At 72.4% G+C, this 115343-nt stretch carries 107 protein-coding genes and 1 riboswitch (1 of these 108 only partly in view); of the genes, 92 read left to right on the top strand and 15 right to left on the bottom strand.

Annotated elements, in window-relative coordinates:
* Positions 1-77: 77 nt before the first annotated feature.
* The gene (locus tag KM427_RS15215) at positions 78-1070 is read right to left on the bottom strand and encodes a type IV toxin-antitoxin system AbiEi family antitoxin domain-containing protein (RefSeq protein ID WP_215524405.1); all 993 of its coding nucleotides are present in this window, start codon (positions 1068-1070) and stop codon (positions 78-80) included.
* Between the two features lie 297 nt (positions 1071-1367).
* On the opposite strand from KM427_RS15215, the gene ruvC reads away from it, so the two are divergent.
* The 8 genes from ruvC to KM427_RS15175 all read left to right on the top strand — a co-directional run bounded on the left by ruvC (position 1368) and on the right by KM427_RS15175 (position 10241).
* Positions 1368-1901 (top strand): crossover junction endodeoxyribonuclease RuvC, encoded by a 534-nt coding sequence (ruvC, locus tag KM427_RS15210; protein WP_215527647.1) that lies wholly within the window; start codon positions 1368-1370, stop codon positions 1899-1901.
* Positions 1898-2494, top strand: coding sequence for a Holliday junction branch migration protein RuvA (gene ruvA / locus KM427_RS15205; protein WP_215524404.1), 597 nt, complete (start codon positions 1898-1900; stop codon positions 2492-2494). The genes ruvC and ruvA overlap by 4 nt, the downstream gene beginning before the upstream one ends.
* A 4-nt stretch (positions 2495-2498) precedes the next feature.
* On the top strand, positions 2499-3569 hold the full coding sequence (ruvB, locus tag KM427_RS15200) for a Holliday junction branch migration DNA helicase RuvB (protein WP_183594240.1): 1071 nt from the start codon (positions 2499-2501) through the stop codon (positions 3567-3569).
* Between the two features lie 364 nt (positions 3570-3933).
* On the top strand, positions 3934-4305 hold the full coding sequence (gene yajC, locus KM427_RS15195) for a preprotein translocase subunit YajC (RefSeq protein ID WP_215524403.1): 372 nt from the start codon (positions 3934-3936) through the stop codon (positions 4303-4305).
* A gap of 1 nt (position 4306) precedes the next feature.
* Complete coding sequence (gene secD / locus KM427_RS15190; RefSeq protein WP_215524402.1) at positions 4307-6034, top strand: protein translocase subunit SecD; 1728 nt, start codon at positions 4307-4309, stop codon at positions 6032-6034.
* Positions 6034-7290, top strand: a complete 1257-nt coding sequence (secF, locus tag KM427_RS15185; protein ID WP_215524401.1) for a protein translocase subunit SecF — start codon at positions 6034-6036, stop codon at positions 7288-7290. The genes secD and secF overlap by 1 nt, the downstream gene beginning before the upstream one ends.
* Entirely contained in the window at positions 7287-7844 is a 558-nt protein-coding gene (locus tag KM427_RS15180; protein WP_183594244.1) for an adenine phosphoribosyltransferase, read from the top strand. The genes secF and KM427_RS15180 overlap by 4 nt, the downstream gene beginning before the upstream one ends.
* Positions 7845-7931: 87 nt before the next feature.
* Entirely contained in the window at positions 7932-10241 is a 2310-nt protein-coding gene (locus tag KM427_RS15175; RefSeq protein ID WP_425490199.1) for a RelA/SpoT family protein, read from the top strand.
* A 376-nt stretch (positions 10242-10617) separates the two neighbouring features.
* On the opposite strand, the gene KM427_RS15170 is transcribed toward KM427_RS15175, so the two are convergent.
* On the bottom strand, positions 10618-11859 hold the full coding sequence (locus KM427_RS15170) for a DUF349 domain-containing protein (protein WP_183594245.1): 1242 nt from the start codon (positions 11857-11859) through the stop codon (positions 10618-10620).
* Positions 11860-11949: 90 nt separating this feature from the next.
* Here KM427_RS15170 and KM427_RS15165 point away from each other — a divergent pair, with 90 nt between their 5' ends.
* From KM427_RS15165 to KM427_RS15005, 33 genes are all read left to right on the top strand, one after another.
* Positions 11950-12621: an MBL fold metallo-hydrolase gene (locus KM427_RS15165; RefSeq protein WP_215524400.1), complete on the top strand. Its 672-nt coding sequence runs from the start codon at positions 11950-11952 to the stop codon at positions 12619-12621.
* Position 12622: 1 nt separating this feature from the next.
* Complete coding sequence (hisS, locus tag KM427_RS15160; RefSeq protein WP_215524399.1) at positions 12623-14005, top strand: histidine--tRNA ligase; 1383 nt, start codon at positions 12623-12625, stop codon at positions 14003-14005.
* 14 nt (positions 14006-14019) lie between these two features.
* The gene (aspS, locus tag KM427_RS15155) at positions 14020-15786 is read left to right on the top strand and encodes an aspartate--tRNA ligase (protein ID WP_215527646.1); all 1767 of its coding nucleotides are present in this window, start codon (positions 14020-14022) and stop codon (positions 15784-15786) included.
* 338 nt (positions 15787-16124) lie between these two features.
* Positions 16125-17141, top strand: coding sequence for an ABC transporter permease (locus KM427_RS15150; RefSeq protein WP_183594248.1), 1017 nt, complete (start codon positions 16125-16127; stop codon positions 17139-17141).
* Between the two features lie 82 nt (positions 17142-17223).
* Positions 17224-18969 carry an ABC transporter substrate-binding protein gene (locus tag KM427_RS15145; protein WP_215524398.1) on the top strand — a complete coding sequence of 582 codons (1746 nt, stop codon included), beginning with the start codon at positions 17224-17226 and terminating at the stop codon, positions 18967-18969.
* A gap of 189 nt (positions 18970-19158) precedes the next feature.
* The gene (locus tag KM427_RS15140) at positions 19159-20175 is read left to right on the top strand and encodes an ABC transporter permease (RefSeq protein WP_183594249.1); all 1017 of its coding nucleotides are present in this window, start codon (positions 19159-19161) and stop codon (positions 20173-20175) included.
* Positions 20176-20218: 43 nt separating this feature from the next.
* Complete coding sequence (locus KM427_RS15135; RefSeq protein WP_343057965.1) at positions 20219-21238, top strand: ABC transporter ATP-binding protein; 1020 nt, start codon at positions 20219-20221, stop codon at positions 21236-21238.
* Positions 21235-22539 carry an ABC transporter ATP-binding protein gene (locus KM427_RS15130; protein ID WP_215524397.1) on the top strand — a complete coding sequence of 435 codons (1305 nt, stop codon included), beginning with the start codon at positions 21235-21237 and terminating at the stop codon, positions 22537-22539. Before KM427_RS15135 ends, KM427_RS15130 begins: the two co-directional genes overlap by 4 nt.
* Before the next feature lie 29 nt (positions 22540-22568).
* The gene (locus KM427_RS15125; protein WP_215524396.1) at positions 22569-23972 is read left to right on the top strand and encodes a replication-associated recombination protein A; all 1404 of its coding nucleotides are present in this window, start codon (positions 22569-22571) and stop codon (positions 23970-23972) included.
* A gap of 174 nt (positions 23973-24146) precedes the next feature.
* Positions 24147-24638, top strand: a complete 492-nt coding sequence (locus KM427_RS15120; protein WP_215524395.1) for a hypothetical protein — start codon at positions 24147-24149, stop codon at positions 24636-24638.
* The gene (locus KM427_RS15115) at positions 24635-24928 is read left to right on the top strand and encodes a DUF6167 family protein (RefSeq protein WP_215524394.1); all 294 of its coding nucleotides are present in this window, start codon (positions 24635-24637) and stop codon (positions 24926-24928) included. Before KM427_RS15120 ends, KM427_RS15115 begins: the two co-directional genes overlap by 4 nt.
* Positions 24928-27639 (top strand): alanine--tRNA ligase, encoded by a 2712-nt coding sequence (gene alaS / locus KM427_RS15110; protein WP_215524393.1) that lies wholly within the window; start codon positions 24928-24930, stop codon positions 27637-27639. Before KM427_RS15115 ends, alaS begins: the two co-directional genes overlap by 1 nt.
* A 9-nt stretch (positions 27640-27648) precedes the next feature.
* On the top strand, positions 27649-28119 hold the full coding sequence (gene ruvX / locus KM427_RS15105; RefSeq protein ID WP_183594256.1) for a Holliday junction resolvase RuvX: 471 nt from the start codon (positions 27649-27651) through the stop codon (positions 28117-28119).
* A 28-nt stretch (positions 28120-28147) separates the two neighbouring features.
* Positions 28148-29350 carry an endolytic transglycosylase MltG gene (gene mltG, locus KM427_RS15100; protein WP_215524392.1) on the top strand — a complete coding sequence of 401 codons (1203 nt, stop codon included), beginning with the start codon at positions 28148-28150 and terminating at the stop codon, positions 29348-29350.
* A 13-nt stretch (positions 29351-29363) separates the two neighbouring features.
* Positions 29364-30179, top strand: coding sequence for a shikimate dehydrogenase (locus KM427_RS15095; RefSeq protein ID WP_215524391.1), 816 nt, complete (start codon positions 29364-29366; stop codon positions 30177-30179).
* Positions 30176-30886: a prepilin peptidase gene (locus KM427_RS15090; protein WP_215524390.1), complete on the top strand. Its 711-nt coding sequence runs from the start codon at positions 30176-30178 to the stop codon at positions 30884-30886. The genes KM427_RS15095 and KM427_RS15090 overlap by 4 nt, the downstream gene beginning before the upstream one ends.
* A gap of 40 nt (positions 30887-30926) precedes the next feature.
* Complete coding sequence (gene aroC, locus KM427_RS15085) at positions 30927-32105, top strand: chorismate synthase (protein WP_215524389.1); 1179 nt, start codon at positions 30927-30929, stop codon at positions 32103-32105.
* 7 nt (positions 32106-32112) lie between these two features.
* Positions 32113-32613 (top strand): shikimate kinase, encoded by a 501-nt coding sequence (locus KM427_RS15080; protein ID WP_215524388.1) that lies wholly within the window; start codon positions 32113-32115, stop codon positions 32611-32613.
* Positions 32614-32779: 166 nt separating this feature from the next.
* Complete coding sequence (gene aroB, locus KM427_RS15075) at positions 32780-33871, top strand: 3-dehydroquinate synthase (protein ID WP_215524387.1); 1092 nt, start codon at positions 32780-32782, stop codon at positions 33869-33871.
* On the top strand, positions 33868-34299 hold the full coding sequence (locus tag KM427_RS15070) for a type II 3-dehydroquinate dehydratase (RefSeq protein WP_215524386.1): 432 nt from the start codon (positions 33868-33870) through the stop codon (positions 34297-34299). The genes aroB and KM427_RS15070 overlap by 4 nt, the downstream gene beginning before the upstream one ends.
* Positions 34300-34426: 127 nt before the next feature.
* Positions 34427-35212 (top strand): SIMPL domain-containing protein, encoded by a 786-nt coding sequence (locus KM427_RS15065; RefSeq protein WP_215524385.1) that lies wholly within the window; start codon positions 34427-34429, stop codon positions 35210-35212.
* 99 nt (positions 35213-35311) lie between these two features.
* Positions 35312-35875 carry an elongation factor P gene (gene efp, locus KM427_RS15060; protein WP_183594264.1) on the top strand — a complete coding sequence of 188 codons (564 nt, stop codon included), beginning with the start codon at positions 35312-35314 and terminating at the stop codon, positions 35873-35875.
* Complete coding sequence (nusB, locus tag KM427_RS15055) at positions 35875-36282, top strand: transcription antitermination factor NusB (RefSeq protein WP_215524384.1); 408 nt, start codon at positions 35875-35877, stop codon at positions 36280-36282. Before efp ends, nusB begins: the two co-directional genes overlap by 1 nt.
* A 133-nt stretch (positions 36283-36415) precedes the next feature.
* Positions 36416-37792 carry a dihydrolipoyl dehydrogenase family protein gene (locus KM427_RS15050; RefSeq protein WP_215524383.1) on the top strand — a complete coding sequence of 459 codons (1377 nt, stop codon included), beginning with the start codon at positions 36416-36418 and terminating at the stop codon, positions 37790-37792.
* Positions 37793-37825: 33 nt separating this feature from the next.
* Positions 37826-38632, top strand: a complete 807-nt coding sequence (locus KM427_RS15045) for a DUF1206 domain-containing protein (RefSeq protein ID WP_215524382.1) — start codon at positions 37826-37828, stop codon at positions 38630-38632.
* 93 nt (positions 38633-38725) lie between these two features.
* Positions 38726-39877 carry a MinD/ParA family ATP-binding protein gene (locus KM427_RS15040; protein WP_215524381.1) on the top strand — a complete coding sequence of 384 codons (1152 nt, stop codon included), beginning with the start codon at positions 38726-38728 and terminating at the stop codon, positions 39875-39877.
* Between the two features lie 189 nt (positions 39878-40066).
* Positions 40067-41080 carry an NADPH:quinone reductase gene (locus KM427_RS15035; RefSeq protein WP_215524380.1) on the top strand — a complete coding sequence of 338 codons (1014 nt, stop codon included), beginning with the start codon at positions 40067-40069 and terminating at the stop codon, positions 41078-41080.
* 145 nt (positions 41081-41225) lie between these two features.
* Entirely contained in the window at positions 41226-41792 is a 567-nt protein-coding gene (gene pyrR / locus KM427_RS15030) for a bifunctional pyr operon transcriptional regulator/uracil phosphoribosyltransferase PyrR (protein WP_183594271.1), read from the top strand.
* Entirely contained in the window at positions 41789-42745 is a 957-nt protein-coding gene (locus KM427_RS15025; RefSeq protein WP_215524379.1) for an aspartate carbamoyltransferase catalytic subunit, read from the top strand. Before pyrR ends, KM427_RS15025 begins: the two co-directional genes overlap by 4 nt.
* Entirely contained in the window at positions 42742-44028 is a 1287-nt protein-coding gene (locus KM427_RS15020; RefSeq protein WP_215524378.1) for a dihydroorotase, read from the top strand. The genes KM427_RS15025 and KM427_RS15020 overlap by 4 nt, the downstream gene beginning before the upstream one ends.
* A 181-nt stretch (positions 44029-44209) precedes the next feature.
* Complete coding sequence (gene carA / locus KM427_RS15015; protein WP_215524377.1) at positions 44210-45427, top strand: glutamine-hydrolyzing carbamoyl-phosphate synthase small subunit; 1218 nt, start codon at positions 44210-44212, stop codon at positions 45425-45427.
* Positions 45427-48759 carry a carbamoyl-phosphate synthase large subunit gene (carB, locus tag KM427_RS15010; protein WP_215524376.1) on the top strand — a complete coding sequence of 1111 codons (3333 nt, stop codon included), beginning with the start codon at positions 45427-45429 and terminating at the stop codon, positions 48757-48759. Before carA ends, carB begins: the two co-directional genes overlap by 1 nt.
* A complete protein-coding gene (locus KM427_RS15005) occupies positions 48756-49793 on the top strand; it encodes a quinone-dependent dihydroorotate dehydrogenase (protein WP_183594276.1) in 1038 nt (345 codons plus the stop codon). The genes carB and KM427_RS15005 overlap by 4 nt, the downstream gene beginning before the upstream one ends.
* A gap of 14 nt (positions 49794-49807) precedes the next feature.
* Here KM427_RS15005 and KM427_RS15000 read toward each other — a convergent pair whose 3' ends face one another.
* A complete protein-coding gene (locus KM427_RS15000) occupies positions 49808-50926 on the bottom strand; it encodes a M48 family metallopeptidase (protein WP_215524375.1) in 1119 nt (372 codons plus the stop codon).
* 55 nt (positions 50927-50981) lie between these two features.
* Here KM427_RS15000 and pyrF point away from each other — a divergent pair, with 55 nt between their 5' ends.
* The 12 genes from pyrF to KM427_RS14940 all read left to right on the top strand — a co-directional run bounded on the left by pyrF (position 50982) and on the right by KM427_RS14940 (position 64149).
* Entirely contained in the window at positions 50982-51794 is an 813-nt protein-coding gene (pyrF, locus tag KM427_RS14995; RefSeq protein WP_183594278.1) for an orotidine-5'-phosphate decarboxylase, read from the top strand.
* Complete coding sequence (locus KM427_RS14990) at positions 51791-52222, top strand: hypothetical protein (RefSeq protein WP_215524374.1); 432 nt, start codon at positions 51791-51793, stop codon at positions 52220-52222. The genes pyrF and KM427_RS14990 overlap by 4 nt, the downstream gene beginning before the upstream one ends.
* Positions 52223-52641: 419 nt before the next feature.
* A complete protein-coding gene (gene mihF, locus KM427_RS14985) occupies positions 52642-52962 on the top strand; it encodes an integration host factor, actinobacterial type (protein ID WP_183594280.1) in 321 nt (106 codons plus the stop codon).
* On the top strand, positions 52955-53548 hold the full coding sequence (gmk, locus tag KM427_RS14980; protein WP_183594281.1) for a guanylate kinase: 594 nt from the start codon (positions 52955-52957) through the stop codon (positions 53546-53548). The genes mihF and gmk overlap by 8 nt, the downstream gene beginning before the upstream one ends.
* Before the next feature lie 9 nt (positions 53549-53557).
* Positions 53558-53884, top strand: a complete 327-nt coding sequence (gene rpoZ, locus KM427_RS14975; protein ID WP_183594282.1) for a DNA-directed RNA polymerase subunit omega — start codon at positions 53558-53560, stop codon at positions 53882-53884.
* 13 nt (positions 53885-53897) lie between these two features.
* Entirely contained in the window at positions 53898-55151 is a 1254-nt protein-coding gene (gene coaBC, locus KM427_RS14970) for a bifunctional phosphopantothenoylcysteine decarboxylase/phosphopantothenate--cysteine ligase CoaBC (protein WP_183594283.1), read from the top strand.
* Between the two features lie 78 nt (positions 55152-55229).
* Positions 55230-56420: a methionine adenosyltransferase gene (gene metK / locus KM427_RS14965; RefSeq protein WP_183594284.1), complete on the top strand. Its 1191-nt coding sequence runs from the start codon at positions 55230-55232 to the stop codon at positions 56418-56420.
* Between the two features lie 117 nt (positions 56421-56537).
* Positions 56538-59216, top strand: coding sequence for a M4 family metallopeptidase (locus KM427_RS14960; protein WP_215524373.1), 2679 nt, complete (start codon positions 56538-56540; stop codon positions 59214-59216).
* Positions 59217-59277: 61 nt separating this feature from the next.
* The gene (locus KM427_RS14955; RefSeq protein ID WP_215524372.1) at positions 59278-61302 is read left to right on the top strand and encodes a primosomal protein N'; all 2025 of its coding nucleotides are present in this window, start codon (positions 59278-59280) and stop codon (positions 61300-61302) included.
* A 47-nt stretch (positions 61303-61349) separates the two neighbouring features.
* Positions 61350-61895 (top strand): peptide deformylase, encoded by a 546-nt coding sequence (gene def / locus KM427_RS14950; protein WP_183594287.1) that lies wholly within the window; start codon positions 61350-61352, stop codon positions 61893-61895.
* 5 nt (positions 61896-61900) lie between these two features.
* Positions 61901-62824: a methionyl-tRNA formyltransferase gene (gene fmt / locus KM427_RS14945; RefSeq protein ID WP_215524371.1), complete on the top strand. Its 924-nt coding sequence runs from the start codon at positions 61901-61903 to the stop codon at positions 62822-62824.
* Positions 62821-64149 carry an RsmB/NOP family class I SAM-dependent RNA methyltransferase gene (locus KM427_RS14940; protein ID WP_215524370.1) on the top strand — a complete coding sequence of 443 codons (1329 nt, stop codon included), beginning with the start codon at positions 62821-62823 and terminating at the stop codon, positions 64147-64149. The genes fmt and KM427_RS14940 overlap by 4 nt, the downstream gene beginning before the upstream one ends.
* A gap of 4 nt (positions 64150-64153) precedes the next feature.
* Here KM427_RS14940 and KM427_RS14935 read toward each other — a convergent pair whose 3' ends face one another.
* The 3 genes from KM427_RS14935 to KM427_RS14925 are packed head-to-tail and all read right to left on the bottom strand — an operon-like array spanning position 64154 to position 66091.
* Positions 64154-64789 carry a hypothetical protein gene (locus KM427_RS14935; RefSeq protein WP_183594290.1) on the bottom strand — a complete coding sequence of 212 codons (636 nt, stop codon included), beginning with the start codon at positions 64787-64789 and terminating at the stop codon, positions 64154-64156.
* Positions 64786-65307 carry a SigE family RNA polymerase sigma factor gene (locus tag KM427_RS14930; protein ID WP_183594291.1) on the bottom strand — a complete coding sequence of 174 codons (522 nt, stop codon included), beginning with the start codon at positions 65305-65307 and terminating at the stop codon, positions 64786-64788. The genes KM427_RS14935 and KM427_RS14930 overlap by 4 nt, the downstream gene beginning before the upstream one ends.
* A gap of 49 nt (positions 65308-65356) precedes the next feature.
* Positions 65357-66091: an AAA family ATPase gene (locus tag KM427_RS14925; RefSeq protein WP_215524369.1), complete on the bottom strand. Its 735-nt coding sequence runs from the start codon at positions 66089-66091 to the stop codon at positions 65357-65359.
* A gap of 39 nt (positions 66092-66130) precedes the next feature.
* On the opposite strand from KM427_RS14925, the gene ligD reads away from it, so the two are divergent.
* Positions 66131-67093: a non-homologous end-joining DNA ligase gene (gene ligD, locus KM427_RS14920; RefSeq protein ID WP_215524368.1), complete on the top strand. Its 963-nt coding sequence runs from the start codon at positions 66131-66133 to the stop codon at positions 67091-67093.
* Positions 67094-67419: 326 nt separating this feature from the next.
* On the opposite strand, the gene KM427_RS14915 is transcribed toward ligD, so the two are convergent.
* Positions 67420-67731, bottom strand: a complete 312-nt coding sequence (locus KM427_RS14915; protein ID WP_183594294.1) for an iron chaperone — start codon at positions 67729-67731, stop codon at positions 67420-67422.
* 34 nt (positions 67732-67765) lie between these two features.
* Between KM427_RS14915 and rpe the strand changes: the two genes are divergently transcribed.
* The 11 genes from rpe (at position 67766) to KM427_RS14860 (ending at position 78442) form a co-directional block, all read left to right on the top strand.
* Positions 67766-68431 (top strand): ribulose-phosphate 3-epimerase, encoded by a 666-nt coding sequence (gene rpe / locus KM427_RS14910; RefSeq protein WP_252274547.1) that lies wholly within the window; start codon positions 67766-67768, stop codon positions 68429-68431.
* 56 nt (positions 68432-68487) lie between these two features.
* Complete coding sequence (locus KM427_RS14905; RefSeq protein WP_215524367.1) at positions 68488-69858, top strand: 3' terminal RNA ribose 2'-O-methyltransferase Hen1; 1371 nt, start codon at positions 68488-68490, stop codon at positions 69856-69858.
* Complete coding sequence (locus KM427_RS14900; protein ID WP_215524366.1) at positions 69851-72361, top strand: polynucleotide kinase-phosphatase; 2511 nt, start codon at positions 69851-69853, stop codon at positions 72359-72361. Before KM427_RS14905 ends, KM427_RS14900 begins: the two co-directional genes overlap by 8 nt.
* 61 nt (positions 72362-72422) lie before the next feature.
* Positions 72423-72568: riboswitch (FMN riboswitch) on the top strand.
* An 81-nt stretch (positions 72569-72649) separates the two neighbouring features.
* Positions 72650-73765 carry a bifunctional diaminohydroxyphosphoribosylaminopyrimidine deaminase/5-amino-6-(5-phosphoribosylamino)uracil reductase RibD gene (gene ribD / locus KM427_RS14895; RefSeq protein WP_252274545.1) on the top strand — a complete coding sequence of 372 codons (1116 nt, stop codon included), beginning with the start codon at positions 72650-72652 and terminating at the stop codon, positions 73763-73765.
* A gap of 1 nt (position 73766) precedes the next feature.
* Positions 73767-74378, top strand: coding sequence for a riboflavin synthase (locus KM427_RS14890; protein ID WP_183594298.1), 612 nt, complete (start codon positions 73767-73769; stop codon positions 74376-74378).
* Positions 74371-75060, top strand: coding sequence for a nicotinamide mononucleotide transporter family protein (locus KM427_RS14885; protein ID WP_215524365.1), 690 nt, complete (start codon positions 74371-74373; stop codon positions 75058-75060). Before KM427_RS14890 ends, KM427_RS14885 begins: the two co-directional genes overlap by 8 nt.
* Positions 75057-76364 carry a bifunctional 3,4-dihydroxy-2-butanone-4-phosphate synthase/GTP cyclohydrolase II gene (locus KM427_RS14880; RefSeq protein WP_215524364.1) on the top strand — a complete coding sequence of 436 codons (1308 nt, stop codon included), beginning with the start codon at positions 75057-75059 and terminating at the stop codon, positions 76362-76364. The genes KM427_RS14885 and KM427_RS14880 overlap by 4 nt, the downstream gene beginning before the upstream one ends.
* A 1-nt stretch (position 76365) precedes the next feature.
* On the top strand, positions 76366-76848 hold the full coding sequence (ribH, locus tag KM427_RS14875) for a 6,7-dimethyl-8-ribityllumazine synthase (RefSeq protein WP_215524363.1): 483 nt from the start codon (positions 76366-76368) through the stop codon (positions 76846-76848).
* A gap of 10 nt (positions 76849-76858) precedes the next feature.
* Entirely contained in the window at positions 76859-77122 is a 264-nt protein-coding gene (locus tag KM427_RS14870) for a phosphoribosyl-ATP diphosphatase (protein ID WP_183594302.1), read from the top strand.
* 11 nt (positions 77123-77133) lie between these two features.
* Positions 77134-77982, top strand: coding sequence for an ATP phosphoribosyltransferase (gene hisG, locus KM427_RS14865; RefSeq protein WP_183594303.1), 849 nt, complete (start codon positions 77134-77136; stop codon positions 77980-77982).
* On the top strand, positions 77966-78442 hold the full coding sequence (locus KM427_RS14860; RefSeq protein ID WP_183594304.1) for a PH domain-containing protein: 477 nt from the start codon (positions 77966-77968) through the stop codon (positions 78440-78442). Before hisG ends, KM427_RS14860 begins: the two co-directional genes overlap by 17 nt.
* 227 nt (positions 78443-78669) lie before the next feature.
* Here KM427_RS14860 and KM427_RS14855 read toward each other — a convergent pair whose 3' ends face one another.
* From KM427_RS14855 to KM427_RS14845, 3 genes are read right to left on the bottom strand one after another with little or no spacing between them, the layout of a single operon-like run.
* On the bottom strand, positions 78670-79242 hold the full coding sequence (locus KM427_RS14855) for a nucleoside/nucleotide kinase family protein (protein ID WP_252274543.1): 573 nt from the start codon (positions 79240-79242) through the stop codon (positions 78670-78672).
* Between the two features lie 4 nt (positions 79243-79246).
* Positions 79247-80479: an amino acid deaminase/aldolase gene (locus KM427_RS14850; protein WP_215524362.1), complete on the bottom strand. Its 1233-nt coding sequence runs from the start codon at positions 80477-80479 to the stop codon at positions 79247-79249.
* The gene (locus tag KM427_RS14845; RefSeq protein WP_183594306.1) at positions 80479-80919 is read right to left on the bottom strand and encodes a cellulose synthase; all 441 of its coding nucleotides are present in this window, start codon (positions 80917-80919) and stop codon (positions 80479-80481) included. The genes KM427_RS14850 and KM427_RS14845 overlap by 1 nt, the downstream gene beginning before the upstream one ends.
* 80 nt (positions 80920-80999) lie before the next feature.
* Between KM427_RS14845 and KM427_RS14840 the strand changes: the two genes are divergently transcribed.
* The 10 genes from KM427_RS14840 (at position 81000) to KM427_RS14795 (ending at position 89141) form a co-directional block, all read left to right on the top strand.
* A complete protein-coding gene (locus tag KM427_RS14840) occupies positions 81000-81542 on the top strand; it encodes an SseB family protein (RefSeq protein WP_252274541.1) in 543 nt (180 codons plus the stop codon).
* A gap of 314 nt (positions 81543-81856) precedes the next feature.
* Positions 81857-82561 carry a translation initiation factor IF-3 gene (gene infC / locus KM427_RS14835; protein ID WP_215527642.1) on the top strand — a complete coding sequence of 235 codons (705 nt, stop codon included), beginning with the start codon at positions 81857-81859 and terminating at the stop codon, positions 82559-82561.
* 88 nt (positions 82562-82649) lie between these two features.
* On the top strand, positions 82650-82844 hold the full coding sequence (gene rpmI / locus KM427_RS14830; protein ID WP_183594308.1) for a 50S ribosomal protein L35: 195 nt from the start codon (positions 82650-82652) through the stop codon (positions 82842-82844).
* 80 nt (positions 82845-82924) lie between these two features.
* Positions 82925-83311, top strand: coding sequence for a 50S ribosomal protein L20 (gene rplT / locus KM427_RS14825; RefSeq protein WP_183594309.1), 387 nt, complete (start codon positions 82925-82927; stop codon positions 83309-83311).
* Between the two features lie 49 nt (positions 83312-83360).
* Entirely contained in the window at positions 83361-84278 is a 918-nt protein-coding gene (locus KM427_RS14820; RefSeq protein WP_252274538.1) for a TrmH family RNA methyltransferase, read from the top strand.
* Between the two features lie 34 nt (positions 84279-84312).
* On the top strand, positions 84313-85344 hold the full coding sequence (locus KM427_RS14815) for a MerR family transcriptional regulator (RefSeq protein ID WP_215524360.1): 1032 nt from the start codon (positions 84313-84315) through the stop codon (positions 85342-85344).
* A 10-nt stretch (positions 85345-85354) separates the two neighbouring features.
* A complete protein-coding gene (locus KM427_RS14810; RefSeq protein WP_215524359.1) occupies positions 85355-86599 on the top strand; it encodes an MFS transporter in 1245 nt (414 codons plus the stop codon).
* A 4-nt stretch (positions 86600-86603) separates the two neighbouring features.
* Complete coding sequence (locus KM427_RS14805; RefSeq protein WP_183594312.1) at positions 86604-87131, top strand: RNA polymerase sigma factor; 528 nt, start codon at positions 86604-86606, stop codon at positions 87129-87131.
* Complete coding sequence (locus KM427_RS14800; protein ID WP_215524358.1) at positions 87128-88030, top strand: hypothetical protein; 903 nt, start codon at positions 87128-87130, stop codon at positions 88028-88030. Before KM427_RS14805 ends, KM427_RS14800 begins: the two co-directional genes overlap by 4 nt.
* Before the next feature lie 70 nt (positions 88031-88100).
* Positions 88101-89141, top strand: coding sequence for a sensor histidine kinase (locus KM427_RS14795; protein WP_252274535.1), 1041 nt, complete (start codon positions 88101-88103; stop codon positions 89139-89141).
* Here KM427_RS14795 and KM427_RS14790 read toward each other — a convergent pair.
* Together KM427_RS14790 and KM427_RS14785 are read right to left on the bottom strand one after the other, a co-directional pair.
* Positions 89138-90394 (bottom strand): MFS transporter, encoded by a 1257-nt coding sequence (locus KM427_RS14790; RefSeq protein WP_215524356.1) that lies wholly within the window; start codon positions 90392-90394, stop codon positions 89138-89140. The two genes, KM427_RS14795 and KM427_RS14790, sit on opposite strands and share 4 nt — an antisense overlap.
* Before the next feature lie 12 nt (positions 90395-90406).
* Positions 90407-91867 carry an NAD(P)-binding domain-containing protein gene (locus tag KM427_RS14785; protein WP_215524355.1) on the bottom strand — a complete coding sequence of 487 codons (1461 nt, stop codon included), beginning with the start codon at positions 91865-91867 and terminating at the stop codon, positions 90407-90409.
* Between the two features lie 137 nt (positions 91868-92004).
* Between KM427_RS14785 and KM427_RS14780 the strand changes: the two genes are divergently transcribed.
* From KM427_RS14780 to KM427_RS14740, 9 genes are all read left to right on the top strand, one after another.
* Positions 92005-92937 carry a helix-turn-helix domain-containing GNAT family N-acetyltransferase gene (locus tag KM427_RS14780; RefSeq protein WP_252274533.1) on the top strand — a complete coding sequence of 311 codons (933 nt, stop codon included), beginning with the start codon at positions 92005-92007 and terminating at the stop codon, positions 92935-92937.
* A 169-nt stretch (positions 92938-93106) separates the two neighbouring features.
* On the top strand, positions 93107-94087 hold the full coding sequence (locus KM427_RS14775) for a DMT family transporter (protein WP_183594316.1): 981 nt from the start codon (positions 93107-93109) through the stop codon (positions 94085-94087).
* A 79-nt stretch (positions 94088-94166) separates the two neighbouring features.
* Entirely contained in the window at positions 94167-94898 is a 732-nt protein-coding gene (locus KM427_RS14770; protein WP_183594317.1) for an arsenate reductase/protein-tyrosine-phosphatase family protein, read from the top strand.
* Positions 94895-95668 (top strand): aquaporin, encoded by a 774-nt coding sequence (locus KM427_RS14765; RefSeq protein WP_215524354.1) that lies wholly within the window; start codon positions 94895-94897, stop codon positions 95666-95668. Before KM427_RS14770 ends, KM427_RS14765 begins: the two co-directional genes overlap by 4 nt.
* Positions 95665-96144 (top strand): arsenate-mycothiol transferase ArsC, encoded by a 480-nt coding sequence (locus tag KM427_RS14760; protein ID WP_215524353.1) that lies wholly within the window; start codon positions 95665-95667, stop codon positions 96142-96144. Before KM427_RS14765 ends, KM427_RS14760 begins: the two co-directional genes overlap by 4 nt.
* A gap of 96 nt (positions 96145-96240) precedes the next feature.
* On the top strand, positions 96241-97347 hold the full coding sequence (gene pheS, locus KM427_RS14755; protein WP_215524352.1) for a phenylalanine--tRNA ligase subunit alpha: 1107 nt from the start codon (positions 96241-96243) through the stop codon (positions 97345-97347).
* Positions 97347-99842, top strand: a complete 2496-nt coding sequence (gene pheT, locus KM427_RS14750) for a phenylalanine--tRNA ligase subunit beta (protein WP_215524351.1) — start codon at positions 97347-97349, stop codon at positions 99840-99842. The genes pheS and pheT overlap by 1 nt, the downstream gene beginning before the upstream one ends.
* Positions 99843-99937: 95 nt before the next feature.
* Positions 99938-100519: a dihydrofolate reductase family protein gene (locus tag KM427_RS14745; RefSeq protein WP_215524350.1), complete on the top strand. Its 582-nt coding sequence runs from the start codon at positions 99938-99940 to the stop codon at positions 100517-100519.
* Positions 100520-100571: 52 nt separating this feature from the next.
* On the top strand, positions 100572-103529 hold the full coding sequence (locus KM427_RS14740; protein ID WP_215524349.1) for an ATP-binding protein: 2958 nt from the start codon (positions 100572-100574) through the stop codon (positions 103527-103529).
* A gap of 643 nt (positions 103530-104172) precedes the next feature.
* On the opposite strand, the gene KM427_RS14735 is transcribed toward KM427_RS14740, so the two are convergent.
* From KM427_RS14735 to KM427_RS14725, 3 genes are all read right to left on the bottom strand, one after another.
* Entirely contained in the window at positions 104173-105003 is an 831-nt protein-coding gene (locus tag KM427_RS14735) for an ABC transporter permease (protein WP_215524348.1), read from the bottom strand.
* The gene (locus KM427_RS14730; RefSeq protein WP_215524347.1) at positions 105000-106001 is read right to left on the bottom strand and encodes an ATP-binding cassette domain-containing protein; all 1002 of its coding nucleotides are present in this window, start codon (positions 105999-106001) and stop codon (positions 105000-105002) included. Before KM427_RS14730 ends, KM427_RS14735 begins: the two co-directional genes overlap by 4 nt.
* A 266-nt stretch (positions 106002-106267) precedes the next feature.
* Positions 106268-107062 carry a maleylpyruvate isomerase family mycothiol-dependent enzyme gene (locus tag KM427_RS14725; protein ID WP_183594326.1) on the bottom strand — a complete coding sequence of 265 codons (795 nt, stop codon included), beginning with the start codon at positions 107060-107062 and terminating at the stop codon, positions 106268-106270.
* Between the two features lie 77 nt (positions 107063-107139).
* On the opposite strand from KM427_RS14725, the gene argC reads away from it, so the two are divergent.
* The 8 genes in view from argC to argH are tightly spaced (at most 56 nt apart) and all read left to right on the top strand, a layout consistent with a single transcriptional unit that may run on beyond the window.
* Positions 107140-108168 carry an N-acetyl-gamma-glutamyl-phosphate reductase gene (argC, locus tag KM427_RS14720; protein WP_353846964.1) on the top strand — a complete coding sequence of 343 codons (1029 nt, stop codon included), beginning with the start codon at positions 107140-107142 and terminating at the stop codon, positions 108166-108168.
* Positions 108165-109316, top strand: coding sequence for a bifunctional glutamate N-acetyltransferase/amino-acid acetyltransferase ArgJ (argJ, locus tag KM427_RS14715; RefSeq protein ID WP_215524345.1), 1152 nt, complete (start codon positions 108165-108167; stop codon positions 109314-109316). Before argC ends, argJ begins: the two co-directional genes overlap by 4 nt.
* Positions 109313-110269, top strand: a complete 957-nt coding sequence (gene argB, locus KM427_RS14710) for an acetylglutamate kinase (RefSeq protein ID WP_183594329.1) — start codon at positions 109313-109315, stop codon at positions 110267-110269. The genes argJ and argB overlap by 4 nt, the downstream gene beginning before the upstream one ends.
* Before the next feature lie 56 nt (positions 110270-110325).
* Positions 110326-111474 (top strand): acetylornithine transaminase, encoded by a 1149-nt coding sequence (locus KM427_RS14705; protein ID WP_252275409.1) that lies wholly within the window; start codon positions 110326-110328, stop codon positions 111472-111474.
* Positions 111471-112406, top strand: a complete 936-nt coding sequence (gene argF / locus KM427_RS14700) for an ornithine carbamoyltransferase (RefSeq protein WP_183594330.1) — start codon at positions 111471-111473, stop codon at positions 112404-112406. Before KM427_RS14705 ends, argF begins: the two co-directional genes overlap by 4 nt.
* The gene (locus tag KM427_RS14695) at positions 112403-112942 is read left to right on the top strand and encodes an arginine repressor (protein WP_215524343.1); all 540 of its coding nucleotides are present in this window, start codon (positions 112403-112405) and stop codon (positions 112940-112942) included. The genes argF and KM427_RS14695 overlap by 4 nt, the downstream gene beginning before the upstream one ends.
* The gene (gene argG / locus KM427_RS14690; RefSeq protein WP_215524342.1) at positions 112939-114372 is read left to right on the top strand and encodes an argininosuccinate synthase; all 1434 of its coding nucleotides are present in this window, start codon (positions 112939-112941) and stop codon (positions 114370-114372) included. Before KM427_RS14695 ends, argG begins: the two co-directional genes overlap by 4 nt.
* Positions 114372-115343 carry the 5' portion of an argininosuccinate lyase gene (gene argH, locus KM427_RS14685; protein ID WP_215524341.1) on the top strand. 477 nt of this gene lie beyond the right edge of the window, so 972 of the gene's 1449 nt are visible here — the first part of the coding sequence; the start codon lies at positions 114372-114374; its stop codon lies off the right edge, out of view. Before argG ends, argH begins: the two co-directional genes overlap by 1 nt.

Here is a 115343-nt window from a genome sequence, read left to right as displayed (position 1 = left end):
ACCATGCTGCAACACGGTGGGAACAGTCGGTAACCCGGCGTTACAACATTGGGGCGGCGGCCGGCTCGGCCCGCTGATCACCGGCGCCGCCGTACGACGTGGGGCGCGAGGTCGCTGATGTCGGTCCCGAATCGGGCGCACGTGTCGGCGTACTCACGCAGGAGCCGGCGACGCGCGGCCTCCCGGTCGCCGTGACAATCGTCAGCGGTGATCCGGGAGACGCCGAGCTTGAAGCCGGAGATGAAGTCCTGACGCATCTTCTCCTGCCGGAGGGTCTCGTGTGGGTCGCGGCGTGGGGCGAGCTCGGCGGTGTACTTCAGCCAGCCGTCGACCTCGAAGATGTGTCGGCCGATCCTCAGGTCGCACCAGACTGTGCGAGCGCCGTCGGTCAGTCCGAACTGGGTCTGGGCGCGGCCGATCCGGAGCGAGAGCAGGAGCACCCGCGCCTCGGACTCGAGCCACGACTCCGCGCCCGGGTCGGCGAGGTCGATCGCGGCGTCCATGACGCGACTCCCGGGCCAGCACCACATCGCCGCTCGAGCTCGATCGACGTCGCTTCGGGTCGCGCCGGAGCGCAGCGCGGCGTCGCAGCACGCGACACCTGCCGCCAGCCCGTGCTCGCGCGCCATGTCGAGAGCCGTGCGCGGCGCGTCGAGGACCCGCAGACCGTGGACCTCGATGACCTGCTCGTCGGAGTACGGCGCCAGGTGGTGCTTGACGCCGGCGCGGACGGCATCGCCGTGGACCTTGCGGCGCGTGACGTGCACCAGCGCCCGGCGTGCGTCCGGCACGCCCAGCCCGAGGGCGAGCGCCGCTGAGTCGTGGCTGAGCACGTGGTCGCACCGGAGGGTGAGCTGCGCTGCCCGGACCCGGAGCAGCGCCCGGCCGCCGAACGGGTCGAGCTCGTCCCAGCGTTCGGCGACGACGTACACGCCCCGGCGCAGCGGCAGTAGTCGGCCGTCGCGGACCAGGCGTCGCAGGTCCCGGTCGTCGAGGCCGGCGCGCATCGCCTGCTGTCTGGTGATCAGCCCGTGTGGGTCGGGCCGGAGGAGTGGGTAGCTCCGCAACATGACCGCGACGCTGCCCGCACCGACCACGGCTCGGGGCGCCCAGCACGCTCGGCTGTGGATGACAGGATCACCGGCCGCCCTGTGGAGGAAAGGTGGGCTGTCACGTGAGGCGCATGTAACGCCGGGTTATCCGCTGTTCCCACGATGCCGCAGCATGGTGGGAACAGCCGGTAACCCGGCGTTACAGCTGATGGCCGCCGCCGACACCCCCGCGTGTCCTCCGGCGAACCGGGGGAGTGGGCGGTTAGCGTTGCCTCCGAACACCTGTTCGGACGGAGAGGCGGATCGATGCGCGTGCTGGGGATCGACCCCGGGCTGACCCGCTGCGGCATGGGCGTGGTCGAGGGATCGGTGGGCCGGCCCCTGCGCCTGGTCGACGTCAACGTGCTGCGCACGTCGTCCGACCTGCCGGTGCCGCAGCGGCTGGTGACCATCGAGAAGGGCGTCGACGCCTGGCTCGACGAGCACCGCCCGGACGCGGTCGCGGTGGAGCGGGTGTTCGCCCGCTCCGACGTCAGCACGGTGATGGGCACCGCCCAGGCCAGCGGGATCGCGATGGTCTGCGCGGCCCGCCGCGGCCTGCCGGTCGCGCTGCACACGCCGAGCGAGGTCAAGGCGGCGGTGTCGGGCAACGGCCGGGCGACCAAGGCCCAGGTCGGCACGATGGTGACCCGTATCCTGCGGCTCGACGCCATGCCGAAGCCGGCCGACGCCGCCGACGCGCTGGCGCTGGCCATCACCCACATCTGGCGCGGCGGCGCCCAGGCCCGGATCGACGCGGCGGTAGCGGGAGCGCGGCAGACCCAGGCAACGAGGAGGAGGTACGCGTGATCGCGTTCGTGCGTGGCCCGGTGGCCGCGGTCAGCCTGGCTGGTGCCGTGGTGGAGGTCGGCGGGATCGGCCTCGAGGTGATGTGCACGCCCGGCACGCTCGCCACGCTGCGGGTGGGCCAGTCGGCGACCCTGCCGACCAGCATGGTGGTGCGCGAGGACTCCCTGACCCTCTTCGGATTCGCCGACGAGGACGAGAAGCAGACCTTCGAGCTGCTCCAGACGGCCTCCGGCGTGGGGCCGAAGCTCGCCCAGGCGATGCTCGCCGTGCTCGCGCCCGACGACCTGCGCCTGGCCATCGCGAGCGACGACACCAAGACGCTGACGAAGGTCCCCGGCATCGGCCAGAAGGGCGCGCAGCGGATCATCCTCGAGCTCAAGGACCGGATCGGCGCCCCGACCGGCGGGCGTACGCCGTCCGCTCCGGTCGCCGGCGCCCCGTGGCGCGACCAGGTGCACCAGGGGCTGGTCGGCCTGGGCTGGTCGGCCAAGGACGCCGAGAAGGCCGTCGACGCCGTCGCCCCCGAGGCCGGCGCCGTGCCCGACGTCGCGGGACTGCTGCGGGCTGCGCTCCGCACGCTGAGCAAGGCCTGACGCGATGGCCTTCCAGGAGGAGGATCTCGACGAGGTCGAGTCCACCCACCTGCGCTCGCTCACGGCCGCTGAGGCCGAAGGTGACGAGCGTGCGGTCGAGGCCGCGCTCCGGCCGCGGACCCTCGACGAGGTGGTCGGCCAGGTGCGCGTGCGCGACCAGCTCGGGCTCGTGCTCGAGGCCGCCCGGCGCCGCGGCCGCGCCCCCGACCACGTGCTGCTGTCGGGTCCGCCGGGCCTCGGCAAGACCACGCTGGCGATGATCATCGCCAGTGAGATGGGCGCGCCGTTGCGGCTCACCAGCGGCCCCGCGATCACCCACGCGGGCGACCTCGCGGCGATCCTCTCCGGGCTGAACGAGGGCGACGTCCTCTTCGTCGACGAGATCCACCGGATGTCGAGGCCCGCGGAGGAGATGCTCTACATGGCGATGGAGGACTTCCGGGTCGACGTCGTCATCGGCAAGGGGCCGGGCGCGACCGCGATCCCGCTCGACATCCCGCCGTTCACCCTGGTCGGCGCCACCACCCGTGCCGGGCTGCTGCCGGGCCCGCTGCGCGACCGCTTCGGCTTCACCGCCCACCTGGAGTTCTACGAGCCCGACGAGCTCGACCTGATCGTCCAGCGCTCGGCGCGGCTGCTCGAGGTCGACGCCGCCGCCGACGGCACCGCCGAGATCGCCTCGCGCTCGCGCGGCACCCCGCGCATCGCCAACCGGCTGCTCCGGCGGGTGCGCGACTACGCCCAGGTTCGGGCGGACGGCGTGGTCACCGTGGCGGTGGCGCGGTCCGCGCTCGACCTCTACGAGGTCGACCAGCTCGGTCTGGACCGGCTGGACCGAGCCGTGATCGACGTGCTCTGCCGTCGGTTCGGCGGGGGACCGGTCGGTGTCTCCACGCTCGCCGTCGCCGTGGGGGAGGAGCGCGAGACCGTCGAGGAGGTCGCGGAGCCGTTCCTGGTCCGCAACGGCTTCCTGGCGCGTACGCCGCGGGGCCGGGTCGCCACGCCGGCGGCCTGGCAGCACCTCGGGCTGACGCCGCCTCCGGCGGAGCGCGACGCCACGCTGTTCGAGGAGTGATCCCCGGCCGGCTCTCCCGTCGGACCCCGGTTGTCGCGGGGTTCAGCGGCTGACCGCCGAAGCCCGCACGACACGCCGGGCCGCCGCGGCGTGTCGTGCGGGTCTCGGCTGCCAGCTGGGAGCCGGGGTGCTGGTGTGACACGTGATGCGGGCTCTCCCTGACACCGAGCCTGGTGGGAGCGCCCACGCCGGCCCGGGGCACCCAGGACCCACACCTGCGTCCGGAGCATCGGCCACCGGGCCGGACAGCCGGGCCGGACATCGGGCGAATTCGTGAGCGGGGCCATTCCGCTGGTTACACTGGCGCGTCGGCCCGCCCGCTCTGGGTCGCGCGCCCTAGACAACGCTCGAGAGGTCATTCGTCGTGGAGTTCTTGCCGCTCGTCGGCATCGTGCTGCTCTTCTGGTTGTTCATCATCCGACCGGCCTCTCGGCGCCAGAAGGAACTCAGGCGCATGCAGTCGTCGTTGTCCGTAGGTGACGATGTCGTGCTGACCTCCGGGATCTACGGCACCGTCGACCAGGTCGACGACGACCACCTGCGGGTGGCCATCGCCGACGGCGTGGTCATCCGGGTCGCCCCCGGTGCGATCGGCAGCAAGGTCGAGCACCGCGACGACACCCCGGACGACGCGCGCGACGACGTGGACGACATGAACGACACCGAGTCGGCCGAGGAGCGGTCCGACATCGAGGTCGACAACGGGAAGCCGGGCAGCGGTCCGGAGGAGAACTGAGATGGCACGCAACACAGCCGCGCACGCCGGCCGCACGCTGGCGCTGTTCCTGGCAGGCGTGGCGGTGCTGTACGGCCTGGTCGCGCTGGGCGGCAACTGGAAGCCGGCCCTCGGCCTGGACCTCCAGGGTGGCACCCGGATCACGATGACCGCCGAGGGCAACCCGACGAAGGAGAACGTCGAGACCGCCGCGCGGATCATCGACGACCGCGTCAACGGCTCCGGCGTGAGCGAGGCCGAGGTCACCACGCAGGGCAACGACGTGATCATCGTCGAGATCCCGGGCGACACCTCCAACTCGCTGATCGACACCGTCAAGCGCCAGGCCCAGCTGCGCTTCCGCACGGTGGCCTGCACCAGCACCGCGCCCGGCCCGTGCGCGAGCGCCACGCCGACCCCGGCCGACCCGGGTGCCAGCCCGAGCGCCGAGCCCGGTGCCGGGGTGACGCTGCCCCCCAAGCCGAAGAAGGACAAGGCCGGCAAGTCCGGCGACCAGGGCACCGCGAAGAACCGCCCGGCGTTCGGTGCGGCCGACGACAAGGCGACCGACTCGCCGAGCCCCAGTGGGTCGCCCAGCGAGTCCCCCAGCGAGTCCCCCAGCGAGAGCCCGACCGCGCCGGCCGACGCGAAGGGCGCGACCCCGGAGCAGGCGCTCACCTTCATCTCGAACCCGCCGCAGGAGGCGATCGACGCCTACGCGGCGTACACCTGCCCGACCACCGAGCCGCCGGCCGACGACCCGACCACCTGGCTGGTCACCTGCGGCACCGAGGAGGACGCCGCCACCAAGTACCTCCTCTCGCCGGCCGTGATCGAGGGCACCGACCTCAAGGAGGCCTCGGCGGGCATCCCGCAGGGCAGCGTGGCCTACGAGGTCAACCTCACCCTCGGCGGCGACGGCAAGCAGGCCTTCGCCGACCTGTCGTCGGCCATGGCCGGCAGCGAGCAGCAGTTCGCGGTCGTGCTCGACGGCCAGGTCATCTCGGCCCCGACGTTCGAGGGCCGGATCCCCGACGGCCAGGCGCGGATCTCCGGCAACTTCACCCGGGCGTCGGCGGAGAGCCTGGCGACCAGCCTCAAGTACGGCGCGCTGCCGATCTCCTTCAAGGAGGACGGCATCCAGACCGAGCAGATCGGCCCGTCGCTGGCGGGCAACCAGCTCTCGGCGGGCCTGACGGCCGGCGCCCTGGGCCTGGCGCTGGTGATGCTCTACTGCCTGCTCTACTACCGCGGCCTCGGCCTGGTGGTGCTCGCCTCGCTGGCCACGGCGGCAGCGATCACCTATGCGATGGTGCTGCTGCTGGGCAACACCGCCGGCTTCACGCTCACCCTTCCCGGCATCGCGGGCCTGATCATCGGCGTCGGTGTCACCGCCGACTCCTTCATCATCTTCTTCGAGCGCATCCGTGACGAGATGCGTGAGGGACGGTCGATGCGGGTGTCGGTCGAGACCGGTTGGCGCCGGGCCCGCAAGACGCGTCTCGCCGCCAACGTGGTGTCGCTGCTGTCGGCCGGCGTGCTGTACCTGTTCGCGTCGGGTGTCGTGAAGGGCTTCGGCTTCGCGCTCGGCCTCTCGACGTTCATCGACCTGGCGATCCTGTTCTGGTTCACCAAGCCGCTGGTGACGTTCCTGGCCCGGTACAAGTTCTTCAACGGCGGCGGCGAGCTCTCCGGCCTGAGCGCGAGCACGCTCGGCATCGATCGGGTCGCCACGGGAGGTAGGGCCTGATGGGCAAGTTCTCGCGGCTCGGCAACGAGCTCTACCAGGGCGACAAGTCGATCGACTTCGTCCACAAGCGTGCCCTCTGGTACGCCATCTCGCTGACCCTGGTCGGCCTGGCGATCGTGGTGATCGTCGTCAAGGGCCTGAACTTCGGCATCGAGTTCACCGGCGGCACCCAGTACCGCGTCGACAACCTGGCGGCCGCCAAGGCCAACCAGGAGACCGCAGACGAGCTGCGCGACGCCATCGGCAACTCCAGCGTCGGAGCGGCGGCGGCGCCGACCGTCACGACGTCGGGCGACAGCGCGATGCTGATCCAGACCGAGGACCTGAACGCCGTGGCGGACCAGGAGGTCCGGGGCATCATCCAGGACGTCACGGGGGCGTCGAACGACGACATCTCGAAGGACGACATCGGCGCGAGCTGGGGCCGCGACGTGGCCAAGCGAGCCCTGGTCGGCGTCGGCATCTTCCTGGGCCTCGTGGTGATCTTCATCTGGGCCTACTTCCGAGAATGGAAGATGTCCGTGGCCGCCCTCGTGGCGCTGTTCCACGACATCGTGCTGACGATCGGCATCTACGCGCTCTCGGGCTTCCCGGTGACCCCGGCGGCGGTCACCGGTCTGCTCGCGATCCTGGGCTTCTCGATGTACGACACGGTCGTGGTCTTCGACAAGATCCGCGAGAACACCCACGAGCTGCGCACCAGTAGGCAGAGCTACGCCGACGCGGCCAACCTGGCGGTCAACCAGACCCTGGTGCGCTCGATCAACACCTCGATCGTGGCGCTGATCCCGATCGGCGCGATCCTCTACGTCAGCGCCGTCCAGCTCGGCGCCAGCTCACTGAAGGACCTGGCGCTCGCCCAGTTCGTCGGCATGGCCGCCGGTGTCTACTCGTCGGTCTTCATCGCGCCGCGCGTGCTCGTGCACATGAAGTCCACCGAGACCGAGGTCAAGCTGGCGGAGCGGCGGGCCCGGGCGGCCGCCAGGCGCGACGCCGACCGCTACGCTGCCGTCCCCGTGTTCACCGAGGACATGCCGGTGCGCGACGAGCCAGGACCCGTCGACGAGGCGGAGGGCGACCTCGAGGACGGTGCCCCGGTCTCCCGGCCGGCCCCGGGCGCGCAGGAGCCGCGCAGCCCCGAGACCGCCGGCCGCGGCCGGATCGCGCCCCAGTCGCGCGGCCCGGTCCAGCAGAGCGCCTCGTCGGGCCGGCAGCAGCCGAGCCGCCAGCCGAAGTCGAAGCGGGGCAAGAAGTGACCCAGCCCGGGCCCCGGCCCGGGCTGGCGTCGGCACTCGCCCTGATCGCGGACGTCCCCGATTTCCCCGAGCCCGGCGTCCTGTTCAAGGACATCACCCCGCTCCTCGCCGACCACGGCGCCCTCCGGGCCGTCGTCGAGGCGCTCGCGGCCCCCGGTCGGGACGACGCGGGCCGGGTCGTGGTCGACAAGGTGCTCGGCATGGAGTCGCGGGGGTTCATCCTCGGGGCGCCGGTGGCGCTCGCCCTCGACGTGGGCTTCGTGCCGGTGCGCAAGGCCGGCAAGCTCCCGCGCGCGACGTACACCGCCTCCTACGTCCTGGAGTACGGCGAGGCCACGCTCGAGGTGCACCAGGACGCGCTGCGCCCCGGCGAGCGCGTGCTGCTCGTCGACGACGTGCTGGCCACCGGCGGCACGGCCCGAGCGACCACCCAGCTCGTCGAGCGGTGCGGGGCGCAGGTGCATGCGGTGGCGATGCTCATGGAGCTCGGGTTCCTCCCGGGCCGACAGACCCTCGGCGACGACGTACCGCTGACGACGCTGCTGACGGTCTGATGCCTAGACTGGCCGTGTGAGCACCCCACGGAATCGCGCGCTTCCCCCGCTGCGCTCCGCCACCGCACGATTCCGAGGGGACCCCGCGTGACCGAGGAACGCACCGCCCCGCCGGCCGCCGCCGGCCCGCGCCGTGCGTCCGAGCCGGGCCCGTCGACGCGCAGCATGCGCGCCCGGCTGGCCCGGATGGGCACCCGCAACCAGTCGGCCAACCCGGTGCTCGAGCCGCTGTTCCGGGCCGTCCGGGCCAACCACCCGAAGGCCGACCTGGCGCTGCTGGAGCGCGCCTACGTGACCGCCGAGAAGCTGCACGGCACCCAGACCCGCAAGTCCGGCGACCCCTACATCACCCACCCGCTCGCGGTGACCACGATCCTGGCCGACATCGGCATGACCGAGCCGACGCTCGCCGCCGCGCTGCTGCACGACACGGTCGAGGACACGCCGTACACGCTCGAGCAGGTGCGGCAGGACTTCGGTGACGAGATCGCGCGACTCGTCGACGGCGTGACCAAGCTCGACAAGGTCAAGTACGGCGACTCCGCGCAGGCCGAGACGATCCGCAAGATGATCGTCGCGATGTCGCGCGACATCCGGGTGCTGGTGATCAAGCTCGCCGACCGGCTGCACAACATGCGCACGCTGCGCTACGTGCGCCAGGAGACCCAGGAGCGGGTCGCCCGGGAGACCCTCGACATCTACGCCCCGCTGGCCCACCGGCTGGGCATGAACACGATCAAGTGGGAGCTCGAGGACCTCGCGTTCGCGACCCTGCACCCCAAGATCTACGACGAGATCGTCCGGATGGTGGCCGAGCGGGCGCCCTCGCGCGACCAGTTCCTCGCCGAGGTGATCGCCCAGGTCGGCACCGACCTGCGGGAGGCGAAGGTCAAGGCCACGGTCACCGGTCGGCCGAAGCACTACTACTCGATCTACCAGAAGATGATCGTCGGCGGCCGCGAGTTCTCCGACATCTACGACCTGGTCGGCATCCGGGTGCTGGTCGAGAACGACCGCGACTGCTACACGGTCCTCGGCGTCCTGCACTCGCGATGGAACCCGGTGCTCGGCCGGTTCAAGGACTACGTCGCGATGCCGAAGTTCAACATGTACCAGTCGCTGCACACGACGGTCATCGGACCGCAGGGCAAGCCCGTCGAGCTGCAGATCCGCACCTACGCCATGCACCGCCGCGCCGAGTACGGCGTCGCGGCGCACTGGAAGTACAAGGAGGACAGCCGCGCGGGGGTCGACACCGACCGGTCGGCCGACCCCGACGACATGACCTGGGTGCGCCAGCTGCTCGAGTGGCAGAACGAGGTCGAGGACCCGGGGGAGTTCCTCGAGTCGCTGCGCTTCGAGATCAACCGGGCCGAGGTCTACGTCTTCACGCCGCGCGGCGACGTGATCGCGCTGCCCACCGACGCGACCCCGGTCGACTTCGCATACGCCGTACACACCGAGGTCGGCCACCACACGATCGGGGCCCGGGTCAACGGCCGCCTGGTCCCGCTCGAGTCCGCGCTCGAGAACGGCGACGTGGTCGAGGTCTTCACCTCGAAGTCGCCGACGGCCGGACCGTCCCGCGACTGGCTCGGGTTCGTGAAGTCGCCCCGGGCGCGCTCCAAGATCCGTCAGTGGTTCACCAAGGAGCGGCGCGAGGAGGCGATCGACCGCGGCAAGGAGCAGATCGCCAAGCTGATGCGCAAGGAGGGGCTCCCGCTCAAGCGGCTGATGTCCCACGAGGTGCTCACGCTGGCCGCGGTCCACTTCAAGCTCGCGGACGTCTCCGCGCTGTACGCCGCCGTCGGCGAGGGCAACCTCTCCGCCCAGGCGGTGGTACGCCGGGTCATCGACCTGCACGGCGGCGACGACGGCGCGGCGGAGGACCTCGCCGAGGGCGTCACGATCACCGGGCGCCGGTCGCGCTCGAAGGTGCAGCCGGGCGGCGACGCGGGCGTGATCGTCAAGGGCGCCCCGGACGTCTGGGTGAAGCTCGCCAAGTGCTGCACCCCCGTGCCGCCGGACCCGATCCTGGGCTTCGTCACCAAGGGCGGCGGGGTGTCGGTGCACCGGCAGTCGTGCACCAACGCCGCGAGCCTGCAGTCCCAGCCGGAGCGGCTGGTCGACGTCGAGTGGGCGCCGACCGGGCAGTCCAGCTTCCTGGTCAACATCCAGGTCGAGGCCCTCGACCGGGCCCGACTGCTCTCCGACATCACGATGGCGCTCAGCGACGCCCACGTCGACATCCTCAGCGCCAACCTGTCGACCACCCGCGACCGGGTCGCGAAGAGCCGCTTCACCTTCGAGATGGCGGAGGCCAAGCACCTCGACACCGTGCTCAAGGCGGTGCGGTCGGTCCCCGGCGTCTTCGACGCCTACCGGGTCACCCAGTGAGAACGCAGCGACCGCGAGGGACGAGCGGTCGCGTCGCGTTCGAAGGTTGAGGAGCCCGTCCGGCTGAGGGACGAAGCCGGAACCGGGCGTCTCGAAACCCAGTGAGGTACACGAGAAGGTCGTGCGGCTCATCGTCTGCGTGCACGTCACCGGGGTCTGGAAGGAAGTCCCCCAAGCCCTCCCGGTGGTTGAGGTGCGACGGCCTCGAAGCGACCTCTGACGCCAGGGGTGGTTTCGAGGCTCAGGCGCGGGGGCGCCTTCGCACCTCAACCACCGGATGGCTTTCCCGGTCCACGTCGGCCCAGCGAAGCGGCTCAATGCCCGGCTCGCCCGCCGGCAGCGCGCGAGCCTCGAAACCACCCCGCCGCGGGGCAACTCAGCCGGAGTAGTCGGCGCTGGCGCGCTTGGCCATCTCGAGGAAGGACTGGCGGGAGGCGAGGTTCTCCTCGAGCTCCTTGACCCGCTTCTCGTTGCCGGCCGCGCGGGCCTTCTCGAGGTCGGCCTCGACCTGGGCGATCGCGGCCTCGAGCTTGGACACCATGTCGTCGGCGCGCGCGGACTTCTCCGGGTCGGAGCGGCGCCACTGCTCGTCCTCGGCGCCGCGGATCTCCTGCTCGACCCGGCGGATCCGGCCCTCCAGGTCCTTCATCCGGTCGCGCGGCACCTTGCCCGCGGCGTCCCATCGGTCCGCGAGGTCGCGGAAGGCGCGCTTGGCGGCGTCGAGGTCGCCGTCGGAGCGCAGGGCCTGGAGCACCGCCTCGGCCTCGACCAGCAGTGCCTCCTTGACCTCGGCGTTCGCGGCGAACTCCTTGTCCTGCTCGGCGGCCGTGGCGTCGCGGGCGCCGAAGAACGTGTCCTGGGCGCCGCGGAAGCGCTTCCAGAGCGCCTCGTCGACCTCGCGCGGCGCCGGCCCGGCGGCCTTCCACTGCCGCATCAGGTCGCGGTAGCGACCGGCGGTCGGACCCCAGTCGGTCGAGGTCGCGAGCGCCTCGGCCTCGTCGGCCAGCCGCTCCTTGATCGCGCGGGCGGCGTCGCGCTTCTCGTGCTGCTCGGCGAAGTGCGCCTTGCGGCGCCGGGTGTACGCCGTGCGGGCGGAGGAGAAGCGCCGCCACAGCGCGTCGTCGGACGAGCGGTCGATGCGGGGGAGCGCCTTCCACTCGTCGAGCAGCTCGCGCATCCGGTTGGCGCCGCGGCGCCAGTCCGAGCTCTCCGCGAGGCCCTCGGCCTCCGCCACGATCCGCTCCTTGCCGGCCCGGGCCTCGGCGGAGCGCTGGGCGCGCTCGGCCTTGCGCTCCTCGCGCTGCTGCTCGAGCACCGGCTCGAGCGCGTCGAGGCGAGCCGTCAGCGCGACCAGGTCGCCCACGGCGTTCGCGGTCGTGACTTGCTCGCGGACGGTGCGCACCGAAGCGGCCGCCTCCTCGGGCGACATCACGCCGCTGGTCACGCGCTTCTCGAGGAGCCCGACCTCGAAGGCCAGCGCGTCGTAGCGCTCGGTGAAGAACCGCAGCGCCTCCTCGGGAGTGCCTTCGGGGTACTGGCCCACGGAGCGCTCGCCGTCGGCGGTCTTCACGTAGACGGTCCCGTCGTCGTCGACTCGGCCCCACTGGTGACTGGTCACGACTCCATGCTAGTCAAGACGGAGGGCCGGCTCGTCCGGCCGCCCACCACCGATGCGGTGCGCCGTGCGTCGGCTCGATAGTCTGCCGTGGTGTTGATCGCCGGCTTCCCCGCGGGTCCGTGGGGCACCAACTGCTACGTCGCCGCCACCGGCCCGGGCTCCGAGTGCGTGGTGATCGACCCCGGCAAGGACGCCGCCGACGGGGTCGCCGAGGTGGTGCGCGAGCACCGGCTGAAGCCGGTCGCCGTGCTCGTCACGCACGGCCACGTCGACCACATGTGGTGCGTCGCGCCGGTCGCCGGCACCTACGACGCGACCGCGTGGATCCACCCCGCCGACCGGCACCTGCTCACGGACCCGATGGCGGGCATGTCCCGCGAGACCACCCAGATGCTGCTCGGCGGCAACTATGAGTTCGCCGAGCCCGACGAGGTCCGCGAGCTCACCGACCTCCAGGACCTGGAGCTCGCCGGCCTGCGGTTCACCGTCGACCACACACCCGGGCACACCGCGGGCTCGGTGACCTTCCGGTCGCCGTACCCCGCCGGCGACATCTCCGAGGTGATGTTCTCCGGCGACCTGCTCTTCGCGGGCTCCATCGGGCGCACCGATCTGCCCGGCGGCGACCATCCGGCCATGCTGCAGAGTCTCAAGAGCAAGGTGCTTCCGCTCGCCGACGACATCGTCGTGCTCCCGGGTCACGGTGAGCAGACCTCGATCGGCCGGGAGCGCGTGACCAATCCCTACCTTCAGGACCTCTGAGATGGCCAAGCCCACCCCGCTGAGCGGGTTCCCCGAGCTGCTGCCTGCCGCCCGCGTCGTCGAGCGGGAGGTGATCGCGTCGCTGGCGCGCACCTTCGAGCTGCACGGCTTCGCCAACATCGAGACCCGTGTCGTCGAGCCCCTGGACCGACTCGCCAAGGGCGGCGAGATCGACAAGGAGATCTACGTCCTGCGCCGGCTGCAGGCCGGCGACGGCGAGGGCGACGCCGGCCTCGGCCTGCACTTCGACCTCACGGTGCCGTTCGCGCGCTATGTGCTCGAGCACGCGGGTCACCTGGAGTTCCCCTTCCGGCGGTTCCAGATCCAGCCCGCGTGGCGGGGCGAGCGACCCCAGGAGGGGCGCTACCGCCAGTTCACCCAGGCCGACGTCGACATCGTCGGCAAGGACGTCCTGCCGTTCCACCACGACGTCGAGGTGATGCGGGTGATGGTCGACGCGCTCGACGCGCTGCCGATCCCGCCGGTCAGCTTCCAGTTCAACAACCGCAAGCTGATCCAGGGCTTCTACCGCGGACTCGGCCTGTCCGACGTCACCGCCGCGATCCGGACCATCGACAAGCTCGACAAGCTCCCGGCCGACCAGGTGGCCGCGCTCCTGGTCGGCGACGCCGGCGCGACGCCGGAGCAGGCCCAGCGCTGCCTCGAGCTCGCCACGATCCGGGTCTCCGACACCTCGTTCGTCGAGCAGGTGCGTGCGCTGGGCGTCGAGGACGAGCTGCTCGACGAGGGCCTCGCCGAGCTCGCCGCGGTCGTCGAGGGCTGCTCGGCCGGCGGGCACGAGCACGTCACCGTCGAGGCCAACCTGCGCATCGCGCGCGGCCTCGACTACTACACCGGCACCGTGGTCGAGATCTTCATGGCGGGCTACGAGCGGCTGAAGTCGGTCGGTGGCGGCGGCCGGTACGACGCGCTCGCGTCCGACGGGCGGACGACGTACCCCGGCGTCGGCGTCTCGTTCGGCGTCTCCCGCAGCCTGATCCCGCTGCTCGCCGACGGCGTGCTCACCGGCAGCCGGCCGGTCCCCAGCGCGGTGCTCGTCGCGGTCGTCAACGAGGAGTCCCGCGGCGAGAGCACCGCCGTCGCCGACGCCCTGCGCCGCCGCGGGATCCCGTGCGAGGTCGCGGCCAGCGCGCAGAAGTTCGGCAAGCAGATCCGGTACGCCGAGCGCCGGGGCATCCCGTACGTCTGGTTCCCGGGTGCCGATGATGCCGATCCCGCAGATGACTTCGGGCCAGCCGGTCACGAGGTCAGGGACATCCGGTCCGGGAAGCAGGACCCCGCCGATCCGGCGACGTGGTACCCGCCCAGCGACGACCTGCGACCGCAGGTGGTCACCAGCAGCATCGAGGAGAAGAAGCAGTGACCCGCACCCTCCCCATGAGAACGCACGGTGCTGGCGCGCTCCGCGCCGAGCACGCCGGCCAGACCGTCACCCTCGCCGGGTGGGTGGCCAACCGGCGCGACCACGGGGGAGTCGCGTTCATCGACCTGCGCGAGGCGAGCGGTGTCGTCCAGGTCGTGATCCGCGACGAGGAGGTCGCCCACCACCTGCGCGCGGAGTACTGCCTGCAGGTCACCGGCGAGGTGGCCCGGCGCAAGGAGGGGAACGAGAACCCCAACCTCGCCACCGGCGAGATCGAGGTCGTCGCGACCGACGTCGAGGTGCTCAGCGCCGCGGCGCCGCTGCCGTTCCCGATCAGCGATCACGTCGACGTCGGCGAGGAGGCGCGCCTCAAGCACCGCTACCTCGACCTGCGCCGCTCCGGCCCCGCCGCGGCCATCCGGCTGCGCAGCAGGGTCAACAAGGCCGCGCGCGACGTGCTCGACGAGCACGGCTTCGTCGAGATCGAGACCCCGACCCTGACCCGCTCGACGCCCGAGGGCGCCCGCGACTTCCTGGTGCCGGCGCGGCTGCAGCCCGGCAGCTGGTACGCGCTGCCGCAGAGCCCGCAGCTGTTCAAGCAGCTCCTCATGGTCGCCGGCATGGAGCGCTACTACCAGATCGCCCGCTGCTACCGCGACGAGGACTTCCGCGCCGACCGGCAGCCGGAGTTCACCCAGCTCGACATCGAGATGAGCTTCGTGGAGCAGGACGACGTCATCGCCGTCGCCGAGCAGATCCTGGTCGCGCTGTGGAAGCTGATCGGCCACGACGTCCCCGTGCCGCTGCCGCGGATGACCTACGCCGACGCCATGGCCCGCTACGGCTCCGACAAGCCCGACCTGCGGATGGGCCAGGAGCTCGTCGAGTGCACCGAGTACTTCAAGGACACCCCGTTCCGGGTCTTCCAGGCGCCGTACGTCGGCGCCGTGGTGATGCCGGGGGGAGCGAGCCAGCCCCGCAAGCAGCTCGACGCCTGGCAGGAGTGGGCCAAGCAGCGTGGCGCCAAGGGCCTGGCCTACGTGCTCGTGCAGGAGGACGGCGAGCTGACCGGCCCCGTGTCGAAGAACATCACCGACGAGGAGTTGGCCGGCCTGGCCGCCCACGTCGGCGCGCGGCCAGGAGACTGCATCTTCTTCGCGGCCGGCGCCGTGAAGTCGAGCCGGGCGCTGCTCGGCGCGGCCCGGCTGGAGATCGGGCGGCGCTGCGACCTGATCGACGAGGACGCCTGGAGCTTCCTCTGGGTGGTCGACGCACCGCTCTTCGAGCCCGCCGACGAGGCCACCGCGGCCGGTGACGTCGCGGTCGGGAGCGGGGCCTGGACCGCGGTCCACCACGCCTTCACCTCGCCGCAGGACCTCGACACCTTCGACAGCGACCCCGGCGGCGCGCTGGCCTGGGCCTACGACATCGTCTGCAACGGCAACGAGATCGGCGGCGGCTCGATCCGTATCCACCGCGAGGACGTCCAGAAGCGGGTCTTCGCGATCATGGGCATCGACGAGGACGAGGCGCAGGAGAAGTTCGGGTTCCTGCTCGAGGCGTTCAAGTACGGCGCGCCGCCGCACGGCGGCATCGCGTTCGGCTGGGACCGGATCGTCGCGCTGCTGTCGCGCAGCGACTCGATCCGCGACGTCATCGCCTTCCCCAAGTCCGGCGGCGGCTTCGACCCGCTCACCGCCGCGCCGGCGCCGATCACGCCGGAGCAGCGCAAGGAGGCGGGCGTGGACGCCGTACCGGAGGTGGAGGAGACCTCCGCGTGACCTCCGCGTGACCTCGCCGTCATCCGGCCGGGCCCGTCCGGCGGTGACGTGGGTCGCGCGGCCCGGCTGACACTCCGACGCCGCGCCGAAGGTTCTGTCGCGGACCTCCGATGGTGGCGGAAGGTGCGCCGTGCACGCCTACATCCGGCGGAGGGTATGGCGCAAGAGGCCCGATCCGGCGGACGTGTGCGTGAACGGGTCGAGACCAGATCGTTACACGCTGAAGACCCGATGTTGCTGGTGCGTCACATAGAGTCGCTGCGGTCGTCGAGCCGCGAACCGTCCGCGACCCCGGGCGGAAGCACGACGCCGAGCACAACCGAGAAGACAGAGGTGCCATGACCGTTCAGGCCTCCAACCTGGAGAGCGAGCAGCTGCCGGACCCCTCCGGCGCCCCCGAAGGTGATGTCTCGAAGCTCGCCGGCAAGTCGCCGACCCGGCTCGCGATCGGTCGCTTCCGTCGCGACAAGCTGTCCATGATCGCCTTCGTCGTGGTGGCCCTCTACATCCTCGCCGCGATCTCGGCGCCGTTCCTCGTGAAGATGGGCGTGCTGGACCCGACCACCTTCCACCAGGAGCTCACCGACCCGGCCTCGGGTGGCCTGCCGACCGGCAAGCTCGGCGGCATCAGCTGGGACCACCCGCTCGGCGTGGAGCCCCAGACCGGCCGCGACGTGCTCTCCCGGGTCTGGTACGGCCTGACCTTCTCGCTGGCCATCGCCCTCTCCGCGACCCTGATCTCCATCTGCGTCGGAGCGGTGCTCGGCATCATCGCCGGCTTCACCGGCGGCTGGGTCGACTCGTTCATCGGCCGGGCGATCGACCTGACCCTGTCCTTCCCCGCGACGCTGATGCTGCTGGCGCTCTCCAGCATCGGCATCCAGCTGATGGCTGACATCCTCCCCGGCACGTTCTCCGACCCGCTGCCCAACGGCGCCTACGTCGTCTTCGTGCTGGCGCTGTTCGGCTGGCCGGGCGTCGCCCGGATCATCCGCGGACAGGTGCTGTCGGTGCGCGAGCGCGAGTTCGTCGACGCCGCCGTGCTGCTGGGCGCCTCGCGGCGCCGGCTCTACTTCAAGGAGATCCTGCCGAACCTGTGGGCGCCGCTGCTCGTCGTGTTCACGCTGACGATGCCCGCCTACATCTCGGCCGAGGCCGCGCTGAGCTACCTCAACGTCGGCATCAAGCCACCGACGCCGACGCTCGGCAACGTGCTGCGCAGCTCGATCAACTACTCGTCGGCCGACTTCGTCTTCTTCTTCACACCGGCCTTCCTGATCATGATCATCGTCGTGAGCTTCAACCTGCTCGGCGATGGTCTCCGCGACGCTCTCGACCCGAAGACGAACCGTTGAGGTCCGTCTCCCCAGTTTTCGACGGCATGGCGTCGTCGAAGGTGCCGCCGCTCCAGGCGCGACACACACTCAAGGAGAAGTAATGTTCAAGTATCGAAAGCGGGTGTTTGCTGCCTCCGCTGCGATCGCTCTCGCTGCCGGCCTGGCGGCGTGCGGTGGTGACAGTGATGGAGGAAGCTCCGACAACCCCAGCGGCGACGCCGGTGCCGCAGAGGCCGGTGGCACTCTCAACTACCTCATCTACGCCCCGATCGAGCACGTCGACCCGCAGCGGATCTACGTGGGTCGCGACATCACCAACTTCAGCCGGACGGTCTACCGCCAGCTGGTGACGTTCCCGATCTCCACCGACCCCGAGGTCTCCAACACCCCGGTCGCCGACCTGGCGACCGACACCGGAACCTCCGAGGACGGTGGCAAGGTCTGGTCCTTCACGATCAAGGACGGCGTGAAGTGGGAGGACGGCCAGCCGATCACGTGTGAGGACTTCAAGTACGGCGCCTCGCGGGTCTTCGCGACCGACGTGATCACGGGTGGTCCGAACTACCTGCTGAGCTACCTGGACATCCCGACTGACAAGAAGACCGGTCTGCCGGCCTACAACGGTCCCTACAAGGGTGACGGCCAGGAGCTGTTCGACAAGGCCATCACCTGCGACGGCAACACCATCACGTACAACTTCAAGCAGCCGTGGCCGGACTTCCCGCTCGCCGTGGCGGCGCTGCACATGATGGACCCGTACCGCCAGGACAAGGACCAGGGCGACAAGTCCAACTTCCAGATCTTCTCCAACGGCCCCTACAAGCTCGAGGGCACCTGGAGCAAGAACAAGGGCGCGACGTTCGTCAAGAACGAGAACTACGACGCGGCGACCGACGACCCGGAGAACATCCGCCGGGCGCTGCCGGACAAGATCGTCTTCAACATCGGCCAGACCACCGAGACGATCTACGACCAGCTGATCGCCGACACCGGTGACGCGCAGACCGCCGTCACCGCGCAGCGCGTCCCGCCGGCGTACTACAACCAGATCGAGGGCGCGGTCGCCGACCGCTCCGTGCTGGTCGACTCGCCGTTCGTCGACTACCTGGTCCCGAACTTCCGCAAGCTGTCCGACCCGAAGGTCCGCGAGGCCCTCAAGGTCGCGACGAACGCGACGGCGTGGATCAACGCCGGCGGTGGCGAGAAGGCCTACGGTCCCGCCGAGTCCATCGTGAACCCGGCTGTGGTCGGCTACCAGGACAACCCGGCGTTCTCGGGCCCGCAGGAGGGCGACCCGGCCGCTGCGAAGAAGCTCCTCGAGGAGGCGGGCGTCCAGATGCCGTACCCGCTCACCTTCACCTACCCGAGCACGGAGACCGCCGACAAGCAGGCCGCCGCGCTGAAGGAGACCTGGGACGAGGCCGGCTTCGACACGACCCTCGACGGCCTGGGTGACACCTACTACGACGTCATCCAGAAGCCCAACAAGGAGAGCGACGTGATCTGGGGTGGCTGGGGTGCCGACTGGCCGTCCGCCATCACCGTGACCCCGCCGCTGTTCGACAGCCGGATCAACCTGACCCAGAACTCCGACGGTCAGGACTACGGCGCCTACCAGAGCGACGAGTTCAACGGCCTGGTCGACGAGGCGCAGAACGCCGCCTCGCTGGAGGACCAGACCGCTGCGCTGCAGCAGGCGGACATCGTCCTCGGCCAGGACGTCGCCTACATCCCGCTCGAGATCACGAAGTTCTACTTCCTCTACGGCTCGAAGGTGACCGGGTACACCAACACCCCGGCCAGCGCGATGTACCCCGACCTGGGTGCCATCGGCGTGTCGTCCTGATCCAGGAGTAGAACCGCAACACCTCGCCGGGCGGCCGCACCTGCTGTGGCCGCCCGGCTCGGGGGTGAGGGCCTCATCAAAAGAGGTCCTCACCCTCCACCCCGTCCAGGGTGCATGCTGGGTTCAGCACCGCCGTGCCGACCCCGATTTCGCCAGCCCAGTTCTTGACCAGTCCGAGGTGGTCCCCCGATGTACGCCTATGTCATCCGACGCCTGTTCGTCGGTGTGATCATGCTGATCGCGATGAGCCTGGTGACGTTCGTCCTGTTCTTCGCCTCGCCGATCGACCCGGCACGGTACGCATGCGGGAAGAACTGCTCCCCGGAGCTGCGCGAGCAGACCCGCAAGGCACTCGGATACGACAAGCCCGTCGTCGTGCAGTGGACCGACTTCCTCAAGGGCGTCGTCCAGGGCCGCGACTACCCCGACGACCCCGAGCTGCGCGCCGCCGCGCCCGAGCTCGTGACGCACTGCCCCGCTCCCTGCTTCGGCTACTCGGTCGTCAACACCAAGACCGTCAACGAGGAGATCAAGGAGGCCTTCCCGGTCTCGCTGTCGATCTCGATCGCGGCGCTGGTGCTCTGGCTCTTCTTCGGCGTGCTGTTCGGCGTCATAGCCGCGATCCGAAGAGGCACGGTCATCGACCGCGGAATCGTGGCGGTGGCCCTCGTCCTCTACGCGTTCCCGGCGTTCTTCATCGGTCTCTTCCTGCTCAAGTTCATCGCGATCAAGTGGCAGCTGGTGGACGTGCCGGTCTATACGCCGATCGCCGAGGGGGGAGTCGGCGGCTGGTTGTCCTCGCTGTTGCTCCCGGCGATCACCCTGGCCGTGCTCTACATGGCCGGCTACGTGCGGATGACCCGCGCCTTCGTGCTGGAGTCGATGACCGAGGACTACGTCCGCACCGCCCGGGCCAAGGGCCTGCGCTCGCCGCGGGTGATGGTGAAGCACACGATGCGCGCGGCGCTGACCCCGCTCGTGACCCTGATCGGCCTGGACTTCGCCGGCCTGATGGGCGGCGCGATCATCACCGAGACGGTCTTCAACTACAACGGCCTCGGCAAGCTGGCCTACGACGCCACGCTGACCAACGACCTGCCGACGATCATCGGCCTCGTGCTGCTGCTCGGTACCTTCGTGATCGCGGCCAACATCATCGTGGACGTGCTGTACGCCGTCATCGACCCCCGCGTGCGCGTGGGCTGAGGGGGGACCCGCAGTGGCATTCCTAAGCGTTCGTGACCTGAAGGTGCACTTCCCGACGGTCGACGGCATCGTGAAGGCGACCGACGGGCTGTCCTTCGACCTCGAGAAGGGCAAGACGCTCGGCATCGTCGGCGAGTCCGGCTCGGGCAAGTCGGTGTCGAGCTCGGCGATCCTCGGCCTGCACCGCAAGACCAGCGCGATGGTGAGTGGCGAGATCCTGCTCGACGGCACCGACCTGCTCAAGCTCTCCGACGAGCAGATGCGACGCCGGCGCGGCAAGGACGTCGCGATGATCTTCCAGGACCCGCTCTCGGCGATGCACCCCTACTACACCGTGGGCAACCAGGTCGCCGAGGCCTACCGGGTCCACCACAACGTGAGCAAGAAGGTCGCGAAGGCGCGCGCGGTCGAGATGCTCGACCGGGTCGGCATCCCGCAGCCCGACCGGCGGGTGGACGACTACCCCCACCAGTTCTCCGGCGGCATGCGCCAGCGCGCGATGATCGCGATGGGGCTGATCAACAACCCCAGTCTGCTCATCGCCGACGAGCCGACCACCGCGCTGGACGTGACCGTGCAGGCGCAGATCCTCGACCTGCTCCAGGACCTCCAGAAGGAGTTCGAGTCCGCGGTCATCATCATCACCCACGACCTCGGCGTGATCGCCGAGATGGCCGACGACGTGCTGGTGATGTACGCCGGCCGCGCCGTCGAGTACGGCTCGGGCAACGAGATCCTCACCCACCCGGAGATGCCGTACACCTGGGGCCTGCTCTCGAGCGTCCCGGACGTCACCGGCGACACTGAGGCGCGGCTGATCCCGATCCCGGGCAACCCGCCGTCGCTGCTCAACCCGCCGAGCGGGTGTGCGTTCCACCCCCGCTGCGCGCATCGGGACAAGGTCCCCGGCGACCTGTGCGTCACGACCCTGCCCGAGCTGGCGCCCGGGACCCGGACCGAGACGCACCTCAAGCGCTGCCACCTCGCCAACCCGGACGTCGTGTACGAACAAGAGATCCTGCCGGAGATCGCGCCGGAGCTGGTGGAGGAGAAGCAGGCATGAACAACAAGCGCGGCGACGACAAGCTGACCCCCCTGCCCGCCACCGCCAACTTCCTGCCGCAGGACGACCCGATCTCGCGCACCGAGGACCCTGTCGACCAGGACGAGATCGACTTCGTCGCGCCGATCGAGGGTCACGCGGCGTCGGTGGCGGACCCGAACGCCAAGCCGATCCTCGAGGTCCGCGACCTGAAGATGTACTTCCCCGTGAAGTCGTCGGGCATCATCCGGCGCACGATCGGCCACGTGCAGGCGGTCGACGGGGTCTCCTTCCAGGTGCCCGAGGGCGGTGCCCTCGGCCTGGTGGGCGAGTCGGGCTGCGGCAAGTCCACGACCGGTCGGATGGTCACTCGGCTCTACGAGCCGACCAGTGGCACGATCACCTTCGACGGGCGAGACATCTCGAGGATCAGCACGCGTCAGCTCAAGCCGCTGCGCCGCGAGGTCCAGATGATCTTCCAGGACCCGTACACCTCGCTGAACCCCCGGCACTCGGTCGGCGCGATCATCGGCGCGCCCCTGGCCATCCACAAGGTGCTGCCGAGGAACAAGATCCTCCCGCGGGTCCAGGAGCTGCTGGAGATCGTCGGCCTCAACCCCGAGCACTACAACCGCTACCCGCACGAGTTCTCCGGCGGCCAGCGCCAGCGCATCGGCATCGCCCGGGCACTCACCCTGCAGCCGAAGCTGCTCGTCGCCGACGAGCCGGTCTCGGCGCTCGACGTGTCGATCCAGGCGCAGGTCATCAACCTGCTCCAGGACGTCCAGCGCGAGTTCAACATCGCGTTCGTCTTCGTGGCGCACGACCTGGCCGTGGTCCGGCACTTCTGCCCGGAGATCGCGGTGATGTACCTCGGCAAGATCGTCGAGATCGCGGACCGGGACACGCTCTACAACCGGCCCAACCACCCCTACACGCAGGCGCTGCTCTCCGCCGTGCCCGACGTGAAGCAGGCCGCGATCGGCGGTCGCCGCGAGCGCATCCGGCTCGAGGGCGACGTCCCGAGCCCGATCAACCCGCCGTCCGGCTGCCGGTTCCGCACCCGGTGCCCGATCGCGCAGGAGATCTGCGCCCGGGTCGAGCCGCCGCTGCTGCAGATCGGCAAGCGCCACAAGGTCGCCTGCCACTTCGCCGGCGAGCTGGGCCACCACCCGGACCGGCCGGTGACCGCTCCGCTGCTCGGTGTCGACGACACCGGCGCGCCGGACCCCGGGGCGACCCCGACGACGGTGGCCGGCAACGAGCCCGGCTACTCCGACACGTGGTACGACCTCGAGCGCAAGACGATGGCCTCTGCCTGACGCCTCGGCGCGACTCGTACGCTGACGGCGTGGACGAAGGACTCTTCGACGCCCCCGGTTCCGCGGCAACCGTCAGTGGGCGCACCGGGGGCGGCTCGCTGAACGCGAACACGCACGCGTCGGCACCGCTGGCGGTGCGGATGCGGCCGCGCACGCTGGAGGAGCTGGTCGGTCAGGAGCAGCTGCGCGCCCCGGGCGCGCCCCTGCGCCGCCTGGTCGAGGGCGACCAGTCGATGTCGCTGCTGCTGTGGGGGCCGCCCGGCACCGGCAAGACCACGATCGCGGCGATCGTCAGCCAGCAGACCGACCGGCGCTTCGTGGAGGTGTCCGCCGTCTCGGCGGGCGTGAAGGAGGTCCGCGCGGCGATCGACGCCGCTCGTGCCGAGCTCGTCGCCGGTGGTCGCGAGACGGTCCTCTTCGTCGACGAGGTGCACCGCTTCTCCAAGGCGCAGCAGGACGCCCTGCTGCCCGGCGTCGAGAACCGCTGGGTGACCCTGATCGCCGCCACCACCGAGAACCCGTTCTTCAGCGTGATCTCGCCCCTGCTCTCGCGCAGCCTGCTGCTGCGGCTCGAGTCCCTGACCGACGACGACGTACGCGCCGTGCTGCAGCAGGCGATCGTCGACGAGCGCGGGCTCGCGGGCACGGTGACGGTCGAGGAGGAGGCACTCGAGCACCTGGTGCGGCTCGCGGGAGGCGACGCACGACGTTCGCTGACCTACCTCGAGGCGGCGTCGGGGTCGGCGGTCGCCCAGGGTCGCGACACCGTCGACCTCGCCACCGCGGAGACCGCGGTCGACCGGGCGGCGGTGCGCTACGACCGCCAGGGCGACCAGCACTACGACGTGGTCAGCGCGTTCATCAAGTCGGTGCGCGGCTCCGACGCCGACGCCGCCTTGCACTACCTGGCCCGGATGATCGAGGCGGGGGAGGACCCGCGCTTCATCGCCCGGCGGCTGATGATCCTCGCCTCGGAGGACGTCGGGCTGGCCGACGCGACGGCCCTGCAGACCGCGGTCGCGGCCGCCCAGACCGTGCAGCTGATCGGCATGCCGGAGGCCCAGCTCACGCTGGCCCACGCGACGATCGCGCTGGCGGTGGCGCCGAAGTCGAACGCCGTGACCACCGCGATCGGTGCCGCGCTCGCCGACGTGCGCGCCGGGAAGATCGGCCAGGTGCCGCCGCACCTGCGCGACGCGCACTACGCCGGGGCCAAAACCCTTCGAGACGCCTCGTCCCTCGGCTCCTCAGGGACCGTGAGGGAACGGGTGGAGTACAAGTACAGCCACGACGAGCCCTTCGGGATCGCGGAGCAGCAGTACGCCCCCGACGTCGTCCTCGACCGCGAGTACTACCAGCCGACCTCGCTCGGCGCCGAGGCCGGCATCAAGGAGCGCTGGGAGCGGGTCCGCCGCCTGATCCGCGGGGAGTGACGGTGGTTGAGGTGCTCCGGAGCGAGGGACGAGCGGAGGAGCCTCGAAACCCGGTGAGCCGGGAGGCAGCCTCGAGTGCGGCAGGTGCGCGGGGGCGGTGGTTTCGAGGCTCGGCGCTGGCGCGCCTCGCACCTCAACCACCGTGTCGGCCCCTGCGCGATAGGGTCGGGGACCATGCAGGACTGGATCGTGCCCGCGGTGGCCGGGGTGTTGGCGCTGGTCGCGCTGGTGCTGTCGGTCGCGCTGGTGCGGACCCGGGCACGTACCGACCGGGCGCTCGAGCGGTCGCGTGCCGAGACGGCCGCCCTGCGCGACCAGCTCGCCGCCCTGGAGCGCCGGGTGGGGCAGCCGACCGTGGCGTCCGAGGCGTCGTTCGTGATCACCGACCTCGGCCACGAGCAGGCCCGAGCGGAGGAGCCGGCCCCGAAGGTCGAGTCCGCCCTGTTCGCCGACCTGGTGCTGCGCGAGACCGTGGTCAAGGCCGCTTCGCTGGCCCACGGCGTACGCCGGGCGCTGGACCCCGAGACCCGGCACCGGATCCGGTTCGAGATGAAGCGCGAGGTCAAGCGGGCGCGCAAGCAGCGCAAGGCGGACACCCGGGAGGCCCGTCGCGAGTGGGCGGCCCGCCAGCGGGCCGACCTCGGCGAAGAGGGCTCCGCCGCATGAAGCGCGGGCTCTGGTTCGTCGCCGGAGCCGGCACCGCCGTCTACGTGATGGTCCGGGGTCGGCGTGCGGCGGAGGCCCTCACCGTCGACGGGCTCAAGGACCGGATCGGCGCGCTGGAGGTCGGCGCGCGGCTGTTCCGCGACGAGGTCGCCCAGGGCCGGGCCGACAAGGAATCGGAGTTGCGGGAGCGGCTCGGTCTCGTTCCTCATGGAACCCCCGAGCTCACCGGAGGCCGCCACAAGGCGATCGCCACCGACAGCACCACTGAGAAGCAGGAAGGCAACAACTGATGGACACCGCGGAGATCCGCCGCCGGTTCGTGGCTCACTTCGAGTACAACGACACCGTGGGGGCACACACCCCGGTCCCGTCCGCCTCGCTGCTGTTGGACGACCCGAACCTGCTCTTCGTCAACGCCGGCATGGTGCCGTTCAAGCCCTACTTCCTGGGTCAGGAGACCCCGCCGTACCCGCGGGCCACCAGCGTGCAGAAGTGCGTGCGCACACCCGACATCGAGGACGTCGGCAAGACCACCCGGCACGGCACCTTCTTCGAGATGTGCGGCAACTTCTCCTTCGGTGACTACTTCAAGGAGGGCGCGATCGAGCTCGCCTGGGAGCTGGTCACCAAGCCGCTCGCCGACGGCGGCTGGGGTCTGGAGGAGAGCCGTCTCTACCCCAGCGTGTACGCCGACGACCGGGAGGCGCTGGACCTCTGGAAGAAGGTCACCGGCCTGCCCGAGGAGCGGATCCTGCGCCTGGGCAAGAAGGAGAACTACTGGTCGATGGGCGTGCCCGGCCCGGGCGGCCCGTGCTCCGAGATCCTCTACGACCGCGGCCCGGGGTACGGACCGGACTTCGACCCGACGGCGCTCGGCCCCGACATGCCGGTCGCGCTCGAGGACCGGCTCCTGGAGATCTGGAACCTCGTCTTCATGCAGGACGAGCTGAGCGCGGTGCGGTCCAAGGAGGACTTCGACATCGCCGGATCGCTGCCGAAGAAGAACATCGACACCGGCATGGGGCTCGAGCGCGTGGCGTTCCTGCTCCAGGGTCGGGAGAACATGTACGAGATCGACGTCATGTTCCCGGTGATCGAGAAGGCCGAGCAGCTGACCGGCCGTCGTTACGGCGCCGACCATGGTGACGACGTGCGTTTCCGGGTGGTCGCCGACCACGTGCGCAGCTCGATGATGCTGATCGCCGACGGCGTGACGCCCGGCAACGAGGCGCGCGGCTACGTGCTGCGCCGGCTGCTGCGCCGCGCGGTGCGCTCGATGCGGCTGCTCGGGTACGAGGACCCCGCGCTGCCCGAGCTGCTGCCGATCAGCCGCGACAAGATGGGGGAGACCTACACGGACCTCCACAAGGACTGGGACCGGATCGCGCGGGTCGCCTTCGCCGAGGAGGACGCCTTCCGCAAGACGCTCCAGGCCGGCACCCAGATCTTCGATCTGGCGGCCACCGAGGTGCGGTCGTCCGGGGCCACCGTGCTGTCCGGGGACAAGGCGTTCTCGCTCCACGACACCTACGGGTTCCCGATCGACCTCACGCTCGAGATGGCCTCCGAGGCCGGTCTCACCGTCGACGAGCAGGGCTTCCGGTCGCTGATGGCCGAGCAGCGCGAGCGGGCCAAGGCCGACGCGCGCGCCAAGCGCGGCCAGCACGCCGACACCGGCGTCTACCGGGCGGTGCTCGACGAGTACGGCCCGACCGAGTGGCTGGCCTACGAGACGCTCGAGACCGAGTCGAAGACGCTCGGGCTCTTCGCGGAGGGCATCGCGGTGCCCTCGCTGGCCGCGGGACAGGTCGGGGAGCTCGTGCTCGACCGCACGCCGTTCTACGCCGAGTCGGGCGGTCAGGCCGCCGACGCCGGGACGATCGAGTTCGACGGCGGCCGCCTCGAGGTGCTCGACGTCCAGCGCCCGGTGCGTGGCCTCGTCGTCCACCAGGTGCGCGTCGTCGACGGCGAGCTGAACCCGCGGCACGTGCTGCACGCCCGCGTCGACCCCGAGTGGCGCACCGGCGCGCGCCAGGCCCACTCGGGCACGCACGTCGTGCACGCCGCGCTGCGCGAGGTGCTCGGCCCTTCCGCGCTGCAGTCCGGCTCCTATAACCGGCCCGGCTACCTGCGCCTCGACTTCGGCTGGACCACCGGCCTCTCGGCCGAGCAGGTGCGCGACATCGAGCAGGTCTCCAACCAGGCGCTGCGGGCCGACCTGCCGGTCGGCTGGCAGTACATGACCCTGCCCGAGGCCAAGGACTGGGGCGCGATCGCGCTCTTCGGCGAGACCTACGACGACCAGAAGGTGCGCGTGGTCGAGATCGGCGGCCCGTGGTCGCGGGAGCTGTGCGGCGGCACGCACGTCGAGCACTCGTCGCAGATCGGCACGATCGTGGTCACCGGCGAGTCGTCGGTCGGCTCGGGCAACCGCCGCATCGAGGCGTTCACCGGGGTCGAGGGCTTCGCCTACCTGGCGCGCGAGCGCGACCTCGTCAGCCAGCTCACCGGCCTGCTGAAGACCCAGCCCGACGACCTCGTGCCGCGGGTCAGCGACCTGGTCGAGCGGCTGCGCGCGGCCGAGAAGGAGATCGAGAAGGTCCGTCTGGGCCAGCTGCTCGCGGCCGGGGGCGAGCTCGCCGCAGGCGCCGCGAAGGTCGGCCCGGTCAACCTGGTCGCCCACCGTGCCGACGGCGCGAGCGGCGGCGACGTGCGCACGCTGGCGCTCGACATCCGCGGCCGGTTGCCGCAGGGCGAGCCGGGCGTGGTGGTCGTGATCGGCGCCGCCGACGGGAAGGTCTCCGTGGTCGCGGCGCTCAACGACGCGGCACAGGCCCGCGGCCTCAGCGCCAACGACCTGGTCCGCGCGGTCGGCCCGCTGGTCGGCGGCAAGGGCGGCGGCAAGGCCGACGTGGCGCAGGGCGGCGGCACCGACGCCTCGCGCATCGACGAGGCCCTGGCGGTCGTGACCGCCGAGGTCGGCCGGGTCGCGGCGGGCTGAGACCGTCTGATGCGTCACGGCGTACGCCTCGGCATCGATCCCGGAGACGCCCGGATCGGCGTCGCGCGCAGCGATCCCTCCGGGTTCCTCGCGAGCCCGGTCGAGACCGTGCGCCGCGGCAAGGGCGACCTGGCTCGGATCGCGCGGATCCTGGCCGGCGAGCAGGAAGAGGCGACGGTCCTGGAGGTCGTCGTGGGGCTGCCCCGGTCGCTCTCGGGCGGTGAGGGGCCGGCCGCGGCGAAGGTGCGCGAGTTCGCCGCCTCGCTGGCGCGGCGGGTAGCGCCGGTGCCGGTGCGGCTCGTCGACGAGCGCATGACCACGGTTTCCGCGGAGGCTATGCTGCGCGACCAGGGCCGCAAGGGGGGCAAGCGGCGCGCGGTCGTCGACCAGGCAGCCGCCGTCCTCATCCTGCAGCACGCACTGGACACCGAGCGCTCGACGGGGGTCGCGCCGGGCGAGATCCTCGAGGAGACCCGATGAACCACCCCACGAAGCCGCTGGAACACCGATGAGCGACGAGTACGACGCGGACCACGACTCCGCGCCGCTGCTGGGTGGCCAGGACGCCGAGGGCACGGACCACGGCACGACGTACGAGCCCGGCCGCCGCCGCGGCCCGCGCCGGCGCCGCAGCGTGCCGGGCTGCCTCGCCGTGCTCGTGGCCCTGGCCGTGGTCGTCGGCGGGTTCTACTACGTCGTCACCTGGGGCCTCGACAAGGTCGGCGACCAGTTCTCCTCGGCCGACGACTACCCCGGTCCGGGCTCGGGCGAGGTGACCTTCCAGGTGCACTCCGGCGACACCGCCACGGCGATGGGTCGCAACCTCAAGGCCGAGGGCGTCGTCGCCTCCGTCGAGGCGTTCATCGACGCCGCCAACGCCAACCCGGAGTCGAGCGGCATCCAGGCGGGCTACTTCCCGCTGAAGAAGGAGATGGCCGCCGCGGACGTCGTCGAGATCCTCGTGGACCCCTCGAACATGGTGAAGGCCACCGTCACCATTCCCGAGGGCCTGCGCGTGGTGGACATCGTCGCGATCCTCGCCAAGCAGACGGACTACTCGAAGAAGGACTTCCAGAAGGTCCTCGACGACCCCGACCGCCTCGGGCTGCCCGACTACGCGGGGGGCAACCCCGAGGGCTACCTCTTCCCGGCCACCTACGACTTCGGCCTGGACGCGTCGCCCGAGTCGATGCTCACCGACATGGTCGACCGCTGGAAGCAGGCCGCCGAGGACGCCGACCTCGAGACCGCGGCCGCCGACCTGGGGTACACGCCGCAGGAGCTGATGACGATCGCCAGCCTGGTCCAGGCCGAGGGACGCGGCGACGACATGCCGAAGATCGCGCGGGTCATCTACAACCGGCTCGAGATCGAGCCGAACCCGAGTGCGGGCTTCCTGCAGATCGACGCGTCGGTCAACTACGCCCTGGGCAAGCCGACGATCGCCGTGCTGACCCAGGCCGAGATCGACTCGGTCGCGGACTCGCCGTACAACACCTACACCCAGAAGGGCCTGCCGCCGACCCCGATCGAGGCGCCGGGCGACGACGCCATCGAGGCCGCATCGCACCCGGCGGACGGGCCGTGGTTCTTCTACGTGACGGTCAACCTGAAGACCGGCGAGACCAAGTTCGCGGAGTCCTACGACCAGTTCCTAAGCTACAAGCAGGAGCTCCGCGACTACTGCGAGACGCAGTCCGACCGGTGCTGAGCGGGAGCGACCGATGCGCTGCGCCGTCCTGGGGGACCCGATCGCCCACTCGCTCTCACCCGTCCTGCACCGGGCCGGGTACGCCGCCGCGGGCCTCGAGGACGCCAGCTACGACGCGGTCCGGGTCGACGAGGAGGGACTGAGTGGGTTCCTGGCCGGCCTCGACGCGGACTGGCGGGGGCTGTCGCTGACGATGCCGCTCAAGCGGGTCGCCCTCGAGCAGGCGCCGCGGGTGACCGACCGGGCCCGGCTCGCGAGCGGCGCCAACACCCTGCTGCTCGAACGAGGCGTGCCGGTGCTCGCCGACAACACCGACCTGCCGGGTGCGGCGGCGGCCGTGCGGGAGCGGTACGACGGACCGGTCGCCACGGTGACCGTGCTCGGTGGGGGAGCCACCGCCGCCTCGACCGGGCTCGCGATGTGCGACCTCGGAGCGCGCCGGGTGCGGCTGCTGGCCCGCAGCGCGGATCGTGCGGCGGCCACCGCCACGGCGATCGCCGCACACCCGTCGGCCCCTGCGGTCGAGGTCGGCCCCCTCGCCGACGGGAAGGTCGAGGGCGAGGTGGTGGTCTCCACCATCCCGGCGGAGGCGCAGGATCCGGCCCTGCTCGACCGCGCCGGCGACGTACCCGTGGTCTTCGAGGTGCTCTACGACCCGTGGCCGACGCCGCTCGCGATCGCCGCGCACGGACGGGTGCTGGTCTCGGGGCTCGACCTGCTGGTGCACCAGGCGGTGCTCCAGTTCGAGATGTTCACCGGGGTGCCGGCGCCCCTGGCGGCGATGCGCGCGGCCGGCGAGGCGGAGCTCGCGGCGAGGCAGTCGGCATGAACACCGACGTCGTGGCCGCCGCGCTCGGCGCGGTCGTCTGCGGCGTGGCCGGCCTCGGCGTACCCGCCCTGATCTCGCGCATCCCCGAGCCCGCCTCGGCGGCGCCCGACGACCCCCCGCGCTACACCCCGGTGGCGGCTCGGCCGGGGTTGGCCTGGCGGGCGGCGCTGGTGTCTGCGGCCGCCGGCGGGCTGGTCGGCGCGTCGCTCGGCCTGGTCTGGCCGCTGCTCTACCTGCTGCCGCTGGTGCCGGTCGCGGTCGCGCTCGGAGTCGTGGACCTGCACACCCATCTGCTGCCGACCCGGGTCATCTGGCCGACGCTGGGTGCGACCGCTCTGCTGGCGGTCGTCGCGGCGCTGCTCGACGGCGACGGCGACGCCCTCGTGCGTGCCGCCGTCGGAGGCCTCATCGTGTTCGTGTGCTTCCACGCGCTCTGGTGGGTCTACCCGGCGGGGATGGGGTACGGCGACGTCCGGCTGTCCGCGCTGGTCGGCTTCGCGCTGGGCTACCTGGGCTGGGCGGAGCTGGTGGTGGGTGTCTACGGCGCCTTCCTCGTGTTCGCCCTGCTCGGTGTGGTGCGGGCGCTGGTACGCCGCGACCGGGGTGCGTTGCGCACGCCGCTGCCGTTCGGCCCGTTCCTGCTGGTCGGGGCGCTCGGGGGCGTGACGCTCGGCGATCCGGTGTGGTCCCATCTCGTCGGTGGGTGACCGGCGTCGCTCGGCGTACCGACCGTGAAACACTGGTCCCATGCTGCGCTGGCTGACCGCGGGTGAGTCCCACGGCCCCTCCCTGGTCGCGATCCTGGAGGGGCTGCCCGCCCACGTCCGGGTGACCTCCGACGACATCGCCGACGCCCTCGCGCGGCGCCGGCTGGGCTACGGCCGCGGCGCGCGGATGAAGTTCGAGCGCGACGAGGTCACCTTCGTCGGCGGCGTGCGCCACGGCGAGACCCAGGGCGGCCCGGTCGCCCTCGAGGTCGGCAACACCGAGTGGCCCAAGTGGGAGAAGGTGATGTCGGCCGACCCGGTCGACCCCGCGGAGCTCGACGCGCTGGCCCGCAACGCGCCGCTCACCCGGCCGCGGCCGGGCCACGCCGACCTGGTCGGCATGCAGAAGTACGACTTCGACGATGCCCGACCGATCCTCGAGCGCGCCTCCGCGCGCGAGACCGCGGCCCGGGTCGCGCTCGGCCGGGTGGCCAGCAACTTCCTGGAGCAGGCCGTGGGCGCACGGGTCGTCTCGCACGTGATCGAGCTCGGCGGCGTCCGGGCGCCGGCGGGCGCCTGGCCGGCGCCGGACGACGTCGCCCGCCTCGACGACGACCCGGTGCGTTGCCTCGACGCCGACACCAGCAAGCTGATGGTCGAGCGCATCGACCAGGCGCACAAGGACGGCGACACCCTCGGCGGCGTCGTCGAGGTCGTCGTGCACGGCCTGCCGCCCGGCCTCGGCTCGCACGTGCACTGGGACCGCCGCCTCGACGCGCGGCTGGCCGGGGCGCTGATGGGCATCCAGGCGATCAAGGGCGTCGAGGTCGGCGACGGCTTCGAGCTGGCGGCGACGCCGGGCTCCCTCGCCCACGACGAGATCGTGCCGACCCCCGAGGGCATCCGCCGGGTCAGCGGCCGCTCCGGTGGCACCGAGGGCGGCATGACCACCGGCGAGATCCTCCGGGTCCGGGCCGCGATGAAGCCGATCGCCACCGTGCCGCGGGCGCTGCGCACCGTCGACGTCGCCACCGGCGAGGAGGCCGTGGCGCACCACCAGCGCTCCGACGTCTGCGCGGTCCCGGCCGCCGGCATCGTCGCCGAGGCGATGGTCGCGCTGGTGCTCGCCGAAGCGGTGCTGGAGAAGTTCGGCGGCGACTCGGTGGCCGAGACCCGACGCAACGCCGAGTCGTACCTCGACTCCCTGCGCTACCGATGAGCCGCGGATGATCGTGCTGATCGGCCCGATGGGCGCGGGCAAGACCACCATCGCCCGCCTGGTCGCCGAGCGACTCGGCATGACGGTGCGCGACACCGACCACGACGTCGAGGCCGCCGAGGGCCGACCGATCTCCGAGATCTTCGTCGACTCCGGCGAGGCCGCCTTCCGCGAGCTCGAGCGCACCGCGGTCGCGGCCGCGCTCTCCACCCACGAGGGCGTGCTCGCCGTCGGCGGCGGGGCGGTCCTCGACCCCGCGACCCGCGACCTGCTCGCCGGCCACGACGTGGTCTTCCTGCGGGTCGGGCTCTCGGAGTCCGTGAAGCGGGTCGGGCTCGGCACGTCGCGGCCGCTGCTGCTCGGCAACGTCCGCGGCCGGATCAAGGCGCTCCTCGACGAGCGCACCCCGATCTACGAGTCGGTCGCGACGCTCGCGGTCGAGACCGACGGCCGGGCACCCGACGAGATCGCCGACGAGATCGTCACCGCGCTGGCGGCCACGGCATGAGCGCGGTGCGGCTGCCGGGCGGCGGTGCGTCAGCAACCGTTCGGGAGGGGCATTCGGTTGCCTGCTCACCGCGGCCCGGCGCGGCCGCGGCCCGGCGGTGCGTCAGCAACCGTTCGGGGGCGGCATTCGGTTGCCTGCTCACCGCCGCTCGGATCGGCGGTGACGCATGAGCGCCACGGTCATCCGGGTCGCCGGGCCCGCGCCATACGACGTCGTCGTCGGCCACGCCGTGCTCGACCGGCTGCCGGGGCTGCTCGGCGACGGGGTGGCCCGGGTGGCGGTGATCCACCCGGCGAGCCTGCCCGCCGACCCGCTGATGGCCGCGCTCGGCACGTCGTACGACGTGCTCGACCTGCCGCTGCCGGACGGCGAGGCGGCCAAGACCGCGACGGTGGCGGCGCAGTGCTGGGAGGCGCTGGGTGCCGCCGGCTTCACCCGCTCCGACGTCGTCGTCACCTACGGCGGCGGAGCGACCACCGACCTGGGCGGGTTCGTGGCCGCCACCTGGCTGCGCGGGGTGCGGGTCGTGCACGTGCCCACCACGCTGCTGGCGATGGTCGACGCGGCGGTGGGCGGCAAGACCGGCATCAACACCGGAGCCGGCAAGAACCTCGTCGGCTCCTTCCACGAGCCCGCCGGCGTGCTGTGTGACCTCGCGACGCTCGCCACGCTGCCGCGCCCCGAGCTGGTCGCGGGTCTCGGGGAGGTCGTCAAGTGCGGCTTCATCGCCGACCCCGCGATCCTCGAGGTCGTCGAGGCGACCGACCCGGCCGACCTGACCGCCGACTCCCCGCAGCTGCGCGAGCTGGTCGAGCGGGCGATCCGGGTCAAGGCCGAGGTGGTCGCGGCCGACCTGAAGGAGACCGGCGGCGTCGACGGGCACCCCGGCCGCGAGGTGCTCAACTACGGGCACACGCTCGCCCACGCCATCGAGCGCAGCGAGGACTACGCGATCCGGCACGGCGAGGCCGTCGCGATCGGCTGCGTGTTCGTCGCCGAGGTCGCCGCCCGGGCCGGGCTGCTGGACCCCGACCTCGTCGAGCGGCACCGCGCGGCGTTCGGGCGGGTCGGGCTGCCCACGACGTACGACGGCGCGTCGTTCGACACGCTGCACGCGCACATGGCGGTCGACAAGAAGGCCCGCGGCAACCAGCTCCGGCTGGTGGTGCTCCACGACCTCGCGCGCCCCGCCGTACTCGCCGGCCCCGACCGCGAGCTGCTGCGGGCGGCGTACGCCGCGATCGGGGGTGGCTCGTGACGAAGGCGCTGGTCCTCAACGGACCCAACCTCGGCCGGCTCGGCCGCCGGCAGCCGGAGATCTATGGCAGCACCACCCACGCGGAGCTCGCGGAGCTGTGCGTCGGGTGGGGGCGTGAGCTCGGCCTCGACGTCGAGGTGCGCCAGACGAACCACGAGGGCGAGATGCTCGACTGGCTCAACGCCGCCGCCGACGACGCCACCCCGGTCGTGCTCAACGCCGCCGCCTGGACCCACTACTCGTACGCCATCTACGACGCCTGCGCCCAGCTCGTCGCCCCGCTGGTGGAGGTGCACATCTCGAACCCGCACCAGCGCCCCGAGGAGTTCCGGCACACGTCCGTGGTCACGCCGTACGCCATCGAGGTGATCGCCGGCCACGGCATCGACGGCTACCGCCTGGCCCTGGAGCGCCTCGCCCGATGTTGAGTCGTACCTTCCGACCACATGAGTCGGGAGTTCCGGCCGGCGCGGTGTCCAGAACTCCCGACTCAACCGTCAGCACTCCCGACTGAACCGGGGGAACCGGGGGTGGGGTGGGCGCGTCCGACTCTTCATGGACCGCTCCTCCGTCACCGTCAGCATCCGCACCCTCCTGATCGCCCTGCTGGTGGCCGTGGCCCTGGTCGCGGCGTACCTGCTCGGCGGCTCGGACGATCCGCCGGCGCACGCGGCCGACGACGGGGCGACGGGATCGACGGCGGGGGAGCAGGCCCGCCTGCTGACCATGACCGGGAAGGGCGAGGCGAGCGCAGTGCCGGACCAGCTGTCCTTCGCCCTGGCGGTCAACGTCACCCGGCCCGACCTCGCCGACGCGCTCGACGCCGCGAACGCCTCGATGGCGCGGGTCCTCGGCGCACTCGCCGAGCAGGGTGTCGCGAAGGGCGACGTGCAGACCACCGGCCTGTCGATGGACCCGGTGTACGACTACCACGCCTCCGATCCGCCGACACTGCGCGGCTACCGGGTCGCCCAGCGGGCGCGGGTGCTGGTGGACGAGCTCAAGAGGGGCGGTGCCGCGGTGAGCGCGGCGGTCGCGGCTGGGGGCAACGACGTACGCGTCTCCGACCTGCGCCTGCTGGTCGGCGACACCGACGAGGTGATGGCGCAGGCACGGGCGGCGGCTGTCGAGGAGGCGCGGACCAAGGCGGAGCAGTACGCCGAGGCGTTGGGCCAGACGCTCGGCGACGTCGTGACGGTGCGGGAGGTACGGGCGCGGCCGCTGCCGACTCCGGTCGCCGCACTCGCCGACCTCTCGGCGTACCGGGTCTCGCAGGTGCCGATCCGCGCCGGGCGCGACGAGGCGGCGGTGACCGTCCGGATCGTCTGGGAGCTCTCGTAGCGGATTGCTCCCGGCGCCCGGCCAGCCGATAGACTCATGCGCTGGTGCCCCAGTGGTCACCCACGAACCCACCCGACGTACGAAGGCTGACACCTGCGCATGGCAACGACGAACGACCTCAAGAACGGCATGGTTCTCAACATCGACGGCCAGCTCTGGTCCGTCGTGGAGTTCCAGCACGTGAAGCCGGGCAAGGGCCCCGCCTTCGTGCGTACCAAGCTGAAGAACGTCGAGTCCAACAAGACCGTCGACAAGACCTTCAACGCCGGCACCAAGGTCGAGACCGCCACCGTCGACCGGCGCACGATGCAGTACCTCTACAACGACGGCGCGTCGTACGTCTTCATGGACGTCCAGTCCTACGACCAGCTGGAGGTCGCGCCCGAGATCGTCGGTGACGCGAAGAACTTCCTGCTCGAGAACCAGGAGGCGATCGTCGCCACCAACGAGGGCCGGGTCCTCTTCATCGAGATGCCCGCCTCCGTCGAGCTGGTGATCACCTTCACCGAGCCCGGCCTCGCTGGCGACTCCGCCACCGGCCGCACCAAGCCGGCCACGCTGGAGACCGGCCACGAGATCCAGGTGCCGCTGTTCATCAACCAGGGCGAGAAGGTCAAGGTCGACACCCGCGACTCGTCCTACCTGGGCCGCGTCAAGTCCTGATGGCCGCACGCACCAAGGCGCGCAAGCGCGCCCTCGACGTCCTCTTCGCCGCCGACCTGCGAGGCGAGTCGGCGACCGAGGCGCTCGACCGCGCCATCGCGGAGGGCGAGGGCCCGACCAACGAGTACACCGCCGTCCTGGTGCGCGGCGTGGAGGAGCACCGGACCCGCATCGACGAGGTCCTCGGACAGTACGCCGAGGGCTGGACGCTGCAGCGGATGCCGGCGGTCGACCGCAACGTGCTGCGCCTGGGCGTCTGGGAGCTGCTGTACGCCGACGACGTCCCCGACCCGGTGGCGATCAGCGAGGCGATGACGCTGGTCACCGAGCTGTCGACCGACGAGTCGCCGGTCTTCGTCAACGGCGTGCTCGGGAGCGTGCTGCGCGACAAGGCGTCGTTGGTCTGAGCCCCGCGCGGGTTTCGGCTGCTGACCGCCGGAACCCGCACGACACGCCGCGTCGCGCCGGCGTGTCGTGCGGGAATCGGCTGCTGACAGCCGAAACCCCGAGGCACCTTGACGCCCCCGCGATGCTGGGAGCATGACTCAGCACGAGGTGGACCTGGTCGTCATCGGTACCGGCCCGGGCGGTGAGGCTCTCGCCGCGGGTGCCGCGAAGGCGGGGCTCGAGGTGGTGGCGGTCGATCGGCACCTCGTCGGCGGGGAGTGTCCCTACTACGGCTGCGTCCCCACCAAGATGATGGTGCGCGGCAGCGACACCGTCGCCGAGGTGCGGCGGGCGCCGCAGGTCGCCGGCGAGGCGAGCATCGCGCCGGCGTGGTCGGTCGTGCACCGGCGCATCGACGAGGACGCCACCACGCACTGGGACGACACCATCGCGGTCGACCGCCTCCGTGACGCCGGCGCGACCGTGCACCACGGTGTCGGCCGCCTGACCGGTCCGAAGCAGGTCACGGTCGCGCTCGCGGACGGCGGGACCGTTGCGTACGCCGCGCGCCGTGGGGTCGTGCTGAACCCCGGCACCCGGCCGGCGGTGCCGCCGGTGGAGGGGCTCGCGGACACGCCGTACTGGACCAACCGCGACGCCGTCCGGCTCGCCGAGCTGCCGGGCAGCCTGGTCGTGGTCGGCGGCGGCCCGATCGGCTGCGAGCTGGCCCAGGTGTTCGCCCGCTTCGGGGTGCGGGTCACCGTCGTCCAGCACGGCTCCCGCCTGCTCGAGGTCAACGAGCCCGAGGCGAGCGAGCTGCTCGAGAAGGTCTTCGCCGAGGAGGGCATCCGGGTGCTGACCTCCGTGGACCTCACCCGCGCGGCGTACGCCGACGGCGCGTTCACCCTCGACCTCAGCAACGGCGAGCACCTGACCGCCGACAAGGTGCTGGTCGCCGCGGGCCGCACGCCCAACCTCGACGATCTCGGACTCGACACCGTCGGCCTCGACCCGGGCAGCCGCACGCTCGACGTCGACGAGTGGTGTCGGGTCCAGGACGGCCTCTGGGCGATCGGTGACGTGACCGGCAAGGGGGCCTTCACCCACGTCTCGATGTACCAGTCCGTGGTCGCGCTGCGCGACGTCGTGGGGGAGCAGGGGGCGCCGGCGCGCTACCACGCGGTCCCGCACACGACGTTCACCGACCCGGAGGTCGGCGGTGTCGGGATGACCGAGCAGCGGGCCCGGGACGCGGGCCTGTCGGTGCGGACGGGAATCACCAAGTTGGAGGAGTCCTCGCGCGGTTTCATGCACGGCCCGGGTGGGCACGGCCTGATCAAGGTCGTCGAGGACGCCGACCGCGGGGTCCTGGTCGGAGCGACGGCGATGGGTCCCGCGGGCGGCGAGATCCTCGGCTTCCTGGCCGTCGCGGTGCACGCGGAGGTCCCCGTCGACACGCTCAGGACCATGATCTATGCCTACCCGACCTTCCATCGCGCGATCGAGACCGCACTGGCCGACCTCGACTAGGCCGACCTCGACCTGCCCACCCCGGAGCGCGCCGTGAGCGTGGGCCAGCGGGCCCGCGCGGCCCACGAGAGCGACTGGGTCGACCGCGCCGCCCGCATCGGCCTGGTCGCGTACGCCGTCGTCTACCTGCTGATCGCGTGGCTCTCCGTCCAGCTCGCCTTCGGCGACCGCGAGGGGAAGCCCTCCAGCAGCGGCGCGTTCCGTGAGCTGGCCCAGCAGCCCCTGGGCGGCGTCCTGATCTGGGTCGTCGCGGTGGGCATGTTCCTGCTCGCCGCCTGGCAGCTGCTCGAGGCCGCCGTCGGCCACCGCGACGAGGAGGACGGCAAGCGCACCGTCAAGCGCCTGGTCTCGGCCGGCAAGGCCGTCGTCTACGTGATCATCGGGGCCAGCGGTGTCAAGGTCGCGATCGGATCCGGCTCGTCCGGTCAGGGGGAGGAGACGTGGACCGCGAGGTTGATGAGCGTGCCCGCCGGCCAGGTCCTTGTCGGCCTGGTGGCGTTGGCGATCATCGGCTTCGGCGTCGTGCAGGTCTACCGCGCCTGGACGGAGAAGTTCGCCGACAAGCTCGACGCCGAGGGCCGCAGCGGCAAGACCGGCACGGCGTACCTCACCTTCGGCAAGATCGGGTACACCGCCCGCGGCGTCGCGTTCGCGATCGTCGGCGGGCTCTTCGGGTACGCCGCGATCACCCACGACGCGAAGAAGTCCGGCGGTCTCGACCAGGCGCTCTTCGAGGTGCTGGACCAACCGTTCGGCCCGGCGCTGCTCTGCGTGATCGGGGTGGGGCTGGCCTGCTTCGGGCTGTTCACGCTGGCCCAGGCCCGGCATCTGTCCCGCTAGCTCGCCCGCTAGCTCGCTGCCCGAGCGTGTGACCCCGGGGGATTGGGGGAAGACGTGCCTGTGCAGGAGCGTCCCGCCGATCGAGGAGGAACGATGTCGCAGGAAGCATGGGGCTCCGGGGGCGCGCGCCGCGACGCCCTGCAGGACGTGGCCGGTGACCCGCTCACCGACCCGCTGCCGGCCTCCCGTCCGACGATCCGGCCGGTGACCCGGCCGACGACGCCGCCGCCCACCGGCCCGCCGCCGGCGCACCGGGCGCCGATGGACCCGCCGGAGGCCCAGGAGGCCGAGGAGCCGGGGCTGCGGCGCTTCATGTCGGCCACCGACTTCCTCGACCGGCGCGACTCCGTGCAGGACCTCGGCCCGGCGACCTGGGGCTGGCGGGGTACGACCCGCCGCTGGACCGGCGGCCTGGTGAACCCGCGGATGGGAGCGGAGGAGCGCTCGTACGTCGACGACCGGCGGACGATCCAGCGCGACTTCGACGGCCCGCGCACGATCGCGTTCATCAACCCCAAGGGCGGCGCGGCCAAGACGACCGGGGTGCTGGTCGCCGGCTTCACGTTCGGCACCGTGCGCGGCGGTGGGGTCGTCGCCTGGGACAACAACGAGACCCGCGGCACCCTGGGCATGCGCGGCACCCGCAGCACGCACCGCAACACGACGCGCGAGCTGCTGGAGGACCTCGAGCGCTTCACCGACGTCTACCAGTCGCGCATCGGCGACCTCGGCGCGTTCGTGCGCTCCCAGGGCGACGCGCACTTCGACGTGCTCGCCTCCGACGAGCGGCCCGACGTGACCGGCACAATCCGGGCCCGGGACTTCGACGCGGTCCACCAGCTGCTCGAGCGCTTCTACCGGGTGATCCTGGTCGACACCGGCAACAACATGCGCGCCGAGAACTGGCTCGCCGCCGCCGGCGCCGCCGACCTGCTCGTGGTCACCTCGACGGTGCGCGAGGACACCGGCTACAGCGGGCTGTGGATGCTCGACGCCCTGCAGGACGCCGGCTACCAGGACCTCAAGCACAAGACGGTGACGGTGCTCTCCGACCCGTCCGCGACCGTGGACGCCAAGCTCGCCGCCGACCTGGTCGACGTCTACGAGCAGCGCACCCGGGGCGTCTACCGGGTTCCCTACGACCCGGCCCTGGTCGCCGGCTCGGTGGTGCCGTATCCGCAGCTGTCGCGGGGCACCCGCCGGGAGTGGCTCAGGGCGTGCGCGGGGATGGCCGCGGCGCTCTAGGCGCCCTGTCGGTTTCACCGGTCAGCCGCCGAAACCCGCACGACACGCCGGGGCGGCACGGCGTGTCGCGCGGGTTTCGGCGGCCGATGGTGTTGCTGGGGCTTCTGGGGCGACCGTCTGGGCATGGATCAGCCCGAGGTCTGGTTACCTGCCTTGGTGGCCCGACCCGGGGCGCCAGGAGAGGAAGCCATGCGAGCAATCGTCTACCGCGAGACCGGTCCGTCGTCCGTCCTCCAGCTGGTCGAGCGTGATCGCCCGGAGCCAGGCGCGGGAGAGGTGCGGGTCCGCGTGGTCCGGGCCGGGGTGAACCCGACCGACTGGAAGTTCCGGGCCGGCATGATGAGCGGGTACGACGAGGTGACGCCCGGCCAGGACGGTGCGGGCGTCGTCGACGCGGTCGGTGCCGGAGTCACCGGGCTGGCGGTGGGCGACCGGGTGTGGCTGGTGCTCGCCCAGCACGGCCGGGCGCACGGCACGGCCGCCGAGTACACCGTGCAGCCGGCCGAGCACGTCGTACCGCTGCCCGACGGCGCCGACTTCGACCTGGGCGCGAGCATCGGCGTGCCCGCCGTCACCGCGCACCGGGCGCTGACCGGGTCGGAGTTCGGGCCCGCGCGGCTCGGCCCGGGTGCGCTCGAGGGTCGCGTCGTCCTGGTGGCCGGGGGAGCGGGAGCGGTCGGCAACGCCGCGATCCAGCTGGCCCGGTGGTCGGGCGCGACCGTGATCTCGACCGTCAGCAGCGACGAGAAGGGCGCGCTGGCGGTGGCCGCGGGGGCGCACCACACGGTGAACTACACCGTCGGCGACCCGGCCGCGGCGATCTCGGCCGTGGCGCCCGACGGCGTGGACATCGCGGTCGAGGTCGCCCCGGCGCAGAACGTCACGCTCGATCTCGACGTCGTCAAGGTGCACGGGCTGGTGTCGATCTACGCCAACAACGGCGGTGACGAGATGACCGTGCCGCTGCGCGCGGCGTTCGGGAAGAACCTGCGCTTCCAGTTCCTCATCCTCTACACGCTCGACGCAGGCCTGCTCCGGGCCGCGGTCGACGACGTCCGGGCGGCCGTGGCGGCCGGTGCCCTGCGCGTCGGTGCCGACGCCGGCCTGCCGCTGCACCACTACCCGCTGGCCGAGACCGCCGCGGCGCACGACGCGGTCGAGGGCGGCGTGGTCGGCAAGGTGCTGATCGACGTCTCCGACTGAGCGACTCCGACTGAGCGACCCGTCCCATCCCGCGGGAAACACCCGCGCCGGGTGCGAGATCGCGCGGTGCGCGCGGTAGGGTGACACCCGATTCGACATCCTTTAACGAGCCGTCCCGTGAGGCGGAGAAGGAGGTCCGAGGCTCTTGCCTGCGCCCCCAGAGACCCAACGCGTCGTCCTCGACGCCGGTGACATCCAGCGGGCGTTGACCCGCATCTCCCACGAGATCCTCGAGCGCAACAAGGGCGCCGACGATCTCGTCCTCCTCGGCATCCCGAGCCGCGGCGTACCTCTCGCGAGGCGGATCGCCGAGCGGATCGCCGCCGTCGAGGGGTACGACGTGCCGGTCGGGTCGCTCGACGTGACCATGTACCGCGACGACCTGCGGATGAAGCCCGCCCGCGCGCTGCTGCCGACGGAGATCCCGCCGGAGGGCATCGACGACCGCACCGTGGTGCTGGTGGACGACGTGCTGTTCTCCGGCCGCACCATCCGGGCGGCGTTGGACGCGCTCAACGACATCGGCCGGCCGAAGGCGGTCCGGCTCGCGGTGCTGGTCGACCGCGGCCACCGTGAGCTGCCGATCCGTGCCGACTTCGTGGGCAAGAACCTGCCGACCTCGCTGGTGGAGCGGGTGAAGGTCACCCTCGCGGACGTCGACGACGCCGACGCCGTGACGATCCAGACCACGGGTCAGGAGGTGCCGGCGTGAAGCGGCACCTGCTCAGCGCCGCCGACCTGAGCCGGGCCGACGCCGAACTGATCCTGAGCACCGCCGCCGAGCTCCGCGAGCTCGCGGACCGGCCGATCAAGAAGCTGCCCGCGCTGCGCGGCCGCACGGTGGTCAACCTCTTCTTCGAGGACTCCACCCGCACCCGCATCTCGTTCGAGGCCGCGGCCAAGCGGCTCTCCGCCGACGTGATCAACTTCGCCGCCAAGGGCTCGAGCCTGTCCAAGGGCGAGAGCCTCAAGGACACCGCGCTGACGCTCGAGGCGATGGGTGCCGACGCGGTCGTCGTCCGCCACGGCGCCAGCGGTGCCCCGCACCGGCTCGCGCACTCGGGCTGGGTCCGCTCCAGCGTCGTCAACGGCGGTGACGGCACCCACGAGCACCCGACGCAGGCGCTGCTCGACGCGTTCACGATGAGCCGACACCTGGGGCAGGGCCAGGCCCGGAGCATCGACGGACGGCGGATCGTGATCGTCGGCGACGTGCTGCACAGCCGGGTGGCGCGCTCGAACGCGCTGCTGCTGCACACGCTCGGCGCCGAGGTCACCCTGGTCGCGCCGCCCACCCTGCTGCCGGTCGGCGTCGGGACCTGGCCGGTCGAGGTCTCCTACGACCTCGACGCGGCGCTCCCGAAGGCCGACGCCGTGATGATGCTGCGGGTCCAGCGGGAGCGGATGCACGGCGGGTTCTTCCCGACCGCGCGCGAGTACTCCCGCCGCTACGGCCTCGACGGCAAGCGGATGGCGACGCTCCAGGACCACACGATCGTGATGCACCCGGGTCCGATGGTCCGGGGCATGGAGATCACCGCGGACGTCGCCGACAGCGACCGGTCCGTCATCGTCGAGCAGGTCACCAACGGCGTCGCCGTGCGGATGGCCGTCCTGTACCTGCTGCTGGGCGGCAGCACCCCCGCCGTCGGAGGAGAAGAGTGAGCACCACGTACCTGATCAAGAACGTCTCGGTCGTCGGCGGTACGCCGTCCGACCTGCTGCTCCGCGACGGCGTCATCGCCGACCCGGCTGACGCCCCGGCGGACGCCGAGGTGATCGACGCGACCGGCCTGATCGCGCTGCCCGGCCTGGTCGACCTGCACACCCACCTGCGCGAGCCGGGTCGTGAGGACGCCGAGACCGTCGAGACCGGCACCCGGGCCGCGGCCCTGGGCGGCTTCACGGCCGTGCACGCGATGGCGAACACCGAGCCGGTCGCCGACACGGCCGGTGTCGTCGAGCAGGTCTGGCGGCTGGGCCGCGAGGCGGGCTACTGCGATGTCTACCCGGTCGGCGCGGTCACGGTCGGCCTCGACGGCGAGCGGCTCGCCGAGCTGGGCGCGATGGCCGACTCGGCCGCCCGCGTGCGGGTCTTCTCCGACGACGGCAGGTGCGTGAGTGACGCGGTGCTGATGCGCCGCGCGCTGGAGTACGTCAAGGCCTTCGACGGCGTCGTCGCCCAGCACGCGCAGGAGCCGCGGCTGACCGTGGACGCCCAGATGAACGAGGGCGAGCTCTCCGGCCGGCTCGGGCTCGCCGGCTGGCCCGCGGTCGCCGAGGAGGCGATCATCGCCCGCGACGTGCTGCTGGCCCAGCACGTCGGCTCCCGGCTGCACATCTGCCACGTCTCGACCAGCGGCTCGGTCGAGCTGATCCGCTGGGCCAAGGGCAAGGGCGTCGACGTGACGGCCGAGGCCTGCCCCCACCACCTGCTGCTCACCGACGAGCTCGCCGCGACGTACGACCCGATCTACAAGGTCAACCCGCCGCTGCGCTCGGCCGCCGACGTCGCCGCGCTGCAGGAGGGCCTGGCCGACGGCACCATCGACATCGTCGCGACCGACCACGCCCCGCACCCGCACGAGGACAAGGACTGCGAGTGGGCGGCCGCGGCGTTCGGGATGCTCGGGCTCGAGACGGCGCTGTCGATCGTGCAGCAGACCATGGTCGACCCCGGTCGCCTCGACTGGGCCGGCGTCGCCGAGCGGATGTCCTACGCCCCGGCCCGTATCGGCCGGGTCTCCGACCGGCACGGCCGGCCGGTCCAGGTGGGCGAGCCCGCCAACGTGGTGCTCTACGACCCCGGTGCCCGCCGCACCATCGAGCCGTCGGCGTCGGCCAGCCTGAGCCGCAACACGCCGTACCGCGGCATGGAGCTGCCGGGCCGGGTGGTCGCGACGTTCCTGCGCGGCAAGGCGACCGTGCTCGACGGGAAGCTCGCATGAGCGCGGTGATCGTCCGGGCAGCGGTGAGCAGGCAACCGTTCACGGTCGGCGTTCGGTTGCTGGCTCACCGCCGCACCGCGTCGGTGCCGGGCAGCGGTGAGCAGGCAACCGTTCAGGGTCGGGGTTCGGTTGCTGGCTCACCGCCGCCCCGCCCCGCCCAGGGCGTCGAGAGGGAGCTGGCATGAGCGGCGCGATCCTCGTCCTCGAGGACGGCCGCACCTTCCGGGGCGAGTCCTACGGCGCCGCGGGCGAGACCTTCGGCGAGGCGGTCTTCAACACCGGCATGACCGGCTACCAGGAGACGCTCACCGACCCGTCCTACCACCGCCAGGTCGTCGTGATGACCGCGCCGCACATCGGCAACACCGGCGTCAACGACGAGGACCCGGAGAGCCGACGCATCTGGGTGGCCGGGTACGTCGTGCGCGACCCCGCCCGGCGGGTCTCCAACTGGCGCGCGACCCGGTCGCTCGACGACGAGCTGCGCGGCCAGGGCGTGGTCGGCATCTCCGGCATCGACACCCGGGCGCTGACCCGGCACCTGCGCGAGCGGGGCGCGATGCGGGTCGGCATCTCCTCGACCGAGACCGACCCGGCGGCGCTGCTCGACCGGGTGCGTGCGTCGGGCGAGATGGCCGGCTCCGAGCTCGCCTCCGAGGTCTCGACGGGGGAGGCGTACGTCGTGCCCGCGATCGGACCGAAGCGGCTGACGGTCGCCGCGCTGGACCTCGGCATCAAGTCGATGACGCCGCGCCGGCTGGCCGAGCGCGGCGTCGAGGTGCACGTGCTGCCCGCGACGGCGACGCTCGAGGAGATCACGGCGGTGAACCCCGACGGGCTGTTCTACTCCAACGGCCCCGGCGACCCCGCCGCGACCACCCACCAGGTCGAGGTGCTGCAGAGCGCGCTGGCCGAGGGGATCCCGTACTTCGGGATCTGCTTCGGCAACCAGCTCTTCGGTCGGGCCCTGGGCTTCGGCACCTACAAGCTCAAGTACGGCCACCGCGGCATCAACCAGCCCGTGCTGGACCGCACGACCGGCAAGACCGAGGTGACCGCGCACAACCACGGCTTCGCGGTCGACGCCCCGCTCGACGGGTCCACGACCACGCCGTACGGCGAGGCGAGCGTCAGCCACGTGTGCCTCAACGACGACGTGGTCGAGGGCCTCGAGCTCCGCGACGGGTCCGGGCGGCTCAAGGGCTTCTCGGTCCAGTACCACCCCGAGGCCGCCGCCGGACCGCACGACGCGGCGTACCTCTTCGACCGGTTCGTGGAGCTGATGGGTGGTTTCGAGACAGGCGCTAGCGCGCCTTCCTCAACCACCGAACCGGTGGTTGAGGTGCGAGGAGCGCAAGCGACGAGCCTCGAAACCACCACAGACGGGAAGGACGCCTGATGCCGAAGCGCGAGGACATCAAGTCGGTCATGGTGATCGGCTCCGGGCCGATCATCATCGGCCAGGCGTGCGAGTTCGACTACTCGGGCACCCAGGCCTGCCGGGTGCTCAAGGAGGAGGGCATCCGGGTCGTCCTGGTGAACTCCAACCCGGCCACGATCATGACCGACCCCGAGTTCGCCGACGCGACGTACGTCGAGCCGATCACGCCGGAGTTCGTCGAGAAGGTGATCGCCCAGGAGCGCCCCGACGCGCTGCTGCCGACGCTCGGCGGCCAGACCGCGCTCAACGCCGCGATCGCGCTGCACGAACGCGGCGTGCTCGAGAAGTACGGCGTCGAGATGATCGGCGCGAGCTTCGAGGCGATCCATCGCGGCGAGAACCGCGAGCTCTTCAACGCGATCGTCGAGAAGGTCGGCGGCGAGGTCGCCCGCAGCTTCGTGTGCCACTCGCTCGACGACTGCGAGAAGGCCGTCGCCGAGCTCGGCTACCCGGTCGTGGTGCGCCCGTCGTTCACCATGGGCGGCACCGGCTCCGGCATCGCCTACGACGAGGGCGACCTGGCCCGCATCGCCGGCGCCGGCCTCGCCGCCAGCCCGACCACCGAGGTGCTGATCGAGGAGTCGATCATCGGGTGGAAGGAGTACGAGCTGGAGGTGATGCGCGACCAGGCCGACAACGTCGTCATCATCTGCTCGATCGAGAACCTCGACCCGATGGGCGTGCACACCGGCGACTCGATCACCGTCGCACCGGCGATGACCCTCACCGACCGCGAGTACCAGCACCTGCGCGACCTGGCGATCGGCATCATCCGCGAGGTCGGCGTCGACACCGGCGGCTGCAACATCCAGTACGCCGTCAACCCGCGCGACGGCCGGGTGATCGTCATCGAGATGAACCCCCGGGTGTCACGGTCCTCCGCGCTCGCCTCCAAGGCGACCGGCTTCCCGATCGCCAAGATCGCGGCCAAGGTGGCGATCGGCTACACGCTCGACGAGATCCCCAACGACATCACGACCCGCGACGACGGGCAGAGCACGCCGGCGGCGTTCGAGCCCACGCTCGACTACGTCGTGGTCAAGGTGCCGCGGTTCGCGTTCGAGAAGTTCCCGGGCGCGGACCCGACGCTGACCACGCACATGAAGTCGGTCGGCGAGGCGATGGCGATCGGCCGCAACTTCACCGAGGCGCTGCAGAAGGCCCTGCGCTCCCTGGAGGCTCCTTCATCGGGGAAGGGGGCCGCGCTGTTCGACTGGCACCAGGAGTGGGTCGAGCTCGACAAGATCGCGCTGCTGGAGCAGATCCGCACGCCCCACGACGGTCGGCTCAAGCGGGTGATGGACGCGATCCGGGCCGGGGCGACGCCCGAGGAGATCTTCGATGCGACCGGGATCGACCCGTGGTTCGTCGATCAGCTGATGCTGATCAACGAGGTCGCCGCCGAGGTCACCGCCGCGCCCGAGCTCACGCCCGCGCTGCTGCGCAAGGCCAAGCGGCACGGCTTCTCCGACGTCCAGATCGGCAAGATCCGCGGCATGGCGGCCGACGTCGTGCGCGGGGTTCGGCACGCGCTGGGCATCCGGCCGGTCTACAAGACCGTCGACACCTGCGCGGCCGAGTTCGCCGCGGCCACGCCGTACCACTACTCCTCCTACGACGAGGAGACCGAGGTCGCGCCGCGGGAGCGGCCGGCCGTGATCATCCTCGGCTCCGGGCCCAACCGGATCGGCCAGGGCATCGAGTTCGACTACTCGTGCGTGCACGCGAGCCTGGCGCTCTCGCACAGCAAGGGCGGGTCGGGCTACGAGACCGTGATGGTCAACTGCAACCCCGAGACCGTCTCGACCGACTACGACACCTCCGACCGGCTCTACTTCGAGCCGTTGACCCTGGAGGACGTGCTCGAGATCGTCCACGCCGAGGAGCAGGCCGGGCCGGTCGCGGGCGTGATCTGCCAGCTCGGCGGCCAGACCCCGCTCGGGCTCGCGCAGGCGCTCAAGGACAACGGCGTCACGGTCGTCGGCACCCAGCCCGAGGCGATCCACCTCGCCGAGGAGCGCGGCGCCTTCGGCCGCGTGCTGGCGGACGCCGGCCTGCCGGCGCCCAAGCACGGCATGGCGACGTCGTACGCCGACGCGCAGCGGATCGCCGCCGGGATCGGCTACCCGGTGCTGGTGCGCCCGTCGTACGTCCTCGGCGGCCGCGGCATGGAGATCGTGTACGACGACGCCGCGCTCGAGGGCTACATCGAGCGCGCCACCGAGATCGGCCCGGAGCACCCGGTGCTGGTCGACCGGTTCATCGACGACGCGGTCGAGATCGACGTCGACGCGCTCTACGACGGCGAGGAGCTCTTCCTCGGCGGCGTGATGGAGCACATCGAGGAGGCCGGCATCCACTCCGGCGACTCCTCGTGCGCGCTGCCGCCGATCACCCTGGGCGACAGCGAGATCCGCCGGATCCGTGAGGCGACCGAGGGGATCGCGCGCGGGGTCGGGGTACGCGGGCTGCTCAACATCCAGTTCGCGCTCGGGTCGGACGTGCTGTACGTCCTGGAGGCCAACCCGCGTGCGTCGCGCACAGTGCCGTTCGTGTCGAAGGCGACCGCGACGCCGCTGGCGAAGGCCGCGGCCCGGGTGATGATGGGGGAGTCGATCGCGTCGCTGCGCGCCGCCGGGGTGCTGCCTGCGGCCGGCGACGGTGGCACGCTGCCGCCCGACCAGCCGATCGCGGTCAAGGAGGCCGTGATGCCGTTCAACCGGTTCCGGACCCCCGACGGCAGGCAGGTCGACACCGTCCTCGGGCCCGAGATGAAGTCGACGGGTGAGGTGATGGGCTTCGACGCCGACTTCGGTACGGCGTTCGCGAAGGCCCAGGCCGGCGCGTTCGGACCGCTCCCGACCAGCGGCAAGGTCTTCGTGAGCATGGCGAACCGCGACAAGCGGCACATGATCTTCCCGATCAAGGTGCTCGCCGACCACGGCTTCGAGATCCTCGCGACCCAGGGCACCGCCGAGGTGCTCCGGCGCAACGGCGTCCAGGCAGCGATCGTCCGCAAGCACTACGAGGGCGAGGGGCCGGCCGGCGAGCCGACGACCGTGCAGATGATCCTGGACGGCGACATCGACCTGGTGATCAACACTCCCAACGGCTCGGCCAGCGGCTCGTCCTCCCGGGCCGACGGCTACGAGATCCGTACGGCGTCGGTCGTCGCCAACATCCCGTGCATCACCACGGTCCAGGGTCTCGGTGCCGCGGTGCAGGGCATCGAGGCGGTGCGGCGGGGCGAGATCGGCGTGCGCTCGCTCCAGGACTGGGCACGCCGATGACGTACCGACTCCTCTTCGACCACGCGCTGACCCGCACCGACCCCGAGCGCGCCCACCACACGGCGTTCCGGGCGATCCGGGCCGCGCGACCGGTCACCGCACTTCGACCTACGCCGGGGGAGCCGGTGCGTGCGCTCGGCCTGACCTTCCCCAACCTCCTGGGCCTGGCCGCCGGCTTCGACAAGAACGCCGTCGGCATCGACGGCCTGGCCGCGCTCGGCTTCGGGCACGTCGAGATCGGCACGGTGACCGGGGAGGGGCAGCCCGGCAACCCGAAGCCGCGGCTGTTCCGGCTGCCCGGCGACCGCGCGGTCGTGAACCGGATGGGCTTCAACAACGACGGTGCCGAGGTGGTCGCCGCCCGGCTGGCGGCCCGCGGCCGCCGCCGCGCCGGCTCGGGGGGAGGCCCCGTCCTGGGCGTGAACATCGGCAAGACCAAGGTGGTGCCCGACGACGACCAGGTCGCGGTCGAGGCCGACTACGGCAAGAGCACGAGGCTGCTGGCCCCGCACGCCGACTACCTGGTGGTCAACGTCAGCTCGCCCAACACGCCCGGCCTGCGCAACCTCCAGGCGGTCGAGAAGCTCCAGCCCCTGCTCGAGCACGTGCGCCGCACCGCCGACCAGGTCACCGCGAAGCGGGTGCCGATGCTGGTCAAGATCGCGCCCGACCTGGCCGACGACGACGTGCTCGCGGTCGCCGACATGGCGCTCGCGATCGGCCTCGACGGCATCATCGCCACCAACACCACGATCTCCCGCGCGGACCTGCGCACGCCCGCCGCCGAGGTCGAGCGGGTCGGTGCTGGCGGGCTGTCAGGCCGGCCGCTCACCGAGCGCTCGCTCGACGTGCTGCGCCTGCTGCGCGACCGGGTCGGCCCGGACCTGACGCTGATCGGCGTCGGCGGCATCACCACGGTCGCCGACGCGCGGGCCCGGCTCGACGCCGGGGCGACCCTGCTGCAGGGCTACACGGCGTTCATCTACGAAGGCCCGCTATGGCCGCGCCGGATCGTCCGAGGTGTGGCGGGGTGAGCACCCCGAGCGGCTCACCAGACGTGACGGTAGCCGTCGGCCGTCCGCTTCAGGGCGGCGGCCGTCATCGGGCGCAGCTCGGCCTCGATCCTCGCGACCCGATCGTCGTCCATCGTGATCGTGGGCGGGGCCGGTGGCAGCGACTCCTGCAGCCGCAGCCGATCGATGGTGCTCGGGTGCGTGCGATCGACGCTGCTCTCCTCGCCGGAGGCGGGGAGAGCACGGCGCGCCGCCTCGCTGACGCCCTCGATCCGCGTCCTGATCTCGAGTTCGAGATCAGGACGCCGCGGGTCGATCGCTGCCCGGTTGGCGGCGACGTCGATGAGGTCGGACAGCAGGATGCTCTCGAGCATCTCCACGACCCCGGGCGTCCCGGCCAGGGCAGCCGCGGCCGTGTCGGCGCGCAGCTCGTCGTGACGGGAGGCGGCCGCGTGCACCTTCCACATCACGCTGATGTAGCCGACGAGTGGGAGCCGAAGCGGCGCCGTGGTGATCGTCGCGAAGACCGGTGTCCGGCCCTCGGTGCTGATGAGCCCGTGGGGGGTGAGCAGGTCGATCCACGTGCTGACCGTCACCCCGGCCCACCAGACGTAGCGTCCGTGCACGACGTCCCGGTTCGAGAAGTGCCCCAGCTCATGCCCGAGCAGCGCGAGCCGGCCCGGCCAGTCCAACGCCGCCCACAGCGGGGCGCCCACGACCAGGCGGCGCTCGCGGAGCCCGCGTCGGCCCGCGAACGCGTTGATGTCCTCGGAGACGGCGACGTACGTCGGCGGCTGGGTGCCCAGCGCCTGCCCCACCTCGGCGAGCAGCGCCGTGAACGTCGGTGCGGCCTCCCCACCGACCTCGTGCAGCACCTCGTCCGAGCGCCTCGGGAGGAGCAGGGCCACCATCGGCAGCAGCGGCAGGACGCCGAGCGCCCGCTGCACCCAGTTGTCGCCCAGCAGCAGGAGCGCGCCGCCCGCGACGAGCAGGCAGAGCAGGGCGGCGTACACCGCCGTCGCCATCAGGTACGACGCGACCCGCGCCACCCGGCGGGCACGTCCGCCGGTCCCGACCAGCCGATCGACCAGGCGCCGGTCGAGCTCGGACCCGATGCGTGCGTCGACGCGATCGCGGAACGAGTTGCCATCCACGCGCCGCATCGTAGGTTCGGCAGTGCCGTCTCCGGTGCCGAAGAGAGGAACTGACATGACCTTCGGATCTCGCCTCCACGCCGCCCAGGCCGACCGCGGGCCGTTCTGCGTCGGCATCGACCCGCACGCCGCGCTGCTGCGCGAGTGGGGGCTCGACGACGACGTCGCGGGGCTGGAGCGGTTCGCGCTGGGCGCCGTCGAGGCGGTCGCGCCCTACGCCTCGGTCGTCAAGCCGCAGTCGGCCTTCTACGAGCGGTTCGGCAGCCGGGGCATCGCCGTGCTCGAGCGGGTGATCGCGGAGTCCCGCGCGGCGGGGGCGCTCGTGCTGCTCGACGTCAAGCGCGGCGACATCGGCTCGACCAGCCAGGCGTACGCCGACGCGTACCTCGACCCGAGCTCCCCGCTGGCGGTGGACGCGATCACGGTGAGCCCGTTCCTCGGCTTCGGCTCGCTCACCCCGGTCCTCGACACGGCGCGCACCCACGACGCCGGTGTGTTCGTGCTCGCGCTGACCTCGAACGTGGAGGGCCCCGAGGTGCAGCACGCCCGCACCGACGACGGTCGCACGGTGGCCGGTCGGGTCCTCGACCAGCTGCGCGAGCTCAACGAGGGCGCCGCGCCGCTCGGCTCGTTCGGCGCGGTGGTCGGGGCCACGATCGGGTCGACCGACGAGGACCTCGCCTTCAACGGCCCGATCCTGGCGCCGGGCTACGGCGCCCAGGGCGGCACGGCCGCCGACGTACGCCGGCTGTTCGGCAAGGCCGCCGCCGTGCTGCCGAGCTCCTCCCGCGAGGTGCTGCGGGCCGGCCCCGACCCCGCCGCGATGCGGGACCTCGTCCGCAGCACCAACGACGAGCTGCGGGGGTGAGGGGACTCCTCGCACTCGCCCTCGCGGCCGCCCTGCTCATCGGCTGCGGGTCGGACCAGGACGCCTACTGCGACGCGGTCGCCGACCACCAGGAGGAGCTCAGCGAGACCCTCGGCGCCGGACACCCCGACGCCCTGCTCCGCGCGCTCGACGTCCTCCGCGACCTCGCGGACGAGGCACCGTCGGACATCGCCGACGAGTGGCAGCAGGTCGTCGGCAGCATCGAGGGCCTCCGGCGGGCGCTCGACGACGCCGGGGTCGACGCCGCGACGTACGACCCCGCGAAGCCGCCACCCGGCCTCACGAAGGCGCAGCAGCGGGCGATCGCGGATGCGGCCGGCCGCGTGGGCAGTGCGGAGACCGTGCAGGCGCTGCAGGAGCTCGACCAGCAGGCGCGCGACGTCTGCCACACCCCGCTGACGCTCTGAGGATCCGCGCCGAGTCCGGACCACGGTCAGGCGACCCGAGCGCGACACGCCGGTCCGCCACGGCGTGTCGCGCTCGCCTTCCCTGACCGCCCCGCGCGGGCTCGGCGTGTCGTCCTCGTTTCCCCGGGCAGCCGGGGAAACGAGGAACCGCAACCCACTAGTGTCGTGCGTCGGAAGTTGTGGCACGGTTGGCGTGCTCAGGGTGCGTGCGCTGCCAGGCGCCGGAGCGATGCCATACCCGTTCGTCTAGCGAGCGACGGCAACGCCGCAGAGTGCGTGCCATGGGTGCGCGAAGCGCACCAGAACTTCTGACGCACGGCACTAGACCCCGATTGCTGCCCGCGGACGGTTCTGACTAGATTGAGCCACCTGCCGCCCAGCGGCAGCGCACCGACCACCGACTCAGAAGGACCACGCTCGTGGCTCTGCCTCCCCTCACTCCCGAACAGCGCCAGGCGGCTCTCGACAAGGCCGCCGCATCCCGGAGGGAGCGGGCCGAGGTCAAGAACCGGCTGAAGAACTCGGGTGCCTCGATCTCCGAGGTCATCGAGGAGGGCCAGCGCAACGAGGTCATCGGCAAGATGAAGGTCGTCGACCTCCTCCAGTCGATGCCGGGGCTCGGCAAGGTCCGCGCCCGCCAGCTCATGGAGCGGCTCGGCATCGCCGAGAGTCGCCGGGTCCGCGGGCTGGGCACCAAGCAGGTCGCGGCGCTCGAGAAGGAGTTCGCCTCGCGTGACTGACGAGGCGCCCGGCGACGCGGGCCGTTCGCGGCTCGTGGTGCTCGCCGGACCCACCGCCGTCGGCAAGGGCACCGTCGCCGCCGACGTACGCCGCCGCCACCCGGAGGTCTGGCTCTCGGTCTCGGCGACGACGCGCGCGCCGCGGCCGGGGGAGCAGGACGGCGTGCACTACTGGTTCGTCGACGATGTCCGGTTCGACGAGATGATCGAGCGCGGCGAGCTGCTGGAGTGGGCCGTGGTCCACAAGGCCGCGCGCTACGGCACCCCCCGGCAGCCGGTCGAGGAGGCGCTCGCCGCCGGGCGGCCCGCCATGCTCGAGATCGATCTCCAGGGGGCCCGACAGGTCCGGGAGACGATGCCGGACGCGCTGTTCGTCTTCCTCAAGCCGCCGTCGTGGGAGGAGCTCGTACGCCGGCTCGTCGGGCGCGGCACGGAGACCGAGGAGGAGCGCGAGCGTCGGCTCGAGACCGCCCGGGAGGAGCTGGCCGCCGAGGCCGAGTTCGACGTGAGCATCGTCAACCACGAAGTTCACGCTGCCGCGGAGGAGTTGGTAGCCTTGATGACGCAATCCCCAACAGATCTGTGAGGCTTTAGCGTGTCTGCCCCCACCATCGCCGCCGAGGGTGTCACCAACCCCTCGATCGACGACCTGCTCTCCAAGACCGACAGCAAGTACAAGCTGGTCCTCTTCAGCGCCAAGCGCGCCCGGCAGATCAACGCCTACTACTCGCAGCTCGGCGAGGGCCTGCTCGAGTACGTCGGCCCGCTCGTGGACACCCACGTGCAGGAGAAGCCGCTCTCGATCGCGCTGCGCGAGATCAACGACGACCTGCTGATCTGCGAGGACATCGACCCCGCCGAGCTCGCCGCGGAGGAGGCCGCCAAGGCCGCCGCCGCTGATGCGGACCAGGCGAGCGAGTGATCCGCCCGGTCCGATGACCGAGGCCCACGCCCACGACACGGCCGTCTCCTCCGGGGGGCGGCCTCGTGTCGTTCTCGGGGTGTCCGGCGGCATCGCGGCGTACAAGGCCGCCGAGCTGCTGCGCCGGTTCACCGAGTCGGGCCACGACGTGACCGTGGTGCCGACCGCCGCGGCCCTGGAGTTCGTGGGTGCCCCGACGTGGGCGGCGCTGTCCGGCAAGCCGGTCGCCACCGACGTGTGGACCGGTGTCCACGAGGTCCCGCACGTGCGGATCGGCCAGGAGGCCGATCTCGTGGTGATCGCTCCGGCCACCGCCGACCTGCTGGCCAAGGCCACGCACGGGCAGGCCGATGACCTGCTGACGAGCACGCTGCTCACGGCGCGCTGTCCGGTCGTCTTCGCCCCGGCGATGCACACCGAGATGTGGGAGCACCCCGCCACCCGCGCCAACGTCGCCACGCTGCGCGAGCGCGGCGTCCTGGTGATCGAGCCGGCCGAGGGCCGGCTCACCGGCAAGGACACCGGCAAGGGCCGGCTGCCGGAGCCCGACGAGATCTTCGAGGTCTGTCGCGAGGTGCTGACCCGCGGTACGACGACCCCCGACCTGGCCGGCCGCCGCGTCGTGGTCTCCGCCGGCGGCACCCGTGAGTACCTCGACCCGGTGCGCTTCCTCGGCAACCGGTCCTCCGGACTGCAGGGCCACGCGCTCGCCAGGGCCGCGGCCGCGCGCGGCGCCGAGGTGACCCTGATCGCCGCCAACGTGACGCTGCCCGACCCCGCCGGGGTCAAGGTGGTCCGCGTCGAGACGACCGCCCAGCTGCGCGAGGAGGTCGTGGCGGCGGCCGCGTCGGCCGACTCGGTGGTGATGGCGGCGGCGCCGGCGGACTTCCGGCCGGTCTCGGTCAGCGACGCGAAGATCAAGCGGGCCGCCGACGGGTCCGCGCCCCCGATCGAGCTGACCCAGAACCCCGACATCCTCCACGAGATCAGCACCGAGCGGGCCCGCACCGGCCAGGTGATCGTGGGCTTCGCGGCCGAGACCGGCGACGACACCGGATCGGTGCTCGACCTCGCGCGGGCCAAGCTCGCCCGCAAGGGCTGCGACCTGCTCGTGGTCAACGACGTCACTGGGGGAGCGGTGTTCGGCAGCCCCGACAACGAGGCGGTCGTGCTCGGCGCCGACGGCTCGGCGGTCGAGGTGCCGCGCGGCTCGAAGTCCGCGCTCGCCCACGTGATCTGGGATCAGGTCGCCGCTCGGCTCTCCTGAGCCGCTGAGACTCCCCGTCCGACATGCGGTACGCCGGTTAAGGTGTGCCGGAAGCGCAACACACAGCTAGGAGCAGTAGTGACCGGACGTCTCTTCACCTCTGAGTCGGTGACCGAGGGCCACCCCGACAAGATCGCCGACCAGATCAGCGACTCGGTCCTCGACGCGATGCTCGAGCAGGACCCGCACAGCCGGGTGGCCGTCGAGACCCTGCTGACGACCGGGCTCGTCGTGGTCGCGGGCGAGGTCACCACGACCGGGTACGTCGACATCAAGCAGAAGGTGCGGGACAAGATCCTCGCGATCGGCTACGACTCCTCCCACAAAGGCTTCGACGGCGCCTCGTGCGGCGTCATGGTCGCGATCGGCGGCCAGTCCGGCGACATCGCCCAGGGCGTCGACACCGGCCACGAGAGCCGCACCGGCTCCACCGACGCGATGGACAAGCAGGGCGCCGGCGACCAGGGGCTGATGTTCGGCTACGCCTGCGACGACACCGACGTCCTGATGCCGCTGCCGATCGTGATGGCCCAGCGCCTCGCCGAGCGGCTCACCGCGGTCCGCAAGGACGGCACGCTGCCCTACCTGCGTCCCGACGGCAAGACCCAGGTCACCATCGAGTACGACGAGGACAACCGCCCGGTCCGCGTCGACACCGTGGTGCTCTCCTCGCAGCATGACGAGGACACCCAGCTCGACACGCTCGAGGCCGACGTGAAGAAGCACGTGATCGACACCGTGCTCGCCTCCTTCGACCTGCCCTCCGAGGGGTACCGCCTGCTGGTCAACCCGACCGGCCGCTTCGTCGTCGGCGGCCCGATGGGCGACGCCGGACTGACCGGCCGCAAGATCATCGTCGACACCTACGGCGGCATGGCCCGTCACGGCGGCGGCGCCTTCTCGGGCAAGGACCCGTCGAAGGTCGACCGCTCCGCGGCGTACGCCATGCGCTGGGTCGCCAAGAACGTCGTCGCCGCCGGCCTCGCCCGGCGCTGCGAGGTGCAGGTCGCCTACGCGATCGGCAAGGCCCAGCCGGTCGGCGTCTTCGTCGAGACCTTCGGCACCGGTACGGTCTCCGACGAGGAGATCCAGCAGGCCGTGCTCGAGGTGTTCGACCTCCGGCCCGCGGCGATCATCCGCGACCTCGACCTGCTGCGGCCCATCTACGCCAAGACCGCGGCGTACGGCCACTTCGGGCGCGAGCTCCCCGAGTTCACCTGGGAGCGGACCGACCGCGCCGACGCCCTCAAGCGCGCCGTCGGCCGCTGATCGGGTGCACGACTCCCCATAGCGGCAATCCCCCCTAGGCACCCGGCTCGGGCCGGTACGCTGTCGCGTTCCCGCCCTGGTTGAGGGCGACTCGACCAGCTCCGACCAGGAGGCAAGGTGCCACTTCGGCATGCCATCGTCCGTCCCGTTCTCGCCCTTGCCGTCGCGGCCGGGGCCCTGGCCGCGGTCGGCGCACCGGCCGCCCAGGCGGCCGACCCGGTCGACCAGGCCCTCGCGCGCCTGGACGCCGACGCCGACCGTCCCCTCACCGTCCGTGGTCTCGGGAAGGACGGGACGGTCGACTTCATCGGGGTGCCCGCCAAGGCCGAGGTCGACAACCCGGCGGTGACGTCCACGACCTCGCCGGGCGCGGCCGCCGACGCGGCGATCCGCCGGTATGGCGCCGCGATCGGCGCCGCCCGACCGGGCACCACGCTCGAACGGGTCTCCGCGCGCCCCACGCCGGCGGGCGACGTGGCGCGCTATCAGCAGGAGGTCGACGGCGTCCCGGTGCTGGGCGGCCAGGTCGTGGTCAGTCTGCGGGAGGGCGGCGAGCTGTCGTCGGTCCTGTCCCGGACATCCGACGAGACCGGTGTGGCCGCTGCGCTCCTCGGCGAGGAACGAGCCGCCGATCTCGCCCGCTCGTCCTTCGTCAAGGCGGCCGGTCGCGGAGCCGGCGTGCGGGTGGCGTCGGGGGGCCGCTGGCTCGTCGACCCCGCCCTCACCGGCGGTGACGACACGCTCCCGGCGCGGACGGCCTGGCGCTTCGAGGTGACTCGCGGTCCCGATGAGCGCCGGATGATCCTGGTCGACGACCGCACCGGCGCGATCCTGGTGGACGCCGACCTGATCCACCACCTCGATCGAGTGGTCTGCAACGACGCCAACACCCCGCGCGACGCCCGGTGGGCACCGCCGCCGTGCAACGCTCCGACGTACGCCCGCGTCGAGGGCGGCGCGGCGACGGGTGATGTCGAGGTCGACGCGGCCTACGATCTCGCGAAGCCCGTCTCCGACCTGTACGCCGAGCTCGGCGTCGACCTCACGGACCTGATCGGGCGCACCGTGACCGGCGTGCCCGGGATGACCAAGGCGCTGGCGCAGACGGTCAGGCTCTGCCCGACCGGGACGCCGGTGCCGTCGGACTGCCCCGGCTACCAGAACGCCTTCTGGAACGGGTCCCAGATGTACTACGGCGAGGGATACGCCGGCGCCGACGACGTCGTCGGCCACGAGATGACCCACGGCGTCACCGAGCGCACCTCCAACCTCTTCTACTGGGGTCAGTCGGGAGCGATCAACGAGTCCATCTCCGACATCATGGGCGAGATCGTCGACCAGCGGCACGGCGTCGAGTCCGATGCCGACTGGGCGCTCGGTGAGGACGTGCCGGGGTACCCGACCGGACTGCGCAACCTGAAGAACCCGACGGCCAAGGGCGATCCTGACCGGACCGGGAGCCCCCTGTACGTCCGCGAGTCGTCCTACGCCTACTACGGCGACAGCGACGGAGTGCACTACAACTCCGGGGTAGGGAACAAGACCGCGTACCTGATCTCGCAGGGCGACACGTTCAACGGCCAGACGGTCGCCGGCATCGACGCCGGAGACGCCGGCCTGATCAAGTCGGCGCGGCTCTGGCTCCTGGTGAACCAGACGCTTGCCTCGGGCAGCGACTACGCCGACCTCGCGCTCGTCCTCGACCAGAGCTGCCAGGCCCTGCTCGCAAGGCCGGGATCCGGCTTCACCGCCGACGACTGCACCGCGGTGCACGCGGCGACGCTGGCGACCGAGCTCCGCCAGACGCCGACCCAGAACCCGCAGCCCGCCGACGCGGACGCCGCCTGCCCCACCGGCACCACGACGCGGGTGCTGTTCGACAGCGAGACGGGCGACGCGACCTCGAAGTTCGTGAGCGGCTACACGTGGTACCGCGGCGGCATCCCGGGGTGGGGCGACATCGCCCACTCCGCACCCGCTGCCTGGGGATCCACCAGTCCCGCGTCGATCGTGCCGAGCTCGCTGACGCTGGCGCAGGGCGTGACGCTGCCCGGCGGCCAGCCGTCGTACCTCCACTTCCAGCAGTGGCACCTGCTCGAGCACGACCCAGCTCTCTCGGAGTACTACGACGGGGCGACCGTCGAGATCGACAGTGGGAGCGGCCCGGTCGACACCGCTGGCCAGCCGTGGGTCAACGGGCCCAACGGCGTCATCGACTCCAACTATGGGAACCCGTCGGGCGGTGCGAGCGCCTTCGTCGGGGACAGCCGGGGATACCTGGCCAGCCGGCTCGACCTGAGCGCCTACGCCGGCGCGGTGGTGAAGCCGAGCTTCACGATGCGCGCCGACGACGGCGGCACGAGGATCGGGTGGTTCCTGGACGACATCGTGATCTACACGTGCGACCCGCTGCCGCCGACCACTCCGACCACTCCGACCACCCCGACGACCCCGACCTCGCCGACGCCGCCACCCGCGACACCTGCGATCAGCAACACGAAGCTGCCGATCGTCTCGGGCAAGGCGCGGGTCGCGCAGACGCTGAAGGTGAAGGGCGGATCCTGGACGCCCGCGGCCGTCAGCCTGTCGTACCAGTGGCTGCGCTCGGGCAAGGCGATCGCCAAGGCGACCAAGGCGAAGTACCGGCTCACGGCGAAGGACAAGGGCAAGCGGATCTCGGTGCGGGTGACCGCCACGAAGTCCGGGTACACCACGGGCTCGGCGATCTCCAAGGCGACCGGCAAGGTCAAGGCCAAGAAGCCGAGCAAGAAGTCGAACAAGAAGTCGAAGCGATAGCGGGAGCCGCTGCCTCCAGGGCCGGGCGACCACGTCGGCCGGCCCTGGTAGAACTGCGGCCATGACGCCCGCGCCCGAGGAGCACCCCGAGCTGCTCCCCGGCCTGGTCCGGGCCTCGGTCCAGGCCTCGCGGTCCAAGGCCCGCGCCACCCGGGAGCGCCGGGCCGCGGAGGCGGAGCCCGCCGCGGTCGACCCGGTGGCCCGGGTGCTGGTCGACGTGCCGCTCGCCCATCTCGACCGCACCTTCGACTACGCCGTGCCGGCGGCGCTGGCCGACGACGCGGTGCCGGGCGCCCGGGTGAAGGTGCGGTTCGCCGGGCAGGACGCCGACGGCTTCGTGATCGCGCGCGGTCGCGAGAGCGACCATGCCGGTCGGCTGTCGCCGCTGCGCCGGGTGGTCAGCCCCGAGCCGGTGCTGCACCCGCAGATCGCGGCGCTGGCCGGCGAGCTGGCCGAGCGGTACGCCGGCACCCGCTCCGACGTGCTGCGGCTCGCGATCCCCAACCGACACGCGACCACCGAGAAGGAGCCGTCCCCGCCCGCCGGACCCTGGCACCACGACGCGGCCGCCGGCGCGCGCGCCTGGGAGGGCCACGAGCCGGGCCCAGCGTTCCTGCGCCACCTGAGCACGGGCGGCAGTCCTCGGGCGGTCTGGACGGCCGCGCCGGCGACCGACTGGCCGCTGCTCCTCGCGCACGCCGCCGCCGCGACGTACGCCGGTGGCCGGGGCGTCGTCATCTGCGTCCCCGACGGCAAGGACGTCGCGCGCCTCGACCGGGCGCTCACCGCGGTCCTCGGCGAGGGGCAGCACGTCACGCTGACCGCCGACTCCGGGCCCGCGCAGCGCTACCGCGACTTCCTCGCGATCAGCCGCGGTGCGCGCCGGGTGGTGGTCGGCACCCGCGCGGCGGCGTTCGCCCCCGTGCCCGACCTCGGCCTCGTCGCCATCTGGGACGACGGCGACGACCTGCACGCCGAGCCCCGCGCGCCGTACCCCCACACCCGCGAGACGCTGCTGCTGCGCGCGGAGCGGGCGGGGGCGGCGGCGCTGATCGGCGGATTCGTGCGCACGGTGGAGTCGGCCTACCTGCTCCGCACCGGGTGGGCGCAGGAGATCGCGGCCGACCGGGCGGAGGTACGCCGCCGGCTGACCGTCCAGGTCGCCGGCAACGAGACCGCCCGGTCCCATGGCGGCCGCATCCCGCGCGAGGTGCACCTCGCGGTCCGCGACGCCCTGGAGTCGGGGCCGGTGCTCGTGCAGACCCCACGACTCGGCTATGTCAACGTCCTGGCCTGCGAGCGCTGCCGCACGCCCGCGCGCTGCCAGGCCTGTCAGGGTCCGTTGGCGCTCACGGGTCCGGCGAGACCGCCGGCCTGCCGCTGGTGCGGCACGGCCGACGAGGCGTGGGCCTGCGGCGAGTGCGGTTACCGCGGCCTGCGGGCGCCGATCCTCGGTGACGCGCGCACGGCCGAGGAGCTGGGCCGCGCGCTGCCCAACACCCGCGTCCGCACCAGCTCGGGGGACACGGTGCTGGCCACGGTCTCGGCGGTCGAGCAGGTGGTGGTCGCGACCCCCGGCGCGGAGCCGGTCGCCGAGGGCGGGTACGCCGCCGTCGTGCTGCTCGACACCTGGCTCCTGCTCTCGCGCATCGACCTGCGCGCGGGCGAGGAGGCGCTGCGCCGGTGGGCGAACGCCGCCGCGCTGGTCCGGCCCGGCGGGCGGGTCGTCGCGGTGGGGGATCCCGCACACCCGACGCTGCAGGCGCTGGTGCGCTGGGACCCCGCCGGCCACGCCGACCGCGAGACCGAGGAGCGGCTCACCGCGCATCTGCCGCCGGCCAGCCGGCTGGCCACGATCACCGGCGAGCCCGGCGCGGTCGACGACGCGCTCACGCTGCTGGCCGCCCCGCCCGCGGCCGAGGTGCTCGGCCCGGTCGACCTGGCCGAGGGGGAGAGCCGGGTCGTCGTCCGCGTGCCCCGCGCCGAGGGCCTCGCGCTGTCCCGCGCGCTCGGCGAGCTCCAGCGGGTGCGCTCGGCGCGCAAGCTCGACGCCGTGCGCGTGCAGGTGGATCCGCCCACGCTGTGAATGCCTCACTAGACTTGGCGCTTCCGCCCGCACCACCGAGGAGATCCGTGGCCATCCAGCCGATCCGCCTGTTCGGCGACCCGGTCCTGCGCAAGCCCGCGATCGAGGTCGTCGACTTCGACAAGGAGCTCCGCCGCCTCGTCGAGGACCTCACCGACACCATGATGGGTGCGCCCGGGGCCGGCCTCGCCGCGCCGCAGATCGGCGTCGGGCTGCGCGTCTTCACCTGGTACGTCGACGGCGAGCTCGGCCACCTGGTCAACCCCCGGCTGACCCTGTCGGCGGAGACGCAGCACGGACCCGAGGGCTGCCTGTCGATCCCCGATCTCAGCTTCGACTGCACCCGGGCGCTGTCCGTGGTCGCCCACGGCTTCGACATGCACGGCGAGCCGGTCGTGATCGAGGGCTCCGAGCTGCTCGCCCGGGCGATCCAGCACGAGACCGACCACCTCGACGGCGTGCTGTTCGTCGACCGGCTCGACACCGACGCGCGCAAGGCGGCGATGCGGGCGATCCGCGAGGCGGAGTGGTTCGGGCTCGACCAGCCGACCGTCAAGGTCTCGCCGCACGCCACCAACGGACTGGGGTTCTGAGCCGCATGCGTGTCGTCTTCGCCGGCACCCCCGAGGTCGCCCTGCCCGCACTCGACGCCATCGCGGACTCGGCGCACGACCTGGTCGGCGTCGTCACCCGGCCCGACGCGCCCTCCGGGCGCGGCCGCCGGCTCACGCCGAGCCCGGTCGCCCAGCGGGCCGAGGAGCTCGGCGTACCCGTGCTGAAGCCGGAGCACCCGCGCGACCCCGACTTCCAGGACGCACTGCGCGCCCTGGAGCCCGACTGCTGCCCCGTGGTCGCCTACGGCGCGCTGCTGCCGCAGTCGGCGCTCGACATCCCGCCGCACGGGTGGGTCAACCTGCACTTCTCGGTGCTCCCGGCCTGGCGCGGCGCCGCCCCCGTGCAGCACGCGATCTGGGCGGGCGACGAGGTGACGGGCGCGACGGCGTTCCGGATCGTCAAGGAGCTCGACGCCGGACCCACCTTCGGCGTAATGACCGAGCGGATCCGGCCCGGAGACACCGCCGGCGACCTGCTCGGGCGGCTCGCCGAGGGCGGCGCCGGCCTGCTGGTGGCGACCCTCGACGGTCTCGACGACGGCTCGATCGAGGCCCGGCCGCAGCAGGTTGAGGGCGTCTCGCTCGCGCCCAAGATCACCGTCGAGGACGCCGAGGTCGACTGGGACCGGCCGAGCGTCGCCGTGGACCGGCAGATCCGTGCCTGCACCCCCACTCCCGGCGCCTGGACGACCTTCGGCGGCGAGCGGCTCAAGCTCGGCCCCGTGGCGCTCACCGAGGAGCGACTTCAGCCCGGGGCGCTCGAGGTCCGCAAGAGCGAGGTGCTCGTCGGCACCGGCACCCACGCCGTCCGGCTCGGTGACGTCAAGGCCTTCGGCAAGCGGCAGATGCCGGCCGCCGACTGGGCCCGGGGGCTCCGCCTGGAGAGCGGCGCGAGCCTCGGAACATGAGTCGTCGGGCGCGGGTCGACCCCGCACGGCTGGTCGCGTTCGAGGTGCTCAAGGCCGTACGCGTCGACGACGCCTACACCAACCTCGTGCTGCCCTCGCTGCTCAGGCGACACGGTCTGACCGGCCGGGACGCGGCGTTCGCCACCGAGCTCGCCTCGGGCACGATCCGGTGGCGCGGCCTGTACGACGCGGTGCTCGCCGCCTGCGTCGACCGGTCGCTGGCCAAGGTCGAGTCGAAGGTGCTCGACGCCCTGCGTCTCGGCACCCATCAGCTGCTCGCGATGCGGGTACCCTCGCACGCCGCGATCAGCACCACGGTCGACCTGGTGCGCGACCGCGTCGGCGCCGGGGCGGCGGGCTTCGCGAACGCCGTGCTGCGCCAGGTGTCGCAGCACGACCGCACGGCCTGGGTCGCCCGGGTCGCGCCCGATCCCGCGACCGCGTGGAGCCACCCCGGCTGGGTGGTCGACGAGCTGCGGGCCGCCCTCGGCGGCGACGAGGAGCTCGCGGCGCTGCTGGCCGCCGACAACGAGCCGCCCCGGGTCACGCTCGTGGCCCGGCCCGGACGAGCCGACCGCGGCGAGCTGCCGGGGGAGCCGACCGCGCTCTCGCCGTACGGCGTGGTGCTGGCCGGCGGCGACCCCGGCCAGGTGCCGGCGGTCGCCGACGGGCGCGCCGGCGTGCAGGACGAGGGCTCCCAGCTGGTGGCGATCGCCGCGGCGGCCGCGCCGGTCGCGGGACCGGACGCGCGCTGGCTCGACCTGTGTGCGGGCCCGGGCGGCAAGGCGGCGATGCTCGCCGCACTGGCCGCGGAGCGGGGGGCCTCGGTGGTCGCCTCGGAGCGGCAGCCGCACCGCGCCGGGCTGGTCCGCAACGCGCTCGCCGGCGCCGCCGGCGTGACGGGTGTGGTCGCAGCCGACGGCACCGCCGCGCCGTACCGGCCGGCGACGTTCGACCGGGTGCTCGTGGACGCCCCCTGCACCGGGCTCGGGGCGCTGCGGCGCCGGCCGGAGGCGCGCTGGCGCCGCCGACCCGCCGACCTCCCCGGGCTGGTCGAGCTCCAGCGGCGGCTGCTGACCGCCGCCGTCGAGCTGGCGCGCCCCGGCGGGGTCGTGCTCTACGCGACCTGCTCGCCGGTGCTCGCCGAGACCCGCGACGTCGTCCAGGCGGTGCTGGCCGCGCGCGACGACGTCGCCCTCGAGGACGCCGGCGATCTGCTGCCCCCGGTCGCCGACGCCGCCGGCCCGTTGCCGGGCACCGTGCAACTGTGGCCGCACCGGCACGCGACCGACGCGATGTTCCTGGCGCTGCTGCGCCGTCGGTGATCGGCTACCGCCTCCAGACCGGGTCGTAGCGCAGCGCGGCGGTCAGCTCGTCGACGATCCGCGGCGGCACCTCCGGGCCGGCCTGCACGGTCACGAAGTAGTTCTCGCCGGTGTGCACGACCTGGCTCGCGGGCCGGTCCGGGTCGCCCCCCGACCAGGAGGCGAGGTCCGACCGCGGCCGGACGTTCACGCTGAGGACGTAGCCCTCCTTGTGCGCCGAGAACTTGTCGTCGGCGGGCGTGCCGAGTCCCCAGCCGCTCGACGACGGGTCCACGTGCACGGGGAGGGCCTGGGCCAGCAGCTCCAGCTCGACGCTCCGCGAGGGCGGGTCGAGGCGCCCCAGCTTGTCGAGGGTCACGGTCTCGCCCGCCGGTGCCGAGGCGTCCGGCTGGGTGGCGAACCCGGGCGCCGAGCCCGCCGTCCCACCGCCGCCGAGCGCAGAGCCGACGATGCCGGCCATCGCGACGCTGACGGCCGCTACGCCGACGGACGCGGCGGCGGTACGACGACGTCGTAGCCTCGTGCCGGCGCGGGTGGAGACGCTGAGCAGCCGGTCGAGGTCGGGATGCTCGTCGGCGACACGGTCCCGCAGGGCGGTGCCGAGGCCGCCGGAGAGGTCGAAGGGAGCGTGATCGGTCATGAGGAGGTCCTCTCGGTCAGGTCGGCGTCGAGCAGCGGTCGCAGCCGCTGCAGCGCGCGCCGGGAACGGGTGCGGACGGCCGTCTCGGAGATGCCGAGGTCGTGGGCCGTGTCGGCCACGCTGCGGTCCTCCCAGTAGCGCAGCACCAGCACCGCCCGGTCGTGCGGCGACAGGGCGGCGAGCGCGTCGAGGAGGTCGAGGCGGGTCGTGGGGTCGACCGCGGGCACGGAGCGCCGGGTGGCCGGCTCCGACCCGAGGTGGGGGTCGGCCGGCAGCTCGCTGTTGCGGCGCAGCCGGCGGTGTGAGAAGTACGTGTTGAGCAGCGTCCGGCGCGCGTAGGCGAACGGGTCGTCGGCCCGCGAGACCCGCCGCCAGGAGGCGTAGACCCGGGCGTACGTCGACTGGGTCAGGTCCTCGGTCAGGTGATGGTCACCGGTGAGCAGCAGGGCCGCGCGGTGCAGCCGCGGCCCGGTCGCCCGCACGAACTCGGCGAACTCCTCGGCATCGTTCCTCGTCACACCCGATCAGACTCCTCGACCACCCGATTGCGTGACACCGGTCCTCGGGTCAGTCCAGGACGTGCCGGAGGTAGCGCTGCGGCGCCTCCAGGTAGGCGCGCCAGTGCTCGACCAGTTCGAGCTCCTGCCACGTCGTACGCCGCACGCCCCAGTCGCCCACCTCGAGGATCGTCGCCCCCGGCATCGCCGCCAACACCGGGGAGTGCGTGGCGCACAGCACCTGCCCACCGGACTCGACGACCCTGCCCAGCGCGCCGATCAACGCCAGCGTCGAGGAGAACGACAGGGCGGCCTCGGGCTCGTCGAGGCAGTAGAAGCCGGGGGAGTCGAAGCGGGTGCGCAGCACCTCCAAGAACGACTCGCCGTGGCTCATCTCGTGGTATCTCGGCCCGCGCGGGGCGCCCGGCGGCAGGCTCTGGCCAGCGTCCTCGTAGAAGGTGTACCAGCCGTGCATCGTCTCCGCGCGGAGGAAGAACCCCCACCGCGGTGCGCCCAGGCCCCGCTGCAGGCGAAGCGCGTCGCCCAGCGGGGACTCGCTCACCCGGGTCGAATGGTGTCCCTGGGCGGAGCCGCCCTCGGGCGACAGGCCGTACGCCGCGGCCACGGCCTCGACGATCGTCGACTTGCCCGACCCGTTCTCGCCGACCAGGAAGGTCACGACTGGCGACAGTTCCAGGCCCTCTCGGGCGAGCTGCGCGACCGCGGGGATCGTCATCGGCCACGTGTCGCGCGACAGGGACGACTCCACGTCAACCCGGACGACCGGGGGCTGGTCGAAGTCCATGTCCGAACCGTAGGCGGTGCCACGGCCTAGGGTGGCACCATGCCCTCCAAGCCGCCCGCGGTCGAGATCGAGGTCGACAACCGGGTGGTGCGGGTGACCAATCCCGATCGCGTCTACTTCCAGGAGAGTGGCGCCACCAAGCTGGACCTGGTCGAGTACTACCTCGCCGTGGGCCCGGGGATCGTCAACGCCCTGTGGGAGCGGCCCTGCATGCTGCACCGGTTCCCCAAGGGGCTGGCCGGCGACAAGGTGCACCAGAAGCGGCTGCCCGCCGGCGCGCCGCCGTGGGTCGAGACCGTCCGGCTGTTCTTCCCGCGCTGGTCGCGCACCGCCGACGAGCTCTGCGTCACCGAGCTCGGGTCGGTGATCTGGGCGGTGCAGATGTCGACCGTCGAGTTCCACCCCTGGAACAGCCGCCGCGAGGACACCGAGAAGCCCGACGAGTGGCGCATCGACCTCGACCCCGGTCCGCTCAGCGACTACGACCAGGTCCGGCGGGTCGCCCACGTCGCGCACGAGATCCTCGACGAGCTCGGCGCGGTCGGCTACCCTAAGACCAGCGGCAGCAAGGGCATGCACGTCTACGTGCGGATCCGGCCCGACCACGGCTTCAAGGAGGTACGCCGGGTCGCGCTCGCCTTCGCCCGCGAGGTGGAGCGCCGGGCCCCCGACGACGTCACCACGCTGTGGTGGAAGAAGGACCGCGACCCGCACCACCTCTTCGTGGACTACAACCAGAACGCGCGCGACCACACGATCGCCGCGGCGTACTCGGTGCGCGGCCTGCCCGACGCCCGGGTCTCCACGCCGATCCGCTGGGACGAGGTCGACGACGCCGACCCCCGCGACTTCACCATCTTCACCGTGCCCGACCGCTTCGCCGAGCTCGGCGACCTGCACGAGGACATCGACGACCACGTCTTCGACATCGCGCCGCTGCTGGAGTGGGCGGACCGCGACGAGGCGCAGGGCGCGGAGCCGCCGGCCGAGCCGGAGGAGTGAGTGGAGCGGTGGTTTCGAGGCTCAGGCGCCAGGGCGCCTTCGCACCTCAACCACCGTGCCGGTGGTTGAGGAGGTTGCGCTGGCAACCGTCTCGAAACCACGGTCCGGCCGCTCACGGGGGTTGAGGCTCAGGCGCCAGGGCGCCTTCGCACCTCAACCACCGTGCCGGTGGTTGAGGTGGTTGCGCTGGCGATCGTCTCGAAACCACGGTCCGGCCGCTCACGGGGGGTCGAGGCTCAGGCGCTAGGGCGCCTTCGCACCTCAACCACCGTGCCGGTGGTTGAGGTGGTTGCGCTGGCAACCGTCTCGAAACCACCGCCGCGTGATCAGCCGCTGATCTCGGCCATCCGCAGCCGCACCATCTCGGTGAGCACGTCGTCCGGTACCGGCTGGTCCGGCGTGCACTGCACCCCGCCCTTGGTGAGCGTGAAGCCGGCCAGCCGATCGCGGACCGCGTCGACCACCTCGGGGCTGAACGGATAGACCCCGACGTGCGCCGTGGCCCGATGGAGGCCGAGCAGCGGCTTGCCGCGCAGGCGCCAGGCGGGCATGCCGTACGACGTACCCTCCTCGGCGTCGGGCGCGACGCCCAGCACGAGGTCGCGGACGTGGTCGTGGAGCTCCTCGTAGGTGGCCACGGACCGACGCTAGCCGCTCACTAGACTCCGGCGCGTGACCCACATCCAGATCACGCCGAGCATCCTCAACGCCGACTTCGCCCGGCTCGGGGAGGAGGTCGCCCGGATCGGCAGCGCCGACTGGGTGCATGTCGACGTGATGGACAACCACTTCGTGCCGAACCTGACCTTCGGCCCCACCATGGTCGAGGCGCTGGCCCGCTCCACCGACCTCCCGCTCGACGCGCACCTGATGATCGAGGACGCCGACCGCGAGGCGCTGGCGTACGTCGACGCCGGCTGCGGCTCGGTCACCTTCCACGTCGAGGCCGCCAAGGCGCCGGTGCGGCTGGCCCGCGAGATCCGCGCCGCGGGTGCGCGCGCGTCCATGGCGCTCAAGCCGGCCACGCCGGTCGACCCCTACGAGGACCTGCTGCCCGAGCTCGACATGCTGCTGATCATGACCGTCGAGCCGGGCTTCGGCGGCCAGAAGCTCCTCGACCTGTGCCTGCCCAAGATCCGCCGCGCCCGCGAGCTGATGGCCAAGCACGGGGTCGAGACCTGGCTCCAGGTCGACGGCGGCGTCAGCCTCGAGACCATCGAGCGCTGCGCCGAGGCGGGCGCCGACGTGTTCGTCGCGGGCTCGGCGGTCTACTCCGCCGACGACCCCGACCGGATGATCGGCGAGCTGCGCGCGAAGGCGGCGTCGGCCGCGGGCTGAGGCGGCGACGCCGAAATCGAGGCGACGCGCCCGCTGCCGTTGGGCACACTGACCCGGTGCTCCTGACGATCTCCACCACCCACGTCCCGGCGACGGACCTGGGCTACCTCCTGCACAAGCACCCGGACCGCGTGCAGGAGTTCCGTCAGTCCTTCGGCACCGCCACCGTCCTCTACCCCGAGGCCACCGCCGAGCGCTGCACGGCAGCGCTGGTCCTCGACGTCGATCCCGTGCGCCTGGCCCGCTCGCGCACCAGGTCGCCCGACTTCAGCCTGGCGCAGTACGTCAACGACCGGTCGTACGCCGCCTCCTCGCTGCTCGGCGTCGCGCTCGCCGACGTGTTCAGCACCGCCCGCGCCGGCATCTGCACGAGCCGCCAGGAGCTCGCGGACACCCCGATCCCGCTGGAGCTGCGGATCCCGGTGCTGCCCTGCCGGGGCGGTGCCGAGGTCGCCCACCGGCTCTTCGAGCCGCTCGGGTGGAGCGTCGAGGCCGAGCCGATCCCGCTCGACGACGACCTCGGCTGGGGCGACTCCCGCTACGTGCGGCTGCAGCTGGCCGGCACGGTGCGACTCGCCGACGCGCTCAACCAGCTGCACGTGCTGCTGCCGGTGCTCGACGAGTCCAAGCACTACTGGCAGGCCGCCGACGAGGTGGACAAGCTGCTCCGCTCCGGCGGCTCCTGGCTCGTCGACCACCCCGAGCGCGAGCTGATCACCCGCCGCTACCTCGGCCACAGCCGCCGCCTCGCGGCCGACGCCCTGGGCCGGCTGGCCGAGATCGGCGACGACCCGGAGGCGGCCTTCGAGCCCCAGCCGGTCGTGCGGCCGGTGGCGCTCAATGTGCAGCGCCACGACGCCGTCCTCGCGGTGCTCGACGAGCTCGGTGCCCGCTCGGTCATCGACCTCGGCTGTGGCGGCGGTCGGCTGCTCCAGCGGCTCGTCGAGCGTCCCGCGCTCGACCGGATCGCCGGCGTCGACGTCTCGTCCTGGTCGCTGCGGATGGCCGGTCGCCGGCTGGGGATGGACCGGATGGGGGAGCGGCAGGCGGCGCGCATCACGCTCTTCCAGGGGGCGCTCACCTACACCGACGCGCGCTTCGCCGGGTACGACGCCGCCGTGCTGATGGAGGTCGTCGAGCACGTCGATCCCGAGCGGCTGCCGGCGTTCGAGCGGGTGGTCTTCGGGCGGGCCCGGCCCGGCGCGGTGGTCCTCACCACGCCCAACAGCGAGTACAACGACCTCTACGAGGGCCTCGTCGGCCCCCGCCACCCCGACCACCGGTTCGAGTGGGCCCGCGCCGAGTTCGCCGCCTGGTGCGACCGGGTGTGCGCCGAGCACGGCTACACCGTCGAGATCCGGGGGATCGGCGACGTCGACCCCGACCGCGGCGCGCCGACACAGCTGGGGGTGTTCCGCCGTGCGTGAGATCAACGTCCCCGCCCTCGGGCTGGTGCTGCTCGTCGGCGTGTCCGGCAGCGGCAAGTCGACGTTCGCGGCCCGGCACTTCCTGCCGACCCAGGTCGTCTCGAGCGACTTCTGCCGCGGTCTGGTCGCCGACGACGAGAACGACCAGGACGCGACGCCGGACGCGTTCGACGTCCTCAACTACATCGTCGCCACCCGGCTCCGGCGCGGCCTGCTGACCGTCGTCGACGCCACGAACGTCCAGCGCAACGCCCGCGCCGAGCTCGTCCGGCTAGCCAAGGCACACGACGTGCTCGTGGACGCGATCGTCCTCGACGTACCCGAGGCGGTCGCGATCGCCCGCAACGAGGCGCGCCCGGACCGGGCCTTCGGCGGCCACGTCGTCACCCGTCAGCAGCGCGACCTCCGCCGGTCGATGAAGGGACTGCGCCGCGAGGGATTCCGCAAGGTCCACGTGCTCGGGCCCGACGAGATCGACGACGTGACGATCGGCCGCGAGCGCTCCTGGAACGACCGGCGTGACCTCACCGGGCCGTTCGACGTGATCGGCGACGTGCACGGCTGCGCGTCGGAGCTGCGCACGCTGCTTGCCGACCTGGGCTGGGAGCTCGAGTACGACGAGCACGGACGCGCCGTCGGCGGTCGGCACCCGGAGGGCCGGACGGCGGTGTTCGTCGGCGACCTGGTCGACCGCGGCCCGGACACCCCGGGCGTGCTCCGACTGGTGATGGGCATGGTCGCCGCGGGCACCGCCCTCTGCGTGTCGGGCAACCACGAGGCGAAGCTGGTGCGTGCCCTGCGCGGCGCCGACGTGCGGCGCACCCACGGCCTCGCCGAGTCACTGGAGCAGCTGGCGGGGGAGAGCGAGGAGTTCCGGCAGGCCGCGCTGGGCTTCATGGACGGCCTGATCAGCCACTACGTCCTCGACGGCGGGCGTCTCGTCGTCGCGCACGCGGGCCTCAAGGAGGCCTATCACGGCCGCGCGTCCGGGCGGGTCCGGGCGTTCGCGCTGTACGGCGACACCACGGGCGAGACCGACGAGTTCGGGCTGCCGGTGCGCTACCCCTGGGCGCAGGAGTACCGCGGCTCCGCGACGGTCGTCTACGGCCACACGCCGGTCCCCGAGGCCGAGTGGGTCAACAACACGATCTGCCTCGACACCGGCGTCGTGTTCGGTGGCCACCTGACCGCGCTGCGCTACCCGTCCCGTGAGCTCGTGCAGGTGCCGGCGGAGCGGCAGTGGTTCGAGCCGGTGCGTCCGCTTGCCGCCCCGACGGCCGACCGCGAGGCCACCGCGCTCGACATCGAGGACGTCGCCGGCGACCGGTGGCACGACACCGAGCTCGGCGGCCGGGTGAAGGTGCCGGCGGAGAACGCCGCAGCGGCGCTGGAGGTGATGAGCCGCTTCGCGGTCGACCCGCGCTGGCTGGTCTACCTGCCGCCGACGATGGCGCCGGCGCCGACCGCGACCGTCGACGACCTGCTCGAGCACCCCGCGCAGGCGTTCGCCGACTACGCGAAGGCCGGCGTGCGCGCCGTCGTGTGCGAGGAGAAGCACATGGGCTCGCGGGCGATCGCGGTCCTCGCCCGCGACGCCGACGGCGCCGAGCGCCGGTTCGGGGTGGCCGACGGCACCACGGGCGCCGTCCACACCCGCACCGGCCGGGCCTTCTTCGCCGACCGCGCGGTGCAGGCCGCGCTCGTCGACCGCGTGCGCGACGCGATGGCACCGCTCTTCGACGAGCTCGACAGCGACTGGCTGGTGCTCGACTGCGAGCTGCTGCCCTGGTCGGCCAAGGCGCGGGGGCTGATCGAGGAGCAGTACGCCGCGGTCGGCACGGCCGCGCTGCACGCGCTGCCCGCGCTCGCCGACGTGCTCGCGACGGCGGGCACCCGGGGACTGGACGTCGGGGCCCTGGCTCGGCGTACCGACCGCCGGCTCGCCAACGCGCGGGCCTTCCGCGACGCCTACGTGGCCTACGTGCGCCCGACCGACGGGCTCGACGGCGTGACGCTGGCGCCGTTCCAGGTGCTGGCCGCCGAGGGCCGGCTGCTCGCCGTCGAGGAGCCGCACCCGTGGCACCTCGAGCGCCTCGGCAGGCTCACCTCGCCGCTGCTCACGCCCACCCGGCACCGCCACGTCGACCTCTCGTCGGCGGCCGACCGCGACGCCGCGACCCGGTGGTGGACCGAGCTCACCGGCGCCGGCGGCGAGGGCATGGTCGTGAAGCCGGCCCACCCGGTCGGCCGGGGCGTGCAGCCCGGGCTGAAGGTGCGCGGGCCGGAGTACCTCCGGATCGTCTACGGCCCCGACTACCGCGACGCGGTCGACGAGCTGCGCAACCGCAACCTCGCCCGCAAGCGGGGCCTCGCCGAGCGCGAGCACGCCCTCGGGATCGAGGCGCTGCGCCGGTTCGTCGGGGGCGAGCCGCTGTGGCGCGTCCACGAGGCGGTGTTCGGCGTCCTCGCCCTGGAGTCGGAGCCGGTCGACCCGCGACTGTGACGGGACCCACGCGGCCGCGTCGGGCGTGCTGTGGCACACTCGACCCGACGAGTTCTCGAACTCGCGTGCTCTGGGGTCGGTGAAATTCCGAGCCGGCGGTGACTGGCCGAGAGGCCGGAAGTCCGCGACCCGGTCACAGCCAGTGACCGGTTGACCAGGTGGAACTCCTGGACCGACGGTCAAAGTCCGGATGGGAAGCGCACGCTGGGTGGGGCCCGTCGAGCCGCGCGCTCGACCTCCACCCGTCAGCCCCGGAGTCCGCGACCGGACACGAGGGGCAGGACGACGATGAGCGGGCGCTTCACCGCAGCCGAGCGGGCCGCCATGCGGCGCGCTCTCGAGCTCGCGGCCACCCCGGGCGTCCCGCTGGGGCCCAATCCCCGGGTCGGCTGCGTGCTCGTCGACGAGCACGGCGAGACCGTCGCCGAGGGTCACCACCGCGGCGCCGGCACCCCGCACGCCGAGGCCGACGCGCTGGCCCGCGCGGGTGGCCGGGCCCGGGGCGCGACCGCGGTGGTGACGCTCGAGCCGTGCAACCACCACGGCCGCACCGGCCCGTGCGCAGAGGCGCTCGCCGAGGCCGGCGTACGTCGGGTGGTCTTCGCCCAGCCCGACCCGAACCCCGTCGCGGCCGGCGGCGCCGAGACGCTGCGCGCCGCCGGGGTCGAGGTCGAGTCGGGACTTCTGGCGGTCGAGTCGGGACTTCTGAACCGCGCCTGGGCCTTCGGCGTCGAGCACGGCCGGCCCTTCGTCACCTGGAAGTTCGCGACCACGCTCGACGGCCGCAGCGCCGCCGCCGACGGCACCAGCCGCTGGGTGAGCTCGCGGGCCGCGCGCCTCGACACCCACCGCCTTCGCGCGCTGTGCGACGTGATGCTGGTCGGCAGCAACACCGTCGCGGTCGACGACCCGCTGCTCACCGTGCGCGACGAGCACGACCGGCCGCTCGACCACCAGCCGCTGCGGGTCGTCATGGGGGAGCGCGAGCTCGACCCCGCCCGCCGGATCTTCAACGCCCGGTATTCGCAGGGTGCGGCGAGCCTCCACCTGCGCACCCGCGACCCGAGGGTCGCCCTCGAGCAGCTCTACGCCCGCGACCGCCAGCACGTCTTCCTCGAGGGCGGCCCGACGCTGGCGGCGGCGTTCCTGCGCGCCGGCCTCGTCGACGAGATCGTCGTCTACGTCGCGCCGATGCTGCTCGGCGCCGGACGCAGCGCCGTCGCCGACCTCGGAATCACCACGATCGCGGACGCGTTCCGTCCCCGCGTCGTCGACATCACCGTGCTCGACGGCGTCGACGGCGAGCAGCCCAACGTGCGGGTCACCCTGGCCCCCACCCGCACGGTGGTTGAGGAGGTTGCGCAGCAACCGTCTCGAAACCCCGTGCCCCGAGAGGAGACCTGACATGTTCACCGGAATCGTCGAGGAGCTCGGCACCGTCGCCGCGGTCGAGGACCAGGGCGACGCGATCCGACTCGGCATCCGCGCGACCACCGTGCTCGAGGACGTCGGCCTCGGCGACTCGATCGCCGTCAACGGCTGCTGCCTGACGGTCACGACCGTCGACGGCGAGGTCTGGACCGCCGACGTGATGCAGGAGACGCTCGACAAGACCAGCCTGTACGGCGTACGCCCCGGCGACCGGGTCAACCTCGAGCGCGCGGTCACCGCCGACAAGCGTCTCGGCGGCCACATCGTGCAGGGCCACGTCGACGGCGTCGGCGAGGTCGTGAGCCGCACCCCCAGCGAGCACTGGGAGGTCGTCGAGATCTCGATGCCGACGGCGCTGAGCCGCTACCTGGTCGACAAGGGATCGATCACCGTCGACGGCGTCAGCCTCACGGTCGTCGAGGCCGGCGACGACCGGTTCACGATCAGCCTGATCCCCGAGACACTGGCCCGCACCACGCTCGGCACCCGCCGGCCCGGCGACCGGGTCAACCTCGAGGTCGACGTGATCGCGAAGTACGTCGAGCGGCTGCTGCCCTACTCCGGCACGGGCGCCTCCGATGCTTGACCAGGGCCTCGACTGGCTGCTGCACGGCACGATCGCCGTCGGCGGCGGGTACCTGTCGGTGCGCGAGGTGGTCGGCAACGGGTTCGGGCTCGCGAGCGCCCTGCTCGGCATGCGGCGGCTGGTCTGGGCCTGGCCGGTCGGCCTGGTGGGCAACGTGCTGCTCTTCACCGTGTTCGTCAGCGGCGAGCTCAGCGGCGCGGTGACCGAGCCGCTGTGGGGCCAGGCCGGGCGGCAGGTCATGTTCGCCGCCGTCAGCGCCTACGGCTGGTGGCGCTGGCAGCACTCGCGCGGCGCCGCCGACGGTGGCGCGATCACCCCGCGCTGGGCGAGCGGCGGGGAGCGGCTGCTGCTCGCCGGCCTGGCGGTGGTCGGGTACGCCCTGGCCTACGAGGTGCTCCAGCACATCGGCTCCTGGGGTCCCGGCACCGAGGCGTGGATCCTGACCGGGTCGCTGCTCGCGACCTACGGCATGGCCCGCGGCTGGGTGGAGTTCTGGCTGGTCTGGATCGCGGTGGACGTCGTCGGCGTCACCACGCTGATCCAGGCGGGCTACTACCCGACGGCCGCGATGTACCTGTTCTACGGCGGCTTCTGCGTCGCCGGATTCCTGACCTGGTGGCGCGTGCAGCGCCGCACGGTCGCGACGGCGGCACCGACCGCTCACGAAGGAGCAGCAGCATGAAGCACGAGGTCCAGCACGAGGGGATCCGGCTCGACACCATCGAGCGCGCGATCGCCGACATCGCCGCCGGCAAGGCCGTCATCGTCGTCGACGACGAGACCCGGGAGAACGAGGGCGACATCATCTTCGCGGCCAGCAAGGCCACGCCGGAGCTGATGGCGTTCACGATCCGGCACAGCAGCGGCGTGATCTGCGTGCCGATGCCGGCCGACATGCTCGACCGTCTCGAGATCCCGCTGATGACGCCGCACAACAAGGACCGGATGCGCACGGCGTACACGATCTCCGTCGATGCCCGCGACGGCGTGAGCACCGGCATCTCGGCGGCCGACCGGGCCCACACCGCTCGGGTGCTGGCCGACTCCGCCACGGAGCCGTGGGAGATCACCCGGCCGGGCCACGTGTTCCCGCTGCGCTACCGCGAGGGCGGCGTGCTGGTGCGCCGCGGCCACACCGAGGCCGCGGTCGACCTCGCGCGGCTGGCGGGCCTCACCCCCGCCGGCGTGCTGGTCGAGGTCGTCAACGACGACGGCACCATGAAGCGCGCGCCCGAGCTGCGTGAGTTCGCCGACGAGCACGACCTCGCGATGATCTCGATCGACGACCTGGTCCGCTACCGGCGTCGCCACGAGAACCTGGTCGAGCGGGTCGCCGAGACCCGACTGCCCACCCGGCACGGCGACTTCGCCGCCTACGGCTACCGGATCACCGTCGACGACTCCGAGCACATCGCGCTCGTGTACGGCGACGTCTCTCCCGGATCCGGGGGAGGCGACCAGCCCGTTCTGACGCGGGTCCACTCCGAGTGCCTGACCGGCGACGTCTTCGGCAGCCGCCGCTGCGACTGTGGGCCGCAGCTGGAGGAGGCCCTGGAGCGGATCGTGGCGGAGGGTCGCGGCGTCGTGGTCTACCTGCGCGGCCACGAGGGCCGGGGGATCGGCCTGGTCGCCAAGCTGCAGGCCTACCAGCTGCAGGACGGCGGCCGCGACACCGTCGACGCCAACCTCGACCTGGGGTTGCCCGCCGACGCCCGGCACTACGGCACCGCGACCCAGGTGCTCCGCGACCTCGGCGTCACCAGCGTGCGGCTGCTCACCAACAACCCCGACAAGGTCGAGAACCTCGAGGACTTCGGGATCCACGTCGCCGCCCGGGTGCCGCTGACGCCGCACCCGAACGACCACAACATCGCCTACCTGCTGACCAAGCGCGACCGGATGGGCCACGACCTGCCGGACCTCGACGCCGACGTGAGCCCAGACGTGACCCCAGACCTGACCCCAGACCTGAAGGACGGAGCCTGACATGGCCGGAGACGGAGCCCCCGAGAGCGAGACCTTCGACGCGAGCGGCCTGCGGGTCGCGATCGTCGCCGCGAGCTGGCACACCCAGGTCATGGACGGGCTGATCGCCGGCGCCGGGCGAGCCCTCGCCGACTTCGGCACGACCGCCACCACGGTCCGGGTGCCCGGCACCTTCGAGCTCCCGGTCGTCGCCTCGGCCCTCGCCCGACAGGGGTACGACGCGGTCGTCGCCCTCGGCGTCGTGATCCGCGGCGGCACGCCGCACTTCGAGTACGTCTGCAACGCCGCCACCGACGGCCTGACCCGGGTCGCGCTCGACCACACGGTCGCGGTCGGCTTCGGCGTACTCACGTGCGACAACGACGCCCAGGCGCTGGACCGCGCGGGTCTGGCGCACTCGCGGGAGGACAAGGGCTACGAGGCGACGTCCGCCGCCCTGCTCACCGCACGGACCCTGGCGGAGGTCGGCCGGGCCACGCCGTAGGGTTGAGCCCGTGAAGACGTTCGACGAGCTCTGGACCGAGCTGAGCGAGAAGGCGCGGTCCCGACCCGAGGGATCCGGCACCGTGCGACAGCTCGACGCCGGCGTCCATGCGATCGGGAAGAAGCTGGTCGAGGAGGCCGCCGAGTCCTGGATGGCGGCCGAGCACGAGGGCCGCGACCGGGCGGCGGAGGAGATCAGCCAGCTCCTCTACCACGCCCAGGTCCTGATGCTGGCGACCGGCATCGAGCTCGACGACGTCTACGCACACCTGTGAGGTCCACCCCCATGTCTCTGTTGAGAATCGCCGTCCCCAACAAGGGATCGCTGGCCCAGTCGGCCGCGGAGATCCTCCGCGAGTCGGGCTACCGCCAGCGCGACGACGCCAAGCAGCTCACGCTGACCGACAGCGAGAACGGCGTCGAGTTCTTCTACCTGCGCCCCCGAGACATCGCGCTGTACGTCGGCGAGGGCACCCTCGACGTCGGCATCACCGGTCGCGACCTGCTCGCCGACTCCGGAGCGAAGGTGGAGGAGGTGACGGGCCTCGGCTTCGGCCGCAGCCGGTTCCGCTTCGCCGGGCCGAGGGGCGTCTACTCCGACATCTCCCAGCTCGCCGGGGCCCGCATCGCCACGTCGTACGTCGGCGTGATGCGGGCGTTCCTCGAGGAGCGGTCGATCGACGCGACCGTGGTCCGGCTCGACGGGGCCGTCGAGACCAGCATCCAGCTCGGCGTCGCCGACGTGATCGCCGACGTGGTCGAGACCGGCGGCACGCTGCGCCAGGCCGGCCTGGAGGTCTTCGGCGAGACGATCCTCGAGTCCGAGGCGGTGCTGGTCACGCGCACGGGCGCGGTCCCGGACGGCTTCGAGGTCTTCCGGCGGCGCGTCGAGGGCGTGCTCGTCGCGCGCAGCTACGTGATGATGGACTACGACATCCCCACCGACCGGGTCGAGGACGCGGTGCGGCTGACGCCGGGCATCGAGAGCCCCACGGTCGCGCCGCTTCATCGCGACGGGTGGTCGGCCGTGCGGGCGATGGTCCCGCGCGACGGCGCCCAGAAGCTGATGGACGAGCTCTACGGGATCGGCGCCCGCGGCATCCTGCTCACGGACATCCATGCCTGCCGCCTCTGACCCCTCCTCGCCGGCGCCGCCGTCGATGACGCTGCCGCACACGTGGCGGCCGTTCGGCGTCCGGATCGCCAGCATCGTGCTGGGCATCGGCCTGATCGCGGTGTGCGCGCTCGCCTGGATCGGCTTCGACGACGAGACCCGGGCCCGGTTCACGACCTTCCAGCGGCTCACCGTGATCGGGATGGGCCTGCTGGCGTTCGCGGTGTGGTTCCCGCTGGTGCGCTCGCGCGTCGTCGCCGAGCCCGACCGGCTGGTCGTCGTCAACGGTTACCGCCGCCGCGAGTACGCCTGGGCGCAGATCGTCGGCGTGCACCTGCCGCCCGGCGCCCCGTGGGTGACCCTCGACCTCGCCGACGGCAGCACCGCCACCGCGATGGGCATCCAGGGCTCCGACGGCAGTCGCGCGCGACAGGCCGTCCGCGAGCTGCGCCGGACGGTGGAGCAGCAGACACCGGACTGACCGCGAGTCGGCGCTGGGTGACCCGGCGTTCGAGGGACCGTGGGGCGCGGCCGCGCGCATCGATCACACCAGGTCGCGCCGGCTCGCATCAGGAGTCACCAGCACCCCAACTGCCACCTGGCAGCCGCCGTCCGCACGACACGCCGACGAGCCCCGGCGCGCCGCGCGGGTTTCGGCTGCCAGCAGCCGAAACCCGCGGCTACCGGAGCCTCGAGGGCCTCGCGTCCCTAGGTCGCGAAGCGCAGGTCGGCCCGCTCGCGGGTGCGGTGCTGGGCGAAGTGCTCGGCCTCGGCCGCGGCCCACTGCTCCCAGTACGGCGCGAACGCGTCGCCGTCGCGCTCGATGCCGCGCCGCATCCGGACGTCGCGGGGCGCCTCGAGCCAGACCAGCACGGTGGCCAGGTCGGCGACCTGGCGCGAGCCCGAGCCGACGCCGTCCAGGATGAGCAGGGGGACGGGGGAGACGGTCACGGTCTCGGCGTACTCCCCGCGCAGCCAGTCGTAGCGGCGGTAGCTGCCCGGCCGGCCGTCCGCGAGCGGGCCGAGCAGGCTCTCGAGCTGGGCGCCGACGCTCGCCAGCCCCGACCAGCCGTCGAAGAGGTCGTCCATGCGCACCACCACGGCGTCGCCGGCGAGCTCGGCCAGGGCGTCCGCGAGCGTGGTCTTCCCGGACCCGGCCTGGCCGTCGAGGCAGACCAGGCGCCCCGCGCCGAGGGTCGGCGGGCGGCTCCGGGCCAGCTCCAGCACGCGTACGACCGGGGGCTCCTCCGCGCGCCGACCCAGCGGGGCGGAGGAGGCCACGGCCTCAGAAGGCCTGGCCACAGCCCCGGTACGTCGGCACGGTGTCGACGAACTCGTCGCCCGACAGCAGGTGCACGCTCAGGGCGTGCTCGAAGGGCTCGCCCGACTTGGCCGGGCGGAACCACACCAGGTCGCCCACCTCGAGCAGGTCGGCCGGCTGACCGGTGATCGGGGTCTGCACCTCGCCGGCGCCCTCGAGGCTGGTGAGCGAGAGCCCGGCCGGGGCCCACGGCGTCGGCAGCCGGTCGGCGCCGGCGGGGCCGGAGGCGACGATCCCGCCGCCGTGCACGGTGACCATGCCGGGGGCGGGGCGGCGGACCACCGGCAGGCCGAGGTACGACGCGGGCCGCGGCTCGAACGAGGCGTAGTGGTCGAACAGCGTCGGCACGAGCAGGCCCGAGCCGGCCGCGATCTCGGTGACGACCGGATCGGCGGCGGTGGCCTCGACGGACCCGGATCCGCCACCGTTCCAGAACTCCAGGTCGGCGACCTGGCGCAGCGCCCGGTCGAGCTCACGCCGTCGTACGGCGAGCTGGGACATCGACAGCGACTTGAGTCGGCGCAGCACCATCGACCTGGCCCGCGCGGTCGGCACGACGTCCTGGAGGCCCGCGACCTGGCCCTCGTAGGTCATCGCGCCGACCAGTCGGAACCCGGCGCGCCGGTCGATCTCGCGGGCCAGCGCCACGATCGAGGCGGTGTCCTGGAGCGGGGAGCGCTTGGGGCCGATGTGCTGGCCGGCGAGCCTGAGGCCGGCGTCGACGTCGACGGCGACCCGGACCTCCGCGCCACCCGGTGGCCGGGCGCCGTCGATGACGTCGAGGTGCGCCGGGCTGTCGACCATGATCACGATGTCGGCCGCGGCCTCGGGCGACGAGGTCAGCTCGGCCAGGGCACCACGGTCGACCGTGGGGTAGGCGACCAGGATGTCGTCGCAGATGCCCTGGTGGTGCAGCCAGAGCGCCTCGCGCAGGGTGAAGGCGAGCACGCCCCGGAACCCGTCGTGGGCGAGTGCGCGCTCGATCAGCGCCGGGACCCGCACCGACTTCGACGCGATCCGGACCGGGAGGCCGCCGGCCCGGCGGACCAGGTCGTCGGCGTTGGCGTCGAACGCATCGAGGTCCACCACGAAGACCGGCGTCGGCAGCGGCACGCCCTGCTTCGCGACCGCGTCGTTGAGGCGCGACCACAGCCGGTTGCGATCCACGGCGCTCGGCTGTCGCCGGGGTGGTGCCATCAGTTGATGCCTCGCTTGCGCAGGAGGGCCTCGATCTCGGCCATCTCGGGGTCGGTGTCGATCGCCGGCGCCTTCCGCGAGGCGCCGCCGGCGGGCAGCTCGGTCGAGCCGCCCTGCGGCTTCTCGGGCCGGGCCTGCCCGAGCTGGCGCGTCCGCATCATGCCGGACACCACGATCAGCACCACGCCGACCCCGCCGATGATCACGCCGAGCCACACCGTCGGGCTGAAGACCAGACGCGTCGCCCAGTCGGCGACGGCGTCGACGATGCGAGTGAACATCTGGAGCGTCTTGGTGAGGTAGGCCGCCAGGGGCAGCAGCGTGAAGCCGAGCGCACGCATCCCCGAGGTCAGCCCGCGGCGCCGGAAGGCGGCCCAGGTCCAGATGCCGCCCAGCACGGTCAGGCTGAGCGTGAGTGCGGCCCATGCAGCGTCGTCCACCCTTCCAATGTCCCACACCGGAGGTGACGCGGGCTCGGGTGGATTCGCGGTCGTCGCTCGGCTCCGGGGAGAATGGCCGGGTGCTCGAGCCCGACCCCACCCACTCCCGCGTGATCCCGGACCCGGGCTTCGCGGGCGACGACGGCGCCGCCCAGCCCGAGCTGGCGCAGGCGCTGGCCGCGTGGGCCGACGACCCGACGACGTACGCCGGGGTGCTGGCGGCGCTCCAGCGCTCCCGGCTGCTGGTGCCGGTGGTGGCGGTGCTCGGCGAGGTCGAGTACGACGAGGCCGGACTCGCGCACGACAAGACCAGCGACATGGCGACCGTGCTGCTCCAGGGCGCCGACGGCCGGCTGGCCCTGCTCGCCTTCACCGGCACCGGGCCGCTCACCGCGTGGGACCCCGCCGCACGACCGGTGCCCGTCGCGGCGGACCTGGCCGCCCGGTCGGCGCTCCAGGACGGTGCCGCGGCTCTGGTGATCGATCTGGCCGGCCCGGTGCGGTTCGTCGTCGACGGCGACGACCTGCGCGGCCTGGCGGAGGGCTGGACGCTGGCCCGGGTCGGTGCCGGCACCGCCTGGATTCGGCCCGACGGGGAATCTTCGGCTAGCATCTTGCGTTGACCGATCTGTTCCGACCCGACTGCGTCCACCAGGGCCGCCGCCGAGCCGGAGCAGATCCCACAAGCGGAGGTCAGCACGATCGCCTCCCACCCGCACCGGCCGCAGTCGCCGCACCGTGTCACAGCAGTGCGACAGCACAGGTCGTCGGGTCCGGTCCCGAGGCGCTCGGCCTCCGGCGTACGTCGGAGCCGTGACCGCCCCGGTGGCGCTCCCACCTCGCGTGGGGGGCGCTCCGACTGGCTTCCGCTTGCACCAAGCGGAAGCCACTGTTGATTTCGGACCTCCTGGCCCGGGCCCGACTCCGGTTTCCGGTCATCTGGCCACCAGGAGGACACATCAGCACCGAGCTGCGAATCAACGAGCGGATCCGGGTTCCCGAGGTCCGACTCGTTGGACCCAACGGGGAGACGGTCGGCATCGTGCCGACCGACCAGGCCCTGAAGCTTGCCCAGGAGGCGGACCTCGACCTCGTCGAGATCGCGCCGCAGGGCAAGCCGCCCGTCTGCAAGCTCATGGACTACGGGAAGTTCAAGTACGAGAACGCCCAGAAGGCCCGTGAGGCCCGTCGGAACCAGACGAACGTGATCATCAAGGAGATGAAGCTTCGTCCGAAGATCGACCAGCACGACTACGAGACCAAGAAGGGTCACGTCGTGCGGTTCCTGCGCGCCGGCGACAAGGTCAAGATCACGATCATGTTCCGTGGTCGTGAGCAGCACCGGCCGGAGCTGGGCTTCCGGCTGCTCCAGAAGCTCGCGGAGGACGTGAGCGAGCTGGGCTTCGTCGAGTCCGCCCCCAAGCAGGACGGCCGCAACATGATCATGGTGCTCGGCCCGCACAAGAAGAAGGCCGACGCCAAGGTCGACATGAAGGCCGAGAAGGAGTCGCGCGCTGCCGAGCGCGCCGCCCTCGAGGCGGAGGAGCGCGCCGAGCGCGACGCCGCCCACGCCGCCGGACCGGTGGCGCAGAAGAAGGAGCGCGGCCGCTCCGAGAACCTCGATCCCGAGATCGACGCCTGAAGCTTCCGCAGACCGCGACAAACGCCGGTCGAGCCAGCCCGAGACCGCTCGGCCGGCGCGATCTGCAGCAATGAGAGAGAGACACACGATGCCGAAGAACAAGAGCCACTCCGGCGCTGGCAAGCGCTTCCGCGTGACCGGCTCCGGGAAGATCCTTCGCGAGAAGGCGGGCAAGCGCCACAACCTCGAGAAGAAGCCCTCCAAGGTCACCCGTCGGATGACCGGGACCGTCGAGGTCGCCAAGGCCGACGTGCCGCGCGCCAAGAAGCTGCTGGGTCGCTGACCCTCGCACCACCCCACCGGTGGTCGAGCTCGTCGAGACCCCCGCACCAGAGAACTTTGAGCAACAAGGAGTAAAGACCCATGGCACGCGTCAAGCGGGCAGTGAACGCCCAGAAGAAGCGCCGGACGACCCTCGAGCGCGCCAGCGGCTACCGCGGCCAGCGCTCCCGCCTCTACCGCAAGGCGAAGGAGCAGGTCACCCACTCGCTGGTCTACAGCTACAACGACCGGCGCAAGAACAAGGGCAACTTCCGCCGCCTGTGGATCCAGCGCATCAACGCCGCCGCGCGTGCGCAGGGCCTGACCTACAACCGCTTCATCCAGGGTCTCAACCTGGCCGGCGTCGAGGTCGACCGCAAGATCCTCGCCGACCTGGCCGTCAACGACATCGCCGCGTTCAACGCGCTCGTCGAGACCGCCAAGGCCGCGCTGCCCGAGGACGTCAACGCGCCCAAGGTCTCTGCCTGATCAGGTGGGCCTGAACGACCATCTTCCGCCCCTGACCCACGGCGCTCCCTTGACGAAGGGGAACGGGCGGGTCAAGGAGGCGCGGAAGCTCAGCCGCCGCTCGGAGCGATCCGAGCGGCGGCTGTTTCTCGCCGACGGCCCGAAGGCCGTCGAGGGCGCCCTCGGCGTCGAGGGGTGCGTGGTCGAGGTCTTCGCCACGCCCGCCGCGACCGAGCAGTACGCCGACCTCGCCGGTGCCGCGCCCCGGTGGACGCTCGTCGACGACCGTGCGCTGGCCTCGCTCAGCGACAGCGTCAACCCGGCCGGCCTGGTCGCGGTCTGCACATTCCTGGACAAGTCGCTCTCCTCGGTGGTTGAGGTGCGAGGCGCGCCGGCCGAGCCGCCGGTGGTTGAGGTGCGAGGCGCGCCGGCCGAGCCGCCGGTGGTTGAGGTGCGAGGCGCGCCAGCCGAGCCGCCGGTGGTTGAGGTGCGAGGCGCGCCAGCGCCGAGCCTCGAAACCACCCCCCACCTCGTCGCCATCTGCGCCGACGTCCGCGACCCGGGCAACGCGGGCACGGTCATCCGCTGCGCCGACGCCGCCGGCGCCGACGCCGTCGTGCTGGCGGGTCACTCGGTCGACGCCTACAACCCCAAGACCGTGCGCGCGAGCGTCGGCAGCCTGTTCCACCTGCCCCTCGCGATCGAGCCCGATCCGGCCGCCGCCGTACGCGCCGCGCAGGCCGCGGGCCTCCAGGTGCTCGCCGCCGACGGCGCCGGTGAGGTCGACCTCGAGCACGCCGACGAGCTGCTCGCGGCGCCGACCGCATGGCTGTTCGGCAACGAGGCGTGGGGTCTGCCCGCCGAGCTGGCGGAGCTCGCCGACCACCGGGTCCGGATCCCCATCCACGGCCGTGCCGAGAGCCTCAACCTCTCCACCGCCGCCGCGCTGTGCCTCTACGCGTCGGCGCGCGTGCACCGGCGGGCTTGACCTTCAGGTCGCCCGAGACCCGAGCGTTGGCGTCGTGACCTCCTCGCCGCTCCTGACCATCGGCGCGTTCGCCCGCGCCGTCGGCCTCACCGCCAGCGCCCTGCGCCACTACGACGAGTGCGGCCTGCTGCCGCCGGCCGAGGTGGACGACGCGACCGGCTACCGGTACTACACGCCCGATCTCGCCGACCGGGCCCGGCTCATCGTCGCCATGCGCGAGGCCGGCGTGCCGATCGAGGTGATGCGACGGGTGCTCGACGGCCCCGAGCACGAGGCCGGCGCCGCCCTCGCCACGCTCGTGGAGGAGCGCGTCGCCGACGCGGCTCGCACGCGAGCGCTGCTGCGTGAGGTGCTCGGCGCGGACGCGCCGCACGACGCTCGGGCCCGGGTCGACGCCCGGGTGCTCGCGTCGGCGCTGCGCCAGGTCCGGATCGCCACCGAGCGCGACCCGGCCTCGCCGCTGAGTGCCGTCCTGATCGACGTGTCGGCCGCCGGCGTCGACGTCGTCGCCACGAACCGCTACTGGATGGCGATCCGCTCGATCGCCTCGACCGACCTCGTCGGCGAGGGTCGGGTGGTGCTCGGGCTGGCGGAGGCCGCACGGCTCGCCGACCGCCTCGACGATCGCACCGAGGTCGACCTCGAGATCGTCGGCGACGGACTGACGTGGGGCGGCGGCCTGCCCGGCGTCGACGGCCGCACCACGCCCTATCCGGCCCATCGGCTGCTCGTCGACGGACTCGAGCCGGCCACCACCGAGGTGCTGGTGGCGGCCGCGGAGCTGGGCGACGGGGTCGGACGCACCGGCCGCGCCGAGGTCGGCCTGGAGATCGGCCCGGCGGGCATCCTGGTCGGTGCCGACGAGGCGCCGTCGTACGCTGTGCCCGCGGCCGTCCGCGGACCGGCCGTGACGCTGTGGATGGGAAGTGCGCTGCTGCGTCGGGCACTCGGCGCGTGCCTCGGCCCCGAGGTGCTGCTCGAGGTGGTCGCGGGCGACCGGGCGGTGCGGCTGAGCTCGCCCTACCAGCCGGGCTTCCTCGCGCTGGTCATGCCCGCGCCACGATGAACCGCCCCGGATGAGCGCGCGGCGCCCCTTCGGCGCCTGGCTGACCGCGGCGACCATGTCGTCGACAGGGGACTCGATCTCGTTCTTCGTGCTCGGCTGGGTGGCCGCCGCCCACGGCCCCGGTGCGGCGTCGCTGGTGCTGACCGTGGAGAGCGTGCCGCTGTGCCTGCTGATCCTGTTCGGCGGTGCGCTCGCCGACCGGTTCGGCGTACGCCGGGTGATGGTCGGCTGCGACGCCGCGATGCTGCTCGTGATGGCTGCGCTCGCGGTCGGCGCCACCCGGAGCGTGCCGCTGTGGGCGCTGGTGGCCGTCGCCGCGCTCTCCGGGACGGCCGCGGCGTTGCGCCGGCCCGCGGAGGGCGTCTTCCCGCGGCTGTTCTTCGACGGCGACCTGCTCGCGAAGCGGATGGCGCTGGTGGGCGGCTGCCTCCAGGTCGCGCGGGTGACCGGACCGCTGCTCGGCGGGATCCTGATGGCGACCGGTGGGCTCCCGGCGGCCGCCGGCATCGACGCGGCGACCTTCGCGGTCGTGCTGGTGGTCCTGATCGTGGTGCGGCCGCCCCGGGAGGCCGAGCACCTCGTCACCGCGCCGGGCCGCGGCTGGCGGGCGATCGCCGACGGCGTTCGCGCCGCGTCCGCGACGCCCGGTGTGCCGCGCACCGTGGTCGGCGTGATGGCGCTCGCCGGGGCGGTGCTGCCGCTCGTGATGCTCTGCGTGCCTGTCGCCGGCCGGGCGCGTGGCTGGTCGGTCGGCGAGGTCGGCGTCGTGGCCGCCGCGTGGGTCGCGGGCGGGCTCCTGGTGACCGTGGTCGTCGCCCGTCGTGGCGCGCCGAGCCGGCGCGCGGCGACCGTCGGTCCGCTGCTGGCCGCGCTCGCGGTGGGCGTCCTCGCGGTCGCCGGCGACTGGCGCCTCGCGGCGGGCTCGCTGCTGGTCGTCGGTGTGGGCTCGGTGCTCTTCACCGCACACGTGCTGCCCGTGTTCGTGGCCCGGACGCCTCCGGACATGCTCGCGCGCTTCCAGTCGCTGCTGGGACTGGCCCAGACCGGGCCGGTGCTGGTCGCGACGCCGTTGCTCGGTGCCCTCGCGACCCAGCTGGGGCTCGGCTGGGCGCTCGCCGTGGTCGCCGTGCTGCTCGCCGGTGCGGCGCTGCCGATCGCGAGCGCGGCGAGCATGCCGTCGGGCGAAACCCCTCAGCGGCCCGCCGAGATCGTCGGCGTGGCGTGCGAACCTCAGGGCCGACCGACGGCGTACTAGTGGTGTGAGCGGTGGGCGGGAGCGGGAGTTCAGCGAGTTCTTCGTCGCGTGTGCCCCAGGCCTGAGACGGACGGCGTACGTCGTCGTCGGGGACTGGCAGCACGCGGAGGATCTGACGCAGCAGGGGCTGGCCAAGCTGTACGTCGCGTGGCGGCGGGTGCGGCCGGAGACGCGGCTCGCCTACGCGCGGCGGATCGTCGTGAACGAGTGCCTCACCCACCTGCGCCGGAAGCGGCCGGAGCTGCTGTACGACGTCACCCCCGATCGCGTCGACCGTGCGACCGGGCCCGGAGATTCCGTGCTCGACCTGGAGGCCGCGCTCGCGCTACTGCCGCCTCGGCAGCGCGCGATCGTGGCGCTCCGGTTCCTTGACGACCTGCCGGTGGCCGAGGTGGCGCGCCTGCTCGATGTCGCCGAAGGAACCGTGAAGAGCCAGACCTCGCGTGCGTTGGACACCTTTCGACAGCATCTGCCTCAGCTCATCTCGGCGTTGGCCGAGCCCGAGACCCCGAACGCGGAGGAGCACCGATGACCCAGCACGAGTTGAGCACGCTGCTCCGCGAGCACGTCGCGCGCGACGAGCCCCCCGCTCCGCTGCCCGGACCGACCCTGCAGGCCGGGCGTCGCAGGCTGCGAACCCGACGCGTGACCGAATGGGCGGCCGCGCTCGCGGTGCTCGCCGTCGCAGGCGCCTCGCTGGTGACGTGGACCCAGCTCGACGACGGCGGTCGGGCGGCCACCGCCATGGACCCCGCGTCGGCCCAGGCGCTCGAGGACTACGACGCCCTCCGTATGCCCGCGCTCATGGACGAGCAGGTGCGGGGCGTGCTCGAGCGGACCGCGCCCGAGCTCGGCGAGTCGCGGTTCGCGGCATACGACGACCAGCGGAGGGACCTCCCGGAGCGGTACTGGAGCAAGGCGAGCGCGCTGGAGGTCAGCTACGGTCCCGACGAGCATCGGTACTCGGTCTCGATCAGCCACGCGCGAAGCGAGGCCGAGGGCGACCCCGAGGCGTACTGCCGCGACGGGCTCGACGGCGGCTACTACCTCGAGTGCACCGTCTCCCGCACCGATGACGGCGACGTCGTGATCAGCATGCTCGAGGCCACCCGGCCCATGTGGGGCGGGCGGTCTCACATGGTCGTGCAGAGGAAGGACCTCGACACGGTCGATGTCGACCGATTGTGGTTCTCCCGCACGGTCAAGGTGATCAAGTCCGAGACGCTGCTCACCTACGTCACCGAGCGCGTCAAGGCGACCGATCCCGACCCGGGCTCGGTCCCCTTCACCACGCCGTACGCCGACCTGGCGGCCATCGGCACGGACCCGTTGCTCGTGATGCCGGTGCCGCCGCCGGGCGACAACGGCTGCCCGGCCTGGTCGATGCCACGCCCGCGCCACAGCGTAAGCTGCGGCAGCACGGCGGACTGACCCGAGCGAGACGCGGGCCGAGGCGCGCGACGCGGAAGCGCACCGGCGGCGGGGCCGTAGGGTGAGCGGCGTGGATGTCGCGCTCGACCTGCTCGCGGACGGCGTGGTGCTCGCCGACGCAGAGGGGCTGGTCACCGCGGTGAACGTCGCGGCCGGACGGCGGCTGGGCGTCGACCCGGGGGCGGCCGTGGGCCGGCCGCTCGCCGAGGTGCTCGCGCTCCAGGACCACGAGGGCCGGGACTGGTGCTCGGTCAACAGCCCCTACGACGGGCTGTCGACCCGCACCGCGGTGCCGGAGCAGCCGTGGCTGCTGCCCGACGGCACCGAGGCGCTCGTGGTCGCCCGGATCCACCGCCCGGCGCTGACGGCACCGGTCAGCGCGGTGGCGGTCAGTCTTCGGTCTGGCCGCGGCCGGGCCCGGCTGGACCGGGAGCGGTCCGACCTGGTGGCGACCGTCGCCCACGAGCTGCGCTCGCCGCTGACGGGCGTGAAGGGCTTCGTCCAGGCGCTGCTGAACCGCTGGGACAAGCTCAACGACGAGCAGAAGAAGCTGATGCTCACCACGGTTGCCGCCGACTCCGACCGGCTCAGCCGCCTGATCGCCGAGCTGCTCGACGTGGCCCGCATCGACACCGGCCGGCTGCAGCTCTACCCGCGACCCTCCGACGCGGGCCTGCTCGCCCGCCGGGTCGTGGACTCGGTCGCCGCCGGCACCAGTCGCTCCGTGGGGATCGAGGTCGCCGAGGGGCTGCCGGAGGTCGACGTCGACCCGGACAAGTTCACCCAGGTCGTGACCAACCTGGTCGAGAACGCCGTGCGTCACGGCGAGGGCGACGTCCGGGTGGCGCTGGAGCACGCCGACCACGCCCCGGACGGTCCCGGCATCTCCCTCGCGGTCACCGACGAGGGGGACGGGATCTCGCCCGAGCTGCGCCGCCGGGTCTTCACGAAGTTCTGGACCAGCGGGCAGCGGGGCGGCTCCGGCCTCGGCCTCTACCTGGTCAACGGCCTGGTGCGGGCCCACGGCGGCACGGTGACGATCGGGGACGCCACGGGCGGCGGCGCCCGCATCGTCGTGCTGCTGCCTGCGTCGGTCGCCGACGCGGTCTAGATGACCGGCCCCACTGCGTCGATCCGGGTCGGGACCACCGCGAGGGAGGCGGCGGCGAGGAGCGCGAGGACGACCAGGGTGGCGGCGTGGCTGCCGAGACCGGCGGCGAGCGCGGTGGCGAGCCATGGGGCGAACGCCGCGGATGCCGTGAGGGGCAGCGCCAGGGTGGCATTGAGCCGCGCGTAGTCGGTCGTGCCCCATCGGTCGGTGACGGCGGTGGCCTGCAGGAGTGTGTAGATGCCGCGGGCCATGCCGGCCAGGAACGACAGCATGACCAATGCGGCGTACGGCCCGGGGGTGACGGCGAGTGCGAGGGTCGTGACGGCGACGCCGGCGAACACGAGCCGGGTGCGGGTCGCGGTGCTGGTGGCCGCGTCGAGGCGGCGGTAGCCGAGCCGGCCACAGACCTGGCCGATGCCACCGATGCCGAGTGCGGTCGCGGCTGCCTCGGTGCTGAACCCGCGGGCGGTCAGCAGGGGCACGAAGACGATGATCACCGACCACATGCACGTCGCGGCGAGCGTGAACGCCGTCGCGGTTCGGGCGAATCCCGGCATCCGCCAGGGCGAGCTGCCCGGATGGTCGGCGGCGGCAGAGCCATCGACAGACGGGTCGGCGGCGACATCGGTGGTCGTGGGCCACGGCGCGCGGAGTCCCCAGGCGTGCAGGACGACGGTGATGACGAGCAGACCGGCGAGGACGGTGTAGGCGTCGCGCCACCCGAGATGCTCGTCGAGGACCGCGGTAAGTGGTGCGAACACGGTGCTGGCGAGGCCGGCGACCAGGGTGAGCGCGGTGAGGGCCTGGAGCCGGCGCGGACCGGCCCAGATGGTCAGCGCCGCGAACGCGGGCTGGTAGAGGGTGGCGGCCATGGCCGCTCCGGCGACGCACCAGGCGGCGACGAACCACCACCACGATCCGGCCTGGGCGACCAGCAGCACCGCGGCGACGGCGACGACCGAGCCGAGGGTCATCACGCCGTGGGGGCCTCGGTGGTGGATGCGCCTGCTCACGAGGAGCCCGATGCCGGCCGCGACCAGCTGGGCCACGGTGAACGCAGCGACCACGGCGGGCGAGGACCAGCCGGTGTCGTCGCTGATGGACGGCGCGAGCACCGGGAAGGCGTAGTACAGGATGCCCCAGGAGACGATCTCGGTCGCGCACAGCACGACGGTGACGCGCCTGAGGGCGGTACGCGGGAGCCCGCGGTCCAGGGTGACCGCGGGCTCCGCGCTGTCGGTCGTCGGCTCCACCGAGTCGGCAGGCTAGCCGCAGCCTCCGGCGGGTTCGGCCGACCGGGCCGGTGCCGGGCCACCGATGGTGATCAGGTCCGGCTCCGCGGCGGTCTGGCCGCAGCAGCCGCCGCTCTCGGCGGTGGACTCGCCGTCGAAGAGTCCGGAGCCGCCGCAGACGCCGGTCTCGGGCAGGACGAGCTCGACCCGGGCCGCGGCCTCGTGGTCGCCCGCGATCTCGGCGACGATGCTGCGGACCTGCTCGAACCCGGTCATGGCCAGGAACGACGGTGCGCGGCCGTAGGACTTCATGCCGGCCAGGTAGAGGCCGGTCTCGGGCTGGCGGAGCCGGTCGGCACCGTGCGGGCTGACCGAGCCGCAGGAGTGCCAGGCCGGGTGGATCTCGCCGGCCAGCTGCGCGGGAGCGTCGAGCTCCGCGTCGAGGTCGAGCTGGACCTGTCGCAGCCAGGTGTGGTCCGGGGCGAAGCCGGTGACCACGATGATCTCGTCGACGCCGCCGACGACCTTCCCGCCGCCGCTCACCGTGTCCGGGAAGGAGGCCAGGCGCAGCTGGCCGGACGTGCCGTCGGGGTCGGGGCTGACGTCGCTGGTGCGGAAGGAGGTGACCACGGAGACCGGGCCGGTGGCGACGGCATCCTTGGCGCGTACGCCGAGTGCGCCGCGCTCGGCGAGCTGGTCGTTGTCGCCGCCGCCGAAGGCGTCGTCGGTGCCAGGGCGCCGCACCAGCCAGGTCACCCGGGTGCCGGGGTGCTGCTTCGCGAGCCCGCCGAGGCCGACCAGGACGTTCTGTGCGGATGCGCCGGCGCCGGCGACCGCGACGTGCTTGCCGGCGTAGCGGGCCGCGACCTCGAGGTCGGCGAAGTCGGGGATGCCGTAGTCGATGCGGTCGGCGTGCGCGACCTCGCCCGCGGCGGGGTAGCCGTCGCCACCGAGCGGGTTCGGGCCGGTCCAGGTGCCCGAGGCGTCGATGACCGCCGCCGCGGCGAGGCGGGTCCGGCTGCCGTCGGCGTGCTCGACGTGGACGGTGAACGGCAGCCGTTCCCGGTCGGCAGCGACCAGGCGGTCGCGGCCGAACCGGGCCACCCCGATCACGCGGCTCCCGAACCGGAGGTCGACCTCGTCGGTCGCGTTCACAGCGGCCGCGAGCGGGGCGAGGTAGCGCTCGACCCAGTCTCCGCCGGTCGGATAGCCCTGCGGGTCAGGGGCCACCCATCCCGTCGGCGCGAGGAGCTTCGCCGCGGCCGGATCGACGAGCTCGCTCCAGGCGGAGAAGAGCCGGACGTGGGCCCACTCGAGGATCGAGGCGCCGGCGGAGTCGCCGGCCTCGAGGACCACGGTCGGCAGGCCTCGCGACTGGGCGTGCGCGGCGGCCGCGAGCCCGATCGGGCCGGCGCCGACGATCACCAGCGGAAGCTCCGCGGTCGGCGTCGGCACGGACGGGGGAGTAGCGGTGGTCGGACCGGTCGTGCTCATCGGTGTCTCCTCGTCGGATGCTGCAGCAGCGGCCAATCCATCGACAGCGATCGATGAAAGGGCTGGCGAGACTGTATCGACCGGCATCGATGTACGCAACCATCGATCTTCTTCGATGAAGTCGCTAGGCTGCTGGCATGACCGCGAGGACGACCGAGCTTCCGAGCGCCGCCACCCATGCGGTCGAGGCGTCCTGCCCGGATCCCGCTTGCGGTCCGGGCGTGTCCGCCGGGCCGATGGTCCTCGACCCGGGAGCCGCCGAGACGTACGCCGAGTGGTTCGCGACGCTCGCGGATGCCACCCGCGTGCGGCTGCTCCACGCGGTCTCGACCTCCCCGACCGGCAAGTTGCGCGTCGGCGACCTGGCAGCCGAGCTCGGCATCAGCCAGTCCACCGCCTCCCATCACGTGCGCAAGCTCGCCGAGGTCGGGTTCGTCGCGGTCGACAAGGTCGGCACCTCCTCCGTGGTGTCCGTGAACCCGGCCTGCTGCACCGGGTTGCCGCACGCCGCCGACGTGGTCATGGGCACGCTCGCCGCCGCACCGTGCTGCCCGGCGGACCTGCCGGCCGACGTGTCGACCCGCGCCATGACCGACGCCGATCTCGCGATCGTGCGCGAGATCTACGCCGAGGGCATCGCTACCCGCAACGCCACCTTCGAGACCGAGGTCCCCAGCCCGAACGACCTCGCCGCCCCGTGGCTGCCGGGACACCGGTGGGTCGCCGAACGCGGTGGTGCGGTGGTCGGGTGGACGGCCGTGAGCCCGGTCTCGGCGCGCGAGTGCTACGCCGGCGTGGGTGAGACCAGCGTCTACGTCACCGAGCGTGAACGCGGCACCGGAGTCGGGAAGGCGCTGCTGTTCCGCCAGGTCACCGAGGCCGACGTCGGCGGGCTGTGGACCCTGCAGACCTCGGTCTTCCCCGAGAACCGGTCCTCCATCGCGCTCCACCACTCCGCTGGCTACCAGACGTTGGCGGTCCGCTCCCGGATCGGGCAGCTCGACGGGGTCTGGCGTGACACCGTCCTCCTCGAGCGCCGCCGCGCGGAGGACCAGGCGGGGGACCAGTAGGAGCACGACATGACGGGGCAGGTGCGTTCACGCCGACCGGTGCAGCCGTGCCGGGTGCCTGCCTACGACTGCTGCGACGGCGAGGACGTCGCGAACTGACCGCCCTGGCGCCCTCGGAGGCGCCGGCACTCAGTCGCGCCCGTCTCACTCTCACATCGGAGTCGCCGCCATGCCCGAACCCTCCTCGTCCCGCCCTGCTCCCGTCCCGCCGGCAGGCTCCGTCTCCGGCCGGGAAGCCGGGCCTCGTCGCCATGCGCGCGCCGCGATCGTCGCGCTGGTCGCGGCCGCCGCTTGCTGGGGTCTCGGCACGGTCGTGTCGAAGCAGGTCGTCGACGACGTCACGCCGCTGACCCTGCTGCCCGTCCAGCTGGCGGCCAGCTGCGCCCTGCTCGCCGGCGCCGCCGTCCTCCGGCGGGCACCCTTCGCGTGGACGGCACCGATGCGACGCCTGGCTCTGCTCGGCGTCCTCAATCCCGGTGCCGCGTACGCGCTCGGCCTGATCGGCCTGACGAGCATCACGGCGAGCATGTACGTGCTCCTGTGGGCGCTCGAACCGGTACTCATCCTGCTGCTGGCCGCGCTCGTGCTGCGCGAACGTATTCCACCTGGCCTCGCTGTGCTGGTTGCGGTCGCCGTGCTCGGCGTGCTGGTGGTCGTCTACCGTCCCGGCGCCGCGGGCGACCCGGTCGGAATCGCGCTGACCGTCGCCTCGGTCGGCTTCTGCGCCGCGTACGCGGTGCTCACCCGACGTCTTCTCCTCGACGACTCGGCGCTCGCCGTGGTGCTGGTCCAACAGGCTGCCGCCCTCGGGTTCGCCGCCGTCCTGGCCACCGTGGTCACCCTCGCCGGTGGTACGGGCTGGAGCCTGGCCGGCCCGGACGTCGTGACCTGGCTGGTCGCTGCGGCGTCCGGGGTCGTGTACTACGGCCTCGGCTTCTGGTTCTTCATCACGGCCCTGCGCCTGGTGCCCGCCTCGTATGCGGGAGCGTTCCTGCCGCTCATCCCCGTCTTCGGACTCGCGGCCGGGTACCTGGCCGGTGAGCGGCTCGCGCTTACGCAGTGGGTCGGAGCCGCGGGCATCGTCGCCGCGACGGTCGCTATCGCGCTCCGCGGCCGCGCAGCCGACCCCGTGGAGGCGAGTCGCGGCTGAGTCGGCGCGGCTCGGACTTGCCGTCCGGACTCTACTCAGCAAGTATTGAGTCAATATCAGTTGACAGATAGGTGCAATCATGGACCTGGAGGCCCGGGCGGGCGTGCTCGCCGCACTGGCCGATCCCGCGCGACTGCGCATCGTCGACCTGCTCGACGCCGGCGACGCCTCGCCGGGCGAGCTGCGCGACCGGCTCGGGATGCCGTCGAACCTGATGGCGCACCACCTCGGCGTCCTCGAGGCTCGCGGCGTCGTCAGCCGACATCGCTCGCACGCCGACCGGCGCCGCACCTACCTGCGCCTGCACCCGGAGGCGCTCGCCGGTCTCCTGCCGGGCATCGGCGGGCCCGCCGTCCGGACCGTCACGCGGGTGGTGTTCGTGTGCACCGCGAACTCCGCCCGCTCCCAGCTCGCGAGCGCTCTGTGGCGGCGGGCCAGTGCCATCCCATCCACCTCCGCCGGCACCCACCCGGGAGACGCCATCGCGTCCGGTGCGATCGCGGTCGCCCGACGACGGGGCCTGAGGCTGGTCCAGGACCGACCGCAGGCCCTGGACGACCTGCTGCGCGCCGGTGACCTCGTCGTCACGGTGTGCGACGGTGCCCACGAGCAGCTCGCCTCGGCGAGCACCGACGGCCTGGCCGGGGTCGTCCACTGGTCCGTCCCCGACCCCGCGCAGGCCGGCACCGCCGCCGCGTTCGACGACGCGTACGTCGACATCGCCGAGCGCGTGTCGCGGCTCGCACTCCGGCTCGCCGACGACCACCCGCCGGCCGACGGCCTCGGCGTCCGTGCGGGAGGCGGCGCGTGAGCGCACCGTCGGCACCACTGCCGAGGCGGCTCCTCGCCGAGCTCCTCGGCAGCGCCCTCCTGGTCACCGTCGTCGTCGGCTCCGGCATCGCCGCCGAGCGACTCTCGCCCGACGACGTCGGCCTGCAGCTGCTGCAGAACTCGACCGCGACGTTCCTGGGTCTGTCCGTGCTGATCCTGCTGTTCGGGCCGGTCTCCGGTGCGCACTTCAACCCGGTGGTCTCCGCCGCCGACTGGCTCCTCGGCCGGCGGATGGGCACGGGCCTGACGGGCGTCGAGGTCGGTGCCTACACGGTCGCCCAGGTCGCCGGCGCTGTCGTCGGCGCTCTCCTGGCCAACCTCATGTACGACGTCGACCTGATCGAGCTGTCCACGAAGGACCGCACCGGTGACGGCCTCTTCGCTGCCGAGGTCGTCGCCACCGCCGGCCTGGTCGCGCTCATCTTCGCGCTCGCGCGCAGCGGCCGCGGCGTGCTCGCCGCGCCGGCGGTCGGCGCCTACATCGGCGCGGCGTACTGGTTCACCTCGTCGACGTCGTTCGCCAACCCGGCCGTCACGGTCGGTCGGATGTTCTCGAACACCTTCGCGGGCATCGACCCGGCCTCGGTGCCGGCGTTCATCGGGGCGCAGCTGGTGGGGGCGGCCGTCGGGGTGGTCGCCGTCCGCTGCCTCTACCCGGACGTCGCAACCGCGGCCGACGACGTCGTCGTGCCGCACGCCACGGCCCACCGCACCGCCTCTGCCCACGACAGCCACAGGAGCCCTCGATGACCCAGCCCGCCGCGAGCGACGACAGTGCCAGGGGTGGTCTCGGGCGGGTCCCGACGGTGGTCTTCGCCTGCCGCGCCAACGGCGGACGATCCGTCGCGGCGCGCCTGTTGACCGAGCACTACGCGCGAGGTCGCGTCACGGCCCTCTCGGCAGGTACCGAGCCCGGCGAGCACATCCACCCCGAGGTCGCCCAGGTGCTCGAGACCCTGGGGCTGGACACCTCGCAGGAGCAGCCGACGCTGCTGACCGCGGAGACGATCGCCGCCAGCGACCTGACGATCACGATGGGCTGCGGAGAGAGCTGCCCGTTCGTTCCGGGAGCCACCTACCGGGACTGGCCGCTGGACGACCCCCGGGGCCAGGACGACGCCACCGTGCGACGCATCGTCGGCGACATCGACGCCCGCGTGCGCGACCTCGTCACCGAGCTGGTCCCCGACCTGGAGCTCCCGCCCGCGCTCGTCGGGCCGCGCTGATCGATGGCGTGACCCGGCGCTCCCGGGATGGCGCCGTCACGTCACGATCGTGAACCGGTTCGCGCGGGTCCGGCCCGTCTTCCTAGACTCGTCCCTGTGTCCGGACCCAACACCGACTACGACCCCGTGGAGGTCACTCCGTTGAAGGCCGAGGAGGTCGAGGCCGCGCGCGACGCTGCGCTCGCCGCGATCACAGCCGCCGCCGACCTCGCCGAGCTGAAGCAGGTCCGGATCGACCACACGGGCGACCGCTCGCCGCTCGCCCTGGCCAACCGCGAGATCGGTGCCCTGCCGCCGCAGGCCCGCAAGGAGTCCGGGCAGCGCATCGGCCAGGCCCGCGGCGCGGTCGCCCAGGCGCTGGGGGAGCGGCAGACCGTGCTCGAGGCCGAGCACGAGGAGCGGATGCTGGTCGAGGAGACCGTCGACGTCACGCTCCCGACCGACCGGGTCCCGGCCGGTGCCCGGCACCCGCTGACCACCGGTGCCGAGCTGATCGCCGACATCTTCGTCGCGATGGGCTGGGAGGTCGCCGAGGGCCCGGTGATCGAGGCGGAGTGGCTGAACTTCGACGCGCTCAACCTCGGGCCCGACCACCCGGCCCGCACCATGCAGGACACCTTCTGGACCGACCCCGGTACGGACCACCTGGTGCTGCGCACCCACACCTCCCCGGTGCAGGCGCGCACCATGCTGTCCCGCACGCCGCCGATCTACGTCGTCTGCCCGGGCCGCGTCTTCCGCACCGACGAGTACGACGCGACGCACAGCCCGGTCTTCCACCAGGTCGAGGGCCTGGCCATCGACGAGGGCATCACGATGGCCCACCTGAAGGGCACGCTCGACCACTTCGCCACCCAGATGTTCGGCGACGGCATCACCACGCGGTTCCGCCCGTCGTACTTCCCCTTCACCGAGCCCAGCGCCGAGGTCGACCTGGTCTGCTTCGTGTGCCGCGGTGTCGGCGAGCACGACGGCGCGCCGTGCCGCACGTGCCGCGGCGAGGGCTGGATCGAGTGGGGCGGCTGCGGCGTCGTCAACCCGCGGGTGCTGGCCGCCTGCGGTGTCGACGCGGAGCGCTACACCGGCTTCGCGTTCGGCATGGGCATCGACCGGACGCTGATGTTCCGGCACGGCATCGAGGACCTGCGGGAGCTCTTCGAGGGTGACGTCCGCTTCACGACCGCTTTCGGAACGGAACTCTGATGAAGGCCCCTGTCTCCTGGATCCGCGAGTACGTCGACCTGCCGGACGGCGTCACCACCGACGAGCTCGCCGCGCGGCTGACCGCGCTCGGGCTCAAGCTCGAGGCCATCGAGCGGCCCGGCGACCAGATCACCGGCCCGCTCGTCGTCGGCAAGGTGCTCACGATGGAGCCCGAGCCGCAGAAGAACGGCAAGACCATCAACTGGTGCACCGTCGACGTGGGCGCCGCCAACGGCACCGGCGAGCCCCAGGGCATCGTCTGCGGTGCGCACAACTTCAAGCCCGGCGACCTCGTCGTCACGGTGCTGCCCGGCGGCGTGCTGCCCGGCAACTTCGAGATCTCCGCGCGCAAGACCTACGGCCACGTGTCGGCGGGCATGATCTGCTCGGCCCGCGAGCTCGGACTGGGCGAGGACCACGACGGCATCATCGTGCTGTCCGAGGGCGCCGGTGCGCCCGGCGACAGCGCCTTCCCGCTGCTCGGGCTCGACGACGAGGTCATCGAGTTCGAGATCAACCCCGACCGCGCCTACGCGCTCTCGCTGCGCGGCGTCGCCCGCGAGGCGGCGCTGGCCTACGGCGCGCCGTACCGCGACCCGGCCGAGCGTCGCTTGCCGGAGCCGAACGCCGGCGGCTACCCGGTCGAGATCGACGACCCGGCCGGCTGCCCGGTCTTCGTCGCGCGGCTGGTCACCGGCTTCGACCCGGCCGCGCCCTCGCCGGACTGGATGGTCCGCCGGATCACCCAGGCCGGGATGCGCCCGATCTCGCTAGCCGTCGACGTCACCAACTACGTGATGCTTGAGATCGGCCGGCCGATCCACGGCTACGACGCCGACCGGCTCCAGGGCCCGATCCGGGTCCGGCGGGCCCGCGAGGGCGAGCGGATGACCACGCTCGACGGCGCCGAGCGCACCCTCTCGGTCGAGGACCTCGTCGTCACCGACGACTCGGGGATCATCGGGCTCGGCGGCGTCATGGGCGGCGAGACCACCGAGATGTCCGACACGACCACGAACATCCTCGTCGAGGCCGCCCACTGGGACGCCACGTCGATGTTCCGCACCGGCAGGCGGCACAAGATCACCTCCGAGGCCGGCAAGCGCAACGAGCGGGGTGTCGACCCGGTCGTCACCCAGGCCGCCGCCGACCGGGTGGTCGAGCTGCTCACGACGTACGGCGGGGGCACGGCCGACCCGGGCGTCACCGTCGTCGGCCTCCCGCCCGAGCAGCCGACGATCACGATCTCCTACGACCTGCCCGCGCGGGTGACCGGCATGCCGATCGACGCGGCCACGACGGTGGCCAACCTCGAGGCGGTCGGCTGCGTGCTGGAGAAGGGCGACACCACGCTGGCGGCGACGACGCCGCCGTGGCGTCCCGACCTGACCGACCCGTTCGACCTGGTCGAGGAGGTCGCGCGGATCGTCGGTTACGACCAGGTGCCCTCGGTACTCCCGCGTGAGGCCACCGGCCGCGGCCTGACCCGTGAGCAGCGGCTGCGGCGCCGGGTCGGTCGCACGCTGGCGGGCGCCGGCTGCGTCGAGGTGATCAGCTTCCCGTTCGTCGGCGACGCCACCTTCGACGCGCTCGGGTTGCCGGCCGACGACGAGCTGCGGCACACCGTGCGCCTGGCCAACCCGCTCTCGAGCGAGGAGCCGGCGTACACGACCACCCTGCTGCCCGGACTGCTCAAGGCCGCCGCCCGCAACGTCGGCCGCGGCGCCCCGGGCGTGGCGCTCTTCGAGACCGGCACCGTGGCGTTCCCGGCCGACCGCGGCCCGGCGCCGATCTACGGCGTCGACTGGCGGCCGAGCGACGACGAGCTCGCCAAGCTCTTCGAGGCGATCCCCGACCAGCCGCTCCACCTCGCCGTCGTCCTCGCGGGCGAGCGCGAGCGCGGCGGCTGGTGGGGCGAGGGCCGCGACGCCGGCTGGGCCGACGCGGTCGGCCTGGTGCGCCGGCTGGCCGCCGAGCTCGGCGTGGAGACCGACGTGGCCGCCGCGCAGCGGATGCCGTGGCACCCGGGTCGCTGCGCCCAGGTGCGCCTGGCCGGCCCCGGGGACGGTCTGGCCATCGGGTACGCCGGCGAGCTGCACCCCAAGGTGTGCCAGGCGTTCGGCCTCCCGCCGCGCAGCGCCGCACTCGAGATCGACCTCGACGCCCTGATGCGACACGCACGCGACGTCACGCCGGGCCCCGACTTCTCGGCGTACCCGGTCGCGAAGGAGGACGTCGCGCTGGTCGTCGACACCGAGGTCACCTCGGCGGACGTCGAGTCCGCGCTCCGTGAGGGCGCCGGCGACCTGCTGGAGGCGGTGCGGCTCTTCGACGTCTACACCGGTGAGCAGCTCGGCGCAGGCAAGAAGTCGCTCGCGTTCGCGCTGCGGTTCCGGGCCGCCGACCGCACGCTGACCGAGGAGGAGACGGCAGCCGCACGCGACGCGGCGGTCGCCCTCGCCGCCCAGCGGACCGGTGCGGTGCAGCGAGCCTGATCCGCGGAGGTGATTCCGGCGCGACTGTCGTTTTCCGGTGATCCCGTTCGTGGACAGGGTGAGTACCCCTCCCGACCACGAAAGTGAGCACCGACATGCGCACCCTCATCTCCTCCGCCTTCGTCTCGCTCGACGGGGTCGTCGACTCGCCCGGCGGCGGCACCCCCTCCGAGAGCCACCGCAGCGGCGGCTGGACCTTCAAGGACATCGACTTCCTCCCCGAGGTCTACGAGCTCAAGGGCCGCGAGATGGAGGAGGCCGCGGCGATGTTGTTCGGGCGGGTCAGCTACGAGGCGTTCGCGCCCGTCTGGCCGGGCATGACCGAGTTCGCCGTGGTCAAGGACATCCCGAAGTACGTCGTCTCGTCGACGATGGCCGACGACGATCTCGTCGACGGCTGGGGCCCGACGACCATCCTCCGGTCGACCGACGACGTCCGCGCACTCAAGGACTCCGACGGGGGCCCGATCCTGATGGCCGGCAGCGCCGAGCTGAACCGGTCGCTTTCGGACGCCGGCCTGATCGATCGCTACCACCTGCTCGTCTTCCCGGTGCTGCTCGGCGCCGGCAAGCGGCTGTTCAGCGACAGCGACCGCGAGAGGCAGCGGCTGCGGCTGGTCGAGCACGAGGTCTACGCCAACGGGGTCCAGAAGAACGTCTTCGACGTCGTGCGGTAGCCGAGCCCGGCGGTCGCGCCTCGGTCATGGTGGCGCTGGCATAATCGCGGACGTGATCCGGCTCCGCGTGCTCGACGACGTCACCTGGGACGGTGCGCCGGTCCCGGGCGAACGGACCCACGCCCTCCTGCGCGGCCTCGTCGACGCCGGGAGCCGCGGTCTCAGCGACGCCGCGCTCGTCGATGAGGTGTGGATGGACGAGCCGCCGGCCAACCCCGCCAAGGCGCTGCAGGTCGTGGTCTCGCGTGCTCGCGCCGCCACGGCCGTCGACGCGATCGAGCGGACCGCGCGGGGTTACCGGCTCACCCTCGCCGTCGAGGAGGTCGACGCCTGGGCGGCGCGACCGGAGGGTCTGAGGCTCGCCGCCGCGGGGGAGTACGCCGCCGCGCTGCCGCTCCTCGAGCGTGCCCAGCCCGACGACGAGGTGGTCGCGGCGCTGCTGCGCTCGGTCGCGAGCGTGCACGGCGTCCCGGCGGCGCTGGACCGCTACGAGGCCTACCGCACGGAGCTCGCGGACCGGCTCGGCGTCGACCCCGCCCCCGAGCTCCGGGCCCTGCACGTCGAGCTGCTCGCACGCGACCGTCCGGTCCGCGCGGGCCTGCTCTACGAGGCGTCCCGGCTGATCGGTCGCGAGGACGACGCCGCCGCACTCGAGGCGATGATCCGCTCCTCGCGGGTCACCTCGATCGTCGGCCCGGGCGGCCTCGGGAAGACCCGGCTGGCACACCTGATGGGCCGGCTGGCCGAGCAGCCCGTGGTGCACTTCGTCGAGCTCGCCGGCGTCACCTCGCCCGAGGGCGTGGCGGTCGAGGTCGGCGACGTGCTCGGCGTCCGTGAGTCGGTCGCGGGCCGGCTCACGTCGGCGGCGGCGCGGCGTACCGATCTGGTGAGCCGCATCGTCGACCAGATCGGCACCGCCCCGGCGCTGCTGATCCTCGACAACTGCGAGCACCTCGTCGAGGCGGTCGCCGACCTCGTCTCCGTGCTGGTGCAGCGCACCCCGTCGCTGCGCGTGCTGACCACCAGCCGGGCGCCGCTCGGCATCGCCGCCGAGCGCGTCTACCAGCTGCCCCAGCTCGGGCTCGACGACGCCGTGGAGCTCTTCGCCGAACGGGCCACGGCCGCCCGGCCCGGCGTACGCCTTGACGACGAGGAGGTGCGCTCGCTGGTCGCCCGCCTCGACGGCCTCCCGTTGGCCGTCGAGCTGGCGGCCGCCAAGGTGCGGGTCATGTCCGTCGCCGAGATCGAGCGGCGCATCGACGACCGGTTCGCACTGCTCCGCGGCGGGTCGCGCGACGCGCCGGCCCGCCATCAGACCCTGCTGGCGGTGATCGACTGGAGCTGGAACCTCCTCCACGACGAGGAGCGGGTCGCGCTGCGCCGGCTCTCGATCTTCCGCGACGGCTTCGCGCTCGACGGGGCCGACGCGGTCGTCGACGGTGACGCGCTCACCGCGTTGGCCAATCTCGTCGACCAGTCGCTGGTCACCGTCGTCGAGGGCGCGAGCGGACTGCGCTATCGGCTGCTCGAGACGGTCCGTGAGTTCGGCCAGATGCGACTGGCGGAGTCGGGGGACGAGCCCGCGACGCGGGACCGCCTCCGCGCGTGGGCGGTCGGGTTCGCCCGCGACGTCGAGCGCCGGCTCTTCGGGCCGGAGCAGGTCGACATGATGACGGCAGCCCGCGCCGAGGAGGGCAACCTCGTCGACGTACTCCGTGCGGCGCTGCGCGACCAGGACGCTCCCGCCGTGGTCGCTGTGATGGCGTGCCTCTCCGACTTCTGGACGATCGAGGGCAGTCACCTCAAGGTGGTCAACCTCGCCGGCGACGTCGACGACGTCGTCTCCTCGGCCGAGGTCGAGGAAGAGCTGATGCCGCTGCTGCGCACGACCCTGGCCGCCATCACCTTCAACTCGATGATCTTCTCCGAGTCGCCGACCGAACGCGCTCAGGCTCGTCTCGACGAGCTCGGCCCGGGTGCGCCCGGTACCCGCGCCTCCGCCCAGATCAAGGTCCTCCAGCGGGCGCGGCTGATGGAGAACGACGGCGACGCCGATCGCTTCGAGGAGCTCGTCGAGGACCCCGACCCGCGGGTGCGCCAGCTCGCCCTCCAGTGGGCCAGCCAGTTCTACGAGAACCAGGGCGACCTCGCCCGGGCCCAGTTGGCCGCGCTGCAGTCGCTCGACATCCTCGACGACCGCGACGGTCCGTGGACTCGCGCGCTGGTGAGGTCCCAGCTCTCCGGGCTCCTCCAGCAGGGAGGTGACATCGACGGCGCGCTCGAGTACGCCGAGGGTGCCCTCCCGACCATGGAGGCGCTGGGCGCCCTCGAGGACGTGGCCCAGCTCAAGGCGGTGCTGGCCGTGGCCGCGATGGAGGACGGGCGGGTCGAGGACGCCGGCCGGATCTTCGACGAGATCGCGGCCGCCGACTCCGGGGTCGGCGTCTTCGGCGCCTCGATCATCGTCCTCTGCGGACGCCCCGAGCTCGACCTGGTAGCCGGTCGGATCGAGGACGGGCTGCGCGGCTACCGGCACGCGGTCTCGACGCTGGAGCAACGCTCCTTCCCCGCCTTCGGCGACGGGATCACCGTCGCGCCCTGGGTGCTCTTCCCGACCGCCGCAGCCGTCTCTGCCCATCTCCGCCACGGTGCCGCCGGCGAGGTTGCCGGCCTTCGTCGTGAGCTGCGCGCGCGGACTCCCCACATCCTGGAGAACCGGCATGGGTTCCTGGACTACCCGGTGGCCGGCTCGGTGCTGTTCGCCCTCGCCGAGTGGGAGCTGGTCCACGACCCGGACGACGAGACCGCCCGCCGCGCGATCCGGATGATCGCGATCGCCGACCGCTTCGGCTACAACCGCCAGCTGCCGAGCCTCTCCTGGGACTGGGCCCAGGAGCTCGCCGACACCCACCTGCCCGGCGCGCTCACCGCCGCCCGCGCCGAGCTCGACGGCCGCAATGGCCCCGAGCTCCGCCAGGAGGCTCACGGCCTCGTGACGGAGCTCGAATAGCGTGCTGGTGGTCTCGGCGGTTGAGGTGTGAGGAGCGCCAGCGACGAGCCTCGAAACCACGTCGGTGGTCACGGTGGTTGAGGAAGGTGCTCTGGCGCCTGTCTCGAAACCACGTCGGTGGTCACGGTGGTTGAGGAAGGCGCGCTAGCGCCTGTCTCGAAACCACGCCCTGCCGGACACGGTGGTTGAGGTGTGAGGAGCGCCAGCGACGAGCCTTGAAACCACGCCCGTCTCGGTGGTTGAGGAAGGCGCCCTGGCGCCTGTCTCGAAACCACGCCCTGCCGGACACGGTGGTTGAGGTGTGAGGAGCGCCAGCGACGAGCCTTGAAACCACGCCCGTCTCGGTGGTTGAGGAAGGCGCTCTGGCGCCTGTCTCGAAACCACCGCCGTCTCTCGGCTCGCCGGGTTTCGACGCGCCCGTCGCGGGCGCTCGTTCCTCGCGCCCGCGGGGCTTGCTCAACCTGGCCGGCCCCACGCCGGGCGCTCGTTCCTCGCGCCCGGCTGGCCGTCTCATCGAAACCACCGCCGCCTCTCGGCTCACCGGGTTTCGACGCGCTCGTGCGACTTCGTTCCTCAGCCGCGCCGCTTGCTCAACCTGATTGAGCGACGCCGGGCGCGAGCGAGCTCGCGCCCGGCTGCTCAATCACATCTTCCGGGAGTAGGAGCGGACCGAGAGCGGGAGGAAGATGGCGACGACGATCGCGCAGCCGAGCAGGGCCCAGCCGACGTTGGCGGTGAGCGCGCCGTCGTTCATCAGGTCGCGGACCGCACTGATCACCAGCGAGACCGGGTTGACCTTCACGAAGGCCTCGAGCCAGCCCGGCAGGGTGTCGGCGGGCACGAACGCGTTCGACAGGAAGGTCAACGGGAACATCACCATCATCGAGATGCCCTGCACGGCCTGGGCGCTGCGCGCGCGGGTGCCGAAGTAGGTGAAGATCCAGGCCAGTGACCAGCCCGCGACGATGGTCAGCAGCCAGCCGGCGATTACGCCGGGGACGCCGCCGGCCGGCCGGTAGCCCATCAGCAGACCGGTCAGGATGGTCAGGGTCGCCGCGGTGGCGTAGCGGAGCAGGTCGGCCATCGCCGGGCCGACCAGGGGAGCGATCCGGGCGATCGGCAGCGACTTGAACCGGTCGAAGACGCCCTTGTCCATGTCCTCGCGGAGCTGGATGCCGGTCGCCATGCAGGCGGTCAGCGCGGTCTGGGCGAGGATGCCGGTGATCACGATCGGCAGGTAGTCCTGGACGCTCCCGGAGATCGCGCCACCGAAGATGTAGGCGAACATCGCGGTGAACAGCAGCGGCTGCAGGGTGACGTCGAACCACTGCTCGGGGTTGCGCCGCATCTTCTTCACGGCGCGCCAGGCCATCGCCAGGCTCTGGTCGATCGTGTCGCGCAGCGACGGGCGGGTCACGATGGTGCGGTCGAGCACCTCGGTCGTCTCGTGCTCGGCGAGCAGGGTGGTGCTCATCGTGCGGCCTCCATCTCGGGCTCGGTGCGGTCGGGGGTCTCGTCCTCGGCGCCGTGGCCGGTGATCGCCATGAACACCTCGTCGAGGGTGGGCTTCTGGACGGTCGCGCTCGCGATCGACAGGCCCGACTGACGCAGCGCGATCAGCACGTCGGCGGCCTGGTTGGCGTCGGCGAGCGCCACGTTCATGCCTCCCGACTCCGGCGTGAGCACCGGCTCCTCGTCGAGCACCCGGCGTACCACGGCGGCGGCGTCGGGGGCGTCCGCCACCTCGGACATCCGCAGCTGGAGGGTCGAGCTGCCGACCGAGGTCTTCAGCTCGTCCGGGGTGCCCTCGGCGACCTTGATGCCGCGGTCGATGACCGCGATCCGGTCCGCGAGCTGGTCGGCCTCGTCGAGGTACTGCGTCGTCAGCAGCACGGTGCTGCCCTCGCGGATCAGGTCCCGGATCGTGTCCCACATCTGACCGCGGGTCCGCGGGTCGAGGCCGGTGGTCGGCTCGTCGAGGAAGATCAGCGGGGGCTGGGAGATCAGGCTCGCGGCGAGATCGAGCCGCCGACGCATACCGCCGGAGAAGGCGCTGATCTGCTTGTCCCGCGCCTCGGTCAGCCCGAAGCGCTCGAGCAGGTCGGCGGCCGTCGACTTCGCGCGGGCCGAGGACAGGCCCTGCAGCCGACCGAAGAGCCAGAGGTTCTCGTAGCCGGTGAGGTTCTCGTCGACCGAGGCGTACTGCCCGGTCACGCCGACGAGCTGGCGGATCATGTGCGGGTGTCGACCCACGTCGACGCCGAAGATGCTGGCTCGGCCGCCGTCCATCGGCAGCAGGGTGGCGAGCATCTTGAGGGTGGTGGTCTTGCCCGCGCCGTTGGGCCCGAGCACGCCGAAGACCTCGCCGCGGCGTACCTCGAGGTCGATCCCGTCGACCGCGCGGAAGTCGCCGAAGGTCTTGACCAGCCCGGAGGCCGCGACGGCCAGGTCGGTGTCAGGAACTCGTGTCATGCCGAGAACTCTCGCCCCGGCCGGTTTCAGCCCGCCTTCACTCCGGTTTCACCGGTTTCAGGGCAGACGTGGGGAGCGCGCCCGAACACCGTGGTGGAGGAGGGAGGGCCTCGTCCGACGGTGGTTGAGGAGGGCGTTCTGCGCCCGCCTCGGAACCACCCTGCCGACCCGAACCCACGCTCGTCGAGCGCACCGGGACGACGGACCTCACGCCTGGACGACGAAACTCCCCGCCCGGAGGCACGACCGCCCCGCCGCCGCACCGCTCAGTCGATCGCCTGGTTCACGCACGCCCGGAACTGCTCCTGCACGGCCTCGTCCCCGCTGAGCGTGATCTCGGTGTCGTCACCGCGGCGCCACAGCCAGGCGTCGAGGGCACTGGCGGGCCCGCTCACCACGACGTCGGGGTCGACACCCGGGTCGGCGACCGCCGAGATGTCGTCGAGATCGTGCTCCTCGCCCGACTCCGGGTCCGTCCCCGTGAACCGCCCGGTCTCGACCCACACCACGTCGCCGGTGTCGGTGACGTCGACCCGCACGAACCGGCCGTACGGCGTGAAGCTGCCCCACGGGGGAGTGCCCCCGAACATCACGTCCAGCGCCTCGTCGACGCCGTCGGCGGCGAGAGCGGGGTCGAGCGGCGTGACCGCGCCCGCGGTCTGCTCGGCGTCGAGCCGGTGGATCAGCGCCTCGTGTGCCTGCCGGCGGAACGTGAACCCGACCGTCTGCTCGTCCGACCACGACCAGGCCGGCTCCGCGGGGTCGGCGGCGCCGAGCGCGGCGACCAGCCGCGCGGCCTGGGCCTCGTGGAAGGCCAGGAGCTCGTCGTACGCCGCGGGCTCCGTGGGCTCGTCGAGCTCGTCCGGCCCCACGGGGCGCTGGGTGATGATCGTGGCCCAGAAGTGCAACACGCGGGCGTGGTGCCCGAGCAGGTCCGTCGCCGTCCAGTCCGGGCAGCCCGGCACCCGTGCCTCGGGATCGCACGTCGCCAGCACCGACCTGAGCCGTGCCGCCTCGGCGTCGATGTGTCGCAGGTAGTCGTCGAAGGAGAGTCGCGCCATACTCGGAACCTAGGACCGACCACCGACACACCGCACCCGAGTTACATGACCATGCAGAACTGTGTATAGTCATGCATATGCCGATCAGAATCGCCGTCGCCGGAGCCAGCGGGTACGCCGGGGGTGAGTTGCTGAGGCTGCTCCTGGGGCACCCCGAGATCGAGATCGGCGCGCTCACCGGCGCCTCCAACGCGGGGCAGCCGCTCGGCGTCCTGCAGCCGCACCTGGTGCCCCTCGCCGAGCGGGTGCTCGTCGAGACCAGCCTCGAGACCCTGCGCGGCCACGACGTGGTCTTCCTGGCCCTCCCGCACGGCCAGTCCGGCGAGCTCGCCGCCCAGCTGGGCGACGCCACGGTGGTCATCGACTGCGGCGCCGACTTCCGGCTCGCCGATCCCGCCGCATGGGAGAGGTTCTACGGCGGCAGCCACGCCGGCACCTGGCCCTACGGCCTGCCCGAGCTGCCCGGCCAGCGCGACGCCCTCCGGGGCGCGAACCGGGTCGCCGTACCGGGCTGCTACCCGACGATCGCCACGCTCACGCTCGCGCCGGCCGTCGCCGCCGGCGTCGTCGAGCCCGACGTCACCGTCGTCGCCGCCTCCGGCACCTCCGGTGCCGGCAAGGCCGCCAAGCCGCACCTGCTCGGCAGCGAGGTGATGGGCAACGCCAGCGCGTACGGCGTGGGCGGCGTGCACCGGCACACCCCCGAGATCACCCAGAGCCTGTCGCGGCTCACCGAGGATGCCGTCCGGGTGAGCTTCACCCCGCTCCTGGTGCCGATGCCGCGCGGCATCCTCGCCACCTGCTCCGCGCGGCTCACCGCCGACCTGAGCGCCGACGAGGCCTACGACATCTACGCCAAGGCGTACGCCGACGAGCCCTTCGTCCACCTGCTCCCGCAGGGGCAGTGGCCGCAGACCAAGTCGGTCACCGGCTCCAACTCCGTCCACCTCCAGGTGACGGTCGACGAGGACGCACGACGAATGGTCGCCGTCGGTGCCGTGGACAACCTGTCCAAGGGCACCGCCGGCGCTGCCGTCCAGTGCATGAACCTCGCGCTCGGTCTCGACGAAGGACTGGGCCTCTCGACCGTAGGAGTAGCTCCGTGAGCATCACCAACCCTCAGGGCTTCCGGGCCGCCGGCGTCGCCGCCGGGCTGAAGTCCACCGGCGCGAAGGACATCGCGCTCGTCGTCAACGACGGCCCGCAGTTCGACTCGGCCAGCGTCTTCACCGCCAACCGCTGCAAGGCCAACCCGGTCCTGTGGAGCCAGGAGGCCGTCAAGGACGGCATCGTCAAGGCGGTCTTCCTCAACTCCGGCGGCGCCAACTGCTACACCGGCGCCGACGGCTTCCAGACCACCCACGCGGTCGCCGAGACCGTCGGTGCCGCACTCGGCATCGGCGCGATCGACGTCGTCGTGTGCTCGACCGGGCTGATCGGCCTCACCAACGACCGCGCTCAGCTGCTCGCCGGTGCGCAGGCGGCGTACGACGCGCTGGCCGCCGACGGGGGAGCCGAGGCCGCCCAGGCGATCATGACCACCGACTCGGTCAGCAAGCAGGTCGTCGTCGAGGGCGCCGGCTGGTCGATCGGCGGCATGGCCAAGGGTGCCGGCATGCTCGCCCCCCAGCTGGCCACGATGCTCGTCGTGCTGACCACCGACGCCGTCGTACCCGCCGCCGACCTCGACACCGCGCTGCGCGCTGCGACCCGGGTCAGCTTCGACCGGCTCGACTCCGACGGCTGCATGTCGACCAACGACACGGTGACGCTGCTGGCGAGCGGTGCCAGCGGCATCACCCCGAGCCCCGCCGACTTCACCGCCGCGCTGACCCAGGCCTGCACCGACCTCGCGATGCAGCTGCTCGCCGACGCCGAAGGCGCCGACCACGAGATCGCGATCACCGTGCTCAACGCGGCCACCGAGGACGACGCGGTCGAGGTCGGCCGCAGCGTCGCCCGGTCCAACCTCTTCAAGGCCGCGGTCTTCGGCAAGGACCCCAACTGGGGCCGGGTCCTGGCCAGCATCGGCACCACCAGCGCTCAGTTCGACCCCGCCGACCTCGACGTCGCCATGAACGGCGTCTGGGTCTGCAAGCAGTCGACCCCGCACGCCGACCCGGCGACCGTCGACCTCGACCCGCGCGAGGTCAGCGTCACGATCGACCTGAAGGCCGGGCCCGAGCGCGCGACCGTCTGGACCAACGACCTGACCCACGCCTACGTCCACGAGAACAGCGCCTACTCCTCATGAGCGACCAGAGCGACAGCCCCGTGATCGAGCACGTCCACCACGACCCCAGCAAGCCCGACCCGGCGAAGGCCCGCACCCTGGCGGCCGCGCTGCCCTGGCTGAAGCGCTATCACGGCAAGATCGTCGTGGTGAAGTACGGCGGCAACGCCATGACCGACGAGACCCTCAAGCGCGCCTTCGCCGAGGACATCGCCTTCCTCCGGTTCGCCGGCTTCAAGCCGGTCGTCGTCCACGGCGGCGGCCCGCAGATCTCCACGATGCTCGACAAGCTGGGCATCGAGTCGGAGTTCCGCGGCGGACTGCGGGTCACCACCCCCGAGGCCATGGACGTCGTCCGGATGGTCCTCGTCGGCCAGGTCCAGCGCGAGCTGGTCGGCCTTATCAACGAGCACGGCCCGCTCGCCGTGGGCTGCTCCGGCGAGGACGCCGGCCTGTTCACCGCCGAGCCGACCAACACGGTCGTCGACGGCGAGGAGGTCGACCTCGGCCTCGTCGGCGAGGTGGCGCACGTTCGGCCCGAGTCGGTCCTCGACCTGATCGAGGCCGGCCGGATCCCGGTCGTCTCGAGCGTCGCGCCCGACGTGAACGGCGTGGTCCACAACGTGAACGCCGACTCCGCGGCCGCCTCGCTCGCCGTCGCGCTCGGGGCGGAGAAGCTGCTCGTCCTCACCGACGTCGAGGGGCTCTACCTCGACTGGCCCGACTCCGACGACGTCATCGGCGAGATCAGCCCGGAGGCGCTCGCGGAGATCCTGCCGACGCTCGCCGCCGGCATGATCCCCAAGATGGGCGCCTGCCTCCAGGCGGTGCAGGACGGCGTTCCGCGCGCCACCGTCGTCGACGGCCGCGAGCCGCACGCCGTGCTGCTCGAGCTGTTCACCAACGAGGGCGTCGGCACCCAGGTGCTGCCCGGCGTCGAGACCAAGACCCGGAAGGCGAGGGACGCCGAGTGAACACCACCACCACCACCACCACGGGCGGCTACCAGGAGCGGTACGCCGCGAGCCTGATGAACACCTTCGGCGCACCCAAGCTGCTGCTGACCAGGGGCGCGGGCGCACACGTCTGGGACGCCGACGGCAAGGAGTACGTCGACTTCCTCGGCGGCATCGCCGTCAACGCCCTCGGCCACGCCCACCCGGCGCTGATCGAGGCGGTGACCACCCAGCTGCAGGCCCTCGGGCACGTCTCGAACTTCTTCACCACCGCGCCCCAGGTCGAGCTCGCCGAGAAGCTGCTCGACCTCCTCGGCGTCGGTGTCGGCGGCGGCCGGGTGTTCTTCACCAACTCCGGCACCGAAGCCAACGAAGCGGCGTTCAAGCTGACCCGGCGCACCGGCCGCACCCACGTCGTGGTCGCGGAGGGAGCGTTCCACGGCCGCACGATGGGCGCGCTGGCGCTGACGTCGAAGGAGGCCTATCGAGCGCCGTTCGAGCCGCTGCCCGGTGATGTCACCTTCGTCCCGTTCGGCGACACCGACGCGCTCGCCGCCGCGGTCACCGACCGGACCGCGGCGATCCTGCTGGAGCCGATCCAGGGCGAGGCCGGCGTCAACATCGCGCCCGAGGGCTACCTCGCGGCCGCGCGCAGCATCGCCGACGACCACGGCGCGCTGCTGTGGCTCGACGAGGTCCAGTCCGGCATGGGGCGCACCGGCGCGTGGTTCGCCCACGCCGGGATCACTCCGGACGTCATCACGCTCGCCAAGGGGCTCGGCGGCGGCTTCCCGATCGGCGCCTGCATCGGCATCGGCGCCGCGGGCGAGCTGCTCCAGCCGGGCAACCACGGCACGACGTTCGGCGGCAACCCCGTCGCCTGCGCGGCCGCCCTCGCCGTGATCGCCACGATCGAGGACGAGGACCTCCTCGAGCACGTCACCGTGCTGGGCCACAAGCTCCGCGACGGCCTCGCCGCCGACCCGCGGGTCACCGAGGTCCGGGGCGCGGGCCTGTTCATCGGCCTCGACCTCGCCGCGGACGTGTCCGCGGCCGTGGTCGCGGCCGCCCAGGAGGCCGGCTTCATCCTCAACAACCCGACGCCGGGGCGGATCCGGATCGTGCCGCCCCTGGTGATCACCGCGGACGACGTGAACGCGCTCCTGACCGCGTGGCCGGGCATTCTCGACACCGCGTTCGCGGGCGAGGGGGAGCAGCCGTGAGCCACGCCGTGCGTCACTTCCTGGCCGACGACGACCTGACGCCCGCGGAGCAGGCCCGGGTGCTCGCCCTCGCGGCGGAGCTCAAGCACGCGCCGTACGACGCCAAGCCCCTGGCCGGTCCGAAGACCGTCGCGATGATCTTCGACAAGCAGACGCTGCGCACCCAGGCGTCCTTCGCGGCCGGCATCGCCGAGCTCGGCGGGTTCCCGATGCTCGTCGACGGAGCCCTGGCCGGGATCGGCGTGCGCGAGTCGGTCCACGACGTCGCCCGCGTGCTCGGCCGGCAGGCGTCGGTCATCGTGTGGCGCACCTACGAGCAGCGGCGCCTCGAGGAGATGGCGGAGCATGCGGGAGTGCCCGTCGTCAACGCGCTCACCGACGAGTACCACCCGTGCCAGCTGCTCGCCGACCTGCTCACCATCCAGGAGCACAAGCAGCAGCTCGCCGGCCTGACCGTCGCCTTCGTCGGTGACGGCGCCTGCAACATGGGCAACTCCTGGCTGCTGGCCGGTGCCACCGCGGGGATGCACGTCCGCATCAGCTCGCCCGAGGGCTACGCGCCGGAGGCCGCGATGTTCGAGCGGGCCGCGGCGATCGGCGCCACCACCGGCGGCTCCGCGGTTCTCCAACCCGACCCGGTCGCTGCCGTCACCGGGGCTGATGTCGTCGTGACCGACACCTGGATCTCGATGGGCAAGGAGGACGAGGCCGCGGCCCGGGCCGAGGTGTTCGCGCCGTACTCGCTCACCACCGGGCTCTTCGAGCAGGCCAAGCCCGACGCGATCGCCATGCACTGCCTCCCCGCCTACCGCGGCAAGGAGATCGACGCCGAGGTGCTCGACGGCCCGCAGAGCGTGGTCTGGGACGAGGCGGAGAACCGCCGGCACGCGCAGAAGGCGATCCTCGCCTTCCTGACCGGGGACCCGGGATGAGCACTGCGCTCCGTCCGACGACCAAGAGCGCCCGCCACCAGCGCATCGTCGAGATCGTCACCCAGCACGAGGTGCGCTCGCAGGGCGAGCTCGCCGACCTGCTGGCCGAGAACGGCCTCCGGGTCACCCAGGCCACCCTCTCGCGCGACCTCGTGGAGCTCGACGCCGTCAAGGTACGCACCGCCGACGGCGCACTGGTCTACGCCGTGCCCGCCGAGGGCGGCGACCGACGACCCGCGGCGCCGGGGGAGACCGTCGCGTCGGCGTCCCGGCTGGCCCGGCTCTGCGGCGAGCTGCTCGTCAGCGCCGAGGCCAGCGCCAACCTGGTCGTGCTGCGCACCCCTCCCGGCGCCGCCCAGTTCCTCGCTTCGGCCTTCGACAAGGCAGAGTTTCCCGAGGTGCTCGGCACGATCGCCGGCGACGACACCGTCCTGGTGATCGGGCGCGAGCCGACGGGCGGCGACGACCTGGCCCGCCGGTTCCTCGCCCTCGCCGACGCCCACTCCCACGCAGAACAGAAAGTAGACAACCCGTGAGCAAGGTCCTGACGTCCCTCCCCGCCGGCCAGCGTGTCGGCATCGCGTTCTCCGGAGGGCTGGACACCTCGGTGGCCGTGGCCTGGATGCGCTCCAAGGGCGCGATCCCCTGCACCTACACCGCCGACATCGGTCAGTACGACGAGCCCGACATCAGCGGCGTGCCCGGGCGCGCGCTCCAGTACGGCGCCGAGATCGCCCGCGCCGTCGACTGCCGCCCCCAGCTGGTCGAGGAGGGTCTGGCCGCGATCGCCTGCGGCGCCTTCCACATCCGCTCGGCGGGCCGCGCGTACTTCAACACCACGCCGCTCGGCCGCGCGGTCACCGGCACGATGCTGGTCCGCGCCATGCACGAGGACGGCGTCGACATCTGGGGCGACGGCTCGACGTTCAAGGGCAACGACATCGAGCGGTTCTACCGCTACGGCCTGCTCGCCAACCCCGACCTGCGCATCTACAAGCCCTGGCTGGACGCCGACTTCGTCGCCGAGCTCGGCGGCCGCGCCGAGATGAGCCAGTGGCTCACCGAGCACGACCTGCCCTACCGCGACTCCAAGGAGAAGGCGTACTCCACCGACGCCAACATCTGGGGCGCCACCCACGAGGCCAAGACGCTCGAGCACCTCGACGTCTCGCTCGAGGTCGTCGAGCCGATCATGGGCGTGAAGTTCTGGGACCCGTCCGTCGAGATCGCGCCCGAGGACGTCACCATCGGCTTCGCGGAGGGCCGGCCGGTCTCGGTCAACGGCAAGCGGTACGACGACCCGGTCGCGCTCGTCCACGAGGCCAACGCGATCGGCGGCCGGCACGGCCTGGGCATGTCCGACCAGATCGAGAACCGCATCATCGAGGCCAAGTCGCGCGGCATCTACGAGGCGCCCGGCATGGCGCTGCTCTGGATCGCCTACGAGCGGCTGCTCAACGCCATCCACAACGAGGACACGATCGCCAACTACCACCTCGAGGGCCGCCGCCTCGGACGGCTGCTCTACGAGGGCCGTTGGCTCGACCCCCAGGCGCTGATGCTGCGCGAGTCGATCCAGCGCTGGATCGCGTCGCTGGTGACCGGCGAGGTCACGCTGCGGCTGCGTCGCGGCGAGGACTACACGATCCTGCGCAGCGACGGCCTGACGTTCTCCTACCACCCGGACAAGCTCTCGATGGAGCGCACCGAGAACGCCGCCTTCGGCCCGCTCGACCGGATCGGCCAGCTCACCATGCGCAACCTCGACATCGCCGACTCCCGCGCCAAGCTCGAGCAGTACGCCGCGCAGCCCCTCGACCAGGGCCAGGTGCTCGTCGAGCACGGCACCCTCTTCGGCGAGCTGCCGGCGGGCGGCGCGGAGCGCATCGAGGCGAACCCGGCGGCCGAGGAGGAGCCCGACGAGGTGGCGCTCGACGCCGCCGCGATGGAGTTCGGCAGCGACTGATGGGCACCGACGACACCTCCACCGGCACCAACACCGGCAAGCTCTGGGGCGGCCGCTTCGCGGGCGGGCCCTCGCCCGAGCTCGATGCGCTGTCGCGCTCGACCCACTTCGACTGGCGGCTCACGCCGTACGACCTGGGCGGTTCGCGGGCCCACGCCAACGCGCTGCACCGCGCCGCGCTGCTCACCGACGCCGACCACGCGGAGCTGCTGCGCGGGCTCGCGGCGCTGGGGGAGCGGTATGCCGCGGGCAGCCTGGTGCCCGACCCCGTCGACGAGGACGTGCACGGCGCCCTCGAGCGGCTGCTCGTCGAGGAGGTCGGCGCCGACGTCGGCGGCCGGCTGCGCGCCGGCCGCAGCCGCAACGACCAGATCGCCACGCTGTTCAAGGTCTTCCTGCGCGACCACGCGGCCGTCGTGGCGGGTCACGTGCTCGATCTGGTCGACGCGCTGACGACCCAGGCCCGCGCTCACCTGGAGCCGGGCCGGGAGAGCGTGATGCCCGGTCGCACCCACCTCCAGCACGCCCAGCCGGTGCTGCTCGCACACCACTTGATGGCACATGCCTGGGCGCTGCTGCGCGACGTCGACCGCCTCCGCGACTGGGACGCCCGCGTGGCCGCCGACTCGCCGTACGGCTCCGGCGCGCTCGCCGGCTCCAGCCTCGGCCTCGACCCGGAGGGCGTCGCCGCCGAGCTCGGCTTCACCGGCTCCACCGCCAACTCCATCGACGGCACCGCCTCCCGCGATTTCGTCGCCGAGTTCGCCTTCGTGGCCGCCCAGATCGGCGTCGACGTGAGCCGGATCGCGGAGGAGGTCATCCTCTGGTCGACCAAGGAGTTCGGCTTCGTCACGCTGCACGACTCCTGGTCGACGGGGTCGAGCATCATGCCGCAGAAGAAGAACCCCGACATCGCCGAGCTGGCCCGCGGCAAGGCGGGGCGCCTGATCGGCAACCTGTCGGGACTCCTC

It is taken from the genome of Nocardioides sp. LMS-CY, assembly GCF_018732145.1.
Classification (GTDB): domain Bacteria; phylum Actinomycetota; class Actinomycetes; order Propionibacteriales; family Nocardioidaceae; genus Nocardioides; species Nocardioides soli.
This window is presented reverse-complemented; position numbering and strand designations above follow the sequence as displayed.

Excerpts from the sequence above, each read along its gene's own strand:
- aroB (WP_215524387.1), top strand. The coding sequence starts at position 32,780 with ATGAGCGCCACGGTCATCCGGGTCGCCGGGCCCGCGCCATACGACGTC.
- aroC (WP_215524389.1), top strand. The coding sequence starts at position 30,927 with ATGCTGCGCTGGCTGACCGCGGGTGAGTCCCACGGCCCCTCCCTGGTC.
- hisS (WP_215524399.1), top strand. The coding sequence starts at position 12,623 with ATGGCCAAGCCCACCCCGCTGAGCGGGTTCCCCGAGCTGCTGCCTGCC.
- argB (WP_183594329.1), top strand. The coding sequence starts at position 109,313 with ATGAGCGACCAGAGCGACAGCCCCGTGATCGAGCACGTCCACCACGAC.
- KM427_RS15035 (WP_215524380.1), top strand. The coding sequence starts at position 40,067 with ATGCGAGCAATCGTCTACCGCGAGACCGGTCCGTCGTCCGTCCTCCAG.
- KM427_RS14800 (WP_215524358.1), top strand. The coding sequence starts at position 87,128 with ATGACCCAGCACGAGTTGAGCACGCTGCTCCGCGAGCACGTCGCGCGC.
- rplT (WP_183594309.1), top strand. The coding sequence starts at position 82,925 with ATGGCACGCGTCAAGCGGGCAGTGAACGCCCAGAAGAAGCGCCGGACG.
- efp (WP_183594264.1), top strand. The coding sequence starts at position 35,312 with ATGGCAACGACGAACGACCTCAAGAACGGCATGGTTCTCAACATCGAC.
- KM427_RS14955 (WP_215524372.1), top strand. The coding sequence starts at position 59,278 with ATGACGCCCGCGCCCGAGGAGCACCCCGAGCTGCTCCCCGGCCTGGTC.
- ribH (WP_215524363.1), top strand. The coding sequence starts at position 76,366 with ATGGCCGGAGACGGAGCCCCCGAGAGCGAGACCTTCGACGCGAGCGGC.
- KM427_RS15130 (WP_215524397.1), top strand. The coding sequence starts at position 21,235 with ATGAACAACAAGCGCGGCGACGACAAGCTGACCCCCCTGCCCGCCACC.
- KM427_RS15050 (WP_215524383.1), top strand. The coding sequence starts at position 36,416 with ATGACTCAGCACGAGGTGGACCTGGTCGTCATCGGTACCGGCCCGGGC.
- KM427_RS14925 (WP_215524369.1), bottom strand. The coding sequence starts at position 66,091 with ATGGACTTCGACCAGCCCCCGGTCGTCCGGGTTGACGTGGAGTCGTCC.
- KM427_RS15215 (WP_215524405.1), bottom strand. The coding sequence starts at position 1,070 with ATGTTGCGGAGCTACCCACTCCTCCGGCCCGACCCACACGGGCTGATC.
- KM427_RS14885 (WP_215524365.1), top strand. The coding sequence starts at position 74,371 with ATGCTTGACCAGGGCCTCGACTGGCTGCTGCACGGCACGATCGCCGTC.
- KM427_RS14745 (WP_215524350.1), top strand. The coding sequence starts at position 99,938 with ATGCGCACCCTCATCTCCTCCGCCTTCGTCTCGCTCGACGGGGTCGTC.
- KM427_RS14735 (WP_215524348.1), bottom strand. The coding sequence starts at position 105,003 with ATGAGCACCACCCTGCTCGCCGAGCACGAGACGACCGAGGTGCTCGAC.
- KM427_RS15120 (WP_215524395.1), top strand. The coding sequence starts at position 24,147 with ATGCAGGACTGGATCGTGCCCGCGGTGGCCGGGGTGTTGGCGCTGGTC.
- pyrF (WP_183594278.1), top strand. The coding sequence starts at position 50,982 with ATGACCTTCGGATCTCGCCTCCACGCCGCCCAGGCCGACCGCGGGCCG.
- rpmI (WP_183594308.1), top strand. The coding sequence starts at position 82,650 with ATGCCGAAGAACAAGAGCCACTCCGGCGCTGGCAAGCGCTTCCGCGTG.
- KM427_RS14760 (WP_215524353.1), top strand. The coding sequence starts at position 95,665 with ATGACCCAGCCCGCCGCGAGCGACGACAGTGCCAGGGGTGGTCTCGGG.
- KM427_RS15040 (WP_215524381.1), top strand. The coding sequence starts at position 38,726 with ATGTCGCAGGAAGCATGGGGCTCCGGGGGCGCGCGCCGCGACGCCCTG.
- secD (WP_215524402.1), top strand. The coding sequence starts at position 4,307 with ATGGCACGCAACACAGCCGCGCACGCCGGCCGCACGCTGGCGCTGTTC.
- KM427_RS15140 (WP_183594249.1), top strand. The coding sequence starts at position 19,159 with ATGTACGCCTATGTCATCCGACGCCTGTTCGTCGGTGTGATCATGCTG.
- KM427_RS14725 (WP_183594326.1), bottom strand. The coding sequence starts at position 107,062 with ATGGCGCGACTCTCCTTCGACGACTACCTGCGACACATCGACGCCGAG.
- hisG (WP_183594303.1), top strand. The coding sequence starts at position 77,134 with ATGTCTCTGTTGAGAATCGCCGTCCCCAACAAGGGATCGCTGGCCCAG.
- KM427_RS15115 (WP_215524394.1), top strand. The coding sequence starts at position 24,635 with ATGAAGCGCGGGCTCTGGTTCGTCGCCGGAGCCGGCACCGCCGTCTAC.
- KM427_RS15145 (WP_215524398.1), top strand. The coding sequence starts at position 17,224 with ATGTTCAAGTATCGAAAGCGGGTGTTTGCTGCCTCCGCTGCGATCGCT.
- pheT (WP_215524351.1), top strand. The coding sequence starts at position 97,347 with ATGAAGGCCCCTGTCTCCTGGATCCGCGAGTACGTCGACCTGCCGGAC.
- KM427_RS14935 (WP_183594290.1), bottom strand. The coding sequence starts at position 64,789 with ATGACCGATCACGCTCCCTTCGACCTCTCCGGCGGCCTCGGCACCGCC.
- mltG (WP_215524392.1), top strand. The coding sequence starts at position 28,148 with ATGAGCGACGAGTACGACGCGGACCACGACTCCGCGCCGCTGCTGGGT.
- KM427_RS15065 (WP_215524385.1), top strand. The coding sequence starts at position 34,427 with ATGGACCGCTCCTCCGTCACCGTCAGCATCCGCACCCTCCTGATCGCC.
- nusB (WP_215524384.1), top strand. The coding sequence starts at position 35,875 with ATGGCCGCACGCACCAAGGCGCGCAAGCGCGCCCTCGACGTCCTCTTC.
- KM427_RS14860 (WP_183594304.1), top strand. The coding sequence starts at position 77,966 with ATGCCTGCCGCCTCTGACCCCTCCTCGCCGGCGCCGCCGTCGATGACG.
- ruvX (WP_183594256.1), top strand. The coding sequence starts at position 27,649 with ATGCGTCACGGCGTACGCCTCGGCATCGATCCCGGAGACGCCCGGATC.
- KM427_RS14770 (WP_183594317.1), top strand. The coding sequence starts at position 94,167 with ATGGACCTGGAGGCCCGGGCGGGCGTGCTCGCCGCACTGGCCGATCCC.
- ligD (WP_215524368.1), top strand. The coding sequence starts at position 66,131 with ATGCCCTCCAAGCCGCCCGCGGTCGAGATCGAGGTCGACAACCGGGTG.
- KM427_RS14890 (WP_183594298.1), top strand. The coding sequence starts at position 73,767 with ATGTTCACCGGAATCGTCGAGGAGCTCGGCACCGTCGCCGCGGTCGAG.
- secF (WP_215524401.1), top strand. The coding sequence starts at position 6,034 with ATGGGCAAGTTCTCGCGGCTCGGCAACGAGCTCTACCAGGGCGACAAG.
- alaS (WP_215524393.1), top strand. The coding sequence starts at position 24,928 with ATGGACACCGCGGAGATCCGCCGCCGGTTCGTGGCTCACTTCGAGTAC.
- aspS (WP_215527646.1), top strand. The coding sequence starts at position 14,020 with ATGAGAACGCACGGTGCTGGCGCGCTCCGCGCCGAGCACGCCGGCCAG.
- KM427_RS15095 (WP_215524391.1), top strand. The coding sequence starts at position 29,364 with ATGCGCTGCGCCGTCCTGGGGGACCCGATCGCCCACTCGCTCTCACCC.
- KM427_RS14810 (WP_215524359.1), top strand. The coding sequence starts at position 85,355 with ATGAGCGCGCGGCGCCCCTTCGGCGCCTGGCTGACCGCGGCGACCATG.
- KM427_RS14705 (WP_252275409.1), top strand. The coding sequence starts at position 110,326 with ATGAACACCTTCGGCGCACCCAAGCTGCTGCTGACCAGGGGCGCGGGC.
- KM427_RS14775 (WP_183594316.1), top strand. The coding sequence starts at position 93,107 with ATGCCCGAACCCTCCTCGTCCCGCCCTGCTCCCGTCCCGCCGGCAGGC.
- KM427_RS14880 (WP_215524364.1), top strand. The coding sequence starts at position 75,057 with ATGAAGCACGAGGTCCAGCACGAGGGGATCCGGCTCGACACCATCGAG.
- KM427_RS14785 (WP_215524355.1), bottom strand. The coding sequence starts at position 91,867 with ATGAGCACGACCGGTCCGACCACCGCTACTCCCCCGTCCGTGCCGACG.
- fmt (WP_215524371.1), top strand. The coding sequence starts at position 61,901 with ATGCGTGTCGTCTTCGCCGGCACCCCCGAGGTCGCCCTGCCCGCACTC.
- carA (WP_215524377.1), top strand. The coding sequence starts at position 44,210 with ATGAGCGGCGCGATCCTCGTCCTCGAGGACGGCCGCACCTTCCGGGGC.
- KM427_RS15150 (WP_183594248.1), top strand. The coding sequence starts at position 16,125 with ATGACCGTTCAGGCCTCCAACCTGGAGAGCGAGCAGCTGCCGGACCCC.
- KM427_RS15005 (WP_183594276.1), top strand. The coding sequence starts at position 48,756 with ATGACGTACCGACTCCTCTTCGACCACGCGCTGACCCGCACCGACCCC.
- KM427_RS14780 (WP_252274533.1), top strand. The coding sequence starts at position 92,005 with ATGACCGCGAGGACGACCGAGCTTCCGAGCGCCGCCACCCATGCGGTC.
- KM427_RS15090 (WP_215524390.1), top strand. The coding sequence starts at position 30,176 with ATGAACACCGACGTCGTGGCCGCCGCGCTCGGCGCGGTCGTCTGCGGC.
- KM427_RS15080 (WP_215524388.1), top strand. The coding sequence starts at position 32,113 with ATGATCGTGCTGATCGGCCCGATGGGCGCGGGCAAGACCACCATCGCC.
- coaBC (WP_183594283.1), top strand. The coding sequence starts at position 53,898 with ATGACCGAGGCCCACGCCCACGACACGGCCGTCTCCTCCGGGGGGCGG.
- argC (WP_353846964.1), top strand. The coding sequence starts at position 107,140 with ATGCCGATCAGAATCGCCGTCGCCGGAGCCAGCGGGTACGCCGGGGGT.
- ruvB (WP_183594240.1), top strand. The coding sequence starts at position 2,499 with ATGGCCTTCCAGGAGGAGGATCTCGACGAGGTCGAGTCCACCCACCTG.
- KM427_RS14940 (WP_215524370.1), top strand. The coding sequence starts at position 62,821 with ATGAGTCGTCGGGCGCGGGTCGACCCCGCACGGCTGGTCGCGTTCGAG.
- KM427_RS14695 (WP_215524343.1), top strand. The coding sequence starts at position 112,403 with ATGAGCACTGCGCTCCGTCCGACGACCAAGAGCGCCCGCCACCAGCGC.
- carB (WP_215524376.1), top strand. The coding sequence starts at position 45,427 with ATGCCGAAGCGCGAGGACATCAAGTCGGTCATGGTGATCGGCTCCGGG.
- KM427_RS14850 (WP_215524362.1), bottom strand. The coding sequence starts at position 80,479 with ATGGCACCACCCCGGCGACAGCCGAGCGCCGTGGATCGCAACCGGCTG.
- ribD (WP_252274545.1), top strand. The coding sequence starts at position 72,650 with ATGAGCGGGCGCTTCACCGCAGCCGAGCGGGCCGCCATGCGGCGCGCT.
- KM427_RS14730 (WP_215524347.1), bottom strand. The coding sequence starts at position 106,001 with ATGACACGAGTTCCTGACACCGACCTGGCCGTCGCGGCCTCCGGGCTG.